The sequence below is a fragment of the Acinetobacter sp. YH01008 genome, assembly GCF_013420435.1.
Classification (GTDB): domain Bacteria; phylum Pseudomonadota; class Gammaproteobacteria; order Pseudomonadales; family Moraxellaceae; genus Acinetobacter; species Acinetobacter pseudolwoffii.
On sequence record NZ_VOYD01000001.1, the window covers coordinates 287,608 to 402,950 of the forward strand.

Consider the following 115,343-nt stretch of genomic DNA (forward strand, 5'->3'; position numbering starts at 1 on the left):
GCAATGTTCATTACAACAGCTCGCAGAGCAATTTGGCACACCTCTCTATGTTTATTCCAAAGCCACCTTGGAAAAGCATTTTTTAGATATGGACCGTGCTTTTAACTTTATCGATCATCAAATCTGTTTCGCGGTAAAGTCCAACTCCAATCTTGCGGTATTGAATGTATTGGCCAAACAGGGGGCCGGTTTTGATATTGTGACCGGTGGTGAATTGGCACGTGTGCTAAAAGCCGGTGGTGATGCCGCAAAAATTGTATTTTCGGGTCTGGGTAAAACTGAAGCAGATATTAAAAAAGCCTTAGAAGTGGGCATTGCCTGCTTTAATGTGGAATCTCATGCCGAGCTGGATCGTATCCAAAAGGTTGCGGCTGAATTGAATGTTAAAGCGCCGATTTCATTGCGCGTGAATCCGGACGTCGATGCCAAAACCCATCCTTATATTTCAACCGGTCTAAAAGAAAATAAATTCGGTATTCCATCTGATAGCGTATTTGCAACCTATCAATATGCGGCGTCACTGGCCAATCTGGATGTGGTCGGGATTGACTGTCATATCGGTTCACAGCTCACCGAAACCCAGCCTTTTGTTGATGCGCTGGATCGTGTCATTGTCATGATTGACCAGCTCAAAGAAATGGGTATCCACCTCAAACACATCGATATTGGTGGTGGTTTGGGTGTGACTTATAAAGATGAAACCCCGCCATCGGTTGAAGAATATGCCAATGCGCTGCGTCCAGCTTTAGAAAAATTGGGCCTGAAAGTGTATATGGAGCCGGGGCGTAGTATTTCTGCCAATGCGGGTGTATTGCTGACCAAAGTCGATCTGCTCAAACCCACCAATCACCGTAATTTCGCGATTATTGATGCCGCGATGAACGACCTGATTCGCCCGGCTTTATATGAAGCATGGATGGACATTCAACCTGTTAGGCCGCGTACTGATGCTGAAACTAAAGAATGGGATGTGGTGGGTGCGATCTGTGAAACCGGTGATTTCCTCGGTAAAGAGCGTGAATTGGCAATCAAAGAAAATGATGTACTGGCAGTCTTAGGCGCAGGTGCCTACGGTTTTGTGATGAGCTCAAACTACAACAGCCGTGGCCGTGCGGCTGAAGTGATGGTTGATGCAGATCAGGCACATTTGATTCGTGAACGTGAGACGATTGAATCGCTTTGGGAACGTGAGCGTTTATTGCCTTAAGGACTAAATCGAGATGTTATTAGAATTTACCAAGATGCATGGTCTGGGCAATGACTTTATGGTGGTTGATCTGATCAGCCAGCGCGCTTATTTAGATCCGGTCACCATTCAGCGCTTGGCCAATCGTAACTTTGGTATTGGTTTTGATCAGCTGCTGGTGGTTGAGCCTCCAGACGTACCAAGTGCAGATTTTAAATACCGGATTTTTAATGCCGATGGTTCGGAAGTAGAACAATGTGGCAATGGCGTGCGCTGTTTTGCCAAGTTTGTGCATGACCGTCAGCTGACCAGCAAAACCAAAATCAAGGTACAGACGAAGTCTGGTATTGTAGAGCCAGAATTGGGCGCCAATGGCTGGGTGCGGGTCAATATGGGCTATCCGAAATTCCTGCCGCAGGACATTCCATTTTTGGCCGATGCACCGGAAAGCCTGTATGACATTGAGCTTACTGGCGGTGAAAAGCTGAGCATTGATGTGGTGAATATGGGTAATCCGCATGCGGTGACGATTGTACCGGATGTGATTGCTGCCGATGTGGCACGTATTGGCCCACAAGTTGAAGCGCATGCGCGTTTCCCGGCACGGGTCAATGCTGGCTTTATGCAGATCATTGATGAAAAACATGCGCGTTTGCGTGTATATGAACGTGGTGTCGGCGAGACTTTGGCCTGTGGTACAGGTGCCTGTGCCGCAGCCATTTCCGGTATGCGCCGTGGTCTGCTGTCGAGCAAGGTTGAAATCGAGCTGGCAGGTGGCAAGTTGCAGATCGAGTGGAAAGAAGGCGATGTGGTCTGGATGACCGGACCAACGGCGACCGTGTATGAAGGGCGTCTGGATTTGCGTTATTTTCAGGGTTAATCGGCATTAAGTTTTAAAAAAGCACCGTGCTCAGAACGGTGCTTTTTTTATGTTAGGATGAAACTGAAATTTAATATGCATGATTATGCCTTCATGAATCAGCTTGTATTTTTACCGGGTGCATCTGGCAGCCAAGGTTTTTGGCAGCCGTTAAGGGCAGCATTAACCGAATATCCAGATCAGCAGGTCATTGCCTATCCAGGATTTGATGGGGTGACGCCAAATGTAGCCATTCAAAACCTGTATGATTTGCAAGAACTAGTAAATAGGCAGATTCAGGATGACTCCATTCTGATTGCCCAGTCGATGGGCGGTGTACTGGCAGTTGGGTTAGCGCTTAAGCATCCGCAAAAAGTCAAAGGGCTGGTATTGTTGGCGACATCAGGCGGTTTAAATTTGAAGAGATTTCACTGTGCCGACTGGCGAACAGATTATCGTGAACAGTTTAAAGCAGTACCGAACTGGTTTGTACAAGATCACACTGAATTTAATCCTGATCAGCTCGCCGGTCTTGAAATTCCCATTTTGCTAATTTGGGCAGATCATGATCCTCTAAGCACCATTCAAGTAGGACAATACTTAGAAAAAATATTTAAACATGCAAAACTGCATATCATCCAAGGCGGAAATCATTTCTTTGCCAACACTCATGCAGATCAGGTGGCAGCACTGATTCAAGATTATCTGGAGCAATTTTAAATGGAGCATGCAGTGACTGTGCCCCCTCAACTTTTGCTCAATATGTGGCTGAAAGAACGTGAAATCCAGAACCAGTCTAAACATACCTTGCAGGCCTATGCTCGTGATGTCTCGGATTTTTTAGAGTTTTGCCAGCGTGAGCAGCTCAATTTAAATGATGTAGAAGCCACAGACCTGCGCCAGTTTCTGGCTGAAAAAGTCGAACAGCATCAGCTGAGTCCCAGCAGTCTTCAGCGCATGCTGTCGTCCATTCGCCAGTTTATGAAATGGGCAGAGCAGGCCCAGCATCTCGCTTTTAACCCGGCGGATGATTTTCAGTTAAAGCGCCAATCGCGTCCTTTGCCGGGCATGGTGGATATTGAAACCGTGAATCAGATTATCGATCAGCCTGCGCCTGAAAATGAAATCCAGCAGCAAATGTGGCTCCGGGACAAAGCGATTCTGGAGTTGCTGTATTCCAGTGGGTTGCGTCTGGCCGAATTACAAAACCTCAGAATCAAAGATATCGACTTCAACCGGCAGTTGCTACGTATTACCGGTAAGGGCAATAAAACCCGGATCGTGCCTTTTGGCTCCAAGGCCAAAGAGAGTGTTATGGCCTGGTTACAGCTTTATCCACGCTGGAATGGCGATTTTGTGCCAGAGGCGAATGTATTTATTACCCAGAAGGGCAATCCACTGGGTGCACGCCAAATTGAAAATCGGGTCAAGTTTCAGGCGCAGCGCGCAGGCGTCAATGTGGATTTACATCCGCATTTGTTACGTCACTGCTTTGCCAGTCATATGCTGTCGAATAGCCGCGACTTACGTGCGGTTCAGGAAATGCTGGGCCACAGTAATTTAAGCACCACCCAGATTTATACTCACGTCGATTTTGATCATCTGGCACAAATTTATGATCAGGCGCATCCGCGTGCACAGCATAAAAAGGATTGATCATGCGCTAAGTGGTAGAAATTAAAAATCATGAATATATATTTTTGGCATAAAACTTTCATATTTAAACCTTAAAATGGAATTGAACTGAAAACTGGCGTTCTGTTGGGGCATTTCACTATTGTCTTATTCGTTAAATGCGTCATTTCAGGTATAACAAGAACGAGTAATTAATATTTAAAATGAAGTATGACTGAGCAAAGTCTCAGCATTTGGCGGATGGGAATTGATATGGACACAATAGTGATTGCAGATATAGAACAAAAATATGCACAGTTAAGCGCAGCTCAAAAAGAAATGTTTGCCGGTTATGGTTTGCGACAAATCAAGCATTTTGTGGATATTAGCTTACCGAGTCTTGCAGCGACTTTACCTGAAGGTGCCATCATTCAAGGGATTAATGCCGATGGTAAAGTTCAGGCATTTAATGCAATGACAGGACAATACTATTTATGGATTTCTGATTTACAGTGGCAAGTGTCGAATCGTGCCACCCAAGCGGTCGATTTAAAAGAAGATGCAATTGCGATTTGGACAGTTTTTGAATTATCAGACTATGAATTAGTGGATTTAAGCCATATTCATCGTGATTTTTTAGCACAAGCAACTGCCTAAACTCCCTAGTATCTCGGCTTTACTCAAGAAAAAGGTTGTCTTTAAACAAGGCAACCTGATATTTTTCTTATCGTCAAACTTGCGATCTATCTATCTGCAACATAGCGGGTGATTTAAGCTGGCTATGATTATTTAGCGCTGGAATTAAAAATACGCCATCGTCACTCTTAATCCATTCGTTTATAAATCCTCTAAAGGCAATTGGAAACTCTGTTTAATAATCTGACTCGGTAAATCGGTTTTAACACTGGTAATACCATTTTTTTTAGTCAGATGGGTCGACTGGAATTTACGGTAACTTTCCAGATCAGGCACCACGACTTTCAGCATGGCATCACTTTCCCCCAAAATGATATAGCACTCCATCACTTGAGGTAGTTCTTTCATGGCCTCAATAAAGGTGTCAATGGTTTCAGCATCTTGACCGACCAGCCAAATCCGTGAAAACAAAATCAGCTGAAAGCCAATTTTCTGTTGATCGACAATGGTGGTGTAATTCTGAATCACACCCGCATCTTCCAGTAATTTGACCCGCCGCAAACAGGAGGAAGGTGAAAGTCCAATTTCCCGCGCCAGATCATTATTCTGAATACGGCCATTGGCTTGTAAGTGTCGAATGATATTTTTATCAATTCGATCAAGTTTTACTCGCACAGACTTGGTGGATATTTTCATAAATTAGAATAATATTCGAAAAATAAGACTTATTATAAAATAAATTGAAAGCCAATTTTGTAAAAAATCGCAGATACTTGTTTCACTTTCTGGAGTTTGAAAGGAAAAGGAAATGTCTGTATTTGTACTCTTTGCACTGACCGTGCTTCCCCTGATTTTTACGCCTGGACCCGATATGTTATTTATCCTGTCTCAAGTGATGGGTAAAGATGCAAAAGCAGGCATGATGGCGACTGTCGGTGTGTGTTGTGGTTATCTGGTGCATTCGATTCTGGTCGCACTCGGAATTGCCGCGATTATTGTGTCCTTTCCGGTGCTGTTTGAAACGATTCGCTGGCTCGGAATTGCTTATCTGCTGTATCTGGCCTTTGGCCTGTTCAAGTCAGTATTCAGTAAAAATGTGCTGAACATTGAGAAAAAGACGTCAGCCAATCCGATTCAAAAAGGTTTTTTTACTGCGTTATTAAACCCGAAAGGCATGCTGATTTATTTTGCGATTTTGCCGCAGTTTATTGATAAATCGGCCAATACTGTCAGTCAAGGTTTGATTCTGTCCTTTATTTTTATTGGTCTGATTTTTGTGGTGTATTGTGGCTTAAGTATTTTGTTCAGCAAAATCAGCCAGAAAACCCAGATTGATGAACGTAAACAAAAATGGGTAGACGGAACTTCTGGTGGTTTATTGGCGCTTGCAGCAAGCTGGCTCATCATCAATTAAGCCCGATTCAAAAAAGCATACTTTTCACAGTATGCTTTTTTTATAGTTAAAAGCACTTGAAAAAGAGATGACTTTTCCAGCATATCTATAAGTGAGCGGGTTGCTTATTCAGTCAATTGGTCTTTTTAGTGGGCCAAATCCGTTTCAAAGAAGATTTCTGTCTAAAATGACAAATATGATTGTGGGTTCATCCTGCCAGTTTTGCTGCCAACTACTTTCATTTTATTTTGCGTACAGCTTTTCAATCAGAACTATTGATGTGACTAATCAAATAAAAAAATAATATAAATCAATGCTTAAATTTTAAGTAAATGTTTATACATTTCATTGTAATAAATGGATAACAATTAATTGTGAACGCATCGTTCAGGTAAATTTACGCATTTTTACAGCTCTTTGTTGAATTGTGACTTGACCGAAATGCCGTACACATTGCAAGATAGGGCACCTAAAAAAATTTAAGTGAAGAGTTACACTAACTTTTCTCAACATTTACATTTGCTAAAACAGCCGAGGATTACATGAAGGCTCTTGTTGCTGTAAAACGTGTGGTTGATGCCAACGTTAAAGTTCGTGTTAAACCGGACAACAGTGGTGTTGACTTAACCAACGTTAAAATGTCAATTAACCCATTCTGTGAAATCGCAGTGGAAGAAGCGGTTCGTTTAAAAGAAAAAGGAACTGTTTCAGAAATCATTGTTGTTTCTATTGGTCCTAAAGAAGCGCAAGAACAGATCCGTTCTGCAATGGCGCTTGGTGCTGACCGCGGTATTCTGGTTGAAGCTGATGACAGCCAGCTCGGTGCGCTAGAAATTGCTAAAATCCTGAAAGGTGTTGTTGAAGCTGAACAACCACAATTAATCCTTCTAGGTAAGCAAGCCATTGATGACGACTCTAATCAGGTTGGTCAGATGCTTGGCGCTCTAATGGGTGCGGGCCAAGGTACATTTGCTTCTGAAGTGAAAGTAGATGGCGACAAAGTACAAGTAACACGTGAAGTAGACGGTGGTTTACAAACTGTTGAACTTGCACTTCCAGCCATTATTACCACTGACTTGCGTTTGAACGAGCCACGTTATGCAGCGCTTCCAAACATCATGAAAGCGCGTAAAAAACCGCTTGATAACAAGTCGCCTGCAGATTTTGGTGTAACGACCACAACTAAACTGAAAACAGTAAAAGTTGAATCACCTGCAGAGCGTAAAGCTGGCGTACAAGTGAAGTCTGTAGACGAGCTTGTAGAAAAATTGAAAAACGAAGCGAAAGTGATCTAATACAGAAGGATAAAAATCATGAGTATTTTAGTTATCGCTGAGCACGACAACAAAGCATTAAACGCTGCTACTTTAAACGTTGTTGCTGCGGCGCAAAAAATCGGTGGTGATATCACTGTATTGGTTGCTGGTTCTGGCGCTCAAGCAGTTGCTGATCAAGCAGCGAAAGTTACGGGTGTAAGCAAAGTCGTACTTGCTGATGATGCTGCTTATGCAAACCAGCTGGCTGAAAACGTAGCGAAACTGGTTGCTGAATTAGGTAAAGGTTATAGCCATATTCTTGCTGCTTCGACTACCACTGGTAAAAACATTTTACCACGTGCAGCTGCGCTTCTTGATGTGAGCATGATTACGGACATCATCGCAGTCGATGGTCCTAAAACATTCAAGCGTCCGATCTATGCAGGCAACGCGATTGCAACTGTAGAGTCGGGCGAAAATGTCGTACTGGCAACTGTTCGTGGTACAGCATTTGATGCTGTTGCTGCTGAAGGCGGTTCTGCCTCTGTAGAAGCTGCGACTGTTGCTGGCGATGCAGGCATTTCCAAGTTTATCAACGAAGAAATCGTGAAGTCTGAGCGTCCTGAATTAACAGCTGCTCGCATTGTGGTGTCTGGTGGTCGTGGTGTGGGTTCAGGTGAGAACTATCACGCGATCCTTGATCCATTGGCGGACAAGCTTGGTGCTGCACAAGGTGCATCACGTGCTGCAGTAGATGCTGGCTTCGTTCCTAACGATATGCAGGTTGGTCAAACCGGTAAAATCGTTGCACCTGACCTGTACATCGCTGTCGGTATTTCTGGTGCAATTCAGCATTTGGCTGGTATGAAAGAATCTAAAGTGATCGTTGCGATCAACAAAGATGAAGAAGCGCCAATCAATGCAGTGGCTGACTACTGGTTAGTTGGTGACTTGAACACTGTTATTCCTGAATTGGTTTCTAAAATCTAATTCCTGAATACAGTTTAAAACGCCTCTTAGTCTCGGTACCAAGAGGCGTTTTTTATTGGAAAATTTTTAAAGATACTCGGCAGTCGAAACTAGAGTATGTGATTTGGATGAAAAGTGATAAAATCCTGCTTTGCTTTTTCTCCTGTTTTGATCATGTCCTTTTCCAGAACCGCTCATATCCTGTTTATTAGTTTCCTGCTGATTGCGCTCTATGTGAGTATTTGTGTGCATACTGCGTTGAATGCACCGCTGTCAGTAACCCAGTATTTATTCAGTGAGTCGGGCGCTTTTGAAGTGCTTAGTCCTTGGCTATGGTACTTGCTGGCCATGCTGTGTCTGCTAAATACTGAAATTAAACTGAATACCCGGATATTTACCGCTGCTGCTGCGATATTGTTGGGCTTCAGGGAAATGGACTTTCATAAGCGACTGTTTGACGACAGCTTTATTAAAACCAATTTCTATCGCAGTGCTGAAATTCCGCTCATGGACAAGCTGCTGGGCTTTATTTTATTGCTCGGGATTATTTTTGTCTTTATGGTACTGGCAAAAAAATTGGTAAACACCATACGCAGCATGAAAGATTCTTTGAATATTGCGCATTTTTTTATCTTCCTGACCATTGCCTGTGGCGGACTGAGCAAGGTTCTGGATCGCACGACGTCAACCCTCAGGGAGGAATTCAATATTCAGCTCATACCACATACCCAGGTCATGATCATGACCATTGAGGAAGGGGTGGAGATGCTATTGCCGATTCTATTGATTGTGGCGGTGCTGACTTATCGCAAGGTACTGAATCAAGCGCATTAAAAGACAGATTAAATCTAAGGAAGATGCCTATTTGTGTGTGCATCTTTTTTTTGCACTGCTGTTTTTATGTATATTTCGGGTGCGAAAAAATATGGATGTGGTGCACTTGTTTTTGACGCTGAAATAACAGGAAAATGACCACTAAAATGAAGATAATTAACAAGGTTAAGCTGAATATTTCGACACAAAAATACAAGTGTTTATGCTATAATTTAGGGCTGTATTTTAGTTTTTAACTCAGTCGTTTGAGTTAATGATTTTGCTAGTTTTACGACATATAAATACAAGCCAAAACTGGCTTGTAGAATAAGGAGTATGCATGAGCGTATCGGAAATTAGACCGATTGCCATTGAGGATGAACTTAAAAGCTCATATCTCGATTATGCGATGAGCGTGATTGTGTCACGTGCATTGCCCGATGTACGAGATGGTTTAAAACCTGTTCATCGTCGTGTGCTTTTCGCAATGCACGAATTAGGCAATGACTATAACAAAGCTTATAAAAAGTCTGCACGTGTCGTCGGTGACGTGATCGGTAAATATCACCCGCATGGTGACTATGCTGTATACGAAACCATTGTACGTATGGCACAAGATTTCAGTTTGCGTTACCAGTTGGTCGATGGTCAGGGTAACTTTGGTTCGGTCGATGGCGACAGCGCAGCAGCGATGCGTTATACCGAAGTGCGTATGCGTAAACTGACCCACGAACTCTTGGCGGATCTTGAAAAAGATACCGTCGAGTGGGAAGACAACTACGATGGCTCTGAGCGTATTCCTCAGGTGATGCCCACCCGTGTACCGAACTTATTGGTTAATGGTGTAACCGGTATTGCGGTGGGTATGGCGACCAATATGGCGCCGCATAACATGACTGAAGTTGTGAATGCGTGTCTGGCCTATGCCAATGATCCCCAGATCAGCATCGAAGGGTTGATGGAACACATTTCTGGTCCGGACTTCCCGACAGGCGGTATTATTTACGGTAAATCGGGCATCGTGGATGCCTACCGTACCGGTAAAGGCCGTTTACACATCCGTGGCAAGTATCACTTCGAAGAAGATCCGAAGAATGGCCGTACCACGATCGTGTTTACGGAAATTCCATATCAGGTCAATAAAGCAAAAACCATTGAACGTATTGCTGAACTGGTTAAAGAGAAAAAACTGGAAGGTATTTCCGAGCTGCGTGACGAGTCGGACAAAGACGGTATGCGTATCGCGATTGACTTGAAACGTGGCGAAAACGCCGAAGTAATCGTGAACAACCTGTTCCAGAACACGCAACTTGAAAACTCTTTCAGCATCAACATGGTCTGCCTGGATAATGGCCAGCCTAAACTGATGAACCTGAAAGATATTATTGCAGCGTTTATCCGTCACCGTCAGGAAGTGGTAACGCGCCGTACCATGTTCGAATTACGCAAAGCGCGTGAACGTGGTCATATCTTGGAAGGTTTAACCGTTGCTCTGGCGAATATTGATGCCATCATCGAAACTATCAAGAGTTCTGCAAACCCGGCTGAAGCACGTGAGCGTTTGCAGGCAGGTGAGTGGACAGGTGGCGGTGTATTGGCATTGCTAGAAAAAGCTGGCTCAGTTTCTGTACGTCCGGATGAGATTGAAGGTGAAGACCCAAGTCGTCCGTTTGGTCTGGATGGCGATATTTATCGTCTGTCACCCACCCAAGTCAATGCGATTATGGAACTGCGTCTGCATCGTTTAACCGGTCTTGAACAAGACAAGTTACATGCTGAATATAGTGAAATTCTGGCGCAAATTGCTGAACTGACTGCAATTTTAAATGACTTTAATCTGTTGATGAACGTAATTCGTGAAGAATTGGCTTTGATTCTTCAGCAATATGGTGATGCACGTAAAACCTCGATTGTTGAATCACGTATCGATTTCTCTCGTGAAGATCTGATTCCTGAAGAGCAAATGGTGCTGACGGTTTCAAAAACAGGTTATGCGAAAACTCAACCATTGTCTGACTACGCCGCACAGCGTCGTGGTGGTCGTGGCAAGTCTGCAACCAGCATGAAAGAAGACGATTACATTCAACATCTGATTGTGACGTCAAGTCATGCGACGGTACTTTGCTTTACCAACGTTGGTAAAGTCTATCGTCTGAAAGTGTATGAAGTGCCACAAGCATCACGTGGTGCCAAAGGTCGCCCAATGGTGAACTTGTTGCCATTAGACGAAAACGAGACCATTACCGCAATTTTACCGGTGATTGATGCACCGAAGAAATTCAAAGAACGTCTGGCGGACTTCAAAGCCTTCGTAAAAGCCAATGCTGCACAACTGCAAAGCAATGAAGTGATTAATGGTCACTTTACGGCACTTGAAGCGGCACTTGCTGAATCTGAAGAGGGTGCGGATGATATTTCTGATGCACTTCGTGTTCAATTGAAAGAGCTAGGTTTAGAACTTTCAACGACCGATCTTGATGATGACATCATCAATGATTTTGCACAGCAGGCTGAAGCGGTTCGTAAAAACTTCTATGTGTTTATGGCGACTGAATACGGTACGATTAAACGTGTAGAACTTGAACAGTTCTCGAATGTGCGTTCAAACGGTTTACGTGCGATTGAACTGAATGGCGATGACACTTTAATTGGTGTTGCGATTACTGACGGCGAACAGCAAATCATGTTGTTCTCGAACGAAGGTAAAGCCATTCGCTTTGCAGAAACTGATGTACGTTCAATGGGTCGTTCAGCCAAAGGTGTGCGCGGTATGCGCGTGACCATCGGTGCAGCAGCCTTGCTGGAAGAAAGCGAAGAAACTGAGATCGAGTCTGATGATGAAGATGCTGCAGATTCAGCATTGATCAGCCGGATTGTATCTTTAGTTGTTGTCCCTGAAACTGGCGAAGTATTGTGTGCTTCTGAAAATGGTTATGGTAAACGTACCCCGGTGGATGACTTCCCGACCAAGAAACGTGGCGGTAAGGGTGTGATTGCACTCAAGACCTCAGAACGTAATGGTCAGTTGGTCGGTGCAGTAGCGATTGATGCATCTAAAGAGCTGATGTTAATTTCCGATGGCGGTACTTTGGTTCGTACCCGTGCCTCTGAAGTGGCTCAAACCGGTCGTAATGCACAAGGTGTTCGTCTGATCCGTCTCGGTAATGAAGAGTTACTGGTTGGTGTGGTTTCAGTTGAAGCTGTTGAAGAAGATGAGTTTGTTGAAGCGATTGAAGGTGAAGAATCTTTAGTAGCAGAAACAGATGTAGCGACTGAAACAGATGCAGTAGCTGAACATGTTGAAAAAGATGGTGAAAACTCAGTAGAAGAATAAGTGTTCTATTGATAAAAAGGGCGCTTCGGCGTCCTTTTTTATAAATCTTGACTGAATGAAGGTAAGCGATGAAAACCCAATCAATGTTGTTAGCGGCAGCAGTTGCATTAAGTGGCTGTAACTCAATGGACAATATCCCAAACCCAAGTCCTGAGCAGGAACAGGCAGCACAGCTGGCCTATGAGGATTTGCGTGATGGGAAGTATGACGAGTTTCTGGATCAGCTAGAGCCGCAATTGCAAACACAGTTTAAGGACAACGAAAAGCTGATGAAACGCTTTTCACGTTCAATTCCGAAAGGTGAGTACAAGTCTAAAACTTTAATGACCAAGCAGATTGAAGAAGCAACCAACCAGCCTGGCCAATATAAGATCAGCTATGAAATTGCCTATCCAAATAATCTGGTGCAGTATGATGTCAGTTTCGACCAGCCGAATGGTAGCAACAAGATTCGTAATTTTAATATTCAGGTCTTTGGCGAATCTTAATCCATAAGTTGATGGCAGCATAAATCCAATGCTTTATCTGCTTTGACTCACTTGAATCAAACGTCGATAAGCCAAGAAAAAACATAAACTGCCTATCAGCCCCAGATATATCAGTTTAGGCAAAATCAGTGCGGTCGGTACACCCATCTGATTCAGTTGAATAAACATCTGCACCATTTGGGTAGAAGGCAGTATCTCAGCGATCACTTGCATCCAGATGGGCATAGCTGCATGTGGCCAGGCAGCACCGGATAAAAAAAATAGAGGGATAGAAGTAAAAACAATTACATGTCCAGCGCGTTCCGGCATATCCAGAAAACTGGCAAATAGGCAGGTGATTCCAATCACAGTATAAACGAAAACCGGCACAGCCAGCAGCATGCCGAATAGGTTACCCCCTCGCGGATAATCAAATAACCAAAAGGTAAATCCAAATAAATAAAAACAACCCAGACAGCCAATGCTCAATATCGCTAAACATAGCCCAATCAACGCATTTGAGTTTAACTGCACTTTTCTTTCGCGGTACACCAGAATCAGCATATTCAAACCTAAAAAAATGGTCTGATGAATGATGAGAGGGGCGACCGCAGGAAAGACATAACTACCATAGCCGGAGAGCGGATTAAACAATGGAATCTGATGCACTGATAGGGCAGGAGAAAAATCTGAAACCTGGCCAAAACGTTCAGCATAGTCTGCCAAGGTCTGCTCAAGAGAGGTCGCTAAACCGATCCCCATCTGTTTGGTGACTAAAAAATTGGCAGCACTTAAGTACAGTCCTATTCCGCCCGTTTCACCATGCCTTAACGTTTGCGATAAATTGTCCGGTAGCAGCAAAATCCCATCCGCTTGTTGCGATTCAACCCATGTTTTGGCTTCGGCGAAATTGCTGGTAATCGCCTTGATTTCAACATTCGGGCTTTGATGGACTTGGCCAATAATCCGCGCGCTCAAGTGACTTTGTTCTGCATCAACAATAATAATCGGTAAGGCTTCGGCTTGCTGTGCCTGATAAGCAAAGGGATAAAAGAAGCTATAAAACAAGACCGATAAAATCAGTGTGGTAAAGATAGCGCCGTGGCTGGCAATATCTTTAAAGCTGCGCAGATAATAAAACCAAAGGGATTTCATCAGGCTGCTCCTTTGGCTATTTTCTTGAGAAAAATATAGGCTAGCAGTGCGTACACCACCACATAGGCCAGCAAGATCCATACAGCTTGCAGTGAGATCTGCACTGGACTGCCAATCATCCATTGTTCAGTTTGTAATTTGGCATAAGGAGTAAAGGGGATAATATTGGCCCAAAACTGGGTGAATAGGGGTGCATTATTTAAGGGTAAAGTCACCCCGGCAAAGCTCAATGATGACCCACCATATACAGCAATCAAGCCGAAAGATTTACTTAAATCTTGGGTGGCCAGCACCACCGTAGCGCTTAAAAATGCATAGGCGCTATACAGCAGCAATTGTGCCAATAAAATCAGACCAAGCGAACCGGCAACAAACCAGCCGCGAATTTCAATCATCCAAAACATCCACGCCCAAGTCCATAGACTAAAAATAGCCACATAGACCAGATTTTTAGACACTAAAGCCATCCAGATGGATGAGTTGCTAATCCAGCTTGTTAAGGTCTGCCGCTTCAGTTCCTGACCGACGGAAAATGCCACACAACAACACAGCAGTAAATGCAGAATTGCCGGAATGACATAGGGTTCCAGATAGAATTCATAATTCAGCTGCGGATTATACAGCGGAGATATTTTAATATGCGGTGACGGTGCTTCGAGAGAGGGGAGTCGGTTGCCCAGATATTGCTGTCCGCTAAATTCAGCGAGTGCTTGTAGGGTACTGACCAGCATGGCCGAGGAAATGGTATTTCCAATACTGAAATAACTCTGGTTAAAAGCAATACTGATGTCAGCATCCTGGGCACGAACCAGACGTTGCTCGGCACCGCTTGGAATATGGATATAACCCCAAATTTTATTTTGATTTAACAGGCGCTCAATTTCAGCTGTTTGTTCCGACACCGTAGCAATTTTAAGAGTATGATTCAGCGCCACATGTTGATAAATGCTTTGACTCAGCGCACTCTGGTCTTGATCAATAATCGCAATCGGTAAATGATCCGATTTCCCTTGAGCAAACATGCTGCTGAATAAAATAATCACCAGTGCAGGTGCCAGCGTGACCAGACACAGATCCCATTTTTCGCTGAGCAGATAGCGCAGTTCGCGCCATATACCCGTCCACATTATCGGGTCTCTTTCAGTTTAAATAACACGCTCATCCCGACTTTCAGTTCAGAAATTGCTGGTGTGGGTACAAGATGCAGCTTAAAACTGCGCACATCATAACCGCCGGTTTGACGTGTGGTCTTAATGGTGGCAAATTCACCTTCAGCACTGATCTGTCTAATTTGAAAAGTGGCGGTTTTATCTAGGGCGGGAATATAACCTTCAATACTGCTCATTTTCTGAAATGGGGCATATTGGTCTTCACGAATATTCAGGCTCACCCACATTTGATCTTCAATCAGGCTGACCACAGGGACTGCGGTGGCTACCAGCTCCGAGACTTTGCCATAGGTTTTAGACACCGTTCCGTTTACAGGTGCTACTAATTGGGTTTCTGCTTCTAAAGCATTGGCTTCATCCAGCGCAGCCTGGGCAATATCTACTTGTGCATCGGCAGAACTCTTTTGCTGCGAGGTGCTGCCACGTTTGGCACGTGCGTATTGCTGATACGCTGCTTCTGTCATTTGCGCCGCTGATTGACTGGCTGCATACAATTCATCACGGCGCTGGCGTGAAATCACACCTTCCTTCAATAAATTTGCACCACGCTCATAAGAAACTTTGGCTAAATTTTGCTGTGCTTTTAGCGATTGCCAGTTGGCATACAGACTGGCGATATTTTCTTCCTGCGAGCCACGTTCAGCTGTGGACTGTAAGGCCAAAGCCGATTGTAAGGCTGCTGTAGCTTGCTGTTTTTTGGCTGCAATTTCCGGGCTATTTAAGCGAACCAGAACATCGCCTTTTTTAACTCGCTGACCTTCTTCCACATAGATTTCTTCAATCCGGCTTGGCACTTTGGTGGCCACCTGAATCGTTTCAGCCTCGACACGACCTTGCAATTCAATCGGCGTCGGTTGATAGCTTTTCCATAATCCAAAAATAATCACGGCCAGCAGAATAGGCAGCAACGCCAGCAGTAGATATTTTTTCTTTTTGGAGATTTCAGGAGGCTGCTCATCGGTCGAGGTCGTCGCGTGATTTTCCTCTAGCGTTGCTGATTGGGTCTGTGGAGCGGGAGAACTTTCTGTTTCGGTAGATGAAACCGCTTCATTCACAGGATCATTGGGTTTTTGATCGTCGTTCATGTTCGGCTCCATTAGCGAATATAGTGAGTATTGGTGTGTTGAATATAATTGGGAAATTCGGCAATCGAGCCATGGCTTTGTAACAGGGTGGCCAGTGACATCACATATTTATAGGCATTCAAGGCAGTTTCGGCTCGTAGCCCGCTAAGCATGTTTTGGGCATCAATGACCTGTGTTGCTGTTCCGATATCCTCTTTAAAGGACAACTCTTGAATGCGTAAATTTTCCTGCGCAGCTTTTAGATTTTGTTCCAACAAAGCATGACTTTGCTGTGCACTCAAGGCTTCGCTATAAGATTTATAAATCAGGTTTTCAATCTCTTGCTGGGTGCGTGAGGTGAGCAGTTCTGTGGCATAGCGTTTGAGCTCGGCCGCCTGAATATTTTTGTTTTTATCAATCCCTGAAAACAGGTTATAGCGTGCGGCAACACCGACAATCCAGTTTTGATTCTGATCCAAACTATATTCACCAAAAGCAAAGACATTGGGTTTTTTTGCTGCTTGCTGAGCTTTGACATTGGCTTGTGCTAATTGGGTATCTAGCTGCATTTTTTGAATCAGCGCAGAGTTTTGACTAAAGGTTTTCAGTAGTTGATTTAAGGCCTGTGGCTCGGTCTGATTGACAAATAAAGGTGTCGACAGTTCAGTGATACTGCTTTGTTGCAGCAGATTATTCAGTTGAAATAGACTGGCATTTAAATTGGTTTGCATATTTTGCTGACTGCGCTCGGCATTATTACGTGCCACTTCAAACTGCATGCGCTGGCCTTTGCTAATAAAACCTTGCTGTTCCATTTTTAAGGCATTGCGATAATGCTGTTGCATGGCATTCAGATTAAATACTGCTGCTGCATGGAGTTGCTTTTGCAGTTGCACATTAAAATAACTTTGAATCAGTTCGAAACGCTGCGTGTCTTGTTGCTGTTGATTACTGAGCTGACTGCGACCGACCTGAATATTGGTAATTTCCTTGGCGCTATGAGTCAAACCACCGGTATAAAGCGGCATCATTATGGACACGGTAGGACGAATCACTTGATCTTCGAGTACGACCTTGGAGGTATCGGGAATTAAGCCTACACCGTCATGAATCGGTTGTTGTAAACCTTCTTTTAAAGGATTGGCAATATTCGCAGCTAAATTAAACTCATCAATTTTATTATTTAAGCCATTGGTGAGAGATTGCTCCAGGTTGTTTTTAAGAGCACCCAAAGGAATATCTAATTCATTACGAAAGGCATAAGCACGCACATTCAGATCGACACGTGGTAATCCCAAACCTTTTACCGCTTCAGCTTCAAGTTTCGAGGCTTGTTCCAAGCTTTGATAGGCCTGACTGCTGTAAGAAGACTGCAATAACTGTTTTTCGGCGTCTTGAAAACTCAAAGTCTGGGCGTATAGACTCTGGCTATTCAACCATAGGCCTGACAATAATCCACACCCCAAAAATAATTTACTTTTATAGTTCGTCATATTCATGCAAGCAGATGGCCAAAGTGAAGAATAAGTTGATTTGTGTACATTATAAATCAGTGGTTTGCAGCTCAGTAAGGGGCATGGTTGTAGTATTGTTTATTTTACATCTGTCCAGCATTAAGGACGCTTGCGCGTCCTGACTAACTTAGGGCGGTTCTTTTGAAATTTTCATCATTCATGCAAAAATCTAAACAATCTTTTAAAACCCCTACGGCTCTATAAATATGCTCCGGTTTATCCAGATAAATTTGTCCATTATTTAACACTTCTAGACCCGCTCTATTTAATTCAAGTTTATGTCTCTCATCAATGGGAACAATAAATTGAACAGTAGGACGTTTTCGGTTCACATCATAGCGGAATAACCATCTATTATTTTTACTTTGATACAGAATGGAATAATAGCTCTCCGTATCTTTTCCGGTGAGTTCATGGTCTGGAAAAAGTTCATGGATAATATTTTGTAAGCTTTGTTCATCTACCGTGGTAACAATTCTTTGATTCTGAGGATTTATAATGTCTTGTTGAAGATTTGAGGGAGTCGGTTCTTCTGAAACTTCATCAGTCCTTAATTCAGTTTGTTGCTCAATGGGTTGTGCTGTAATGATGGTGGGTGCAGATAAGCCTTTTAAAACCGTATCGCTAATTGCACGTTCGACTGCTTGTTTAACGAAGGGTTGAATTGATTCAAGGAATTTTGTATTGAGCTGTCTTGGAATATTGGCTTGCTGAGCAACATAACGTACAAAATCAATATCGACTTCATTAATTGATTTTTTGATTACCGCTTTAAACTGTTGGATATACTGATTCTCTTCGGCAAAAAATCGTAATTTTTCTACATGGAAATTATCATGTTTGAATTCTGCTAATTGAGTCAGTTCTTCGGCTTGATGTTTAGTGAAATCAACAACCAGAAAAGGTTTTTCATCCATAATATTTGGATTAATGAGGTCAGTGAAAAAACGCCATTCACGTCCATTGGTAATGACGCCAATGGTCACTCCCAGAGTAGAGTTAAAATATCGGGAGAGTTGTGGTGCGTGATTTGTTAAATTACTTGCATAAGATTTGGCTTCAATAAACATAACCGGTTGACCATTACAATATAGCGCGTAGTCAACGCGCTCTGTTGATTTGACACCAGGAAAATCAGCGGCAAACTCTGCCAGTACTTTCGTTGGATCATAAGGACTGAAGCCTAAAATATCCAGAAGTGGCAATATAAGTGCTTGTTTGGTGGTTTCTTCAGTTGAGCAATGCGCACCGACACGTTTAACATGCTCAATATGTAATTTGAGGCGATTAATAAAGTTATCCATTTTTTCCCTACTTATAATTTTTCAGATTATTTTTTAATCATTGTGAGTTCATCATAATAGTTTTATTTTTAAACTCAAACATTTAATAAAAATAGGCATAATAAGTTTAATTAACCCTATAAATGGTCAACTTATCTTGTGAATCTACATTGATTTTTTGACTGTAATTACAGTTCGAGATTGAAATAATTTTGTGCAAGACCTTGCCAGATATGGTTAAATGCCATCATTTTATTGTGTCTCACATAGATAAGGAAAACTCATGCGCGCGTACAACTTCTGTGCTGGTCCTGCTGCATTACCGACTACCGTACTTGAAAAAGCTCAAGCTGAAATGCTTGACTGGCATGGCAAAGGTCTTTCGATCATGGAAATGAGCCACCGTAGTTCCGACTATGTGGCCGTGGCTGAAAAAGCGGAAGCAGACCTACGCAAACTCATGAATATTCCCGAGAACTACAAAGTATTGTTCTTGCAGGGTGGCGCATCCTTACAATTTTCGGCAATTCCATTGAACTTGCTGGGTAAAAATAACAAAGCGGACTATATCCATACCGGAATCTGGTCTGAAAAGGCCTTGAAAGAAGCGCAACGCTATGGCGATATCAATGTGGTAGAAGCAGGTATCAAAATTGATGCTAAACATGCCATCAGCGCGCAAAGCGAATGGAAGCTGTCTGCCGATGCCGCCTATGTGCACTATGCAGACAACGAAACCATTGGTGGTCTGCAGTTTGCTTCTATTCCTGAAACAGATAAGCCCCTTGTTTGTGACTATTCATCAAGCATTTTATCTGCGCCACTTGATGTATCAAAATTTGGTGTGATCTATGCAGGCGCGCAAAAGAATATCGGCCCAGCGGGTTTAACCCTGGTGATTATTCGTGAAGATTTACTGGATCAAGCCAAAGCTGAAATTCCAAGTATCTTAAAATACTCAGATCAAGCCAAAAATGGTTCTATGGTAAATACGCCGTCGACTTATGCATGGTACTTGTCTGGTCTGGTATTTGAATGGTTGCTGGAAAATGGCGGTGTAGAAGCCATGCATAAAGTGAACCTGGAAAAAGCCAATCTGCTTTATGGTTATATCGATCAAAGCGATTTTTATGCCAATCCAATCTTCAAAGAAAATCGTTCAATCATGAATGTGCCATTTACTTTGGCCAATGCAGATCTTGAAAAACAATTCCTGAAAGAAGCAGAAGCCCAGCATTTATTGAATCTTGCGGGTCACCGCTCTGTCGGTGGTATGCGTGCCAGTATTTATAATGCAGTGCCATTAGAGGGCGTACAAGCCTTGGTGAATTTTATGGATGACTTTGCAAAACGCAATGGTTAATCCCTGAAATGTAAAAACCCAGCATAGGCTGGGTTTTTTTTATGCATTCGGTTATGTCAGGGAATTTAAAAAATAAAAGTATGCAGGGTAAAGCCGCAGATCAGCATTCCCAACATGAAAAAAAGGCATGACATCATATCAATATTATAGCGAGAGCTAAGATGATGCTCGACCTGGTCTAATGTTTCTTCTTGCACGATTTTCATAGATATTTATTGTCCGATCTATTTATCGTTAATACTATTTGTTGTGAGTATTTTTATCATAAAAAATTGATTAAATAAAGTACATTCTTGATTAAAGTTCATAAATTTTCATTTTATTTAAATATCAGCTTTGGATTTGTCTGAACTTATTCGTATGCGAAATCAAAGTCTTATTTTTACAAGATTTTTAGGATTCGATTGCATGTATAAAATGAATTCATGTGAATTTAACAATGTGGATAACTCGATTTTTTAAATGATTTAAATAGGTTATTAAGCTAGAAAAAATGGGTAAAAAATAATAAAAAAAATAAAATTAAAAACAGAAAATACGGATTAAACAAAGAAGATCCCCATCAAAAAGAAGACCTTCTTTGTTTATTTTAACTTAAGCCGATTTTCTATAAATATTGGCCTGAATCCACAGATTTCCACGAATATATTGACCAATCTGGAAATTTTTATGCTGCTCATTCCGCGTTGCAATCCGGATCAAGGTGGCTGGTTGACCTTCATCATGAATCAGCGTGACATCATACAGGGTATAGTCCTGATCCATAAACTGCATGGCAGTTTTACCGACAATATTGCCCTGAAACCAGGCTTCATCTTCCTGACCCATGGTTTCACCATAAAGATAAGCCACCATTTTAGAGAAATCTACAGTAACAGGTGCTTTATCTTCTTCTGAGTGTGGCTGCCAGGCATCAATCTGTTCCTGCAAATTATCGGGTGCCACGCCCTGGTTGGCTGCCAGAATATCATTCAAGGCACGGTGATGCTTGATCGAAGCCGGATCATCCACCACCAGATGTTCATGGTCAGCCACTGCTTCAAGCTCATAGGCCCAAGCATTCAGATTCACCACATAGGACTGGTCTTTTTCATAATGCGGATGATTGACGCTATACAGACTATCGAAAGCATAAATAATATTGTTGGCACCCAGATTCAGACGTAATACCGCCTGAGTATTGGATTTGCAGGAAATAATTCGGTCGATGGTCGCTTTGACCTGATAAGGACTATCAAAGCAGGGGAATGCAGTTTTTACTGCTTGCGGCTTATTATTTTCTATGGCGATCACTTGGCTCAATTGCACCGCAGCTTTGCTCGGCCCCTGAATCAGCCAGGTATTTTCATCCATATCACATTCTTGTGTGCAAATGCCCATCGGCATAATAGGCGCATCAAGAGCTTTGCCTAACCACTGTGGCACATCTGTACCTGGATTCTCGGTGAGTAATGTCCAGTGTTCGACGTGACTACCGAAATTCTGATCATCAATGGTGATGATCTCTGGGCTATTCTGATTTTTCATATGCACAATTGATCTTGGATGACTTATTTATAGTTAATCGAGGGTCATTACGATTTTTCAAGTCAATCGAATGAATTTTCAAATTAAATGCAGTCAATTTTTTTTCTAGACTGAATCACAGTTACGGCTCAAATCAAATAGATTCAAAAAAACATGAGCGACAGCAGCGATGAAAATGCAACGATTTAATCATCAACCTGATCCTCTCAATTTGCTAGAATACCCAGGATTTATACCTTAATGGGAAACCCTGTGTTGCCATTCAAACTTTGGGTCGATGCTGATGCATTACCCCGTATTTTAAGAGATGTGATTATCCGTGCGTCGGATCGCTATCAGTTGGAAGTGACTTTTGTGGCCAATCAGTCGGTGGGCATTACGCCTTCAGTCCGGATTAATTCAATTCAGGTGATGAGTGGCGCTGATGCTGCAGATAAAGAGATTATTCTGCGCATGAAAGAGCATGATATTGTCATGACCCAAGATATTCCCCTGGCGGCAGAAGTGATTGAAAAGGGCGGGATTGCCATTCATCCACGCGGTGAAGTGTATACCACGGCCAATGTCAAAGCACGTTTACATCTAAGAGACTTTATGGATAGTTTGCGTGGTGCCGGTGTGCAAACGGGTGGGCCACCTCCGATTTCAGAGCGGGATAAGCGTGAATTTTCAAGCGCACTGGATCAAACCATTCAAAAACAAAAACGTAAAACATCTGCACTTTAAGAGCAATCGCGCATGCCAACACACACCAATATGGTTGTGACCTATCTTTTATTGGTTTTTATCTGGGCCACTACACCGCTAGCCATTGTCTGGAGTGTAAGCGATCTGCATCCGCTCTGGGCACTGGCACTGCGATTTTTTCTGGCATTGCCTTTTGCATTTATCTTGTTGTGGCTGTTTAAAACCCGTTTTCCTGTCGATTCTCTCTCGATGCACAGTTATCTGGCTGGAGCTTGCAGTTTTATTGGCTCGCAGATTTTTACCTATCTGGCCACGGATTATCTCAGCTCAGGCATTATTGCGCTGATGTTTGGTCTGGCACCTATTATTACCGGATTGATTGGCCGTTTCGTGTTTCAGCTCAAGCTCTATCCTTCACAGTGGTGCGGGATGGCGATTGCCCTGACTGGTTTGGCGGTGATTTGCCTCGGTGGCAAAGACCAGCACATTCAGCCAATCGGTATTGGTCTGATGCTACTGAGTGTGTTTATCTATTGTGTTTCGATGTTTTGGGTCAAAAAAGTCAATGCACCCTTACAACCGATGGCGCAAGCGGCCGGTTCCATTGCAGTTTCAGCAGTCATGGCCTGTGCCATGTTGCCATTTATCTGGCAATTTGCGCCAACCCAAATGCCTCAGGCAAAATCACTGATCGGGCTAGGATATGCCGTGGTGATGGCTTCGCTGATTGCCATGTTCTGTTATTTTAAACTGGTACAGAAAATCAGGGCGACCACCTTGTCTTTGACGACGGTATTGACTCCAATGCTTGCTTTATTCGTAGGTGTGCTTTTGAATGGTGAAAGCTTGTCGGGTGAGGCCTTAATCGGTGTCGGTATTTTGTTGACGGGTTTATTGTTGTATTTTTCCAGAGAAATTAAAGCGAGCTATGCAGCTCGCCTTCCATCCAGTATTCACAATGACTAAATCAGTGATTTAAGCAAAGTTGGCTTTGACACATTCACCCAGTTTGACACGGTCTTGTGGGTGCATGGTAATGAAATAAGCACCGGTCCGGAATTTGCTATTTTCTTCTTCACGACTGTAGGCCACCTGGGCGGTTGCCGCAATATGGAAGAAATTTTCCGGGTGGCTTAAAGTCACGTGCAGATAGGTGCCTTCAGTGATGGGGCGGTCACTAAAGAAACTAAAACCGGTTTCCGAAAAGTTCACCTGCTCTGGTACAGGTAACATGCTTTGTACAATTGCGTCATACAAAGAACCGGTAATAAGGTTTAATTTTTGGTTGAATAAGGATAAGATTCGAGCAATTTGTTGATCTTTTTCAGATAATTGTTCTAATTCGTAGTTAACCGCATGATCAAATTGATCTAGCTCTGCAAGTAGTAGAAAATAGCGGGGCAAGACAAAGTTAGAGTCATAAGGATCATTTAAGGCAACATCATCGGAAATAATCTGATAATTAATTCGTAAGGCAGCATCGATGCGAGACATAACGCGTCTTTCCGTGTATCCGTTTGGATGCTGTACATTTTCCATAATTTATTACCTCGGACTAGATGGTTATGTTTAAACCAATCTCGCTGTATATAGGGTTGAAATATACTCGCGCACGGCGTAGTAACCACTTCATTTCTTTTATTGCATTGGTCTCAATGATCGGTCTCACGCTCGGTGTAGCAGTCCTCATTACAGTTTTGTCTGTGATGAATGGGTTTGACCGAGAGTTGAAAAATCGTGTCTTGGGAATGATACCTCAAGCTACTGTTTCTTCAACGCAAATTCTAACAAATTGGCCCGAACTTGCAAAGCAGATTGAGCAGCATGAGCATGTCCAAGGGGTCGCACCATTTACCCAATTACAGGGCATGCTGACGGCACAGGGACAGGTTGCCGGGATTATGGTCAGCGGGATTGAACCCGAGTATGAGAAAAAAGTATCCATTATACAAAACCATATGGTCGAGGGCAGTATTGATAGCCTGAAAAAAGGTGAATTTGGTATTGTTCTGGGCAAGCAGATGACCGATGCCATGGGGGTCGGTTTAAACGATAATATTACTCTGGTATTGCCAGAGGCGACCCCTTCACCAGCAGGTGTGGTGCCTCGTTTCAAGCGCTTTAAAGTGGTGGGAATTTTCAGTATTGGTGCTGAAGTCGACTCGATGATGGGATATATCGCTTTAAATGATGCTTCAACTTTATTGCGCCTACCTGATGGTGCACAAGGCGTGCGTTTAAAACTGGATGATATTTTTGTCGCACCGCAAGTGTCTCAGGAAATCGTGCGGGATTTACCATCCAACTTCTACGCATCTGACTGGACTTATACTCATGGTAATCTGTTCAGCGCGATCCAGATGGAAAAAGCCATGGTCAGCTTGTTATTATTCCTGATTGTGCTGGTTGCGGCATTTAATATCGTTTCATCACTGGTGATGGTGGTGACGGATAAAAAATCGGACATTGCGATTTTACGGACTTTGGGTGCTTCGCCTGCCACCATTACCAAAATCTTTATGGTGCAAGGCACGGTGATTGGGGTGATTGGGACATGTGCCGGCGCAATCCTCGGGATTATTGCAGCGACCAGTATCAGTAGCTTTATCGGCTGGTTAAACAATACTTTGGGTCTGAATATGTTTGATGCCTATTTTATCAATTATCTACCTTCTTATTTACGCTGGCAGGATGTCTTGGTGATTGTCGGCTTGTCATTGGCCTTAAGTTTTGTCGCGACGATTTACCCCGCTTTACGTGCAGCAAAAATTCAACCGGCAGAGGCTTTGCGTTATGAGTAATCTGATTTTAGATGCCCAGAATATTCACAAATCCTTTACCGATGGCAAAGCCACCGTCGATGTGATTCGAGGCTTGTCGCTGCAGGTCAAAGCAGGTGAGTTTGTCTCAATTGTCGGTTCGAGTGGTTCTGGTAAAAGTACCTTATTGCATGTTTTGGGTGGACTGGATCGACCAACATCAGGGCAAGTGATGGTCAATGGTCGCCGTTTCGATACCTTGTCCGAAGCAGAGCGCGGCTATGTGCGCAATGAGCATTTGGGTTTTGTGTATCAGTTTCATCATCTGTTGCCAGAATTTACGGCACTGGAAAATGTAGCCATGCCCCTGATGCTCCGCGATAATGTGAAGTTTAAAGAAGCCAAACAGCAGGCTGAATACTTGCTGGAGCGGGTTGGTCTTTCGCATCGTCTGACACATAAGCCAGGTGAATTATCTGGAGGTGAGCGCCAGCGTGTGGCCTTAGCGCGTGCAGTGGTGGGCAAACCTAAACTGATGATGGCGGATGAACCGACCGGAAATCTGGATCGTAAGACTGCAGCAAAGATTTTTGAACTGCTCACCGAATTGCAACGTGAATTCAATATGGCGATGCTGATTGTGACGCATGATGAACAACTGGCACATGCTGCAGACCGAATTTTACATATGCAGGATGGTCTGTGGGTCACACCCTAAATCAAGAGAATATTCGCATTTGATTGAAGCTCACTCCGGTGGGCTTTATTATTGGGTAAAATAATAACCATAAAGAATAAGATCCAATGTTGCAGTGGCTGTGTATCGGCTGGATTTTAGGTCTGGCCTGTATGGGGAAAAGTTTTCTGTCTGTTCAACTGAGCAGCACGGTCGTTCTAATCGCGGTATTACTGTGGTATCTGGGTTGCCGTAAATTAAAGCACATTTTCAACACACCATTCCGTAATTTGGTCATGACTGGTTCAAGCCTGTTGTTAGGATTATTTCTAGGCCATGGCTATGCCAATCTGCAACTGTCTGAACGCTTGTCGACGCGTGAACATGAAGTCTCCGAAAAACAGATCGTGGTGCATATCAAAGACCTGAATAAGCTTGGTGAGCAGAATATCCAGCAAGCTCTGCATGTGCTCAGTCCTGATGGCAGTACAGTTAAATGGATGGGCTTTTTGCCTGTCCAAGAACCCGTGACTCAATCCAGTTTGATAAATGCGCAGATAAAGCAGCACCTCCTTGAACTTGGACGATATTACTTAATTCAAGGCCAAATCCGACCTCATCATAGTTATGCCACCCCCGGATCTTTTGACGCTGAAAAGTGGGCATTACAGCAAAATATCATGGCCGGTTTCCGAATCAAGAGCATTCAGGAGTTACAACCGCAACAACTTTATGCGCTTGGTCATGGCAAATATTTACGCCAGCAGCAAAATTTAAGTCCGCGAATTTTACTTTGGGTAGAGCGGCAGCGACTGGCATTAAGAGAATTCGTAGCCAGGCAACCCGTACAGCATAAAGGTTTGTTATTGGCCTTATTAAGCGGTGATGAAAGCCTGTTAGATCCGGCGACAGAGCGACAATTCCAGCGTTTTGGTATGAGCCATTTATTAGCCATTTCCGGGCCGCACGTTCTGATCTTTGCCTTGATGGTCTGTGGTACTTTGCAATATCTGATTTCAAGATTTATGCCGCATATTTATCTGAAATGGCCAAGGCAGTATTTTTTGAGCCTGCCTTTTTTACTGTGTGTCTTGCTGTACTGCGCCTTTGTGGGCTTTGAAATTCCAGCGCTACGCACTTTATTGATCTGCGTGATTGTGACCTTTACCTTGTTGTTCAGGCAAAGTGTGCAAGCTTTAAAATTACTGATTCTGAGTGCTGCCTTATTATTGCTCTTTGATCCTTTCAGTATTTTGTCGGCTGCATTCTGGCTGTCTTATGGGGCCTGCTTTGTTTTGCTGCGAATCTATCAGACCATTCAGCAGCAACCGCGTCAGATAGAACAAACCTTATTACAACGGCTATATTTTGCGTTGAAAGTGCTGCTGGAATCACAATGGAAAATCTTTCTGGCACTATTTCCCTTGATGATGCTGTTTTTTAAGCAGATCGCCTGGATTACCCCATTCAGTAACCTGGTCGCGATTCCATGGATTGGGCTGCTGATTGTGCCTATAGATATTCTGGCGACTTTGTTGTTTTTTATTTCAGAGCCACTTTCCAGTGTGGTATTTCAATTGAATGATGTTTTCATTCACATGCTGCTGGCATTTCTGGATCTGCTTGATCGGCTGTTTGCTCCACAACTGATTCCGGTGGCGATGAATGTCTGGATGATTGCGCTGTGTATTCTGGCCTTAATGATTGTATTTTTACCGCGTGGCCTATTGCCCAAAAGCTGGACGGCACTTGCCTGTGTGCCGCTGTGTATTCCTCAGCTCAATCAGCATGCATTTCAGCTCTCTATTCTGGATGTGGGGCAGGGACAAGCAATTTTTCTTCGGGATGGAGCGCGTAGCATGATGATCGATATGGGTGGCTATTATGATGAAGAAAAATTCAGTATCGGTCGACAGGTGATTCTGCCATTTCTGTCTGTGCAAGGTGTGGGTAAGCTGGATCAACTGATTTTAACCCATCTGGATCAGGATCATAGTGGCGCTTATCACAGTATTAAACATCAATTGAAAATTAAAGAAGTATCGTCCAATCAGATTCCTGAAATAGCGCACTCCTCCCGTTTTCAGTTCTGTCATCAAGGTCAGCAGTGGCAATGGTCTGAAGATATTCAGTTTAAAATTCTGGCACCTCGGCAGCAGCAGTTAAATACAGCCCATTTCAATAAAAATGAACGGTCTTGTGTGGTATATCTGCAAGTTAAAAATGCCGGGCCTTATCAAAATTTTTTACTCATGGGCGATGCGGGTTGGGAGACTGAGTATCAGCTGCTCCAAGATTATCCTGAGCTTAAAGTTGATGTGCTGGTGCTTGGACATCATGGCAGTCAGCACAGCTCAGCCTATCAGTTTTTAGAAGTTTTACAGCCTAAACTGGCAATTGTTTCGGCAGGGAAATTTAACCGTTATGGCCATCCGAGCCAATTGACTCAGCAGCGGCTCAAAGCCCTCAATATTCCGTTACTGAATACGGCAGAGCAGGGTAGTCTGCACTTTCAGCAACAAGGTTCCAAACTGATACTTTCTGCCGAACGGCATCAATGGCAATGGTTATATCGTCAGTCTTTAAATTACTGATTCTAGAGCAGGCTGATCTTTAGGCAGAGCTTGCATTCTCAAGGCGTTCACTTTGGCCAAAGCCTGTTCATGCTCCAGTGTATAAAGATTACCCAAATCTTGATGCGCATTGAAGCGTTTATAGCTCCAGTGATAATGTTCAGGATGGCGGCGGATTAAATCTTCAATACTGTTGATAATAACTTGCGTACCCTGATTGGCATTGCCACTATAAATTTTCTCATCAACTGCCTCGATGAAGATATCAAAACCATCTTCGGTATTCCGCAGGGCATATAGAAACAGGGCGCGGGCTTTGGTCTTTTGAATCAGCTTGGCACTTAAATTACTGGTGGCCAAAGGCACCCCAAAATACGGTATATATTCACCACCGACATTTGGGGTATGGTCTGGCAAGATCACGGTGGTGCCACCTTGTTTTAAGGCCTTAAAAATCTGACGGACGCCAGATTCATCGGTCGGCACCAGATGTGCCTGTTCGCGGCTACGCGCAGCCCGTACAAACTGATCCGCTGCCTGATTTTTTACAGGTTTATACATAATGGTCATGGAAGTAAACTGGGCGACATAGGCATTCATGATTTCCCAGGTACCAAAATGTGGCACGATTAACACCAGGCCTTTATTTTGTGCCAGTGCATCATGCAGTAGATCTTCGCCAATGACGCGATGCACCCGTTTGATATTTTTCTGATTAGTTGAGCCCCAAATGGTAAAAAACTCGAAATATGACATTAATTCATTGCGAACCGCAGCACGGTTAATACGCTCACGTTCGTCATTGGACAGTTCAGAAAGGCTGATCTCGAGATTGAGGCGAATGATTTCCGAAGTTTTGGTGACTTTGAAACTGTTCACAATAAAAGCCAGAAGACGGGCCATCCATCGAGAAACCGGAAGCGGTTGGCGGCTAATGTATTTGAGTAAACCGTAAGCTGAATTCCGTGAGTCCTGTTTGGTCATTGATTTCGTCTAAGTACAATAAAAAGAGAACAAAATTTATTATAGGCGAAAACGTTTTGTTTAGACAGAATTACCCGATTCAGTGTATATAATGGGTTCAATATAAATCAATTTATTGGATTATTTATGTCCGATTGGCCACCAAAACCTGAAAATCAAATACAAAATACGCAACAGCCAGTTCAACCGACTGGTCTGGAATGGAAATTGCTGGAAAAAGCGGTTTTAGCTTCGGTTGAAGAGCAGCGCCGTGCGCGCCGTTGGGGAATTTTATTTAAATTCCTGACTTTTGCTTATCTGCTTGTGGTGATTTTGGCACTCGGCAAGAGCTGTAGTTCAGTTTCCTCAGATGCCAGCGCTGGCGCAGGTGCTCATATTGCCGTCGTCGATATTATTGGTACGATTGCTGCCGACAAGCAGAGTGTCAACAGTAGCAATACGATTAAATCGCTGAAAAAAGCTTTTGAAAATAAACAAAGTAAAGCCGTAGTGCTGAATGTCAACTCGCCGGGTGGTTCACCGGTACAGTCCGATGAAATCTGGCAAGAAATTCAGTATTTGAAAAAGCAGTATCCCGAGAAAAAACTCTATGCAGTGATCGGTGATACCGGTGCTTCGGGTGCTTATTATATCGCTTCTGCTGCGGATGAGATTATTGTCAATCCATCGAGTTTAGTTGGTTCGATTGGTGTGATTATGCCAAATTATGGCGTGAGTAATTTGCTGCAAAAGCTTGGTGTTGAAGATCGCACCATGACTTCAGGTGACAATAAAGCCTTGCTGTCGATGACTCAACCAGTCGATCCTGCACAAAAAGCCCATGTACAAGGTGTCTTGGATAATGTGCATAGTCACTTTATTAATGCGGTAAAACAGGGGCGTGGTAATAAACTGAAATCAACCGATCCTACGATTTTCTCTGGTTTGTTCTGGACCGGTGATCAGGCGGTGAAACTAGGAATCGCAGATCGGATCGGAAGTTTAAATACCTTGAAGCGCGAACTGAAAACTGAAAGAGCCTTGAATTATACCATTGAATATAGTCCATTTGAGTCCGTATTGGGTCGCATGGGCTCATCGATTGGTGACGGAATTGCCACTTCAGTTGCGCAGAAACTTCAGTCAGAAAACAGTACGACATTGCAATGAAACCATTGATTCATTTCGCGCACGCCAATGGCGTGCCATCGAAAGTCTATCAAAAGCTGTTTGATGGACTGCAAGATGATTACGATATTATCTATGTGCCGCTCTTAGGGCCTGATAAACGTTATCCAGTGGATAACCATTGGAAAAGCCTGACTCGGCAAGTGATTGACAGTATTGTGCGTCAGTCAAAAGGTCGACCGGTGATTGGTTTGGGACATTCTCTAGGATCAGTATTAACTTTCCAGGCTACCTTGCAGCGTCCCGAACTGTTTTCGCAGATGATCATGCTGGACCCGCCGATGATTATGGGTAAAGAAGCCTTTGCCTTGCATCTTGCGAAAACTTTGCGCTTAAAAGCTTTGGACAGAATGTCTCCGGCAGGCCTGTCCAAGCGCCGTCGTGATCATTGGGATTCACGTGAACAGGCAGCAGCGTTGTTGCGTCCTAAAGGTTTTTATCAAGACTTTGATGCCGATTGCTTCCAGGCCTATATTGAGCATGCCTTGCAAGATGATCCGATTCGGGGCGGAGTAGAACTCACCATCCCTAAAAAGGATGAAGTGGCCGTGTTTAGAACCAATCCCTCACTGTGGTGGTTGCCTCAGGCGAAACCGAAAGTTCCGGTACATTTGGTCGTGGCTGAGCAAGGTCCATTTCTGGCCCGCAAGTTCCCGCAGCAGGTCGAAAAGAAATTTGGTATTCCTTTTACCGTGGTAGAGGGAGGACATATGTTTCCATTGGAACAACCCGATCAGGTAGCGGACTTGGTAAAGCAATTGATTCAGCAACAATCTGTTTGAATCATTAAAAAGAGAATATAAAAAACGCATCCGAGGATGCGTTTTTTATATTTAAATGATGTTAAAACTTGCAGAATTGAACAGGTTCTTGCATTTTCTCGTTTCGATATAGCACACCGTCTTCAGTGTATTGAATCGCACCGCTGCAAATCCATTCTACGACTTGAGGATAGATTACATGTTCAAGGCTATGCACACGCATTGCCAAACTGTCTACCGTATCGTGGTGAGAAACCTTGAGCACACCTTGAGCAAGCGCTTGGCCTGCGTCAAGTTCAGCCGTGACATAATGCACCGTACAGCCGTGCAGAACATCACCGGTATTGAGTACACGCTGATGGGTATGCATGCCTTTGTAATAAGGCAATAGAGAAGGGTGAATGTTCAACATTTTCCCCTCCCAGGCTTTTACAAATTTTTCACTTAAAATTCGCATAAAGCCGGCAAGTACCACCAGATCCGCATCCCAGTCCAGCAGTTGCTGATGCATCACATCATCAAACGCTTCTCGGTTTGGATATTGCCTGTGTTCAATAACTGCAGTTTGAATTCCTGCTTGTTGCGCACGCGTTAAAGCAAAGGCTTCAGGTTTATTGGAAATCACGCCGACAATTTGCCCTGAAAGATTGGCATCAATCAAGGCTTGTAGATTTGATCCGCTACCTGAAACAAGTACAGCAATTTTAATCATGCGAAATTATGCGAAGATCACACGAATTTTTTCGTCTGCACCTGCAACCGATTCAGCATTGTCTTGAATCTGACCCATTGTCCATGCTTTCTCACCAAGACCGTTGAGTAATTCAACAGTTTTGTCAGCTTCATTTGCATCAACCACAAGCACCATGCCGACGCCACAGTTAAAGGTACGATACATTTCAAACTGCTCTACACCGCCTTCACGTTGTAGAAGTTTGAATAGCTCAGGCCATTCCCAAGAAGATTCATTCACAAGCGCTTGAGCACCATTTGGAAGGACGCGAGGTAAGTTACCTGGCAAACCGCCACCGGTGATGTGCGCCATTGCGTGTACATCGACATGTTTAAGCAATTCGAGAATCGATTTGACATAAATACGGGTTGGTTCCATTGCAACATCTGCAAGTGGGCGACCATCAACGATTTGAGTTAAATCAACATTTTTCACGTCTAGAATTTTACGAAGCAGTGAGTAACCGTTTGAGTGCGCACCTGAAGAAGCAACACCAACTAAAACGTCACCGGCTTTGACTTTAGAGCCATCAATAATTTTGCTTTGCTCAACGACACCGACACAGAAACCTGCAAGATCGTAATCTTCGCCTTCATACATGCCTGGCATTTCAGCAGTTTCACCGCCGACCAGTGCACAGCCAGCAAGCTCACAACCAGTACCGATACCAGTGACAACATTTGCAGCAACATCCACATTCAAATGACCAGTTGCATAATAGTCGAGGAAGAACAGTGGTTCAGCACCACACACGAGAAGGTCGTTAACACACATTGCCACCAGGTCTTGACCAATTGTGTCATGACGGTTCAAATTCAATGCTAAACGTAATTTTGTACCCACACCATCTGTGCCAGATACGAGAACAGGTTCTTCATAACCTTTAGGAATTTTACAAAGTGCACCAAAGCCACCTAGACCGCCCATAACTTCGGGACGTGAGGTACGCTTAGCGACAGATTTGATACGATCGACTAACGCGTCGCCCGCTTCAATGTCGACACCTGCATCTTTGTAGCTTAAACCAGTATTTGGGGTAGAAGTTGAGTTGCTCATAATGAAGTCTCCGCATTCGCGGTGGCGATTATAACCTGAATATATAAAACTCTTATGGTATTTCTGATCTAAAATGCTATCTTTATTGAAATATTTTAATTTTTAGAATGATTAATAGAGAAAAGGCGAAACTTTATGGTAGATCGCACATTGCGTCGCGTGTTTATCCTAGCTGGGATAGCTTTATTGTTATGGACTTTATACTTATTAAAACCCGTTGTAATTCCATTTGTTGCAGCACTTTTAGTGGCTTATCTATTTAGCCCGCTGGTGGATAAATTGCATGATGTGGGTCTGCCGCGTTGGCTTTCTATTAGTATCGTTTTTATCGGAATCGGAATTGTACTGACCTTGGCCATCTGGTATTTAGTGCCACTGATCTGGCAACAGTTGATGTATGCACGTGACAATATACCCGCGATCATTGGATGGATTAATTCGACCTTTTTACCATGGTTGTCCAATACCTTTAATGTCGTTGAAATGGAAATTGATACCAATCAGATTTCTGATGTGGTCATGAATTATGTACAAACCAATTATAGCGCAGACAGTATTCAGGCATTCTTGTTACGCCTTGCTCAATCCGGAATTAATTTTCTCCAGATTGGCGGTACGATTGTCTTAATTCCCATCATTGCCTTCTATTTCCTGCTGGATTGGGATCGTATGCTGGGGAGTTTGCGCCGCCTGATTCCACGTCCTTATGAAAAAAGTACACTAAAAATTGTGGGCGAATGTCATAGCGTGCTGGGTGCTTTTGTTAAAGGGCAGTTTCTGGTCATGATCTTGCTGGGAATTGTCTATGCGGTGGGCTTGCAACTGATTGGTCTTGAGGTTGGATTGATTATTGGTATGGTGGCAGGTCTGGCCAGTATTATTCCTTATCTGGGCTTTGCAGTCGGTATTATCGCAGCGGTGATTGCGACCTTACTGCAATTTGGGATTGACTGGTGGCAACTGGTATTGGTCGGCATTGTGTTTATGGTCGGACAGGCAGTTGAAGGTTATATTCTGCAACCATTCTTGCTGGGCGATAAAATTGGTCTTTCTCCTGTTGCCGTAGTATTTGCCGTATTGGCAGGTGCACAGCTGGCAGGCTTCCTGGGAATGCTGATTGCATTACCGGTGGCAGCCGTCATTGTGGTACTACTGCGGCATGTACGCGAGTACTATGAACACACAACATTTTATGGCGATCGGGCCATTGTGATGCAAGATGCCTCTACCGGTTCAATCAATATCGAAACGGCAGACTTAGATGTTGATATTGAAATGAAAAAGCCAGAGAAAAAACCGCTGCAAGCAGAGGAGAACTCAAGTAAAATTCATGATCCCCATGGTAAAGACTCATAAGGCCAAAAAATCATATGCGTCAATTGCAGTTAGATATAGAACCTCAGCTTGATGCCCGAATCAGTGATTTTTCAGGGCCGGGTTGGGGGCATGTGATTGATGCAGTGCGTCAATTACATGCAGGCTTAATCAGCCGTTTTTATGTCTATGGTGGGGCGGGTACAGGAAAAAGTCATTTATTGTCTGCTATCTGTGACTCTTATCTTGAAGTAGGGAAATCTGCGATTCAGGTCTCTTTACTTGAGCTTCTAGATGCGCCGACCGAGGCGATTACCTCGCTGGATCGTTTTGATCTGGTCGCACTCGATGATATTGAAGCGATTAGTGGTGTGCCGCATTGGCAGCGCGCAGTCTTTCATCTGATTAATTATAATAATGAAGGCGGCGGACAGCTGGTATTTTCTTCACGCTTTGCGCCGATTGAACTTAAGCTTGAGCTACCAGATCTACAGTCACGCTTAACACAAGCGGTGAGTACCCGTGTGCCGAGTGGTAGTCTTTATGCTGATCGTTATGCGCTGGTTTCATCCGTACTGGATCGTCGGGGGATTCATTTAGATCCTCAAATTTTTGACTATTTGCTGAGTCATGGGCCACATCAAACTTCGGTACTTCTTCAGAGATTAGAGCAAATTATTCAACTGCTTAAGGGAGAAAAACTGAAGGTCAGCAATGCCAATCTGCGACAGATTTATGCCTTGATTGACGAATATCGGTAAATCATAAAAATTCTTGAGTAATTACTCAGTCTATGCCACAGTAAGGCAAAATAATTCACAGTTGCAAGGATTCTGCAACTTTAGAAGAAAAAGAAAGAAATAAAAATTAAGGAGAAGGTTATGCTCAAGAAGAGCATAGGCATGGCTTTGCTGTGTATGGCAGGGCAGGCATATAGTGCAGATATTATTGTAACCACGACAGAAGATATTGAAAAAGATGACAAGGAATGTTCACTTCGAGAAGCCGTTGAATATATTAACCGGGGCTTAGCCAAAGAAGGTTTTATGGGATGTGGTGGAGAAAATTCATCCAGTACCATTATTTTAAAAGAAAAAAATACTTATGTGCTCAATAAGCATATAGCAATCAAAAAATCTCTAAGCATTCGGTCTGTAGCTGATAGCGATGAAGAATTCAGTACAACTGAAAAAACACTGGGTCTGCATAATGCCCATATTCAAATGCAAGGAACTGACAATCTATTTCGCCTTAACAGCACAGATACACTGGTTCAGCTTAACTTAAAAGAACTAGACCTCGAAGGTTGTGGCAAAGCCAGTTGTGCTGAACAAGGTGGTCTGATTCATAATAAAGGCCAAGTGGTGGTTGAATATAGCCGTTTATTTAATGGTGCAGCCAATTTGGGTGGGGCAATTTATAATACGGGACAATTTGGTCAGAACTTTCTCAGTCGTGTTGAAATTAAAAATAGCCTGATTGAAAATAACAAAGCACAACGAGGTGGCATTTTATATAGCGAGTTGCCAGCTTTCCTTATCAGGCAAAGTGTCCTTAAAAATAACCAGACCTTAAATAACTCGGCGGCCAATATTTATAGCGCCGGGCAGTTTGCTGACACAGAGAATCTTCAAAACATTAGTGCCGAAGTATTAAGTAGTACCCTATTAAAAAATAAGGGGACACTCATTAATGTCATGGACGGGATGGGATTAAATAACCTAACGATCGTTGATAATGCTGATACTGCTTTACGTATGAATGCCCCGGCTGGCAGGGCTTATGTGGCAAATAGTATTATTTTAAGAAATGGTGCACAGGACTGCCAAATTGAAACCGGCGATAAAACCCTGATTCAAAACAATCTGCTGACTGTGTCCTGCGGTACAGGGGATGCTGTTGCTCCAAATGAGCTCTGGAATGGTACACAAATCTTAGCCGAAGCTTCAAATAAGAGTGAAGGTGTTTGTCAAACCTTGAGTGAAAATAGCACAGCTATACTTTGTCCATACAGCGTTGCTAAAGGGCAATTTCTTGGTTATATGCGTCCACGTATTTTATTAAGTCATAATCAGGTCAGCGACTCATCTATTGTAAATAGAGGTACAGCGCTTAATCTTGCAGCCCCGACAGTGGCATGTGAAGCTGCTGACCAGCGTGGTATCAACCGTTTAATGGATAATCTGTTCTGTGACCGTGGTGCGATTGAAATCACTGTGCCAACCTCAGGGAGTCTGGTTGGACAAGACCTGTTAAAAGGTGAAATTGCCAAATTTTCAATTGAATCCTTTTTGGGTGATAGTGATTTAATTCCAAAAGAACAATGCAATGTCATAGTTGGTCAACAGCCGACAGGTGAGCCTTGGCAAGATGGATGTTTGAAAGTTGTGCAAACTAAAACAGAGTCCAAAGGTAAAACACGCATCGATATTCATGGCAATGTGGTGTATACCCCAGATTCGACTTGGCATGGGGCAGATATCTTCGAGCTGCAAGTGGTAACCACATCCACGCGATTTAATAAAAGTAAACCTTATCTGACCATTACCACTCAAATCGTGCAGGAGCCAAAAAATGAAATGGAAGACAAATCAGTCAAAACTTCAGGTGGCGCATGGGGCTTTGGTGGGCTACTGATTTTAATTGGGTTAATGGGTTTGCGCCGTGAATTAAAAGATTAAGGAAAAATCATGAAAAATTATAAAAAAGGACTGCTTGCGGCCATGATTTTATCTGCCATGAGTTTGATGGCAGCCGAAGAAGATAAAACCATCTATGTCACCACTTTGGTGGATGAAGACGGAGAGAATAGTAATGCCTGCTCTTTGCGAGAAGCGATTAAAACTGCAAAACTAGATAAATCCTATGGCGGATGTAACGTCGGCCGTACGCTTCGGCTAGATGGTTCAGCCCCAGACGTGATTCAGCTTGAAGCGGGTGAATACAAATTAGACAGCGAACTTGTCATTGAGTCCGCGCTCAAAATTTATGGAAAAACGCCCTTTAGTTATACCAGTCGTAGTCCGATTACGAATTTATACCCAACCCGTGATGCTTTAAAAACCACGATTTCAGGTCAGGGAAAAACCCGTCTCTTTAACAGTATGGCCAGTCAATCCAGTCTGGAAGTCTATCATCTCATCTTAAAAGATGGTTATGCGGCAAAAAATACACAGGATAAGGGCAATGGCGGTACCTTTTATGTGGCGGGCCCCTTAAGCATTAATAGCAGTGAAATAGTAAATTCCCGTGCAGATGCAGAAGGGGGGGCTATTTATACGGTGGCGATGAATACCGAAAGGAGTGTGATCATCCAGGATTCGCTGCTTCACCAAAATAAGGCAAGTTCATATGGTAGTGTGCTGGCTATGGATTGCCAGGGGAATTTAGGGACGACTCAAACCAATGTAAAAGTTATTTCTAGTAGTATTGTTAAAAATGGGTCAGAAAATACGGCCAGCATTCTTGATTTTTGTGGTTATGCAACCGTAGAGTTGAATAATTCTACCATTGCCAAAAATACTGCGAGTCAGACAGGACATATTTTGCGTATGACCAATCAAGCTAATCGCCCTCTCAGTGCCTTTTCCAGTTTAACTGCCTTAAGTAATACTATTGTTGAGAATGCAGCTCAATCTACTTTATTTTATGACAAAACAGGTTCTAAATATTTCTATTTTAATGTTTTAGCATTTAATCAGGGCTTATCTTGTGAATATGCCTTAAATCAGGGGAATCCGACTAAGGAGCAAAGCGTCGTATTTACTACTGTTAAAAATGCCATACAAACCACTGGACTATCACGTTGTGTATTGCCAGAGTTAGATGCGGATGAAACTTCAAACAATCTTGATGTTTCTGACAGCACGATAAACAACTTATTAACAGCTTATATTGAGCCTGCAATTGATAACCGTTTTCTAGGCATGTATTACCCACGTGATAATGGAACAGTTACAGATTTGGTAGATGTGGGGGTAAGTGGCTGTGCTGAACAGGATCAACGTGGCATTGATCGGGTGGCGGGATCTACTCTTACCTTAAATCCAGATGCAAAAAATAGCTGTGAAATCGGTTCAATCGAAATCCGACGTCTGACCGCAGCAGATATCACAGATCTGAAAAATAGCAGCTTGGTCGATTTGAATAATTTTTATCAGGACAATATAACTGACATCAAAAGCATTATTGCAAATAAGAATACGGCAGCAGAGGAAATACCTGGGTTAAAGCAAGAGTTAAAAGAATACGAAGATTTACTTAAATATACCAAGCAATATCAGCAATACCGTGCAATTTATGTCAATCCCTTTGTGCTGGCCATGCCTCAGGAAACCTTGATGGGTAATACGGTTCAAACCAAAGTCTTGAATGCACAAAATTATGATATTAGTGTTAAGTCTTTAGGAGTAGGTGAGTTAATTGGTACGGGTAGTTCGACCAGTGTGAAGGGTGATCCGAATGACCCCAATCTTAAGTGTGAATGGAAGCCTGATCTCAACCGGATCATGATGTATCGTACCGATGGGAAAATGACCAAGGCAACAGATATGGAATTCTGTAGCTATACTCTCAAAGATAAGGCCACGGGGATCAGCAGTGCTGGAATTTTAAAAGCAGCTTTTAACAATATTGCACCGATTGCCAAGAGTGATGAATATTGGATTAGCCCAGAGAATAATCTGACAGTGATTGTGAATCCACTTGAAAATGATAGTGATGATGGTGATGGGCCTCTACCTTCAGGAAAGTCGGCTTTTTATCAGGATAAAGAGGGAAAAGAGATTCCAATTCGTATTGTGAAGATTCCTGCCGGAGTTTCTCTTAATGCAGAGCGACAAGGCCCTTGTCCTGATACTTATCAGCGCGAGACCTGCTATGGTGGAAAGCTGACATTTAGTGTGAGAAATAACTTAAGTCAGGCAGATTACAGCATGCAGTATACGATTTTTGATGCAGATGAAAAAATGTCTGAAACAGCAACGATCCTGCTACGAAATACGGTAAAAAATGCCAATACGTCATCAAGTGGTGGTGGTTCATTCGGAATTTGGGGACTATTCGGATTATTTGGGCTGGTCGTTTATCGCCGTCTAAGAAAATAAAACCTAATTGGAAAATTCAAAAGCCTCCATTTGGAAGAATGCTGATCAGTTAAGGAGTTTAGAAATAGACGCTTTAACTTTTTAGTGGTTCACGATGGAGTCTTAAGGTTTTAAATCAAATATTTGTCCTATCATTTGTGACTTTGGTTTTGCCCAAATGAGAAGCGGAGTTTCACAAGGAAGGCATCTTGCGGAGCAATACACCTCATGCATCCAACAGTTGCGGATGACTTTTCTACCTGGCAAATATGATCATGAATTTAAAAAAGAAAATGCCAGTCAATTGCTTAACTGACTGGCATTATCCATTTAGAGGCTTTTTATATGGGTCGCTTAATGCGAGCTAGAGGGTGGTTGAGTCGTTTGCTGGTATTTGAGAATGTACTCTTCCCGAATGGCAAGTCGTTCTTCAGGTTTGGCATTTTGCATGCGTAAGCCAAGTTCTCGACGTTCCTGACTGCTCATCATTTGCCAAGTCTCACGCATTCTTTGTTTTTCAACCTCAGGAAGCTGGGTAAACCAGTCCATACGCTGCTGTAAGCTGACGCTCTGCTGTTCTGGAATTTCCTTAAGAGACTGATAGCGTTTAATAAGTGCCAACTGTTCGGAATCAGAAAGACTATCCCAGGTATCGGAAACCTGAGTATTCGCATCTTTAGAAAAGATCCAAAAACGTTCAAATCCTGCAAAACTGGTTTGCAGAAAACTGAATGCACAAAAAGCAATTGCCAATCTTTTAGCTGCCATGTGGAACTTTGTCCTCACCTAGAACCATTAGCATTTCTAAATCTTCAAGCATTTGTGGGGACAGTTTCGGTACTGACACCATTTGGGTTTGCGGCTCATTGTGGCTAGAAATATTGGGTAATACCGCAACACCTGCAATTGCTGCTGCCAAGGCAAAACCTGACATTTTTAAAAATGCAAAACGTGAATGTTTAGAATCCTGAATTTCTTCAAGAACATGGTGCATGACAACAGGTTTGTCTTTATGTTGTTGTGCCAGTCCATCGAGTTTGGAAGTTACTTGTTTTAAGAAATCATCTTGATTCATTCGGATGACCCTCCCAGATATGGATTTAAATGTGCCAAAGAGGCACGTAAGCCTTGAATAGCACGGTGATAATGAGTTTTTACACTGCCTTCTGAGCAGTCCATAATTTGTGCGGTGGTATGCGTATCAAATCCTTCCCAAGCTCTCAGCATAAATGCCTGCTGCTGACGTACAGGTAGTTTGGCAATGGCTTCCTGGATTTCTTCAGCTGTCACTGCCTGATCCAGAAAGTCCAAAGGCGTCGGTGTAGCTTCGTCCACGATATCCTCAAGTTCAATTTCGTCATCATCCAGACTGACTTTCTTAAAAAATGAAAACATCTGACCACGCCGTGCTTCTTTACGACGCCAATCCTGTAATTTGTTGTTCAGAATTGTATAAAATAGGGGATACCATTCTTCAGTACTTTTTTCCGCATAGGATTTATGTAAGGAAATGAAAGCTTCCTGAACCAGATCCATGGCAATACCATGATGACCTTGAGTTGCACTTTCCATCATCACCAAGGCGCGTCCAGTCACATCTTGCATAAAATTCTTCAGACGTGCTTCAGCCGTACTCTTCAGAATACTTACATCGTGTGATTGCAACTGTTTTGGTGCTAAATCCATAGAGATGGAAAATCCTGTCATTGGACACCCACCATGATTCCCAAGTTCATAATCATATAACGTTGGGAATTATGGTTTGGTTGACAATTAAGTTTATTATTTTTGTAGTGTAATCTATTTTATAAACAGGCAGGGCCGAATTAAAACACTGTAACCTAAATCCCTAATTAGATACGTTGACGTACCATTTCAAAGAAACAGATCGATCCTGCAATCGCAACATTTAAGGATTCCTGACCCCCCGGCTGCGGAATACTGACAGCTTCTGCGTGTTGCATTGCATAATCAGAAACGCCTTGACCTTCATTGCCCAAGATCCATACGCAAGGTTTACCTAAATCTTTTGAGTACAGACTTTCGGCACGATGTGAGCTGGTGACGTATACAGGAATTTGAAATTGCTCAAGAATTTGTTCAAGTGCAATATTTTCAAAAGTTTGCAGCGTGAAGTGTGCGCCCATACCGGCACGTAATACTCGTGGTGACCAAAGTGATGCAGAACCTTTGGTGCAGACAATCTGTTCAATACCGGCTGCTGCTGCAGAGCGAAGCAGGGTACCAACATTACCCGGATCCTGTACATTTTCCAGAATTAAAGTGTCGGCTTTAAAATCCAGTGCATAATTTGCTGTCGGTAAAGTGACCACAGCTAAACAGGCTAAAGACGTTCCTAAGGTGCTTAAATCTTTGTATAAAGATTCGCTTAAAACAAAGACCATCCCTGTGTATTTTGCGAGAATTTTCTCGAAATCAGGATGGGAAAGTGCATGTTCAGTGGTAAAAATCGAATCAATTTTACGGTTTTCATGCAGCCAGGCGAGAGACAGATGCGTGCCTTCCAGCACAGTTTGCCCCTGTTTTTTACGATAGGTGTTTTGTTCAATCAAACCACGTAAGTGTTTAATTTTTGGATTGTCTTTTGAATCAAGAAAAAAAGTTGGCATGGGAGATATAATCCACGGTAGCCGATTCCATATCGGCTACCGCTATAAAAAATTAGTTATGATAGCTGGTCACAAGATCAACTTCGTTTTTAGAACCGATAATCACTGGCACACGTTGATGTAGATCGGTTGGTTCGATCTCCAGAATACGGACACGGCCTGTGGTGGATGCGCCGCCAGCCTGCTCCATGAGCATACTCATTGGGTTGGCTTCATACATTAAACGCAGACGACCAGCTTTAGCCGGATCTTTAAAGTCGTATGGATACATGAAGATACCGCTACGACAAAGAATACGGTGAATATCGCCCACCATACAGGCAACCCAGCGCATATTGAAATCTTTTTCACGAGGACCGGTTTTGCCTGCTAATAATTCATCGATATAACGTTGTACTGGTGCTTCCCAGTGGCGTTGATTCGAGGCATTGATCGCATATTCTTTGGTATCTGCAGCGACTTGAATCGCTTCAGAAGTTAGCAGGAATTCTTGAATTTCCGGGTCAAAGGTAAGGAACACTACGCCTGCACCGACAGTCAATGCCATCATGGTCGATGGACCATACAGTACATAACCTGCAGCCACTTGATTGACACCGGCTTGCATAAAGTCTTCGGCCTGAGTCACGGCATTTTTCGCAGGAAGAATCGAGAAAATCGTACCGACACACATATTGATGTCGATATTACTTGAACCATCGAGTGGATCGAACAAGACCAGAAATTGACCATTTTCTTGTGCAGGGGTGAATTCATCCAGTTCTTCTGAGGCCAAACCACCGACATTCGGGTGTTGCTGTAAAGCATCAATCAGATAATCATTGGAAATGACATCCAGTTTCTTTTGCTCTTCGCCTTGAATATTTTCATGCTGTGCACTTCCCAATACACCCGCTAAAGCACCTTTTTGCAGCAACAGATCGATGTCCTTGCAAGTGTTTGCAATCGTTTCAATAACTTGTGCAAGTTCAGGTGTGAGATTCCCGCTTTGTTGCTGTAAAAACTGGGATAAGGTGCAGTATGACATAAGGGAAAACTCCAAGACTTAAATCGGGAAAAAATGATCAAAACGATATGCGGCTATATTTTAGATGAGAACGTACTAAAAGAAAAATTAAACTGGATTATTTGTATCGATTTTGCCCTTGCAACTCCTGTGGAAAGTGCTATGTTGAAGGCAAGGGAAAATTGAGAATAGGAGCACAGATATGACAACATTAAAGTTTGATGCGACTCCAACGCCAAGTGAAGGCATTACTTTAGATGATATCTCTGAAGACAAGATGAAAGAAGCCTGGCGGGATTATGAAGCAAAACCAGAGTACAAACAATTCAATAAACACGACCTGATTGAATCGATGCAAGCAGTTGAACCAGGCCAGACCGTAGAATAAACAGATTTGTTCATTCAACCCAATAAAAAACACTCAATCATGAGTGCTTTTTATTTGATACGCCAGCATTGAAAGTTATTTCAACAATGGTGGTACCGCTTCATAATTAATTTCAACACGGCGGTTTTCTTTCCAGGCATTTTCATCATGACCTGGATTGATTGGCATTTCCTTACCATAGCTGACGGCTTCTAATTGAGCAGCATTTACACCAGTAGTCACCAGGAAGCTTTCAACAGCTTTGGCACGACGCTCACCAAGCGCCATGTTGTATTCACGGGTACCACGTTCATCGGTGTGACCGGTGAGTGCGACACGTGAGTTGGCATTGGCCATCAGGAACTGTGCATGTGCTTGTAGGGTACGAAGATCTTCATTGCTGAGTTCAGTACTGTCATAGTCAAAATGTACGACACGTTTTGCCAAGAAAGCCTTGTTTTCCGCAGTGACACCCTTTGCCGATGCACCCGCCATGTTTTGTGCATTTAATGCAGCATCTTCACTTAGACCTTGCGTATCCACTGTGGTTGAGCTGGTTGTATCTAAGCCGCCGGTTTGAACTTCAGCGGCAGGTTTACGGCTCGCACAACCTGTCATGACGACAGCTGCTGCTAAAAGTGGTAAGGCAAATAATTTTACTTTGTTCATCTTCATCTCCATGAAGTTTGATTATGGGGTAAAAGGTTTATACAGATACCAATGTTATTTTGGTGCCCAAGCCGGTTCACGGACTTCGCCCGTTTCACTTGGCAAGTTCATACGGAAACGACCATCTAGTGACATGATCGACAGAAGTCCGCGCGCGCCTTCACGTGTGGCATACACCACCATCTGGCCATTTGGCGAGAAACTTGGTGATTCGTCTAGAGTTGTTGGTGTCAGAATATTATTTACACCAGAGTTCATGTCTTGAACGGCAACCCGATAGTTACTGCCGCTTGGACGATGAACCAATGCAAGTTTCTTGCCATCTGCGCTCAGCGTACCACGTGCATTAAATGCACCACGGAAGGTCAGACGTTTATTGCTACTTGAAGCGAGATCATGGCGATAAATCTGTGGAGATCCACCACGATCAGAAGTAAAGATAAAGGATTTTCCATCTGGAGCATAACGTGCTTCGGTATCGATCGCACTGTCATTGGTCATACGTTGTAATTGACGTGTTTCCAGATTCATCTGGTAGATTTCCGGATTGCCATGCATGGATGCAGTAAACAGCATGCTCTTGCCATCTGGAGAGAAACTTGGCGCGCCATTTAAGCCACGGAAACTGGCCAGTTTTTCGCGTTGTCCTGTAGCCAGATCCTGTACATAAATTGCCGGACGTTTGGTTTCAAACGAGACATAAGCAATTTTTTTAGCATCCGGTGTCCAGGCTGGAGAAAGAATCGGATCACGCGAAGTCAAAATGGTTTTTGGCTGTTCGCCATCGGTATCGGCAATTTGCAAGGTATAACGTTGTTCTGGTGTTGCTGGATTACGCAGTACATAAGCAATACGTCCAGTAAAATCACCTGGAATGCCAGTTAATGCCTGATAGATGGCATCACTGATCATATGCGCTGCCTGACGGGTACGTGAGGCTGGAACAGTTAGTAATTCATTTAATAGATATTGTTTTTTTTCGATATCGTATAACTGATACTGAATTTCAAAAGAACCATCCGCTGTGGTTTTTGATGAACCGGTCACGACATAGGGAACGCCAGCGGATGCCCAAGCTTCTGCATTCGGGTTATTTAATGTGGCAGTCGCAGGCAGGTTTTTTGAAGCACTGGTAAATCTGCCTGAACGATTCAAGTCATTTTCAACAATAGGATAGATGCTCTGATCCTGACTGAATGGCACAATGGCGATTTTAGGTGCTGCCTCAGGTGCCTTGGTAATTTCCAGATGCAACTGGGCATAGGACTGAGTTGCCAATACAGGACTTAAAGCGCCAATGATTGCGAGGCAGAGTAGGTGTTTGCGAGTCTTTTCCATCATTCGTTATTTACTCAAATCAACGGATTTATTGTATAGGTAGCTTGGGCTACATCATCGCATGGATTTAATAGAATAAAACCAGGATTTTATGACCAAACTGTTATGACACTGTGAAAAATGAATATTATTTAATCATATTAAAGTGAAGTTTAGCTGAAAAAATCAAAGCCATCACCTCAATAATGTGTGATGGCTTGGTTTTTATTGTGCGGTAAAGGTTGATGTAAAACTTCGTGCTTCTCGGCGTGCATCTGGATCTGAAGGCATCGGATACGGCGCAGCAGCCCGCACCGCAGCTTCGACACTGGCTTTCATGTCTGCATCACTTGAGTTCACGATGACAGAAACCACACCGCCATTGTCATTCAAGGTCACACGAGCAGTAGCGCGCTGACCTGACGATCCCACTGGGGTATCCCAAGCACGTTTAATTTTATTTTCGAAATCACGTTTTGCAGTAGACGCAATCCGTTTTGATTCCGCTTTTTTCTGAGCAGCTTCTTCAGCGGCCTGTTTGGCTGCTGAAGCCTTGGCATCTGCCTCTGCTTTGGCTTTTGCATCCGCCTCAGCTTTTGCTTTAGCTGTCGCCTCTGCTTTGGCCTTTGCAGCAGCATCGTTTTTGGCTTTTGCATCGGCATCCGCCTTACGTTTTGCATCCGCCTCAGCTTTTGCTTTAGCTGTCGCCTCTGCTTTGGCTTTTGCATCCGCATCTGCCTTACGTTTTGCATCCGCGTCAGTTTTTGCTTTAGCTGCCGCCTCAGCTTTGGCTTTCGCAGCGGCATCGGCTTTTTGTTTGGCGGCCAAATCCGCTTTTTTCTGAGCATCTAATTTGGCTTTCTGTGCAGCGTCCGCTTTACGCTGTGCATCGATTTCAGCCTTACGAGCAGCTTCGGCATCTGCCTTGGATTTTTGTGCTGCCTCCGCTTTTGCTCTGGCTGCTGCCTGTTTCGCCTGTTCGGCAGCTTCGGCACGTTTCGCTGCTTCAGCAGCTTGTTGTACAGCCTTGGCTTGCGCTACCTCTTTGAGTTCCTGCTGGGCTTTTTGTGTATCCACTTTCGGTGCAGGCGGAGCAGCAGGTGTGGCAGGCGCCGCTGTCGGAATGACTGGCGCAGGCTCAGGACTAGGTTCAGCTGTTTGAGTAATTTCTTCTGCGACATTTTCATGTGCAGTTTCCTCAAACGGCGTTTCTTCTCGGGTGACCGGTTTGAGGTCCTCAGGTTTGATCAGGACCGTTTTAATCTGCTTCGGCGGTTCAGGTGGTTTACTCATGCCAAGATAAAGTAAACCCACCAAAGCCACGGCATGGATTCCTAAGGTGAATCCAATCGCGATGGCTTTTTTCTGAAATGGTGGTTTTTTATAATCTTTCATACATTATTCTAATGGCTGGGTCAGTAAACCGACCTGAGATAAACCGGCATCCTGCAGGCTGGACATTAAGGCCATGACATCGCCATAAGGACGGGTATTGTGGCCATTGATCACGACATTCAGCACTTTATTGTCATTTTGTGCCTGTGTTTGCGCTTCAACAAGGGCAGCAGTCAATTCATCCAGCGTAACTGGGCCAGTGGCCTGATTTTTATGTTCTAAATAATAGGAACCATCTTCTTTCAGGGTGACAATGGTCGGTGCATCTTTAGATTCAATCGGTAGCCCATTGGCCTGAGGTAGGTCGACCTTTATGCCACTGGTGATCATGGGTGCGGTGACCATAAAGATCACCAGAAGCACCAGCATCACATCAATATAAGGTACGACATTCATGTCACTTTTCAGTGGCTTTTTAATACGCTGAAAGCGTCCTGAACCTTGAATCGCCATTAGTCTTTGTCCTGAGTTATGCCCACGGACTGACGTTGTAGCAGTGCCACCATTTCTTCGGCAAACAGGGCACGATCAGAGTAAACGGTTTCACCTTTGGCCGTGAAATGGTTAAAGGCCAACACCGCTGGAATAGCTGCGAACAGGCCAATGGCAGTTGCAATCAGGGCTTCAGCAATACCAGGTGCAACCGTCGCCAGTGTCACCTGATCGACATCTGCCAGGCCAATAAAAGCGTTCATGATGCCCCAGACGGTACCGAACAGACCAACATAAGGTGCAACCGAACCAATACTGGCCAAAGCACCGAGTCCTTGCTCCAGATGACCTTGATCACGGCTCAGGCCGACACGCAGAATACGCTCTGTTCCTTCAATGGACTGGGCAGTCGGTGCATGGCGTTTTTTCAGTTTCAGGAACTCACCCAGACCCTGATAGAAAATATCTTCAAGGCCAGTGCGTTTAGAATTGAGCTGGGCATTGTTATACAGGGTATTCAGTTCAGCGCCAGACCAGAAGATTTTCTGGAAATGTTCATCATCGGCCTGGGCTTTTTTATAACTCATATAGAGTCTGGCAATCAGATACCAGCTATATATTGAGGCTAACAGAAGAGAAAGCATCACCAGTTGTACGACAGGGCTTGCTTGTAAAATAAGATCTGAAACTTGAAGAGATGATTCTAACTGAGTCGCCATAGTTGTTACGTGTGCCAATAAATTTTTTAGTCTTGTTCCAATTCTTTTTGAATTAGTTCGCGTATTTCATCCGGGAGTCGACGTGGTCGCATCTCTGCACTGATACATGCCAACTCAACCTCACCCGATGCAAGCATGATTTCACCACGATAAATATTTTGTTGCAATACAAATGATGAAGCTTTACATGAAATCACACGTGCAGTAACAGTAATTAAATCATCCATCAGGATGGGGCGCATATATTTGACATTAATTTTGTGTACCACAAAATTATATTCTGCCTGTTGCCAGTAATGACTGACTCCGGCAGCACGCAGCCATTCGGTACGGGTACGTTCCATATAGCGAATGTGGTTAGCATGGTAGACAATACCACCTAGATCAGTATCTTCAATATATACGCGGATATTGAATTCAAAATGATTCGCCATAGTTTTGTTCCATGCAGATGTTCGAAATTTTTGCTTGTTTTTTGGAGAGAGGAAAATCCTTGAATTTGCCGGATTCCTGTCCAAAGTCAAGCAATTTAGCGGGACAAAGTTTAGCATTTTGAGTTTTGAGACCAATGGCACAAGATGTCAAATCTGGCTAGAAATAGTCAAGAGGAAGCGCAGAGCACCTGATAGCTCATTTATAAAACAGCAGAAGATGATGAAATGCGCGAGCTCATCAACTCGCGCATTTTTATAGCAGGCAATTAACCTTTATTGTTCTGTTTCCAGTTGGCCTGAACCTGTTCAGCCACTTTTGGATAATCCAGAATAAAGCGCACATGACTTTCGACACCGGTTTTTAAGGTCGCATCATCGACAATAAAGTTCGGATTATGGTTTGGCGCGGCTTTAGCCGGATCTTGATCGGCCGGCGTGGCACCGACAAAGACAAACAGGGATGGCATGAGCTGGCCATAGTAAGCAAAGTCTTCACTCGCACTGGCATTATTATCCAAGACATGCAATTTATCTTCACCATGGACTTTGGCCAGGGTCGGTTGCATCAGCTTGGTCAAAGTTTTGTCATTGGTGGTGACCGGGGCATAAGGCGCAATTTCGACTTTCACCTTGACATCGTTGGCTGCTGCATTGTGTTCTAGCATCTTCGGTAAGTCTTTTAAAATGCCTTGACGAACGTCTTCACTATTGGAGCGAATAGTCCCGACCATATTGACCTGATCTGGAATCACGTTACCGGTGGTACCACCCTGAATGCTGCCAATACTGACCACGCCCATTCCTTTGGTCAGATCCGCTTTACGGCTGATCAAACTTTGCAGATTGGTGACCATCTGGGCAGAGGCATAAATTGGATCTTTTCCTGCCCAAGGCATCGAACCATGAACCTGACTTCCATTGACCTGGATGCGTAAATGATCGGCACTGTTTAAAATGGCACCATCTTTGTAGAAGATATTGCCACTTGGCATACCGGCCATGACATGCATACCGAAAATGACTTCAGGTTTTGGATTTTTCAGGGCGCCGTCCGCAATCATTTTACGCGAACCAATCTGATCGCCTTGGGTAAAGTTATCAATATCTGCACCACCTTCTTCGGCTGGCTGGAACACAAATACCACCGTTCCTGCAATTTTATCTTTGTTGGCGGCCAGAACTTTGGCTGCACCCAGTAACATGGCGGTATGCGCATCATGACCACAGGCATGCATCACATAAGATTCTTTGCCCTGATAAATGGCTTTTTGTTTGCTGGCGAATGATACCGGTGCAGTTTCCTTAATTGGTAATGCATCCATATCTGCACGCAATGCCATGACCGGGCCGGGTTTACCACCTTTTAGTACACCGATCACACCCGTTTTGGCATAACCTTTTCGTACTTCAATCCCATAGGATTTTAATTCTTTTTGAACCAGTTCCGAGGTTTTAAATTCCATATTCCCCAGCTCAGGATATTGATGAATATGCTGGCGTAATTTTATGGTGTGCGCTTCAGCCGTTTGTACAGAATCATCAATCCAGTCGGCCAGACTGAGTTGGCTACAGAAAAGAAGAGGAAGACAAAGGGAAATCTGCTTATACATATTCATACTTGGGGAGAACCTTAAGAATTTTAAATGGTTAAAGTGATTCTCTAGGATTGCATATTGATTTAAATTTGACCAAAACTCTCTAAGTATTATGATAATACCTTTAAGGTATATTGCTTGTTAGACCTTGTTCTAAAAGAGCTTTATGAATACTTTTACATTGTAAAATTATGTACCCTTATTTATTTTCTATATGCTAAAGGTATCAAAATTATCAATAAGACAAAATAAAAACAAATATCAAAAATAGATCAGGACAAGATTCCGCGACAATCATTAACGCAACCTTTGGGCGAAAATGATGAGTTGTGGATTACTCTAGGTTTAGATGAAGACTTAGACGAAGCCATGCGTAAATCGACACGCGAAGCAATCCGTTTTTTGGTCAATGAATACGGAATTTCAGAAGAAATTGCTTATGCATATTTAAGTGCTGCAACGGATTTTAAAGTATCGCAAGTGGTAGATAAAACCAAAGGTATTCACGCGATGATTCGTAAAGCGGACTTTTAGGAGTTTAAGAAAAAAGAGAAGTAATTTTTTTATTTAGTTTTTTGTTTTGTGCTTTTGCCAACTGATTTAGACATGTCAGTTGGCTTTTTCTTTTGTAATGGTTTGAAAATTTTTAGAATATCAATAATAAAAATTTATTGAAATGAAATGGGGAAATTGTGGCAGAGCAGAATAATAATGCAGTGATGATTTCAATTGCCATGGACAGTGCCACAGCAGCCTTTTGATCAAACGGCAAGTGTTGTAGAGAATCCAAATAGAAAGATGGAGCTTGATCTCAATCATTCGACAGATACGACAGCAATTTCATCATTTACTTTATCTGTCATTATTGCGCTTATTTTAGGTAGTTTCGCAACTTGGCTTGCTTATTGGTATGGACGTAAGAGTTTTCAACTCACAGAACTATCTTTTAAAGTAGTAAGTGAAGATATTAAAGAAGCAGCAGAATCTCATAGAAATATGACTAAACAACTTATAGAAAGTCAAGAAAATTTAAAAAGAGTTGAATTACAAGAAGAATTTTATAGAGGTTGGAAACTTAAGTTAATAGACGATCTTGCTGTATTGAAACCATTAGTGCATAAATACATTACATTGTTAGGCTCTGTAGCTTTAGTACTAAATGATGTGAAAGACTGGTTCAAAAATAATGAATACGAAGATATGCGTTCAGAATTAAAGAGTTTAGAAGATGATATATTCCCTTTAATAGCTCGTATTAGTACTCATTTAAAAATGTTAGTAGAGGAAGATCATGAATTAGTATCTGAATGGGACGAATTTGAGCGTTATCTCACTCAGCTACAAATCATGTGTATTACCGCGGTAATTGATAAAGAAGGTATTGCTGATAGTTTCAAAGCTCTAAACATTGTAGTAGATTCTCTTATTCAAAATTTGAAATCTATATTCAATAAAAAAGCAGCCTAAGCTGCTTTTTGAATCACTTTTCTTTTGGCTCAGGTGGTGTCAATCCAAACTGTAAATAGGCCATATTGGTGGCAATACGGCCACGTGCAGTACGCATCACATAACCTTGCTGAATCAAATATGGTTCAATCACATCTTCCAGCGTACCAGAATCTTCTGCCATGGCAGCAGCCAACGCTTCAACACCAGCAGGGCCACCATCAAAACGTTCTAATAACATCGATAGATAACGGCGGTCTAAAGTATCTAAACCATCTTTATCGACTTTGAGCATGTCCAAAGCACGTTGCGCCATATCCTGATTAATTTCACCAGTGCCTTTGACCTGAGCATAGTCACGTACACGACGCAATAAGCGGTTGGCAATACGCGGTGTACCCCGTGAGCGACGGGCAATTTCTTTTGCGCCATCACCGGTCATGGGTACATCCATCAGGTTGGCTGAACGTTTGACAATGTGGGTCAAATCTTCAACTGAATAAAATTCTAAACGCTGTACGATGCCGAAACGGTCACGCAAAGGAGAGGTAAGCAGACCTGCACGTGTGGTTGCTGCAACCAGGGTAAAGGGTGGCAAATCCAGTTTGATTGATCGTGCAGCAGGCCCTTCGCCAATCATGATGTCGAGCTGGTAGTCTTCCATCGCTGGATAGAGAATTTCCTCAATCACCGGTGAAAGACGGTGGATCTCATCAATGAACAGGACATCACCTTCTTCCAGATTGGTCAGCATGGCGGCCAAATCACCGGCACGTTCTAGCACCGGACCTGAAGTCGACTTAAGATTACCGCCCATTTCGCGGGCAATAATATTCGCCAGCGTGGTTTTACCCAGGCCGGGCGGGCCAAAAATCAATGTATGATCCAGCGCTTCTTCACGGCCACGGGCGGCACCAATAAAGATTTCCATTTGCTCTCGAACCACAGGCTGACCAATATAGTCATCGAGTGAAGTTGGGCGGATGGCACGATCAAAATGATCTTCTGGTTTTTCAGAACCACTGATGAGACGGTCTTGCATATCTTTTGAGTTAATCTCTATGGTTTATTTGAGGTGAATAAAGTCATAGCCTCAAAATGCTTTAACAATTCGTATGCCATTGTGCAGGCATGCTCTTACTTTTGACAGGGCAAAAGTAACAAAACCCTTTGCAGAAATAATGGCACATCCTATGCCATATTTCTGCGGCAGCATTCATGCTGCCTTCTCATCTTCATTTTGCAGCGAATATTTAAATCAGTATTAACGATTCATCGACTTTAATGCAGCGCGGATAATGTCGCTGGCTTCAGTGTAATCTGCTTTAACCGCATTAATCAGTTTTTGCGCTTCGGCAGGTTTATAACCCAAAGACTGTAATGCAGCTTCTGCTTCAGCCACGGCTGAATTGCCCATAAACTGAATCTGTGGTGCAGTTGAATTGCTTGGCGCAGCACCTGAAGCCATGGCTTTAAAGCGGTCACGTAATTCAATCATTAAACGTTCAGCGGTTTTTTTACCGACACCGGGAACTTTGACCAAGGTATTCACATCTTCATTTTCAACGGTATGAATCAGCATTTCCACACTTAAAGTTGAAAGAATACCCAAGGCCATTTTGGGGCCAACGCCGTTGACTTTGAGTAAGGTGCGGAAAATGGTTTTTTCCTGCGCATTGATAAAGCCATACAGCAACTGTGCATCTTCACGCACGGCCAGATGGGTCCAGAGTGTGACTTGTTGTCCTTTTTGCAGCTGGCAGAAAGTCGTCAGCGGCGTATCAATTTCATAACCGACACCATTTACATTTAACAGTACGGTCGGTGCTTCTAAAGCCAGTACTTCACCAATCAGACATCCAATCATCTTTTATCATCACTAAATTCAGTTTTGCTGCATAGTAGTCAGCATTTTCCGGAAAGGCAAAATCTGCCGCTGTAAAATAGATGATTTTATTACAATCATCCTCCTATACAGCAGAATATTTTATAACAATCCGGCTTTATTGCCTTGTAATTCCTGCGACAGGTTATAAGCCTGATGATCAGAAAATTTCGAAACAATATCCAGCACCTGCATGATATTGTCATAATGGCTGGCGCTAAAATTCGCCCCTGAACGTTGCAGAATCGACATCAAGCGCTGTTCTTTAAAACTCAGGTTTTTATGCGGCGTTGTTAAGGGAATAAAGGCATCCAGAATATTTTGCAAACATTGATGCGCAATAATTTCCAGGCCGGCTTTTTGCGGATGTTCAAAAATTTTATCCCGTGCCAGTTCTTTGGCGCGATTAATCCCGATTTCAATGTCCGCAGTACAATATTGCAATAAAGTACCTTGTAACTGACCCGATAAAATCTGGTCATGATGACGGGCAAAAGCCGTTGTCACTTCATCGACCAGACGTTTCATGACCCGACCACGCAAGGCGGCAATTTTTTGCTGCCAGGTGGTATTGCTCATGGCGATTTCAGAAGGAATACCATAATCACCGAGCAGATTTAAAAAGACCGGCTCAACTTCGTCATAACTGAGCATATTCAGGCTAATACCATCTTCAAGGTCAATCAGGGCATAACAGATATCATCAGCCGCTTCGAGCAGATAGGTCAGTGGATGACGGCAGTAATGATATTCAGCTAACTGAATCAGTCCGAGTTGTTCTGCAATCTGCTTTAAAATCTCTTTCTCGGCCTGATAGCAGCCAAACTTGGCCCGATTGCTGGCAGGTAAATCGACTTGAGATGCCATGGTTTTTGACAGCCACGGATATTTTAAATAAGCCCCTAACGTGGCATAAGTCAAACGCATGCCGCCATCATTGGGATGGTAATCGATTTTGGTCAACAGGCGTAGACCTTGGGCATTGCCTTCAAACTGACGTACATCGGCTTCTTGTTCAGGACTGAGATCTTTTAAAAAATCGGTATGCGATGCATCGTCGAACCATTCTCGAATGGCATATTCACCGGCATGGCCAAAAGGGGGATTACCAATATCATGTGCCAGACAGGCAGCCTGAATAATGGCACCGACATCGGCCGGGGAAATCCAGGGCGGTAACTGATCTTTTATTTTCTCTGCGGCCAGCATCCCGAGTGAACGCCCAATACAGGACACTTCAAGTGAATGTGTGAGTCGTGTATGAATACCATCGTGCTGGGTTAAAGGGTGAACCTGAGTTTTACGGTTCAGCTGGCGGAAACTTTGTGAAAAAATAATACGGTCATAATCTTTGTGGAACGGGCTACGTGCCAGTTCAGTACTTTGCTTTTTACTACCAATCCGAACTGTCGAAAGCAGCTCTAACCAACGCATTTGAGTCATTTATCATTATTCAATTCTTTGCTAAGTGCATCATGCCAAAAAAGTAGCAACAGCACTAGAGTGCTGCGACATGAATTGTCGGAACAAACAAAACTCTGTGGAAATTTCAGCTGAACAATCGCTATAAAAAAACAGGTCATATTGACCTGTTTTTATCTCATGATAGAAGTGGACTAAAGCAAATCTTCACCACTGATCTTGGCTTCCTGGATGTCTTTATAGACCCCCATGCAAATGACGAACAAAATCATCGTCGCCACCAATGGCCAAAAAAGTACATATAGGGTCATAAATTGACTACTCATCTGAAATCTCCTTATTTACTTTTCTCAGATACCTGGTGAAATTCAATCACCATCTTATTGATTTGTTTAAAATCAAATCGTTCTTTGCTATTCATTAAAGTCAGTACTGTACAGACAATGGCGCTGCTGCCATAGGCGGTCAGGGAACTCAATAGCGTGCCATAATCACGCAGGAAGCCGATGGTCCATGGAAGGAAGCCAATACTGGCCAGAATACCGACCACCAGGCCGACTTTCTTGCCAAAGAAGCCAAAGCTCATCAGACCCAGTACTACACCAATACCGATGGTGGCCATAAGCTCAAAACTGAGTGCGATCAGACCCTGAATTGGCAGCCATTCAAATCGAACCACCAGAAAGCTTAAAAATGCGATACCGACAGACCAGTTAAAGGCACGGGCATTGACCTTGTCCCAGTACAGGCTGGCAATCACCGGGAATACGATGGCACCCCAGAGTGCACCGACGAAAATCAGCATCGCTAGAATGTCGAATTTAAGCGTGGCAATTAAAATACCGAGCATGGTGGCTACAATCATGGTCATCCGGCCAATAAACAGCATTTTCTTCGGATCAGGACGATTTTTAGCAATCTGTTTGCCATAAATATCGGTCATTACGATGGCAGACAGGGCAGATAAATCCGAATCCGCCGTTGACGAAAGCGCGCCAATCACCATGACAAAGAGTAAGGCCACCATAAATGGAGACAGATACGTTGCTGCCATTTGTGGAATCAGGTTGTTCAGGTTGCCATCAATCGGCTGAATCCCGGCAAATAGTGCCAATAATCCGAGCATTCCCAAACCGACGACAATCGCGGCATAACCGATGGTTGCAGTAATGAAGCTGGGTTTGATCAAGTCTTTACGCACTGCAAACAGGCGTTGGGCGATGGTCTGGTTACCAATCGCATAAGCCAGTACCGCCACAAAAAATGGCGCACCCTGTTCTAAAAATGCGGTTTTCGAAAAGAAATCCAGTTGTTCCGGTTGCAGATTATGCATGCCGGTCTGGAACAGTGAAGGGCCGCCCAGGGTGAAAAATAGCGTCGGAATAATGATCACTGCCGCCACAATCATGGCGACCAGTTGCCCAAAGTCGGTAAATACCGAGGAGCGGAAACCTGACCATAAAGTATAGGACAGGACGCCAATTCCGGTAATCAAGACCCCATGGATAAAGCTGAGGGGAGACAGAATTTCAACCAGCGCACCTGCTGCGGTAAAGTTTACCATCAGACTGATCACGCTTCCGACAATATTGGAGCCTGCCAGAATCATCTGGCTCTGGTTGCCATGCCGTGCATGCATGATTTCTGCCAAAGTGTGTGCATTGGGTGCCAGGTCGCGGAAACGTTTGCCGAATGGGTAGATAAATAAAATCATCAGTGCACCCCACAAACCATAGTGTAAGGCACCGGAAACACCGTATTTATATCCGGACGAAGCTGCTGCATAAAATGAAGCGGCCCAGATCCAGGTGGCGGTCATACTGGCCGCAGACATTCCAAATCCGATGGAGCCATTCGAGACCATATATCCATCGACATTTTCATTTTTTTGCTTAATGCGTAACGACAATAGAAAGGTGATGCCATAGAAAAGCACCATCAATAGTACAGTTGCTGTACTAGTGAATTGAAACATACATACTCCTTAAGCGGGTCACCTTTTGTTTTTGAAAATTAAATCATTGGCAACAGATTAAGGCTCTAGATTAGACAGAGCAGTGAAGCTACAGAAAATAAAAAAACCAGCGTCTGAATATCAATTGGATATTCATATCTGCAGCAGAAAAGAGGATGATTCATGCGTCCTGAATGTGGACATTTCCTCAGCAATTGGCGTAGAGGTTAACATAAAATCATCAAATTTACTGATGAAGTCATTAATTATGTAGATTCTTTGCTGATATAAGGCTATTTTTGATTTCAACATCTTATCAAATATAGATTTGTTGTTTCTATATTTTTATAGGAATTACAGGTATTTATTGCATGGTTTTTTATTAGAATAAAGATGGATGTCAGTCAGAAAATGAAAAAGTAACAAAATTTTAATATTGCTTATTTTCTTCATTATGAGTAGTGATTTTTTTAATAATAGCCTAAAAAACTTTCATTAATTCATGTCTGATGATGCTTATATATTCTGAATTTTTGCATAAGAATAGAGACCGAGAATCAGTTTGAATTTAAGCTGTATATTTTCAATTGATTAGCTTGAAAATAACCTATTTCATAGAGGTAAAATAAGAAATTTTTAAATAAATTTGCTAAGTCAATATATTAATAACAAGAGGCTTAATATCCTGGAAATTTATTTGCTAAAATAGATCTATTAATTTTAAGTTTAGCTCTTTATTAGAAACTATGATTGAGGCTTATATGTGAGATTCAGGTATCTTTAAATAGAGCTCAGATATTAAGATGAGTGAGCGGGATAATCTGGGCTACCGGATATTATTGAAAGTTGATTGAAGCAGGCGATATAGTTTGCTCATACAGACAGGCTCGAAAAGGGAGAACAGCGGGGCAGAGTCTTAAATCCTGCAATGGAGCCCGGAATGGGGATAGCTGGATACAAAATTATTTCAGTAGTGCAACTCGCCGACAGAGAGATGAGCTAAAAAATGAACTCGACTGTTTCAGTCTATCCCGAGAAGCTTTAGCCTAGCCTTAATAAGTTTTTTATAACGGCTCAAGAATAAGTTCTGTACGCATTTTAAGTGGTCTTGCTGTTGAAAAATAATACAATTTTCTTAAGTGAAATTATTGTTAATCGGTTTTGATTTTTCTTTAACAAATTGTGTTAATCTACGCGACTACATTCAATTTTCCTGCCTGAAAATAAACACAATATTTTAAAAATACAGAATATTTCAGCCGTAGTTTTCGTATTTGCCATCTAGCCGATTTCCTTATTTCACAGTAGAATATGCGCTCTCTCAAGTCACATTGTGGCATGGTTGTTCAGACCATCCCGTGGAGCCAAAATCAGCATGTTTATCGTTGCCGGTGCACCCGCACATTCTTCTTTTAAGAAAACTCAACTATTATCGCGTTTGACGTCAATTAGTTCTGTTCAATCAATTGAAAGTCAATGGGTCTACCTCTTTGACCAAGCGCTCAGCGAGCAACAACAGCAATCAGCTTTACAGCTTCTCAACGATGGGCAATCTTTTGAATTGCACCAGGCTGCAAGTGATGAAATCCAAATTTTAGTGACACCGCGTGTCGGCACCATCTCGCCTTGGTCTTCTAAAGCTACAGACATTTTCAAAAACTGTAATACGCCGGTTCATCGTCTTGAGCGCGGCGTTTTATTTACGTTGAAGGGTCTAAAAGACGTATCAAATGAAGTTCAACAGATTTTGCATGACCGTATGACTGAAAGCGTATTCAATGCGATTGAAGAGGCTGCGGTACTGTTTGTTGAAACAGCACCAAAACCACTGAACTCGATTGATATTCTGGGTGAAGGTAAAGAAGCACTGGTTAAGGCCAATAATGAATTTGGTTTTGCATTGTCGATGGAAGAAATTGATTACCTGACTGAAGCGTTTATCAAGCTGGGTCGTAATCCAAATGACATCGAACTGATGATGTTTGCACAGGCAAACTCTGAGCATTGCCGTCATAAAATCTTCGGTTCTGAATGGACCATTGATGGTGAAGTTCAGCCATTGTCATTGTTCCAGATGATCAAGAATACTTATAAAGAATCACCTACAGATGTATTGTCGGCTTATAAAGACAATGCTTCGGTGATTGTCGGTTCGGATACCCAGCGTTTTTATCCAACCAAAGAAGACAATGGCCAGCAGGTTTATAAATATAAGAGTCAAGCCGCGCATATCTTGATGAAAGTGGAAACTCACAACCATCCGACAGCGATTGCACCATTTGCCGGTGCTGCGACAGGTTCGGGCGGTGAAATCCGTGATGAAGGTGCGACCGGTCGTGGTGGTAAGCCTAAAGCAGGTTTAACCGGCTTTACAGTATCTAACCTGAACATTCCGGGCTTTGAACAGCCTTGGGAAGAAAACTATGGCAAGCCATCGCGTATGGCATCGCCGCTACAAATCATGATTGAAGGCCCATTGGGTGGCGCTGCGTTTAACAACGAATTTGGTCGTCCTGCCTTAAATGGTTACTTCCGTACCTTTGAACAAAACATCAATGGCGATGTTAAAGGTTTCCATAAGCCAATCATGATTGCCGGTGGTTATGGCAACATCCGTCCAGATCACGTTGAAAAAGATCCAATCTTGCCGGGCGATTTATTGATCGTGCTCGGTGGCCCTGCCATGCTGATCGGTCTCGGCGGTGGTGCAGCATCTTCTGTAGACAGCGGTAAACTCGGCGAAAACCTGGATTTCGCTTCGGTACAACGTGAAAACCCGGAAATGGAACGCCGTTGTCAGGAAGTGATTGATACTTGCTGGCGCATGGAAGACCAGAACCCGATCGTGTCTGTACATGATGTGGGTGCAGGTGGTGTATCGAATGCCATGCCTGAACTGGTGAATGACCATGAACTCGGTGCGGTGCTGGATCTGCGTAAGATTCCATCGCTTGAACCGGGCATGTCGCCTATGGAGATCTGGTCAAATGAAGCGCAAGAGCGTTATGTACTGGCGATTCGTCCATCTTCTTTAGAATTATTTGAATCGATCTGTGCGCGTGAACGTTGTCCGTTTGCGGTACTCGGTGAAGCAACTGAAGCGCGTCACTTAACCGTTGAAGATCCGTTATTTGGCAACAAGCCAGTGGATATGCCAATGCAGGTAATGCTTGGTGGTACACCGCGTATGAGCCGTTCATATGAAACCATTGAACGCAAAGGCGATGATTTCGACGCGGCTAAAGTCACAGATCTGAAAGATGCGATTTATCGTGTTTTGAAAAACCCGACAGTGGCTTCTAAATCATTCCTGATCAGTATTGGTGACCGTTCGATTACTGGTATGGTGGCACGTGATCAAATGGTCGGTCGCTGGCAGGTTCCGGTGGCGGATGCTGCGGTAACAACGACAAGCCTAGTAGGCTACACCGGTGAAGCGATGGCGATGGGTGAACGTCCACCAGTCGCATTGCTCAATCCTGCTGCATCGGCACGTTTATCAGTGGCTGAATCAATCTCGAACATCATGTCTGCAAAGATTGAAAAAATCAGCGACATTAAATTGTCTGCAAACTGGATGGCTGCTGCAGGTCAACCGGGCGAAGATCAAGCGCTATTCGAAGGTGTAAAAGCCATCGGTATGGAAATGTGTCCTGCACTCGGTATCGCGATTCCAGTTGGTAAAGACTCATTGTCTATGCGTACTACTTGGAATGACGAAGGTGAAGACAAGTCTGTGACTTCACCAATGTCAGGCGTGATTACTGCATTTGCACCTGTGACCGATGTTCGTAAAACATTGACCCCTGAATTGAAAAATGAAGAGTCGGTACTGGTTCGTATTGACTTGTCTAAAGGTCAGTTCCGTCTAGGTGGTTCGATTCTGTCTCAGGTGTATAAAGCAATCGGTTCTGTGACGCCTGATGTCGACAGCTTCGATGACTTCAAAGCATTTTTCGCTTTGGTTCAAGACTGGAACAACCGTGGTCTGATCAAGGCATATCATGACATCGGTGATGGTGGTTTATTGGCGACTGTTGCAGAAATGATGTTCGCATCACGTTTGGGTATAGCACTAGAAGATCAGTCAACTGCAAGCCTGTTTGCAGAAGAAATCGGTGCAGTGCTTCAAATTAGCAAAGCAGATTGGGCAGCATTAGAAGCTGAAGTTGCAGCATCTACCCTGAAAGATGCAATTGCAGTGGTTGGTACTGTAAATACTACTGACCAATTGTCTGTAAATGGTCTAGTACTTGAACGTGCTGATCTGCAAGTGGCTTGGACGGAAGTATCCCACCAAATCCAGCGCCTACGTGACAACGTACAAACTGCGGATCAGGAATTTGCTCTTATCACTGACAAATCTCATGCAGGTATCATTGCGAAACCGACATTTGATTTGAATGAAGCGATTGAAGCGCCGTACATTAATTCACGTCGTCCGAACATGGCGATTCTGCGTGAGCAGGGTGTCAATGGTCATATCGAAATGGCAGCAGCATTTGATAAAGTCGGCTTCAATACCGTTGACGTACATATGAGTGACTTGCTGGCAGGTCGTATCAGCCTGGATGATTTTGAAGGCTTAGTGACTTGTGGTGGCTTCTCTTACGGTGACGTGATGGGCGCTGGTGGCGGCTGGGCAAAATCAGTATTGTTCAATACTAAACTGCGTGACCAGTTTGAGAAATTCTTTAACCGTCAGGAAACCTTCTCGCTGGGTATCTGTAACGGCTGTCAAATGTTGTCTCAGTTGGCTCCGCTGATTCCGGGTGCTGATGCTTGGCCACGTTTCCACCGCAATACTTCTGAAGTGTTTGAAGCACGTGCGGTGAATGTTCGTGTGGAAAAATCAAACTCTGTATTGCTTCAGGGCATGGAAGGTTCGATTCTGCCGATCGCTGTAGCACATGGTGAAGGTCGTGCGGTTGCAACTGCGGAAAACTTTGCTGCGCTCAACGCATCGAATCAGGTGGTTCTGCGTTATGTAGATAGCTTGGGGAATGCAACACAACATTATCCATTGAACCCGAACGGCTCACCGGAAGGTATTACCGGTGTAACCTCTCAAGACGGTCGTGCAACAATTATGATGCCGCACCCTGAACGTAACTTCCGTGCGATTCAGCATTCTTGGAAACCAGAAGACTGGGATCAAGATGGTGCTTGGTTACGTATGTTCCGTAATGCACGTAAGTTTATTGGTTAATCGATTTTAGATGATGAAAAGGGGTCGCAGTAGCGGCCCTTTTTTTATGTATATTTCGGAGTTAACATCGTTTAAATAATTCAAATAAGTAACCAGTTTAGATCATGAAAATGTTTACATATTTTATCTTTGCATTATTGTGTTTTAGTGCAGATTATAACTTTGCAGATGGTGCATATTTAAAAATAGAAATAACGGCAATAACCATTTTAGGACTCGTTTCCTATAGTCTGGTTTATTTGACTCTCTTCGAAAAAATGTCGGATGAGCTGTATAGTCCACATTTAAAAATCATCTTGTGTTTAGCCTTGCATTTGATCGCTGTTGCGATCTTTTATATGAAATATCGTAAACACTACAGATCTACTAAATCATGAAAATATATTGAGATTCAGGATAGATGTTGAGCTTTTTGACAATGATGATGCATATAAAATAAAGAGGTACCTCATGCCAAGAATATTTATCAGATTCTCAAGGTGCATTTTACTTATTTCACTATTCACATTGGCGGGGTGTGATACATACATGTGGCGAGCTAATATCAAGCATTTAGATGAAATAAAACAAAGTGGTTATTTGCCGAAACTCAATCGTGATCGCGATATCGAAGGCCCTGATGTGAATCAAAATGGAATTCGTGATGATGTTGATCTTTATATTGAAAAGAATTTTATAAATATGGAACAAAGACAGGCGGTAAAACAATTGGCTATGGTTCTGCAAGAGAGCTTATTACTCGATACTTCTCAGCAATACCCGCTACGAAAAATTGCATTTGAAAAATCGCGCGCGATAGGCTGCATTTACGAGCGTTTTTCTCAAGATACTTTGTACAAACCATCCAATGTCGTTCAGCATGTCATTGCAGTCACCACAAACACAAAACAGCGCTTTAAGGCGTATTTAGCTTTTAGTAAAGCGATGGATGGTAAAAGTATCACACTTCCAAATGAGAACTTATGTAATGAATAATTCAGGCTTACAGCAAAGTCACTTCTCATGTGGAAATATCAGAAAATTACTAATCATTAATTTTCTTAATTTTCAATAAATAACATTTAAAAATATTAACTTAATTATACTTTATGGAAAAATAATTTAAAAATATCTATAATTACTTAATTCGTATCCACCTTGGGGTGGATTTTTGCTTTTTAAGCATTCTGATTTTTTAATTTAACTTCTCCCACTGAACTTGGTTTAGATTTTGCTTTCATATTGTATATAAAGTGCTATGGTATGTTTTATGCACAACTTTATTGCACTATAAAAGAAAGATGGAATAGATCAGTTCAGTATCAATTCTCAAGTATGAGGTGATGACATGGCTAAAACACTTAGAATAATGGATAAGGCGGCAATGCGTCAGAAAGGTTGGATGTTGTTTGCTATTGTCGTAGGACTACAAATATTGTTTGTTGTGGGCAGTTATTTACTTCAAGGCTCTTAATTATCTGATTTAAAAAACCACCGTTGAGGTGGTTTTTTCATAAATTGTTAGACTTACTTCTTTATAAGAATATTCGTTACTTTGAAGGATGAGGGATATATTCCGTAAGGTAACCAAAATCCTTCGTCAGACTGATAGAATGACTATATCCCACAGGCTGACAGGTGACATCCATGTCGATGGTCAATTAAATATGATTGATGGAATAGTTAGATTATGAGTTGAACCTGCTTCAATACCGCCTTTAACGTATTTTCATAATCAAAAGATGCATTGGTACTGTCCTGATAACGCCAAGCCACATAACCATCTGGACGAACCAGCACCGCACCTGATTCATGAACTTCAGACTTGGCATTCCAAGTACCATAGACATCACGATACTCACGTGAACCAATCTGAATTACATCTAAATAAGGTAAATCTAGAGTCTCGGCAGCCAATCTCCAGCCTTTACCTGATAAACCTGTCAGTAAGGTAAAACGGCCTTTACCGCTAATATCCAAAGTGGATTGCTTTTGGCCTTTGCTATTGATTAGCCAGGTATGTGGAACTTTGGCACCTGGACGAGTCGTGGCTTGCAGATAAAGCTGTTCATCTTTTTCAAAGATCTCGGGCTCAGTTTCACTCATCACCGCATTTGAGCTATAGCGCTGATTCAGTTCAACACCTTGGGCATTAAATTCAAAATGCTTAATTTCAAGTGCTTCAAATAACTTTTTACGAATTTCGGCACCTTGCTCATCTTCAGCAAAAATACGTTCCAGCATCTGTTTTTGCGTAGTGATGCCTTGGTCAAAACCAAAGACTTCTTTTAAATGCTTATAGTCAAAACGGGATTGGTTGGCACGTGCGACAATCTGCTTGCCTACAGGCGCACGTTCAGAGGTATATGAATCGAGGAGGAAAGGTGCGGCCCAACCTTTGATTGCATAGGCGAGTTTCCAGCCGAGGTTAAACGCATCCTGCATACAGGTATTTGAACCTAAACCGCTTGAAGGCGGGTGACGGTGTACAGCATCACCACCACAGAACACGCGGCCTTTAGAATATTCAGTTGCCCAAGTCTGGTTTACATACCAGTAGGACAGTTTTTGGATTTCGACATCTTCCACTTCAGCGCCAACAAATGTATTCAGACGCGATCGAACCTGCTCGTCAGTCACTTGTGGCTCGCCTTTGGAAATATCAAAGCCCCAGCCCATAATCCATTCATTCCAAGGCGTAATGGCACGTAGCAAGCCCATGCCGAGATCACCAAAGCTGGCTTCAGGATTGACGATCCATTGCAGAATCGCAGGGCGGTGCTGAACATATTTGCTTAGATCGGCTTTAAAAGTCACATAGACTGTACCCGCACGCGCCATCACACCTTCGAGTGGTAGCTCAAGTTGCTCAACCACTTTTGAGCGTGCGCCATCCATACCAATCAGATATTTGGCTCTTAAACTAAATTCTGTGTTGGTAATCCGGTTCAGGAAAGTAGCGGTGACACCATTTTCATCCTGAACATGCGATAAATATTCAGTATTGAAGTTATAGATTGCACCGCGCTCACCGGCATTCTTGACCAGTAAGGCTTCCATTTTCGGCTGAATCAAATCCACCAATGGACATGGACTGCCTTTGATATAGTCGCCATGACGTTCATCACCTGTGCCCCAAGCGCTTAAACGGGCAATTTCTTCACCGACCAGACTGGTGGTAATCAGGCTTTCGCCCATGTGTTCCCACGGTGTCGCAATTTCTTTGACTTGTTCTTCAATGCCTAAATCACGTAATACTTCCATGGCACGCTGATTGGTAATATGCGCACGCGGACTATTGGCCAGCCAGTTAAACTGTGTGAAGAGTTGAACTTTGACCCCATAATTTGCCAGTGCTAAACCTAAGGTCGATCCTGCAGGTCCTGTGCCAATCACCAATACGTCAGTATCGTAATGCTGTGTCATACATGACTCCATGTGTCTGTCTGAAGAACAAGATTTGAATATATTTACAATCCAGTGTAGTGAAATTCAGGCAATACAATAGGAGTATTCATATAAACTATAGGTCTATTGAGATTCTTACTACTTTCTCGTTTGGCAGCTTAAAATGCCTGAGAATATGCGGCTGAGTTTATGGAACTTCGACATTTACGTGCTTTTTTAACAGTAGCTCAGGAACAGAGTTTTACCAAAGCAGCAGATAAGCTGTTCACGGCGCAGCCTTCTTTAAGTCAGCAGATTAAGGATCTGGAGCAGGAAGTCGGTGTAATGCTGTTTGACCGTTCATCCCGGCAAATCAAACTGACCGATGAGGGGCAAGCTTTTCTGATTCATGCTGAACAGGCGCTTGAAAGTGCCAAACTGGCAGTTGCCGCGGCGCGTCAGGTGGCGCAGCAGAAAAATAACCAGATCCATATTGGCTTTTTAAATGTTGCAGAACTGAAAGTGATGCCAAATATTCTGGCCAAACTGAAGCAGAATATTCCTGATTTAAAAATTCATCTGCATAGTCTGACCTGTATGGAGCAGATTCAACGCCTGAAAAATGCCGAGCTGGATTTGAGCTTTACCCGCTATTGTCTGCAACATCCCGATTTTGACAATATTCATTTAATGAATGAACAGATTTATCTGGTGGCAGCCGAGCATTTACATCCCACAGATCGGCCATTGAAGTTACAAGAACTGAAAAATCATCAGTTGATTATGTGTGAGCAAAATGCTTCGCCGGTCTTTTATGCGCAGTTGAATCACCTGATGTCTTTTGAACAATTGCAGCATGACCAAATGCTGTGGGTTACCAATGTGTTGCAACATATTAACCTGATCAATATGGGCATGGGTTTTAGCTTCGTCCCGGAATATCTGCTGCGTTTTTTAAATGAGCATGTGAAAATCGTGCAAACAGATCAAGTCCTGCCACAATTAGGACTTTATGCAACATTTAACAAGAATTCTCATAATTCCGCATTGAATATTATTACCCAGGCACTGGACAATAGATCTTAAATAAGCCATTGAAAAAGGTTGAAGGGAAACATGCTAAAACTCATTTATTATGTACCAGATGAACATCTTGAAGTGACTAAGGAAGCCTTATTTAAAGCGGGTGCAGGCGGCATCGGAGATTATACCCACTGTGCCTGGCAGGTACTGGGAACAGGACAGTTTAAAGCGCAGCAAGGTGCAGATCCTTATATTGGTGAAGTCGGGGAATTAGAGCAGGTTGAAGAGTGGCGAGTAGAAATGCTGGTTGCTGATGAAAAGGCGGTCGAGGTCGCCAAAGCTCTGAAAGCAAGCCATCCTTATGAAGAGCCTGCTTTTGAGTTTATTCAGCTCCTGGATATTAAAGTCTAAACGTGCAACCTTATTGCTGCTAGAAGTAATGGTGCGCATCGTGTTTTAGCGTACCATCAGCTTATCTGTTTAAAATGATTAACCTCCTTTTATGAGTATAAAATCAGTCATCATCATAAAAATAAAACAGGAAAATAATAATGCAGTGGTCAAAACAGCTCGGCAATATCCTCAAGAATACGCTCAGTAAAACTATCAAACATGGTGCGGGAATCCTGCATAGCCACATTCCCTATTCTCATGACAATCCCTATCTGGATGGCATATTTGCGCCACAACGACAGGAGCATTTTGCTACTCAATTGATGGTAGAAGGGCAAATTCCTGTAGAACTGGAAGGTGCGCTGATGCGGATTGGCCCGAATCCGATCACGGTAAAGAACCCACGAAATTATCACTGGTTCACCGGTGATGGCATGATTCACGCGCTGAAACTCAAAGCTGGTGAAGCACATTGCTATAAAAGTGCTTATGTCGGATCGGCCAGTGTGCAGAAAAAATTGCATAGACCACAGATTTCAGGGAAAATGCGTGGAATCGCGGATGCGGTCAATACCAATATCATCCACTTTGCCGGGAAAATCTGGGCACTGGTCGAAGCGGGGGCTTATCCGATCGAAGTAAATCGTGAACTGGAATCAAAATGGCATCAACTTTTTGAAAATGATCAGGATTTACCGTTTACGGCTCATCCGCATATCGACCCGGAAACAGGAGATATTCATGCGGTTTGTTATGATGCCTTGAATCATCATCAGGTTTTTTATTTACATATTGATGCTCAAGGCAAACTGCAACATCATGTCGAAATTCCAGTCAAACATGGCCCGATGGTGCATGACTGTGCCATTACTCAATCTCAGGTGCTGATTCTGGATTTGAATGTCAACTTTTCTATGCGTAGTGCCTTAAAAGGCTCACTATTACCCTATCAATGGAATCCTAAACATCAGGCTCGTATAGGTATGCTGCCTTTTGGTGGCAGTGCGGCAGACATCCGCTGGTATGAGATTGATCCCTGTTTTATTTTTCATACGGTCAATGCTTATGACCTGAACACAGGTGATGTAGTGATGGATGCAGTGGTACATTCCAAGGCACTGGTCAGTTCCATTCAGGGACCAATAGAAGATCAGGAGATTCGGCTGGAAAGATTGATCTTCGAGCAGCAAACAGGAAAAGTCACTCGAACTGTATTATCCAATATCAAGCAGGAATTTCCGCGGATCAATGAAGCCTATACAGGGCGGCCTTATCGCTATGTCTATAGTATTTCCTTTGCCGGCTTTGATGATCCTTATCATGTTAGCAGTAATACACTCTTGTACCATGATCTGGAAACCGGCAGTACAGCAAGCTATTCCTTTGGAGCAAACTGGGTTACAGGTGAGGCAGTTTTTGTCGCCCGAGAAGGTGCTCAAACAGAAAATGATGGCTGGCTGATGTCTTATCTACACGCCTTGGATGGCAGTCCATCGAAAGTGGTGATTTTAGATGCGCAATATATTCAGAAGGGGCCTATTGCCACGATTCATTTACCGGTTCGTGTACCCGTCGGATTTCATTGTAACTGGATGGATGACCGGAAATTGAGAACTTATTATTCTTAGATTTTGATGATGCATAAGCACTTTGGGTGCTGGCACAGTCTCATATCGCGTGAAGATTTAAATCTTTATTTAATAGGTTGATGTTACTTTGAAGGATGAGAAGGGTAGGTCTAAATTAACCGAGATCCCAGGTTAGGCAGAAAATTCATTTCTGAATCTCTGCCTAAGAGTGGTATTCATATCGCCAAGAATATCAAATCAAAGATTTATTCTTCTATTGCTACTGTTAAACTTTCTGGATAAATAACTCACGATCAAAACGGTATTGCGGGAAGAACACGCCGTCTTTGGCGCGTTCACCTGCACCAATCACCATGACTGGATATTGCTGATCATTTAAGCCCAAGAGATCGCGTACCATCGGTTCATCAAAACCTTCCATCATGCAGCTGTCAAAACCATAAGCACGTAAGGCCAAGACCAGATTTTCGCAAGCCAGTGCCGTTGTTTTGGTTGCCCAAAGTTTGGCATCACTTGGACTAAAGGCAGAAACAGGCATCTGTTTATCTAAAGTGCGGGCAACTTTGAAAGCCACTTTTTTAAAGTTGCCAAAGACATTTAAATAACCGGTTTTATAGTTATATGGAATGTATTTATAGTATTTTTTGATGGCAGCTGGTGCTTCCGGATATGGAAATTCATTGACATTCCGTTTGGCCATTTCATCAATACGGTCGGTACGTGCCACACAGATAATCAGCTCAGAAGCCGTTTTTGCTGCCAGTTGGCTCATGCAGGCTTTGACCAGTCGCTTTTTCTTCGCCGGGTTTTGTACCACATAAAATGTCCAGGGCTGCAAGTTTGACGAATTGGGAGCCAGCAACGCCAGATCCAGACAAGCATCAAGTACATCTTCTGGAATTGGTTTTTTGGTAAATTTACGCACTGAACGACGACTTTCGATCACTTTACGGAAATTATCGACATCAATATCCTGTGGAGCAGGTTCATAATAACGTTTTTTATCAGGATTGGCGCTATCAATGGTTTCAGGAGACTGGGCAATAATGGATGAATTTTCAGTAGACATATTCTTTATTCTTACAGGTAAAGGAATCAATGAGGCAGTCTAAACCAGCTCATTGAGATCCTAAGTTTGAAAATTAGTTGAATTGTGTGAAATCAGGTTTACGTTTTTGCATAAAAGCTTGTACGGCTTCCAGCATTTCCGGAGAGCCAACGCGCTGCATGAAAATTTCTGCTTCATGGTCGATGCAGGCCACAATTTCATCCAGATTATGTTTCATCAAGGCTTTGGTTTGCTTCAAAGACGCCAAAGGTAATGCTGCTAAAGTCTGCGCCTGTTTTTGTGCAGCCGCATAGGCATCTTCTTCAATACTATTCACCAGACCGGCACCGAGTGCTTTTTCGCTATTGAATTTTTGTGCAGTCAGCAATAATTCAGCCGCTTTATGATAGCCCGCCTGCTGAATCAGCAATTTGCTTGAAGCGCCTTCAGGCGATAGGCCCAGACTGACAAATGGAATCTGGAACAGGGCAGTATTGTCACTATAGACCAAGTCACAATGCAATAAGATGGTTACCCCAATCCCGATTGCAACGCCACGTACCGCTGCAATTAAAGGCTTGGAAAACTTGGCAGCCGCTTTGAGTAAAATAAAGGGCGGGCCTTCAGCCGCAGGGGCCTGACCTTTCTTGGCAGCAGATTTCATGAAATCCTGCATATCATTGCCCGCGCTAAAGTCCGTGTCCTGACCGCGTAACACCACCACACGCACCTGATTGTCCTGATCTGCTTCATCGAGCGCTTGAGCAATCCATAAATACAGCTCGCTGTATAAGGCATTTTTCGCTTCCGGGCGATTGATGGCTAAAGTGAGTACGCCATGTTCTAAATTCGCATGCAAATGCTCATGAGGTTGTTGAATACAGCTCAGTGTCATCGTACTATCCTTGCTTTAAAACTTAATTTGATTTTATGAGATTGATTATGTCGCATATTTATTGGGGCGGCACAACTCATGAGTCATAAAAATGATCTGTTATGAACTATACATTTGATTATCTGGTTTTCATTGGCCGTTTTCAGCCTTTTCATCTGGCGCATATGCAAACCATTCAGATTGCTTTGGAACACAGTCAAAATGTGATTTTGGCCCTTGGTTCTGCGCAGAATGAACGCAATATCAAAAATCCATTTCTGGCTTCGGAACGTGAAGCCATGATCCTTGCAAATTTTAGTCCGGAAGATCAGGCGCGGATTCAATTTGTAGAAGTCATTGATGTTTATAATGATGAAAAATGGCAAAAACTGGTGAAATCGCTGATAAATCAGGCCATAGAACCGAATGCCAAAGTCGGACTGATTGGACATTTTAAAGATGATTCTTCATATTATTTAAAATTTTTCCCGGAATGGGAAATGGTCGAACTGGAAAGCCTAGAAGGTGCTTTATCCGCTACGCCGATGCGTGAAGCTTATTATCGCGGTGAAATTCAACGGGATAAATTTCCACAAGGCACGATTGAGTTTCTAGAGCAATTCCAGCATACCGAAACCTATCAGCAACTCAGTCAAAAATTTGTCCAGAAGGATAAAAGCAATCTGGCCTGACTCGATCAGATGGCTAGAGGCTGATTCATGGTGGTCTGAGCATGCTGTTTTAAACATTCACCCAGAATCGCCAGAGCAGGAGACTGCTGTTTCCAGTGATGCCAATACAAGGGGACTTCAATTCGCATTTCACCGGAAAGTTCAATCAATTGTCCTGATTCCAGCAAATGCCGGGTTTGATAATCCGGCAACCAGCCATAACCCAAGCCCATGACAATGGCATCAAAAAATGCATGCGTCGATGGAATAAAAAAGTGAGGATATTGTGCCGGACTCAGGCCAAATTCTTGCTGGATATACTGGGTATGCAACTGGTCTTTTTCATTAAACAGAATCGCCGGTGCGTGGCGTAAGGCATCACGATGTATTCCTTGTTGAAACCAGTTCCGGGCAAATTCAGGCGTGGCAACCAGACGGTAGTGCATTGGTCCAATCCGCTCGGCCAGACAGCCTTTCATGGCTTTGGCTTCAGTGCTCAAACAGGCATTGACCAGTCCGGCTTCCAGTAAATGATGGGTTTGTGATTGGTCATCCAGTTGAAAATGCAGCACAATTTTATGCTGGATCAGTTGGGCTTGTAAGGTCGGCAATAACCAGGTCGCAAGTGAATCGGCATTGGTGGCAATATTCAGACAGTAAAAACCTTCCTGTTGTACCTGTCCGCCCAAATCCTGCATCAAATTCTGTTCTAGCAAACGCTGATGCTGTAAATAATGCAATAAAGTTTGTCCAGATTGAGTCACGCGACAAGGCCGGTCTCTCACCAGCAGCAAGTGTCCCAATTGTTTTTCCAGACTCTGAACACGAAGGGTCACTGCTGAGGCAGTAATATTGAGTTGTTCTGCCGCCAGATCAAAACTTCCAGTTTTTGCAACCGCGTAAAAAGCATCACATTGTTTCGCATTCAGCATCGCTACAATCTAAGAAAAATTTAGTTAAATTGATATTAACTTAGTTTTAATGAATAGCTTCCTTTTTGTTGAATAATTCATGTATTCAAAAAAGGGGAATGTGATGTTCAGTTATATGGTCAGTGGCTTTGCTGTAGGTATGAGCCTGATTGTCAGTATCGGGGCGCAGAATGCCTTTGTACTAAAACAGGGTTTAAAACAGCAGCATATCTTCCTGGTCTGTTTGACGTGTGCCTTGTCTGATACTATTTTGATATTATTAGGTGTTTTTGGTTTTGCTCACATCATTGAACATTATCCAAATGCGGTTATGTTTTCTAAATATATTGGCGCAGGATTCCTGTTTTATTATGGTCTGCAACATGCAATCAATGCATTTAAATCAACAGAAGTTTTGGCTCCAAGTGATCAAGTTACAGCACATTTTTTACAAGTGTTGATGATCTGTCTGGCATTTACTTGGTTAAACCCGCATGTTTATTTAGAAACCGTCATCCTGATTGGTTCAATTTCAACGCAATATAGCCTAGGAAAATGGTGGTTTGCGCTTGGTGCTGTGTGTGCATCCTGGTTTTTCTTTTTTAGCTTGGGCTATGGGGCAAAGATATTGACACCCTGGTTTCAGCATCGCCATGCCTGGAAGGTTCTGGATGCTCTCATTGCTTGTACCATGTGGATCGTCGCAGGGTCATTAATTCTCAGTATTTAATTCAACTGGTAATATAAAAATCCTCAATTGAGGATTTTTATATTTTGAGCAAGAGAATGCGAGTAAGGTCTGTAATTGATATTTGTCTAGACATTCTGTTTTAAACATTTTTCAAAGAGAATCACAATAGAAAATAGAGTTTGCAGTGCTCGCTGTGTAAGCAAATTTTACTTCAGATTTTGTTGAAATATATGATCATATTTAGGAGATGAATTTTAAAATCAAAGTATTAACAGTCTCCATTCGATGAGCATACTTCGATTAGGCCATTTCTTAAAAATAAATACTAACGATTATTTTTTCCATTAGTCACTAAGGGTTTTACAAAAACTTCAGTTAACTGGTATAAAAATAACGAAAACAAAAATTCTAAAACTGAAAAGAAAATTTAATTTCAGCTTGAAGCGTGTACCTAAATCCGATCAATAAGAAATTAAACAAGGTGGATTTAAAATTGAAAACAACAATAAAAACTGGACTGATTGGCCTGGCAATCTGTTTATTTTTCAGCAGTCAGGCTTTTGCAAAATCATGGACGCTCACTCCTAAAAGTGATGTCGGCTTTGAGATCAAGTCAATGGGACTGACTGTGGTCAAAGCCAAGTTTAATCAGGTGCAATCCAGCATGCAGTTTGATGCCAAAGCACCGCAAAATGCTTCAACGCATCTGGTCATGGATGTCGAGAGTTTGAGTTTTAATAAACCGTTATTGAAACATATGATTTTGGGTGAAGACCTTTTTTATGTTGAAAAATACAAAACGGTAAGTTTTAAAAGTATCCAGTTTAAAGACCTGGGCAATGGTAAATACAATGTTTTAGGCAATTTGACTTTGCGTGGTGTGACCAAACCGGTGATTTTTGAAACAACCTTTAAGTCGAGTCTGTCTAATGACAACTTGCTCGAAGTCCAGGCATTTGCAGTGATTAACCGCAGTGATTTCGGCATGAGAAAGGGGATTGCAGGCGTAGGAGAGAAAGTGAATCTGCATCTCTCGGGTCATTGTGAAGTTAATTAAGGATGTCTTAAACAGTCTTTTAATAGATCTTTTATGTGGTCGCTTTTAGCTTAATAGACTGCTGCATGTCTATTGCTTAGCTTTAAAAATTGAAGCATAGAAGACATATAAAATGCTTGTATTACATCAAAGTAATCACAAAAAAAGCCCGATTTTTTCGAGCTTTTATCCTTGCAGGAAATAGTCAATTAAGCACTTTGCAGAGCTTTTAAATCTTCCAGGACTTGTTCGGCATGACCTGCGGCTTTGACTTTACGATATTCTTTGACCAGTTCGCCGTTATGGAAAATAAAAGTCGAGCGCTCGATCCCCATGACTTGTTTGCCATACATGTTCTTTTCTTTAATCACATCAAAGTGATTACACAGCACTTCTTCTTTATCACTGATCAGATTAATACTCAGATTCTGCTTTTCAGTAAAGTTTTGATGGGCTTTGACCGAATCACGAGATACGCCAATAATGGTGGTATTTAAAGCATCAAACTGGTCTTTTAAACAAGAAAATCCGACGGCTTGAGTGGTACAACCCGGAGTAGAATCTTTAGGATAAAAATAAATCACCAGCCATTCTGTATCCAGCTGGGTTAAATTGATTTCAGCTGTCGTTGCAGGGAAACTCTGGTCAAGCAAACTGATGGCAGTCATATTAACTCCTGTTTTATTTAAATTTTTCAAAAAAATAAGCCACATTATAGTGGCTTATTTCATCAAAGAATAATGAGATATTATTTCTTCGGCGCAGCTTGAGCTGATTTCATTGCTTCTTCAGTCAAAGTTTTCAGTTTGCCTGTTAACTGTGGACCAAAACATGCTTGCAGGTCTTTATTCTGCTTCTGTACAAAAGCTAAAGTTCCAGGACTTTTCTTCTGATTAATGGTGCTTTGGATTTCCCATTTTTGTGCATTGGTTAGTTTACCATCTGCTTCAACAGCGCAAGTACAATATTTACTGACTTCAGCAGCGGTCAGTTTTTTACCTTTGCCAGTTTCATCTTTACAAACATTGATCAATGCAGATTTTACATTGGTGCTTTTATAAGCTTGTTGTAATTTGTCATCAGCTGCCTGAGCCGTTGTTGCGAACATAGCAGCAGCTGAAACAATTGCTGAAAGCACGATGCTTGATTTTAAATTCTTCATAAACTCTACCTTGTTATTACGGTATATAACGTGTCGGGTCTTCAACACCTGCGTCCGCAAAACCCTGTTTACGTAAACGGCAACTGTCACATTTGCCACAGGCACGTCCTTGGTCATCTGCTTGATAGCATGACACCGTTTGACTGTAGTCTACGCCATGTTCAATACCTAAGCGAATAATATTTGCTTTGGATAAATGTAACAAAGGTGTTTCAAATTTGAGCGCCTGACCCTCTACGCCAACCTTGGTCGCAAGGCGTGCCATGTTGGCAAATGCGTCAATAAATTCCGGTCGGCAATCCGGATAGCCCGAGTAATCAACCGCATTAATTCCGATCACAATTGCTTCGGCTTTAAATACTTCCGCAGCGGCTAAAGCATAAGACAGGAAGATGGTATTACGTGCCGGAACATAGGTAATCGGGATACCGGCTTGTTCATGATCAGGCACCTCAATGCTATGATCGGTAAGGGCTGAGCCACCCAGATTGCCCAGATCAATATTAATCACACGATGTTCCACACCGGCAGCTTGAGTCAGTGCTTTGGCTGCATCCAGCTCTGTGGTTGAACGCTGACCATACTTAAAACTGATCGCGATACATTCGTAGCGTGCCTGTGCCCAAGCCAGACATGTAGTTGAGTCTAATCCGCCAGATAACAGAACAATGGCACGAGGGCGCATAAGCTGATTCTCCAAAAAAGTAACTTTACAAAAAATTAACGACCAGTTTCATCATTCCATAACAACTTGTGCAGCTGTAACTGGAAACGAACAGGGAGATGGTCTTCTAAAATCCACTGAGCCAAATCACGCGCCAGTTGCGGTAAACGAACCGCGCCTTTTTCAACCGCAAATGCAGGCGAGAACCAGACTGTACTGACTTTCTCTTGAAGCTGATACTGTTCAAGCTGCTGCTTTGACCATTCATAGTCTTCACGGTTGCAGATCACAAACTTGATTTGATCATGTGGCGTTAAATGATCCAGATTGGATAACAAATTTCGTGCAACTTCACCTGAAGTTGGGGTTTTTAAATCTAGAACTTTGGAAACGCGCGGGTCTACTTTAGCAACATCTAAAGCACCACTGGTCTCTAAAGAAACCTCACAACCTAAATCAGCAAGGCGCTGCATTAAAGGCAGGGCATTCGGTTGAGCCAGTGGTTCACCACCGGTCACACAGACATAGGGTGTTTTAAAATCGAGCGTGGTCTGAATAATTTCATCCAGAGACTGACGCTGACCACCTTCAAATGAATAGGTGGTGTCACAGTATGTACAGCGTAACGGGCAGCCGGTTAAGCGGATAAAAACCGTTGGCAAGCCCGCAGCATTGGCTTCACCTTGTAATGAATAGAAGATCTCCGTAATGCGTAAACCCGCAGACGGATCAGAAACTGGAATTGCGGAAGAACGAAGCGTATTCATAACAAAACTAACCACTGAGAAATAAATAACCGGGTATAAAAATAAAAATCCCTACGATCATGACTGATCGTAGAGACGGGGAGCGCTTGAAGCTCCGAGGAACACCAATGTGCCCTCTAAGTTAAGACATATTAGTCTTCGCGTAATAGATCGTTCAGGCTGGTTTTAGAACGAGTTTGCGCATCTACTTTTTTCACGATAATCGCAGCATAAAGGCTGTAAGTACCACATTTAGAAGGCAGACTACCTGCAACAACGACTGAACCTGCTGGTACGCGACCATAGTGAATTTCACCAGTGGCACGGTCATAAATCTTGGTCGATTGACCAATGAATACGCCCATTGAAATTACAGAACCTTCTTCAACGATCACGCCTTCAACGATTTCAGAACGTGCACCGATAAAGCAGTTATCTTCAATAATAGTCGGGTTGGCCTGAAGTGGTTCAAGTACACCACCAATACCAACACCACCAGACAAGTGAACATTTTTACCAATCTGTGCACATGAACCCACAGTTGCCCATGTGTCCACCATCGTACCTTCATCTACATAGGCACCGATGTTGACATAAGAAGGCATCAAGATCACGCCTTTAGCCTGGAACGAACCTTTACGCGCCACCGCAGGAGGAACTACACGTACGCCAGCCGCTTTGAATTGTTCTTCAGTCCAGTCTGAGAATTTAGTATCTACTTTGTCATAGAAACGAAGATCACAAGCTTGCATTGGTTTATTGTCGTTTAATTTAAATGATAACAATACCGCTTTCTTAATCCATTGATGAACAATCCATTCACCATCGATTTTTTCAGCAACACGTAAAGTACCATTGTCTAGACCAGCAATTACGTCCTCAACTGCTTGACGGATTTCAGCAGGGCAATCTGCAGCTGTGAAATTCGCACGATCTTCAAACGCTTTTTCAATGATTGTTGAAAGCTGCGACATGATCTTCCTTCCAGAAAAAATTTTCTAGATTTTACACTATATTGCATTAAAAATAGTTGAGCAGACTGAAAATAGATGAAAAATAGCCAAAAGTGTGGGAAGTTTGAAATAATGAACGTGATAAGTGTTATTTTTCATTATTTTAAAATGTAGTAGAAGTGTTAGAAAAAGCCAGGTTATCAACAAGAAAAACTAATTTGTATCAAAAAATAACAAAAGATCAGCAAAACATGAATAAAAAATATTTTTTAAGTCCTTTATATTGAACCCATCACGAATAACTAATGATCAAAATAAGTTCTTTTGAGGAGAGAAATAATGAAGTCTTTACATAAAATTTTAGCAGTTTCCATTTTGGCTGCAGCAGCTGGCTCTGCTATGGCTGCTGATGAAACAATCGTAACAGATGAAGGTGTGGCATCTTTTTCTTTCTTTAAACCTGCAGCTGTTCGTGCTGAAGTCGGTACTACCGGTTATGGTGGGGCAATTTCTTGGAATGCCAATCCATATGTCGGCGTGACTTTAGGTTATAACGGTGGTGACATTTCCTGGTCTGATGACTTGTCAATCAATGGTACAAAATATGACCTGGATATGGACAATAACTTGACCTATTTAAATGCTGAAATTCGTCCTTGGGCGAACTGGTTCTATATGGCAGCCGGTGTTGCATATGTTGACAATGATTATGGTCTAGAAAGTCGTACAGGTGCTGATGGTACTATTAGTGTTGATGGTAATCGATACAGAACAGTAGGAAGCACTACTGGGCGTGTGACAGGAGATTTATCTTACAAAAACAATATTGCACCTTATGTAGGGATCGGTTTCTCTCCAGCAATTACCAATCGTTGGGGTGTATTTGGTGAAATCGGTGCATATTATAATGGTAACCCAAGTGTTAATCTAACTCCTACAGGCGCATTTGTTCCAGTAGATGAGTTTAATCCAGATATTCCAGATTTTGATACTGCCTTACGTAATGAAGAAAACGAGATTCGTAATGACAATAAATACGAATGGCTACCAGTCGCAAAATTGGGTGTCAGCTTCCGCTTCTAAGTTTTAATCTATAAAAAACGAGCTTCGGCTCGTTTTTTTATGCTTTGTAATAAGTAATTTAAAAGTGATAACCCAGTTTTAAACCTGCGATCCAGGCACTATTGTCAGAAACAGCGGATAAACCCGCTATCTGGGGAGTAAGCGAATCAGATGTTGCAACCTCAGGTTTCTGAAATTTTAAATAATAGAGTCCTGTCGCAATATCCCAAGTATCTTGAATCTTGTAAAGATGAGCTAGTCCAATACCCCAATATCCATCACTCTGATTTAATGTCGAAGCCGGATTTCCTGTACCGGAATCCCATAAGAGTTCGATAGAGTTTATGCCAAAGGAGGGCCATTGATGCGCCAGACCGATTTTGGCAGACCATTGATCCTCACGATAATCAATCATCCTGAATGATTCTAATTCTGGGAATTCTAAGGCAGCATAGTCAATCACTACACTGAATTTAGGCGGCTGAATGACAAAATTTTGCCAGTTTAACCAGCGTAATGTGCCATAAAAGGCATTTTGATAAGGCAATCCTGTTTGAAAATCCAGATGGATGGATTGAGGGGTTTGAATCTGGGTATAGGGGGAGGGATTGGTGCCTACGACAATCGATTCAGCAGTTTTATGATGGTGAGCAATGGCTGAACGGTAAGTCAGCGCAGTTCTAAAAAAATATTCGGGTAGTTGATAACTGAATCCTGCAAGCCAGCCCCAAGCGGGATCTTGTTCAAATGTAGCCCGATAACCATTAAATATATAAAAGGTTTGCCCGGATAAATATAAGCTTCCTTCCAGACTTTGATAACTTAGCCCTGTATAAAAATTCCAGTGATTATCCGGTTGGAAGCCGATTAATGATGTGAGATTGTGGCTATCAAACTGGATAGTCGCGGCTTCAACAGAAAGCGCTTCACCTGCAAAAACAGGATTATAACTATAAGCCACATCTACATGATAAGGCTGATCATAAATCAGTCCCCATGACAGTTGAGGGTGAAGCTGTAATTTTAAGGCAACATTAGAGATAAATTGCGTACTGGCAAGTTGGCCCGTAGAAAAGTCAGTAATACCCAGTTGTTGCAGCTGCTCGGTATGCTGTACCTGACCGCTAATATCAGGGCGAACCCAAGCCAATGAAATTTCAGCATAATGATTTTTTTCAAAAAAAGACTGAATACTTTGATTGGACTGTTCAAAAGCAGCGCTATAACCTGACCCAGAAAAAGCGCAGCCCATACAGAAAAGAGCAAATTTGCTGTCGATCATATTGGTATAATTCAATTTATTATTAATGTGATTATGCTTGATATTTATACAGATTATCCACTTGAAAATAATAAAGAGGCTCGCTGGCCTCTTTGACTGAAAACTTATATATTTTTATTCGTCTGGATAGGCGACTTTTTTAAGCGCTTTAATATCGGCATCCGGCGAGCACAGGGAAATAAACTCGTAGCCATAACCACGTAGTAAATGTCCTTTACGTACCGCAATCCAGGTGGTATTCATGCCAAAAATATCCGTTTTAATCTGCTTTAAACGGTAATCACGCTCCGGGTCATAAGCGACATCGTTGACAATGCCGACGCCCATATTCATTTCCACATAGGTTTTAATCACATCGGCATCGAGTGCGGACATGACGATATCGACATCAAAGCCGGCTTCTTCAAAGGCAGTATCAATCTTGGAACGACCGGTAAAACCACCATGATAGGTAATAATCGGGTAATGGGCCAGATCTTCGATCCGGATCTGATCTTTAGTTGCAAGTGGATGATTTTGCGGCGTAATAATACTATGTTGCCAGTTATAATAAGGTACGCTGGCCAGATTGTCTTCAGTCGTCAGTGCTTCGGTTGCAATACCGATATCGGCTTGACCTTGCAGCAGCATTTCCGTGATTTCTACCGGGCTGGCCTGTTGCAGAATCAAATGTACTTTAGGAAATTCTTTTTTAAATTGGCTGACAATCGGCGGTAGCACATAGCGCGCCTGGGTATGCGTGGTGGCAATGGTCAAGGTGCCTTCATCAACTTTATTAAAATCATCAGCCAGTCGCTTAATATTATCGGCATCGACCAGCATGCGTTCCACAATCCCTAACAGTGCCTGACCCGGCTCGGTTAAACCCAGTAGACGCTTACCCTTACGGATAAATAGCTGCACGCCAAGCTCATCTTCCAGATCTTTAATATGCTTACTCACTCCAGACTGCGAAGTATAAAGTGCAGCTGAGGCTTCAGTTAAATTAAAGTTCTGTCTAACCGTTTCTCGTATAATTCTTAATTGTTGGAAATTCATAATTCTCTTTACCCTAGAAGAGGATGGGGCATTTCGAAGCCCCATCTTTTGGTCTTAAGCGACCTGATTTTCAAATAAATGCAAGTTCACCGCACTTAACCACACGGTTTGATTGGGGCGGAATTGGTGTGCTCTTGCTTCATCAGGTGTCAGTAAAATTTCAATCAAGTTACCCTGACGGTCATTCAGTTCTGCAACGACTTTACCCGCAATCCATAATTCACGTATGAAGGTGGCCTGAATGGCATTGTCTTGTGGCTGTGCATGAATGCGCAGCTCATCAGGACGTGCGAATAAAATCACTTCACCTTGAGCAGCATTTTTTGCACCATCAAAGTGAATGCGATCTTGCCCGAGCTGAATAATGCCGCCGTTGTTCTGGCCTTCAAAACGATTGGCTTGACCCAAGAAATCAAACACAAATGGGGTTGCCGGCGTTTCATAGACCTCACGTGGCGAACCGATCTGTTCGACATTACCTTTGTTCATCACCACAATCTGATCGGCCACTTCCAGCGCTTCTTCCTGATCGTGGGTCACAAAGATCGAGGTGATGTGCAACTCATCATGCAAGGTACGTAACCAGCGACGTAATTCCTTACGGACTTTGGCATCCAGTGCACCGAAAGGTTCATCTAGCAACAGCACACGCGGTTCAACGGCTAAGGCACGTGCCAACGCAATACGCTGACGCTGACCACCTGAAAGCTGAGCAGGGTAACGGTCAGCCAGAAAACCCAGCTGAACCAAATCAAGTAAACGCGTAACACGTTTTTTAATTTCCGCTTCAGATGGACGGGTTTTACGTGGGCGAACACGCAGACCAAAAGCAATATTGTCAAATACCGTCATATGACGAAACAGGGCATAATGTTGAAACACGAAGCCGACTTCACGTTCACGTACATGAACATTGGTCGCATCCTGACCTTCCAGAATGACCTGACCGCCATCTGCAGATTCCAGACCGGCAATAATCCGTAAAAGCGTGGTTTTGCCGCAACCTGATGGGCCGAGCAGGGCCACCAGTTGACCATCTGGGAAATCCAGCGAGATATTTTTAAGTGCATGGAATGCACCAAAGTGTTTTTCAATATTTTGTACTTGAATACTCATGTTGGCATTCCTTAAGAAACTGTAGAATCTTGATTACGTTTGTCCTGTTTTTCCTGGCGCAGTTCCACCCATGTTTTTAAAATCAGGGTGACAATTGCGAGGAGAGCCAGAAGCGAAGACACGGCAAACGCAGCACTAAAGGTATATTCGTTATAAAGAATTTCGACGTGTAGCGGTAAAGTATTGGTTTCACCGCGGATATGACCGGATACAACCGATACTGCACCAAACTCACCCATGGCCCGTGCATTACACAGAATCACGCCGTAAATCAGACCCCATTTGATATTTGGCAGGGTCACTTTCCAGAAAGTTTGCCAGCCAGATGCACCGAGCACAATCGCAGCTTCTTCTTCTTCCGTGCCTTGTGCTTCCATTAATGGAATTAACTCACGAGCCACGAAGGGTACAGTAATAAAGATGGTCGCCAGGACAATGGCAGGCACTGCATAAAGGATCTTGATGTCATTGTCCATTAACCAGGACCCCATCCAGCCTTGCGTACCGAAAATCAGTACCAGCATTAAACCGGCAATCACGGGAGAGACCGAAAATGGCATATCAATCAAGGTGGTCAGGAAGGATTTACCCCGAAAGTTAAACTTCGCCACTGACCATGCCGCAGCGACACCAAATACCACGTTCAGCGGTACGGCGATTGCAGCAGTCAAAAGTGTAAGTTTGACTGCAGATAAAGTATCTGGATGCACCAATGCCTGTGTATAGACACCAATTCCCTGTTTAAAGGCTTCCACAAAAACCAGAATCAAAGGCAGGATCAGGCAGCTCAAGAAAAAAATCAGTGCAATAGTGATCAGGGTATAACGTACCCAGGTTGGCTCACGGGTTGCATCACGGGATTGTAGTTTTTCAGCTAGTGCATTGCTGTTGGTATTCAAACTCATCGTGCAGTTCTCCCGGTACGGCGGCTGGCCCAAGCTTGCAGTAAGTTAATCAGGAACAGCAGGACAAATGAAATCAGCAACATCACCACCGCAATTGTGGTTGCACCTGCATAATCATATTCTTCTAAACGAGAAATAATCATCAGTGGGGCAATTTCTGTTTCAAAGGGCTGATTCCCGGCAATGAAGATCACCGAACCATATTCACCAACACCGCGAGCGAAAGCTAATGCAAAGCCAGTGATAAGCGCAGGAAGTAAAATCGGGAAAATTACCTTGGTCACAATTTGTAAGCGATTTGCCCCGAGTGCAGATGCAGCTTCTTCCAGTTCAGTTTCCAGATCACTGAGTACCGGCTGTACGGTACGAACCACAAAAGGCAGGCCAATAAAGATTAGAGCCAGCGTAATACCAATCGGGGTATAAGCAACCTGAATACCAATCGGTTCAAGATACTGACCAATCCAGCCAGTCGGCGCATATAAAGAGGTCAAGGCAATACCGGCCACCGCTGTTGGCAGCGCAAAAGGCAAATCGACCAAGGCATCGACAATACGTTTGCCCGGGAAGCTATAACGTACCAGACACCAGGCCAATAACAGGCCAAACACCACATTCACCAGCGCAGCAATAATGGCTGCACTGAAACTGAGTTGTAGGGATTTTTGAATACGTTCAGAGCTCAGGATTTCCCACAAGCCTTCCCAGCCAATGCCCAGTGATTTAATAAAAACAGCAGACAGCGGGATTAAAACGATTAATGATAAATACGCTAGGGTAAAGCCTAGAGAAAGACCAAATCCTGGCAGCACTCGGGATCGCTGCGACATGATGACTCCTCAAAAGAGAGAAAGCTGGTTAAAACTAACCAGCGAAAATTAAAAAAAGAAATTGGACACAAGCATAATTTGCAACGACTAAAATGCAAATTTGAAATAATACTTGCTGTCATCAGTATTGCTGATATGTTGCATAGTCTTTTCTGAAATCAAATACTGGGCAAGTTCAGGAAAAGGGCCAAATCCTGAAGCGACATTGACATGCCCCACCTGTCCGAGATTAATCGGTTTGAGTTTCCAGGCTTTGGCCAGAAACTCGGCATCTGCATAGCTTAACCAGGGATCATTTTCACTGATTAATAACGTGGCCGGAACCTGAATCTGCACTTGCTGAAAATAATGGCTGTAATCGGTCTGGCTGTTACGAACGAAACCATTTTCCCCAAAACGTGCCGGATTGGCAGGCGCGACCAGAATCAGCTTTTTAACTTTAGCAGTCAATTCTGGATGTTGTGCCAGTGCTGCGACCGAGGTTAAACAGCCAAAGCTGTGCGCTACAATCTGTACATCATCTTGAATATCTTGCAGGGCTTTGACAAATTCAGTGATCCATTCCTGCAAAACGGGATGATTCCAATCTTTTTGTTGCACACGAGAGCATCGACTGAGCTGATGTTGTAAGCATGTTTGCCAGTGATTGTATTCGCTACCACCTACACCTGGAACAATAAGCGTATGTATCATGTCGATGCTCCTGTCAGATCAGCTGCGAATTACTTCGCGCTGTTTGCCTTCACAATCTGGTCGAAAATACCGCCATTCTCAAAATGCGCTTTTTGCACTTTTGCCCAGCCGCCAAATTCCTGATCAATCGTTACCAGTTTGAGTGGTTTGAACACATGATTATATTTCTTTAAAGCTACTTCACTGCGTGGGCGATAATAATGTTTGCCTGCCAGATCTTGCCCCAGTGGTGAGTACAGGAAGTTTAAATAACCTTGAGCCAGATGCTTATTGCCTTTTCTCGCTGCATTTTTTTCTACAATCGCCACTGGCGGTTCAGCCAGAATAGACAGACTTGGCGTGATAATTTCAAACTTACCTGGTTGCTCACGAATCGCTAAGTACGCTTCATTTTCCCAGGCCAGCAAGACATCACCGATCCCGCGCTCGGCAAAGGTGGTAGTTGCACCACGCGCACCTGAATCCAGGACTTTGGTGTTTTTATAAATTTGGCGAACAAATTCTTGTGCAGTCGTGTCATTGCCACCGGCCTGATGTTTGGCCCATGCCCATGCCGCCAGATAGTTCCAGCGCGCGCCACCTGATGTTTTCGGATTCGGGGTAATAATGCCGACACCCGGTTTCACCAGATCGCCCCAGTCTTTAATCCCTTTGGGGTTGCCTTTACGCACCAAAAATACGATTGTTGAGGTATACGGTGTCGAGTTTTGTGGCAGTTTCTTTTGCCAGTCTGCTGGCAATAATTTGGCTTTTTCTGCAAGCACATCAATATCGGCTGCGAGGGCCAAAGTCACCACATCTGCATTCAAGCCATCAATAACAGAGCGGGCCTGTTTACCAGAACCACCATGGGATTGCTTGAAGTTAATTTTTTGACCCGTACGGCTTTCCCAATATTTGCCAAAACTCTTGTTGACATCTTCATACAATTCACGTGTCGGATCGTAGGAAACATTCAAAAAATCACGTGCTGAAGCACCCAATGAGGTTGCCGAAATCACAGCAGCCAGAACCCCAAGTTTTATTGTTTTTGAAATACTCATTAGAAACCTCAATTTCTTACACGTTTTGTAACATAGCTGCAGAATAAACCTATTCTTTATGCGTAAAAAATAAATAAAAACGAATTTTATATGAAAAAAAAAGATAAGACAGAGCTGAAGTTATTGAAATGAGAATGGCCTTATCAATAAAGGCCATTGTTTCTGCTGGACTGCCTCATTATTTCGTATGATTTGCCTTTACAATTTGATCAAAGATCCCGCCATTATCGAAATGTGCTTTTTGTACCTTGGTCCAGCCACCAAATTCTTTGTCGATGGTGACTAACTTTAAAGGTTTAAATACGCTGCTATATTTCTTTAATACTTCGCTATTACGTGGACGATAGAAATTCTTCGCAGCCACAGTTTGCCCCGCAGGAGAATACAGATAATTCAAATAAGCTTTGGCCAGGTTTTCATTGCCATCTTTCTTGGCGTTTTTCTCTACAATTGCCACCGGTGGCTCGGCCAAAATTGACAGACTTGGCGTGATGATTTCAAATTTACCCGGCTGTTCACGAGTAGCGAGATGGGCTTCATTTTCCCAAGCCAGTAATACATCACCGATCCCGCGCTCAGCAAAAGTGGTGGTGGCTCCACGTGCGCCTGAGTCCAGCACTTTGGTCTGTTTATAAATTTGACGCACAAAATCTTGTGCTTTGCTGTCATTGCCACCAGGTTGATGTTTGGCCCATGCCCATGCCGCCAGATAGTTCCAGCGTGCACCGCCAGAAGTTTTCGGGTTTGGCGTAATGATCTCTACTCCAGGTTTCACCAGATCTCCCCAATCTTTAATCCCTTTTGGATTGCCTTTTTTGACCAGAAAGACGATGGTGGAGGTATAGGGGGTCGAGTTTTGCGGGAATTTTTTCTGCCAGTCTTTAGGCAGCAGACCTCTCGCTGCAATTTCATCAATGTCGGCCGCCAGCGCGAGGGTCACGACGTCTGCATCCAGACCATCAATCACAGCACGGGCCTGTTTACCTGAACCGCCATGCGACTGTTTATAGTTCACGTCCTGACCCGTGGTTTTTTTCCAGTATGCGCTGAATTCCTTATTAAAATTGTCATATAATTCGCGGGTTGGGTCATAAGACACGTTCAGGAAATCTTTTGCAGACACACTGAAAGCAGTGGCCGAAACCAGTGCAGCCAATACCCCAATTTTTAATTTACCAATATTCATTTTTGCCTCAATTTTTTTAGCTTTTGTTGGACAAGGCAAGAATAGCTGGAGATATTTTGCATAAAAAATAATTAAAAATGCATTTGATGTGAGTAAAAGAGATAAATCGATGGAGCTTATCTCTCAGTACTCAATTGTTGATTTGAGAGGCAATAAAATATGCTCTGTTTGAAAAATGCGAACCATGTCAGTGAGATAGAAGTACTCGATCGGGCCTTTCATTATGGTGATGGCTGTTTTAGCACGGCCCGGATTCGACAGGACCGGGTGGAATTATATGATCGTCATCTGGCACGTTTGCAGCTCAGTAATCAAAAATTAAGTTTGCATGCTGATTTAGCTCTGATTGCAGAAAGTTTAGAACTTTTACGTGAATCAGAAAGTCAGCTGAATGGAACATTAAAGATCGTGCTGAGTCGTGGAGTCGGCGAGCGGGGCTATAGTTTGCCAGAGCATCCGGCGGATCTGTGGGTATTTTATTATCCTCAAGCCCTACATGATTTAAAGTATGAACAGATCCAAAGTGGGGTATTACAGCAGGCACTGGGATTGACCATGCCGGGTCTGGTCGGACTAAAAACCTTGAATCGCCTGGAGCAGGTTTTGCTCAAGCAGGAGGCGGATCAGCGCGGTTGGTCTGAGGCACTGGTGACAGATGTACAGGGCGGGGTTGTCGAAGGGGTGAGCAGTAATTGTTTCATTTGTATAAACAATACATGGATTACGCCGGAACTTCGTTATAATGGCGTCTTTGGGGTGATGCGTGCAGAAATTCTACAACGGATGCAAGATCAGGGAATTGCCTGTCAGCAACGTTACATCGATATGGAGGAAATAGCCCATATTCAGAGTCTGTTTTTTTGTAATGCGCTAAACCCGATGAAAATTGTCACTCAATTTGAGCAGCGATCCCTGGATGGCGATGCTTGTATTGAACTTTTTAACCGTCTTCGATTAAATCAGATGTCTTAATATGTCAGCTTCCAAGTCTAAAGCCAAAAAGAACAATACAGCCAAATTTTCGTCACTTTTCAAAGGAATTGCCTTCGTCCTGATTGGACTTGCCTTGATTTTGGTACTGGTCTTAAAAAGTAGTTTGTGGAAAGACTATCCTGTAGACGGACAAAAACAGCTGCTGGCGATTGGGTCAGGGGAAACCTATTCTGGTTTTATTGACCGTCTGGCCAAAGGAAAACAGGTCAGTTTCCCGATTATTCTCAAGCTTTATCAGCGCATCCTGATTCATGACACCATGAAAGCTGGCGTATATGAAGTGCGCCAGGGCATGAGTATTCGTCAGGTTCTGGATATGATCTCCAATGCTGAAAATGCCCAGATGAACCGGATTTTGGTGATTGAAGGAACCACATTCAAACAGCTGATTGATGCTTTGAAGAAAGATGATCTGGTGACCAAAGAAGTGTCACATTTGCCAACGGCACAACTCCTTAAAGAGCTCAATATTCCATTTTCACATCCTGAAGGTCTGTTTGCACCGGATACATACTTCTTTGCTAAAGGTGAAACTGACCGTAAAATTTTAACCAATCTGTATCAGCGCCAGATGAAGGCACTGGATCAGGCCTGGGAAAAACGCGTGACTGATCTGCCCTATCAGAATAAATATGAAGCGCTGATCATGGCGTCGATCATTGAAAAAGAAACCAGTGTGGATAGTGAGCTAGAACAGGTTTCTGGAGTGTTCGTGCGCCGTTTAAAAATTGGCATGCGTTTACAGACCGATCCTACCGTGATTTATGGAATGGGCGATGCCTATAATGGCAATATTACCCGCAAGGATTTACGTACGCCGACGCCGTATAACACCTATACCATGTCTGGTTTGCCGCCAACGCCAATTGCACTGCCAAGTAAGAAAGCCATTGAAGCAGCCATGCATCCGGATAATTCTGACAACCTTTATTTTGTCGCCACGGGCAATGGCGGACATACGTTTACGACCAATCTGAATGATCACAATAAAGCAGTGCAGGAGTATCTGACCATTTTACGCTCGAAGAATAAGGAATGAGTATGTTTATTAGCTTTGAAGGCACAGAAGGTGTAGGTAAAACCACACTCATTCGTTCGATCTATGACGATTTTATGGCCCAAGGCAAAGATGTGATGCTTACGCGCGAGCCGGGTGGTACGCCGATGGCCGAGCAGATCCGAGCACTACTTCTGGCTGTGAATCATGAAGAAGCGATGGCGCATGATACCGAATTACTATTGATGTATGCGGCGCGTGCCCAGCATTTGGCACAAGTCATTCTGCCAGCCTTAGCAGCCGGAAAAATTGTACTCTGTGACCGTTTTACTGATGCCAGCTTTGCCTATCAATGTGCAGGTCGTGGACTCAGGGAAACAAAGCTGCAGTTATTAAATGATCACTTTGTGGCACGTATGCCGGACATCACCTTCTGGTTAGAAGCACCGATTGAACTGGGAATGAACCGGGCACGCGCGCGTGGCGCACTGGATCGCTTTGAACAAGAGAAAGTCACTTTCTTTGAGAAAGTAAGAGCCGGCTATGAAACGTTGTGGCAGCGTCATCCGGAACGGATCAAACGTCTGGATGCAACCCGTACACCGGAGCAGGTATTCGAGCAGGCTTTAAGTTATTTGAAGTCTGGTTTAAATTGAAATCCTGTTTATTTTAATTTTCACTAGGTAAATGTGTGAAAAATCTTCTATATTGAAGGCAATATAGAAGATTTTTTTAATAAGATGAAAACGACCAAAACCGAAATCCAACAATTTTTACAACAAGAATTTCCACAAAGCCTAGAAAAATGTAGGATCGAAGCCGTTGTTCCACGCGGCGCAACTTTGCTGTATCAGGTTAGCGCACAAGAGTTGCGTCCGGGTGGTACTGTTTCTGGCCCAACCATGATGACCTTGGCCGATCTTGCCTTATATGTCGCTATTCTGGGCGAAATTGGCCTGGTGGGTTTGGCTGTCACCACCAATCTGAATATCAATTTTCTCCGTAAACCTTCAGGTGGCACGGATTTGCGAGGAGAGTGCAAGCTTATTAAAGTCGGTAAAGTTCTGATTGTCGGGGAAGTCTGGATTTATTCAGTAGACCTTGATGAGCCAGTGGCGCATGTTACTGCGACTTATGCCATTCCACCTCAACACTAAACACCTGAAGAATAGAAGTTCAGTGATATAAATAGCCTAAGCTTAATTAAGTAGGTGAGCGCTAAAAGACAGGGAGATATGATTTAAAAATCATATCTCCCCAATAATCTAAATATTGACCAAGGGTGTTTCTACTTCAAAATTCACCGGATTTAGAATGGTCTTGCGTAATTCAGGCAATAATTCCGGATAGTCCAGCGTGAAATGCAGGCCACGAGATTCTTTACGCTGCATGGCACAGCGCACAATCATTTCTGAGACCAGCACCAGATTGCGAAGCTCGATCAGGTTTTTGCTGACCTGATAATCTTGGTAATACTCGGTGATTTCTTTTTTCAGCATTTCAATACGATGCAAGGCACGTTCCAGACGTTTGGTGCTGCGCACAATACCGACATAGTTCCACATGGTCTGACGTAGCTCATCCCAGTTTTGCAGAATCACCACATCTTCATCCGGATTGGTTACCTGTGAGTCATCCCAGATGGGTACGGGCGGAAAGGCATAGTCAGCATTGAAATGAGATTCGATATGCTTGGCTGCACTCATGCCATACACAAAGCATTCTAAAAGTGAGTTACTGGCCATTCGGTTAGCACCGTGCAGACCAGTATAAGAGGTTTCCCCAATTGCATATAGACCTGCGATATCAGTCTGGCTATGTTCATCGACCACAACGCCACCACAGGTGTAATGGGCTGCAGGTACCACTGGAATCATATCTTTGGTGATATCAATACCCAGTTCCAGCAGGCGGGCATAAAGCGTAGGAAAATGTTCTCTAACAAAGCTTTCATCCTTATGGGTAATATCCAGCCAGACATGCCGAATACCCAAGCGCTTAATTTCATAGTCGATTGCGCGTGCGACAATATCGCGTGGTGCAAGTTCGGCGCGCTCGTCAAAACGCAGCATAAAGCGTTCGCCATCGGGCAGACGCAGATAAGCCCCTTCGCCGCGCATTGCTTCAGTGATGAGGAAGGAGCGCGCTTGTGGATGATAGAGACAGGTCGGATGGAACTGGTTAAATTCCATGTTAGCCACCCGGCAGCCGGCACGATAGGCCATGGCAATGCCGTCACCTGTGGCAATATCCGGATTTGATGTATAAAGATAGGCTTTCATTGCACCGCCACAGGCAAGGGCGGTAAAGGGCGCTAAAAAAGTATGTACTTTTTCATTTTTTTCATCCAGCACATATAAACCTAGCGCGCGGTTTTCACCGTCTAGGCCAAGTTTATGTGAACAGATCAGATCAATCGCAATATAATTTTCAAAAATAGTGATATTTGATTTTTCTTGGGCGCGTTGTACCAAAGTAGTCGAAATTGCACGACCTGTGGCATCTGCGGCATGAATAATCCGGCGCTGTGAATGGCCGCCTTCACGGGTGAGATGCAACTGTTCCTGTTCATCCAGGGTAAATTGCACACCGTGTTTTAGCAGAAAGTCAACTGATGGTTTGCCCCCTTCTACCGTCTGTTTGACTGCGTCCATTTCACATAGCTGTGCACCTGCAATCATGGTGTCATCAATATGCTGTTCAATCGAATCCATTTTATCGAGTACTGCAGCAACACCGCCTTGCGCATAAAAGGTGCTGGCATCTGTCAGGGTGGATTTCGCTAAAACTGCAATATTAAAATGGTCCGGGAGCGATAAGGCTAAACTTAAACCGGCACCGCCACTGCCCACAATAATGACGTCAAATTGATGGGTAAGGGATGAATTAGACATGTCCATCAGCTAATTTTAAAAAAAGTTTGGTAATAACAGCGCTTTTTTGTGCAAAAGGCAAGCGTTGAAATGCTCATTTATTAATGAAAAAAATTAATCAAAGCCTTAACTTAGTGTTTTAATGATGAGATATTGTCCAGCGTGAAGCATTGAAACATATTATTACTTAAACTTTACAATGTTTGTGATAAAACCTATTTACATAAATTTATCAACAATTTGAGTGAATAATTTATATGAAAATTCTAGACTTAAAAAAAGGATTATTTGCAGCGACCCTGACCATGAGTGCTGCACAGTTGCAGGCTGTCACACCGGTTGATTTTTCAAATCTGGTCGAGCAGGTCAGTCCTGCCGTGGTCAGTGTCAATGTCGTTAAAAAAATGAGCGAAGAAGAACTCTTACAACAACAAGTTCCGGAAATTCTACGTCGCTTCTTTGGCAATCAGGTGATTATCCCTCAGCAGCGCATGCCACAGGAAAAAACCGGCTATGGCAGTGCATTTTTTACCAGTAAAGATGGCTATCTGCTGACCAACCATCATGTGGTTGAGGATGCATCTAAAGTCACCATTACCCTGAATGATCGCCGTGAAATTGATGCCACTGTGGTGGGAAGTGATGCACGTACCGACGTAGCTTTACTTAAGGTCACAGGTTCGAGTTTTCCAGAATTGCGTACCGGGGATGTAGGCCGCTTACGTGTCGGTGAGCCTGTGCTCGCGATTGGTTCGCCATTTGGTTTTGATTATTCGGCCTCTGCCGGAATCGTCAGTGCCAAAATGCGCAACATGATGGGTGAAACAGCAGTGCCTTTTATCCAGACAGACGTGGCCCTCAACCCGGGTAACTCTGGTGGGCCTTTATTTAACCAGCATGGTGAAGTAGTCGGGGTGAACTCGCGGATCTTCAGTGGAACCGGCGGTTATATGGGGCTCTCCTTCTCGATTCCGATTGATGTGGCCATGGAAGTGGCAGAGCAGCTGAAAAAGAATGGTAAAGTGACCCGTTCCTATCTGGGGGTCAGCTTGCAGGATATCGACCGTAATCTGGCAGAGTCTTACAACCTTTCTAAGCCTGAAGGCTCCTTAATTACTCAGGTTGCACCAAATTCACCCGCCGCACGTGCCGGTCTACGTGTCAGTGACGTGATTTTAAAATATAACGGCACTGCGATTTCACGCACCAGTGAATTATTAAACTATCTCAACCGTACTGCACCTCAGCAACAGGTACAGCTGGAGGTTTTACGTGATGATAAGCGCCGTAATATTTCAGCAACCTTAAGTACCGCACCGGATGATACCCCTGCAAAAGCCGGAGCACAGGCGCAGCCGAGCAAAGGACCTGTAATTGGTGTGGCTATTCGTGATTTAAGTTCGCTAGAAAAGGATCGACTGGAGATCAAAGGCGGGGTCATGATTCAGGATGTTCGTTCAGGTGGCATTGCCGCACAGGCGCGTATCATGCCAAACGATGTGGTGACGCATATTAATAACAAGGCAGTATTGAACGCAGAGCAATTTGTACAAGAAGTTTCTGAGTTGAAGAAGGGCAATGTGGCACGCGTTACGCTCATGCGCCAAGGGCAGCGTGCGATTGTCGGAATGCGTATCTAATTCTATTCAGATTTTTAAATATAAAAAACCGCTTTTGATGGGCGGTTTTTTATTATTTGCAATTTACCCAGCCTATAAATTCGGTAGACTCTATTCAGTTGAAAATAATGGAAAGGATAAGAGAAAAGTGACAGCTATTTTTGATCTTGCGTTAAAGGTGCAAGCTGAACATATCGATGGCTTGGGCCATGTCAATAATGTGGTCTATGTACAGTGGATGCAGGAGGTCGCCACAGCCCATATTGAAAAATTGGGATTGGGGTTAAAGGAATATGTGGAACTGAAACATGCCATGGTGGCAGTTGAGCATCAGGTGCAATATCGCAAGGCTGCTTTCGAGGGCGATGAAATTATTTTGCGAACCTGGTTGAACGATATCAATGCACTGTATTCATTTCGCCAATATGCATTTTATCGACCACAGGATCAAAACCTGTTATTTACAGGTAGTACGCAGTGGGCCTGTATTGAAATGGCCACTGGGCGTCCTAAACGCATGTCGCCTACCTTTACCCAAGCCTATCAACCTCTTTCTGATCAGATCAATCCTTATGATTTTTCAATAGTGTATCTAGATCAATAAGCGCTCACTTCTTTGGCACAGAGTTAGATATTTCAATCAGGTTTAGCAAAAACATGGTGTGATTTTCAAATTTTCATTGCAGTGATTGAGCTTGAGATCGCTGGACAGGTATTTTGGCAGAGTGGACAAAGCTAAAAATATAATTCTTTTTCTAGATCACCATTCTGCTATAATCCTTCGCAATTTCTATTCGGCTTTTGTTATGTAATATTTTTAAATTACATAGCGCGTTTTTTCTCAAGGTAACCCATGGCGCAAGCTAAAAAATCTGTTGATATTAAAAACATTCGTAACTTCTCGATTATTGCGCATATTGACCACGGTAAATCGACCCTCGCAGATCGCTTTATTCAGACCTGTGGCGGTTTGCAAGATCGTGAAATGCAGGCTCAAGTCCTCGATTCTATGGAGCTTGAGCGCGAACGTGGGATTACCATTAAAGCCACTTCGGTGACGCTAAACTATACCCATCCAAATGGTGAAGTTTATCAGCTGAACTTTATTGATACGCCGGGACACGTTGACTTCTCGTATGAAGTGTCGCGCTCGCTCGCAGCCTGTGAAGGTGCTTTATTAGTCGTTGATGCGGCGCAAGGTGTGGAAGCACAGTCTGTCGCCAACTGCTATACCGCGATTGAGCAAGGTCTGGAAGTACTGCCTGTACTGAACAAGATCGATTTGCCACAAGCTGAACCTGAGCGTGTGATTCACGAGATTGAAGAAATTATCGGCATTGAAGCGACAGAAGCACCGACATGTTCAGCCAAAACCGGTCTGGGCATTGAAAATGTTTTAGAAACCCTGGTGAATGTGATTCCGGCACCGGTCGGTGATCGCGAAGCGCCGTTGCAAGCCCTGATTGTAGATTCATGGTTTGACAACTACCTTGGGGTAGTTTCTCTGGTACGTGTAAAGCAGGGTCGTGTGCGTAAAGGCGACAAGATGTTGATGAAATCAACAGGTCAAACGCACATCATTACTTCTGTTGGGATCTTTAATCCGAAACATACTGAAACAGGCATGTTGGAAGCAGGCGAAGTCGGCTTCGTGATTGCCGGTATTAAAGATATTTTCGGTGCGCCGGTGGGTGATACCATTACCTTGGCAACCACACCTGAAGTTGCAACGCTACCGGGCTTTAAAAAAGTAAAACCGCAGGTTTATGCCGGTTTATTCCCGATTGATGCCAGTGACTTTGAACCGTTTCGTGAAGCTTTACATAAACTGCAAATTAATGACTCGGCCTTGTTCTTTGAACCGGAAAGTTCGGATGCACTCGGTTTTGGTTTCCGCTGTGGCTTCTTGGGCATGCTACACATGGAGATTGTACAAGAGCGTTTAGAACGCGAGTATGATCTTGATCTGATTTCTTCTGCGCCCACCGTAATTTATGAAGCGGTGATGAAAAATGGCCAGACGATTTATATCGACAGCCCGTCTAAAATGCCGGATGGTTCAACCGTAGAAGATTTACGTGAACCGATTGCCGAATGTCATATTTTAGTACCGCAAGAATATCTGGGTAATGTCATGACCTTGTGTATCGAGCGCCGTGGCATACAAAAAGACATGAAATTCCTCGGCAATCAGGTGTCGATTACTTTTGAAATTCCAATGGCAGAAGTGGTCATGGATTTCTTCGATAAATTGAAGTCTTGTTCACGTGGTTTTGCATCCCTCGACTATAACTTTGTCCGTTTTGAAAGTTCTTCATTGGTAAAAGTGGATGTGCTGATCAATGGGGAAAAAGTCGATGCTCTGGCGATGATCTGTCATCGTAATGACGCGCGTCATCGTGGCATTGCGCTGGTGGAAAAAATGAAAGACCTGATTCCGCGTCAAATGTTTGATGTGGCAATTCAGGCGGCAATTGGTGCGCAAATCATTGCACGTTCCACTGTAAAAGCCATGCGTAAAAACGTATTGGCCAAATGTTATGGTGGTGACGTGTCACGTAAGAAAAAACTTCTGTCTAAACAGAAAGAAGGTAAGAAACGCATGAAGCAGGTGGGTAGTGTTGAAATCCCGCAAGAAGCGTTCCTCGCTGTGTTAAAAGTCGAACGCTAGAAGAATAAGGATATAAGCCCATGGATTTTGATTTTAATTTGATTCTTGTTCCTGCGACGCTGTTTTTTGTCGCACTGTGGTTGCTTGACAAGTTTGTCCTGAAACAAAGACAAACTCGCGGCAAGGGCAATGAAAATTTTATCATTACCTGGGCTTATGACTTTTGGCCAGTACTGACGATTGTACTGGTGCTGCGTTCGTTCTTGTTTGAACCGTTTAATATTCCATCGGATTCAATGGTGCCAACCCTGGAAACTGGGGACTTTATTCTGGTGAATAAATTTGACTATGGGGTGAAACTGCCTATGGTCAACACTAAAATTATTGATACTGGCAGTCCAGAGCGTGGTGATGTGGCAGTATTCCGTTATCCACCACAACCGACCATCAGTTATATCAAGCGTATTATTGGTTTACCCGGTGATCATATTGTCTATGATCATGGTCAGTTGAGCATCAATGGTGAACAAGTAGCGAAAGTTCCAGTGGAATTTAGCCGTGAAAAAGATCGTCTGGATACACCCAATGCCATTTATCATAAAGAAACTTTAGGTCAGCATAGCTTTACCATGCGTGAGCTGGAAGGGGTCAATGTCGCGCGTCAGGCGCCTTATATTAACTTTGTGGAAAATGGTAAATATTCAAGTGAAAATGGTTTATATTGGGAAGTAAAGGTGCCAGAAGGTCATTACTTTGCGATGGGGGATAATCGCGATCAGAGTGCTGACAGCCGTTTCTGGGGGCTTGTTCCGGAAGAAAACTTAACAGGTCGTGCATTCTATATCTGGATGCATAAAGAACCTGGCTTTAAATTGCCATCGTTTGGTCGCAACGGGACAATCGATTAATTGTTTCAATCAGGAAAATAAAAAATGAGACATCAACAAGGTGCTTCGTATATTGGGATTTTATTTGCAATCGTGGGGTTTGCATTTCTAGCCAAAGTAGCGATTGCAGTGTGGGGACCCTACTTTGATGATCGTATGGTCGATGGTGAAATTGAGGCGCTGTTAAAAAGTGCGCCAGCCAATATAACACCAGAAAAATTCCGTCAGCAGATGGATCAGCGTTTATCAATGAATAATATTCGCGATCTGAAGTTTGATGAAATTGCCAAAGTTATCCATACCGATGGTTTGCAGATACACAAGAATTATGAAATTCGTAAAAATTTCATAATGAATATCGATTTAGTGATGAAGTTTGAGAAAAATTTTGATCAAAGCGCAGTCAAAACTCAATGATGAACGTCTTGCCAGACGGATCGGTTATCAGTTTAAACAAGCTGAACTGCTCAAGCTGGCACTGACCCATCGTTCAGTCAGTCATAAACAAAACTATGAACGCCTAGAATTTCTAGGCGATTCTCTTTTAGGGATGATCATTGCGAATTATCTCTTCACTGCCTACCCAAGCGAAAACGAAGGCCGGCTGACGCGTATGCGTGCCACCTTGGTTCGACAGGAAGCATTGGGGAAAATCGCCAATGATTTAAAACTCAGTCAGAGTTTAATTCTCAGTACCGGTGAATTGAAATCTGGCGGTCATCATCGCGAGTCTATACTGGCAGATACTGTAGAAGCCATTATTGGCGCAATCTATGTGGATTGCGCTGATCTCACTGTGTTAGAGCCGATTGTGTTAAAATGGTATGAACCGTATTTGGATCATATTGAGCCGACCGATCAGCTTAAAGACCCTAAATCACGTTTACAAGAGTATCTACAAGCACGTAAGAAACCTCTCCCAGTTTACGAGGTTGTAGATATTCAAGGTGATGCCCCTAATCAGCATTTTAAAGTGGAATGTGAGATTGAGGGATTACCGACCATGCAGGGTGAAGGCGCCAGCCGACGTTTTGCTGAACAAGCCGTTGCGGCAGATATTTTAAAACTTTTGGAGCATAAGTCTTAATGACTACTCATTCCGATCACATTGATGCTGATCACGAGTCGCAAAGCGACAGTCACGACCTGGTAAATCAATTTTTTAGCGCACAAGGCACCGAAATTCCGTCGGATTATCGCAGTGGTTTTGTCGCTATTGTAGGTCGCCCGAATGTGGGTAAATCTACCTTAATGAACCATATTTTGGGTCAGAAACTCTCAATTACCTCACGTAAACCGCAAACTACACGGCATAAAATTGTCGGGATTGATTCGCGTGAAAAGTCTCAGGCGGTATTCGTGGATACGCCGGGGATGCATAAAAAGGAAGTACGTGCCATCAATAAAATGATGAACCGTGCTGCCCATTCGGCTTTACGTGATGTGAATCTGGTTTTGTTTGTGGTGGATGCACAGAAGTGGACGCCGAATGATGATCTGGTACTGGAAAAGCTGAAAAATGCTGAAATGCCGGTGATTCTGGTGATCAACAAATTAGATACTTTTGAGAACAAGAACGAAGCTTTACCACTGATTCGTGAGCGTGAAAAGCTGATGAACTTTGCGGAAATCGTACCTGTTTCTGCACTTCGTGGTGCCAATCTTGAGCATTTACGTGACACGATTGCCAAGTATCTTCCGTTCCAGCCGCCATTGTACTCCCTGGATCAATTAACTGACCGTTCAGAACGTTTCCTGGCTTCTGAAATTATTCGTGAAAAAATCATGCGTCAGCTGGGTGAAGAACTGCCCTATGATTTAACCGTGCAGATTGAATCATTCAAAACTGAACAGCCAGTGATGAATGAAAAGACTGGTCGTATGAAGCCGGCCTGTACCTATATTGATGCTACGATTTTTGTCGATCGTCCGAGCCAGAAAGCCATTGTGATTGGTGAGAAAGGCGTTAAGCTGAAAAAAATCGGTATGGATGCACGTCTCGACATGGAAAAAATGTTCGAACAGAAAATCATGCTGACCCTTTGGGTGAAAGTCAAAGGCGGCTGGTCTGATGATGAACGTGCATTGAAAAGCTTAGGTTATAGCGATATCTAAGTTATAAAATTAATAAGCCCCTTTAAGGAATTTCGTGATGATGAAAGTGTTGGCAGTGCTTGCATGTGTTTTATTCTTGCAAGGCTGTATCCATAAAGTGGTCACGGTTCCTGTCAAGGTGGCTTATAAAACCACAAAAGTCGCAGTCAAAGGCACTGCGGCTGTTGTGGGCGCAGTCATCCCGGATGGAGATGACGACGATGATAAAAAATCAAAAAAAGATAAGGATTAAAGTGTCCGCTTATGCGTAACGAAGTACTGCATGGTTATTTGATTCATCATCGTAAGTACCGTGAGCGCAGCCATATTGTGCATTTATTTACTCAGGAATACGGTCGTATGGATGGCATTCTCCGGCAAACACCGCCGCCGCAATATCAGCCCATCAGTTTGCAAGCCACCGGAAAATCAGAACTCAAAAACTTTACCAAGCTGGAAATTGTCAATCAGCCGATTTTCTTTTTTGGCGATGCCTTTTTTTCAGGCTTTTACCTGAATGAAGTTCTGTTGCGTTTGTGCCCCCTAGAAGTGGAAATGCCGCAAACTTTTGCCAAATATGCAGAGACATTAACTGCATTGCAGCAATTATCAGAACAATCTAATCCTAATTTATACTTAAAACAGATTTTGCGGCAATTTGAACATATCTTGCTGGAAGAACTCGGTTATGGTCTGGATTTTTCCCTAGATGCTCATCAGGTACAAATCGATCCGTTACAACACTATTATTTTCAGCTCAATGCCGGTTTTATGCCATCGGCCAAAGCATTACGCTCTACCATGTCAGGTCAGCAGATTTTAAGTATGCTAGATCATGAAAATGGTGGGGATTTTAATCCGGAACAGTTACAATTGTTGACGAAACTGTATCGACAGGTGATCACGGCCTTATTGGGTGATCGACCATTAAAAAGTCGGCAACTCTGGATTCAAAACTCTCAATCTCAAACGTAGTTAGGAAAAGATTATGGCTGCATTACTTGGTGTCAATATTGACCATGTCGCAACATTAAGACAAGCACGTGGTACAACGTACCCAGACCCAGTCAATGCTGCATTGATCTGTGAGCAGGCCGGGGCAGAGGGCATTACCTTGCACTTGCGTGAAGACCGTCGTCACATTCAGGATGAAGATGTGCGTCGTATGCGTCCTGCACTGAAAACCCGTATGAACCTCGAGCTGGCGGTAACAGATGAGATGGTCGCTTTTGCCAAGGAAATTAAACCGCATCATGTCTGTTTTGTCCCTGAAAAACGTCAGGAAGTCACCACTGAAGGTGGTCTGGATGTGGTGACCCATTTCGAATCAGTCAAAGCAGCTACGCAAGAACTGGCGGCGATTGGTTGTGATGTGTCTTTGTTTATTGATGCCGACTTTGCCCAAATTGATGCAGCAGTTGCTTGTGGTGCACCGACCATCGAGATTCATACTGGGGCTTATGCCGATGCAGAAACGCCTGAAGCCCAGCAGACTGAGCTTGAGCGCATTATTAAAGGCGCTGAATATGCCGCATCGAAAGGTCTGGTAGTGAATGCCGGTCATGGTTTAAACCTCGATAATGTAACGCCAATTGCGGCGATTCCACAAATTCATGAACTTAATATTGGCCACTCATTAATTGCAGATGCTGTATTTGTAGGTCTGGCACAAGCCGTTCAGCAAATGAAAGCTGTGATTAAGTCAGCACGTTAAGATCAGAATCGTTATGTCGAATATTAATTATGATGAACTGATGCAGCCGGTGATTGCTTTCTTGGGGTGTGAAACGCCCAAGGCATGGCTGGATGTGGCGGTCGAAAATCTTGAAATCTTGATGCAAGATCATGCCAACTGTGAAAAAAAAGCAGCCAGCACGGCCATGAATCTGATGTTTCGCTATAGTTACTTTGTTGATTTACAGGTGAAGCTTGCGCAGTTAGTGCGTGAAGAAATGCTGCATTATGAACAAGTGCTTGAACTGATGAACAAACGTGGACAGGCCTGGCAGAACTTAAGTGCGGGACGTTATGCTGGTGGCTTGCGCAAAGAAATCCGGACTTTTGAACCTGAAGCCTTGATTGATGTCTTGGTGATTGGTGCTTTTGTGGAAGCACGCTCTTGTGAGCGTTTCTACGCGCTGGCTTCGCGTGTGGATGATGAGTTGGCACGTTATTACCGTTACTTGCTTAAGTCTGAATCTCGTCACTTTGAGGACTATCTGGCTTTGGCGATGGATGTGGCGACCACGGCAAAATTGAAAAATCCGCAAGAGGATATTCAAAGCCGGATTGATCATATTCGTAACGTTGAAAAGCAGCTGATTCTGACACCAGATGACACTTTCCGTTTCCATAGCGGTGTTCCGGCTCAAGCGGCTTAATTGCAGTGAACATTTAAAAGTCCTCCGTTCATGGGGGATTTTTTATATCCAGAGCAAATATATAAATGAGAATTATTTACATCTACAGACTTAATCCATAAAATACAGCAGATTTCTTAATAACGATGATGAAATAATGAATAAGCTGGTAAAAGTCATGCCTTTTTTGATCTTTGGAGTGATCAGCAGTACAGCCTTTGCACACTATCCTTATGTTGCCCCACTAAGTTATCAAACTTTTAACAATCACACTGCGATTGTATCTGGCTTTTATGACAATCCATTTGCCTCGGAAGTGGCGATTAAAAACTTTAAGTTTCATTATCATACGCCTACAGGCCAAAAGATTTATCTTGCAGATGATGCATGGACCAAAACACAAACCCTAAGTAGTTATAGTCTGGAAAGTAAACAAGAGGGTACCTATCGGATTCGTGGCGAGAAACAGGGGAATAGCCTAAAGTATGCACAGGTTGCTCAAAAATGGAAAATGGTTCTAAGTGCTGTTCCAAAAGCCAATCAAGCCGCCAATCAAAATGTGATTTATCAGCAAGCGCTGAAGAAAAACATGCCACAGAAAACTGTGCAGACTATCGATATTATTGAAACCTTTGTCTCACGGCGTGTGACGTCGAATCAGGTCATTCAGCATATCCATGCTGGCTTTGATGTTCAATTTATCACGCATCCAAATGCATTTAAAAAATCTCAAGCGATTCAATTGAAAGTACTGGATGATAAAAAAGGAGTTGCGAATTTAAACGTTGAGATTTTGGCACAAACGACAGATTTTAGTCGTGATAAAAAAATCTATAAAGCGCTCACAACAGATGCGCAAGGGTTACTCAACTTTAATATGCAGGAAAAAGGCCAGTACTTAATGAAAATTGATTATCAGCAGCCTTTCGACATAAAAAAGAATGATTTAAAGCGTTATAAGTATACCTTGGCTTTTAATGTGATGGATTAAGCCAAAAACGAGCCTGAATCATCTCGGGCTCTTTTTATAAAATATTAAACGAAAAAAAGCCCACTTCATTATAAGTGGGCTTTTTAGTATTTGGCTCTCCAACCTGGGCTCGAACCAGGGACCTGCGGATTAACAGTCCGTCGCTCTACCGACTGAGCTATTGGAGAATCTGAAAGCGATTATAGAGGGATTTTGACAGGGGTCAAGCAAAAACTGTCATATTTATAACAAATTCAGCCTGTCTGTTTTTAATTTAGACAATTGCATAAATTTTACGAAAAATACTTGTCAGAATAAATTTCACTTGCTAGATTAAAACCATAAAGTCGTTTGACCAAATGGTCAAACAGTGTGGATTTAAACCTACTTGCCAGCACAAAAATGGCTAAACCGGAGACAGCGAATGAATACGCTCAGCATCCCTCAAATTTTCTCTCAACTCACTTATTATCAAGAAAACTATCTGCAGATTATTGCAGATCCAGCACAGTATTATATTCCTGTTACAGATGCTCATATCAAGCTATGGCCCTTGGCGCAACAGTCCTTGTATCTAGGTGATTTGCTGCAATTGTGGTTTGCAGAAAAATGGTTGGTAGAAACTGAACGTCAATTTAGCTTTGAAGTGTTTTTGAATGCCGATTATCTGAAAGAGCAAAGCAAAGAATTATATATCTATGCCATTTCAGGTAATCTTTTGACCGGTACCAATCAATCCAAAGCTTGGCAGGCATCGACAGCGCAAATACAAGATGTAGAGCTGGCCAATGTGTCCAAGCATTATTTTGAGTTTCAGGGCTTAAGCCGACCACAGATCGCCTGTGTTCAAGCCGGACAGACGAAGGGCAATATTGCTTAGGTCATCGATTGAATGCTGGCCATAGGTTCTCTTGGTTATTCAGGGCGAATAATCATACAGGTCGCAGTGGCATGGGCATATAAACGGCCTTCTTCATCCAGAATCCGACCTTCAGCAATACCCAGATTTTTACTGAGGTTAATTGATTGTCCGGTCGCTTTAAGCTGCTGATCTCGAGGAATCGGTCGGCACATTTTAACATTCAGATCAATCGTGCCATAACCGACCCCTGCTTCGAGTAAAGTATGAATCGCACAGCCTGTCACCGTGTCTAAAACAGTTGCTGCAAAACCACCATGCACGCCACCAAGCGGATTTAAATGCCGGTGATCGGCTTTGACTTTAAATTCTACGTATCCGCTTTGGATAACGGCAGGTTGCATCGACATGGTTTCGCTAATGCTTGGAGCGGGAATTTTCCCATCTCGCATCGCTTGTAATAAGGCCAAACCGTTCATTTCTTTTGGATTCATTCTGCTTTTCCTGTGATTATTCTTTAGCTGTTTCGATTTTATTTAAAAGTGAAACATCAATAATAGCAAGTGACATATTTTGATGTAATGTTGCTCATAGCAATAGTTATATTAGATGGTTAAAAGTTATTGTGGTTAAAATATTTATTTTTTTCAATGCTATGTGTGGCATACACTTTGGCTGCGATCATTTGTTTGATCTGCTTAAAATACGTTATCAAAAGCATCTTGGAATGGCATAAAAAAACCCGCGATCAACGCGGGTTTTCTAAATCAAGCGAGTTGATTATTGTGCCGCTTTTTCAGCTTCGATTGAAGCAATCGCAGCGTCAACGCCTTCGATTGAATCAGCAGCTTTCTTGATACGCGCAAGTGCATCAACCAACACTTCATCTGCAGTTGCATAAGAAATACGCATGAAACCGCCTAGACCGAATGCATCGCCAGGAACAACGGCAACGCCAGTTTCTTCCAGTAACCAAGCAGAGAATTCTGTGCAAGATTTAAGACCTTTGGCACGAATCAACGGTTTGATGTTTGCGTATGCATAGAATGCACCATCCGCAGGTAAGCAAGAAATACCATTGATGTCATTCAAGCCTTTCACAACCAGGTCATGACGACGTTTGAATGCTTCAATCATTGGCTCAAGAACATCTTGAGGACCATTCAATGCAGCTTCGGCAGCAACTTGTGAAATTGAAGTTGGATTTGAAGTGGATTGTGACTGGATTTTTTTCATCGCACCGATCAGTTTAGCAGGGCCCGCTGCATAGCCAATACGCCAGCCAGTCATTGCATAGGCTTTAGATACACCGTTTAACACGATTGTGCGGTCATACAGGTCTGGTGCAACAGTGGCGATGTTATAGAACTCATCTTCCCAACGAATCGGTTCATACATGTCATCAGACGCGATGAATACTTCAGGGTATTTACGCAGTACCTCAGCCAAAGCAAGAAGTTCTGCTTTGGTGTAGATCATGCCAGTCGGGTTAGAGGGACTGTTCAATACCACTAAACGTGTTTTGTCAGTGATCGCAGCTTCTAGTTGTTCAGGTGTGATTTTGAAACGCTGTTCTTCACCACATTTCACAATCACAGGTACGCCTTCAGCGATGATCACCATATCCGGGTAGCTGACCCAGAAAGGTGCAGGAATGATAACTTCATCACCTTTGTTCAACAAAGCCAAAGACAGGTTAAAGAATGATTGTTTACCACCACAAGAAACCAGAATCTGGTTTGCTGCGTAGTCTAGGTTATTGTCACGTTTCAATTTAGCAATAATGGCTTTTTTAAGACCTGGCGTACCGTCAACAGCGGTGTATTTGGTGAAACCGTTGTTAATCGCTGCAATTGCTGCATCTTTGATGTGTTGCGGTGTATCAAAATCTGGCTCACCTGCGCCCAAACCAATAACATTATGACCTGCAGCTTTTAATTCAGCAGCTTTGTTGGTCACAGCAAGCGTTGGGGACGGTTTGATGGCATTTACACGATCAGAGAGACGTACGTCCACGGCAGTATTCCTTCTTATAGGGATTAAAAAATAAAAAGCACATTATCTTAGCTTAAAATGCGAGGCATGGGGCAAAAGAATTTGGAAAACTTTGAGGAAAAAATGGTGTACTTGCAGAGCTTTATCTTGAACTCCGATGCCAAGGGACAACAGTTAAAAGGCTTGAGTTATCAAGTAAACCCCCATAAGCCAGTCAATATAAACTAAAAATGGCCACTTTATAGTGACCATTTTGTGGTGTTGTCTTGGTACTTATTTATTAAAGCGTGACAGATCTTCATCCGGACGCGCGGTTAAGATTTCAACCCCTGTTTTAGTGACGAGCAGGGTATGTTCATATTGTGCTGACAATGAATGGTCTTTGGTGACCACCGTCCATTTATCACCCAGTAATTTGGTTTTCCAGTCGCCACCATTCACCATAGGCTCAATGGTAAAAGTCATGCCTTCTTCTAAAATCATCCCGGTATCTGGCTGGCCGTAATGCAATACTTGCGGTTCGTCATGGAAAGTCGTGCCAATTCCATGACCACAATATTCACGTACCACACCAAAACGTTCAGATTCGACATATTTTTGAATCACGTGGCCAATATCACCAATGGTTGACCCTGGTTTTACAGTTTCAATACCCCGGTACATGGCTTCTTGCGCTACTTTACATAGACGGTTAGCAAGAATAGACGTTTCACCATCGACGATGTACATCATGTTGGTATCGCCATGATAGCCATCTTTAATCACAGTGACATCGATATTCAGAATGTCACCTTTTTTCAATTTTTTGCTATCCGATGGAATGCCGTGACACACCACATGATTCACAGAAGTGCAAATCACATGCTGGAAAGCAGGCCGACCTGGTGCTGCACCATAACCTAAGCAGGCTGGAATGGCTTGTTGTTGGTTAACAATATAGTCATGACAAATCGTATCAAGTTCTAGCGTAGTAACACCTGGAACAATATGCGGTTTGATCATATCCAATACTTCTGCCGCCAGTCGCCCTGCCACACGCATTTTTTCAATTTCGTCAGGGGTTTTGATAAGTCGACGTGGCGCTTGGTAAGTGTTGTTCATGATCTCTAAAAACTTTTGGAAATTTGTGTGTGACTATGGTATAAATAGCCGCCCATTTTATCAAATGCTTTTTCGTGAATAAATTTCACGGGCTTTGTGCGATGGGGCAAAAAATCCGCACATATATCGACACATTACTCTGGGTGCTTCTAGGGATTGTTGTCACTTTATATGTGAGTTGCGTTGTCAGCTAAAATTTCGTCATGCGAGGCATGAAACGATGGTAATGGTATTCCCTTATCGAGTTTCATAACGAAGTATGAGGGGATTTTAGCTACAACCCTTCGGGATAGGGACGTTTTTTGACGCTACTGCGTTATGAATAGTTTATTTAGAATGTTAAATCTCACTATTCATGCCTTGTATCGCTAAAAAATGTCCTCTGTCGCAACCACTGATAAAATGACAGCAATCCCTTGGGTGGAGAATGCGGGTATATGGAGGCCTAACCCAAACTTTAAGGTAAAGAAAATGGCAGATTACAACGTAGGCATGCGCGACCTTCTACAAGCAGGCGCACACTTTGGTCACCAAACACGTTTTTGGAACCCAAAAATGCGCGATTACATCTTTGGTGCGCGTAACAAAATTCACATCATCAACCTTGAGCACACTGTTCCTGCGTTAAATGATGCTTTGAACTTTGCTAACAACTTGGCGAGCAAAAAGAACAAAGTTTTGTTTGTTGGTACTAAGCGCGCAGCTTCTGCAATCATCCGTGAACAAGCGCAACGTGCTGGTCAACCATATGTTGATCACCGCTGGTTAGGTGGTATGTTGACGAACTGGAAAACACTTCGCCAATCTATCAACCGTCTAAAAGACCTTCAAACTCAATCTCAAGACGGTACTTTCCTTAAGCTAACTAAACGTGAAGCTTTAGAACGTACTCGTGAGATGGAAAAACTTGAACGCGGTCTTGGCGGCGTGAAAAACATGGGTGGTTTACCTGACGCATTATTCGTAATCGACGTTGATCACGAAGCAATTGCAATCAAAGAAGCAAAGAACCTTGGTATTCCTGTAATCGGTATCGTTGATACAAACTCTAACCCAGACAACGTAGATTACGTTATTCCGGGTAACGATGATGCGATCCGTGCAGTAACACTGTATGCTTCTGCTATGGCTGATGCGATTCTTGCTGGTAAAGAATATGCTCAATCACAAGCGAATGCACAAGCTAAAGCAGAAGAAGCTCCAGCTTCTGAGGCTTAATGCGTTTGACGCAAGCTTGTCATTTTTGCGACATGTGATGGTGGCAAAGTAAGCGTTATGTATGCAGGCGGCCCATGAGAACTCCTCTGGGCCGTTTCTGTTCTAAAAAGAATTCATTTTCTACCGAATTTAGGAGATAAACATGACTGCAGTTACAGCAAGCATGGTTAAAGAATTGCGCGATCGTACTGGTCTTGCAATGATGGAATGTAAAAAAGCTTTGACAGAGGCGGGCGGCGACGTTGAATTAGCGATCGATAACCTACGTAAATCTGGTCAAGCGAAAGCTGCTAAAAAAGCGGGTAACATCGCTGCTGATGGCGCGATCACGATTGCTCAAGAAGGCAACAAAGCACTTCTTTTAGAAGTAAACTGCCAGACTGACTTCGTTGCAAAAGATGAAAACTTTGCTGGTTTCTCTGCGAAAGTTGCGGCTGCTGCACTTGCTGCAAACGTAACTGATCCTGCTCAAATCGCTGAATTGAAACTAGAAGATGGTGCAACTGTAGAAGAAGCGCGTATCGCTCTTGTTCAAAAAATCGGTGAAAACATCCAAGTACGTCGTGCGAAAATTGTTGAAGGTGCTAACCTTGCAGTTTACAAACACGGTCTTCGTATCGGTGTTGTTGTTTCTTATACTGGTGATGAAGCAACTGGTAAAGGCTTGGCAATGCACGTTGCTGCGTTCAACCCAGTCGCTGTAAATGCTGAAGGCGTTTCTGCTGAGCTTATCGCGAAAGAGAAAGAAATTGCTGAAGCGAAAGCACTTGAATCTGGCAAGCCAGCAAACATCGTTGAGAAGATGGTTGTGGGTTCTGTTGAGAAATACTTGAACGAAGTTGTTCTTGAGCGTCAAATGTACGTAATCGACAACGACAAGAAAGTTGCTGACGTTCTTAAAGCAACAGGTACTACTGTAGCTGAATTCGTTCGTTTCGAAGTTGGTGAAGGTATCGAGAAGAAAGCTGAAATGAGTTTCGCAGAAGAAGTTGCTGCTGCTCAGGCTGCTGCTCAATAATTCGGTAACGAATTATAAAGAAGCTCCACTTTGTGGGGCTTTTTTTATATCTGCATAAAAATACAATAAGTCGAAAGCGGTAGTTTTTTTTGGAAAATGCGAGTTTGCTTAGAAAGTACGCGTGATAAAATCAACGAAATTTAAAGAATTGAAAATCATTAATAGCGCATATAAAACCGACATGGGTATTGGGGCGATGATTGCTTATTGATTGCTGTATATCTGTGTTGATACCTAGCAAAACCAGTTTGAGTGGAGCTCCTTAACACAAAGTCAGCCAAGTCGCCACACCGACACTCATTTTGAAGCTATGTCTCAAGATGATCTCAATAAAATTTAGACTGCTTTTCAACATCATCAGGGTGCTATTGGGGTTCGATCTTATCGAACAATGATTGCAACGTTAGGTGATGATCATAAAGGATCACGCTATTAAGAGTTCATGCTTGAATGATCAAATTGTATTGGTGACATATAATATCGATTCCGCACCCGGCATTGGTTCGATTCAAAAAGATGATATTGTCGAATTTTATAGTGAATATAAATAGCGAGAAGGGGGATGTGGCGCACTGGATGCATCATGATTGTGCCCGAAAACATGTGTATGGCCGGTTAAAACATCAAGGAAGAACCTATCAAGAAGGTTCTTCTCATTAGAAAAAATGAAGAATGCTGCTAAATGCTCTTCATGTCTCGTATCTGGCGACTTTTCCAGGAAGGTGCTACTTTAGCTAAATAAGCATCCATGCACCAAATCGGGCCAATAAGAAGGAATTGAAGGTCTTTAAAGAAAGATGGCTTTTTGCCTTCCACTTTGTGGCCATAAAACTGACCAATCCAGGCAAAAACAAATAGGCCAACATAAAAACCGGCACCGACTGGCAGAATCCAGATTAACCAGGCCATGATCAATGTTAAAGCAGCCATTGCAACTGCCAAAACAATATCTAGTCGGGCATAGAAAATAAAAGCCAGAGCTAGCAGAAGGGCGGTCAGTAAAGCACTAAAGTGCGCAATAATGCCAATAATCGAAAAATAGATAGTCGGTACGCAGACCCAGTGAATCAGCTTATTGGTTTTGTTTTGATGACTGTCACTATATTCATCCAGCCATTCAGATATTGTTTTCATTATTCGCTCCATTCCATGAATACGTTGTGCTTGCCTGAAAATATAAAGCAGAATCTAGGTTTGGTCAAAAGTTAATAGTGCCAGAACGTGAATTTTATTTGGCGAATTTGCAACATTCAAGCTGTAATGGACAGGTAGCCGGAGATAAGAGGAACTATAGATTGATTGTCATTTTTCTATAACTTGAAGTTAATAAAAAAGCCACATTACTGTGGCTTTTGGTTAAATGTATTGCAAGTTAAATCTTAAGAATTTGGACCAGCGACACGCTCAATACTGACATTGCCAACACCGGCATTGGTAATGCCGAGTTTCTTCGCTGCGCCATAAGATAAATCGACGACACGGTTACCATGGAATGGGCCGCGGTCATTGACTTTAACCACTACGCTTTTACCATTATTTCTATTGGTCACACGAATATAACAGTTCAATGGCAGGCTACGATGAGCAGCAGTCATTGCATTCATGTCAAAGGTTTCACCGCTTGCAGTTTTACGGCCGTGGAACTGGCGACCATACCAAGAGGCTGTACCTGTCTGACTGAACTTGCGTACAGTATTAGAAGCCACGGTATTCAGTTTTTCAATCACTGAAGGCTCTTCTGCAGGAATTTCAATTTTCGCTGCAATGGTTTCACGGCGAACTTTATCGCCAGAACGCTCAGTGATTGAAAGGCTGTTCAAATTGGTGAAATTTGAATTGAAGCTTTGAGCTTCTTTATTTAATACACGCGTTGCAAGGCGCGAATTGTCATTTTCGTGATTAAACGAAGATGACGGAACCATATCTGCCTGCGATTGCGTCAGTGTGACTATCGTGGCAATAGCCATAAAATACTTCAAAATTGAAGAATGCATCGAATCAACTCCTAACAGCATATCGCATGGATTTGTTCATAAGTAACTGAAAAACCATGTAAACACGCCTGATATTTAACTTATGCAACTACATTTAACGAAATGGATAATATTCATGCCTGCAATATCCTGTCTAGTATTTAATTAAAATAGTTTAAAAAAGAACTTAAAATAAACAATGAGTGATTAAAATATGATCAATATTGTAACACAATATTAAAATTGATCAATATTTGCTCATAATCACTCATAAAAATGTTGACTTTAATAATTTGTATTAAATTCTCATGTTAACGGCTAGTAATTTCTGTACCTAATAACCACAATGCAGTGGCATACATTCGGCTGCGATTATAAGTAGTAATCACTTGAAAATTTGGATAAGTAATATAGTAAATATGCCCATAATTTTCTTGTAATTGAATTACATTGACCAAGTCTAGATCGTCAATTTGAACAATAGGATTCATTGGGCTAATCCCTTGTGTTTTTAACACACCATATGGGCTAGGTTGAGTCAGATCTTTGGCAATTACCGCATCCGGGTTCGAGCCACTATAACGGGCCGGAAAAGCAATCGGTTGATTACGCTGCCAGCCATGCTGGGCTAAATAGTTGGCAATCGAGCCAATCGCATCTACTGCTGAATTACGCAGGTCAATATGTCCGTTACCATCGTAGTCCACGCCGAATTTTGGAATATTACTTGGCATGAATTGTGGATAACCGACCGCACCTGCATAAGAGCCGACGATAGAAGAAGCTGAAACGCCATCTTTATAAGACCAGGCAATTAATGCCGCCAGTTCATCTTGAAAATACTGGGCACGACGCTCATAACCAAAACCTAAGGTGGCCAGCGCATCACGGGTGACAAAAGAACCCTTATTGGTACCAAAGCCGGTTTCTACCCCTAAAATCCCGAGAATGATTGACTGTGGTACACCAAACTGCTGTTCAGCGCGATTCAGCGTTTCCGCATATTGCTGTTTAAAGCGCACACCGCGTTGAATGGTCGACTCAGCCAGAAAGTTGGTTTTATAAGAATACCAAGGCTTGCTTTCACCTGGACGATTCATAATATTGATGATATTGGGCAGGTTGCGCGCCCCGTTCATGGCTGAATCGACTTGCTGGGCACTCAGCCCATAATTTTGCATGGCAGTCTGTTTAAAACTGGCATAAGAGGGATGAGATTGGAAATCGTTGGCCAGACTGAAACTGCTGAGACCTAATGCGGTCAATGCGATTGAAAGCTGTTTAAATTTTTTATAAAAATTCGATTTCAACATCTTGGTACGATTTCCAATTTTTGATAAGTTGCGGGCAATGTTATTTGAATCATGCCATGAAAAAGATTGAGAAATTTTTTCAATCATGAGGCTGTAAAAACCAGATTAAAGATAACATTCGGATGATTAAGAGACCTAGATGCATATACAAAAATAGTGAAAGACTGGTTATTTTTGCGTCAGTTTGCCTTGTGGAGCTGCTTATCTGTAACAAGCTATTTCATTGAACATAAAAAAGCCTGACCGAAGTCAGGCTAATTTTAAAAAATCACTCTTAGATGATTCTATGCAGACCTATTCTGTATAGAACAAGGTGTCATGATATTCAGCCATGGCGCGAAGCTCATCCTTGTTCAGATTGAGAATGATTTTATCTGCAGCCATATTGATGGCCTTAATCACAGCAGAAGCACCAATATCTGCTGCCTTGCGTTTGATCATGCCAAGATCCAAGGTTTTATTAAAATCGACCATAAAGTGACGTACCGTCGCTTCACCAAACTGCTTATACAGGTTGCTAAACATTTGTTTGTCGATACTCTGACCGGCTCTTAGTTCCGCATAATGATGTTTTAAATTGGTCACCAGATTGGCATCCAGCGACTCACCAATACGGATCTGTCCTTCAGGGTCTTTAAACAGACTGCGTTCAGAGAAAGCAATAGATTGCTTCACCACATCATTCGGCGCTTTACTCAATAACTGTTTCAGCAATACCGCCACAGTTGACTTGATATAGCCCGCCAGTTTTTCCGCAGTATCGCGCTTATCACTTGCAGGAAAACGACGCACCAGTTCCGTGAGAATCGCATCAATAATTTCATCATTAATCATCAATGCGGTTTTATCACGGAGTGGGTAAAGCGGCTCATTTGAATTTTTATTTTGTTGTGCAGTCTGAATTGTATTTAAAAGCTCTGCAGAAGGAATAAAACCAAAAAATGGCATTGTTAAACCTCAATGTTTTTATTGTCGCGCTAATCGAATAGGGCGAGGCATCCATGTTAAATCCGATACACGGCAAGGGTTGATATCCAATCCACCGCGGCGTGTATAGGTTGCGTAGACCATCAGCTTTTCCGGTTTCAGTTGTTGCCAGAGATCGGCAAACATCTGCTCCACGCATTGTTCGTGAAAACCGTTATGCTGACGATAAGAAATAATATAAGCCAAAATACTCTTATAACAAGGTTTTTTGCCCTGATAGCGTATAAATACTGTACCCCAATCCGGTTGTCCAGTGACTGGGCAGTTACTTCTTAATAAATGTGAATACAGCTGGATTTCAACTTCTTCGGTATGGTTCGCATCCAGAGCCAAAAGACTCGCATCAGGATGATTTTCCAGACGTTCCGGAATTAGTTCATCAATGCAGATGCCTTCAGGCTTGGCAACTTCCAAGTCATCAACCTGAAATAAATCTAACGTAATCTCTGCACCAGCCGCAGCAGATAAATTTTTTTCCACCGTGGCGATAAAGTCAGCTTGAGATTCAAATTTGGCAAAATTCAAACTATTAAAGTAGAGCTTGAGTGATTTGGATTCAATCAGATTCGGCGAAGAAGCAGGCAGGCTGATCCGTCCAATTGCGACTTGCGGCACACCGGCTGAATTTAACCAGGAAATTTCAAAAACATGCCACCAGTCGGTGCCTTGCTGAATCGCTTCAACATGTGCGTATTGTTCACGGGCAGGCGCGCGCGAAATTGGAAACAGAACATCCGGCTGATATTCTGTCGGGTAATTGGTGTCTTTACCAAGGAGAGATTGTTCTACACTCATTATTCACGCATTCCTGAACCACGGGAGAGTAAATGATAGGCCAATGCATAGAGCAGGCCGCAACATAAGGTGACCACTGCAAGTGAAACAGTTACATTGACATCGCTATGTCCTAAAATGCCATAGCGGAAGGCATTGACCATATACACCACAGGGTTGATCAAAGATAAATTTTGCCAGAATGGACTTAAGGCAGAAATTGCATAAAACACACCGCCTAAATAAGTCAGTGGCGTTAAAACAAAGGTCGGGATAATCGAAATATCATCAAAAGATTTGGCATAGACGGCATTGATAAAACCACCCAGAGAAAACAGCAGGGAGGTAATCAATACGGTATAAATCGTCACAAACCAGTTGGTAATGTATAGATCCGCAAAAAACAAACTTACGGCACTAACAATAATCGCCACCAGTACTCCACGAATCACACCGCCCAGCACATGTCCCCAAAGAATGGCATGCATCGGTACTGGACTCATGACCAGCTCTTCAATACTCTTTTGAAATTTTGAACTGAAAAAACTGGAAGAGACGTTGGCATAGCTGTTGGTAATCACGGCCATCATGATCAGACCGGGCACAATGAACTCCATATAGCTATAGCCGCCCATGTCTCCAATCCGCGAACCGATCAGATTGCCGAAAATCACGAAATACAAGCTCATGGTGATGGCAGGTGGTAACAAGGTTTGCGGCCAGATCCGCATAAAACGGCGGACTTCTTTATATACAATGGTATATAAAGCTACGCTGAGTTGATTAATGTTCATTGCGCAGCTCCATCCAGATTTTTTTCGACCATTTTGACAAAAAGCTCTTCCAGACGATTGGATTTGTTACGCATACTGCGTACCTGAATATTCTGTGATTCCAATAGCTGGAACAGATCATTCATGCTATGTGCCTTGTCCATGGTAATTTCTAAGGTCATCGGGTCGATTAAATTAAAACGTACCCCGATAATCTCCAGATGCAAAGGTTCAATCGGTGCTGCAAGATCAAAAATAAAGGATTCTTCATTCAGCTGACTTAGGAAGCTCTTCATGCTGGTGTCTTCTTTAATCACACCACGATCGATAATCGCAATGCGGCGACACAGCATTTCGGCTTCTTCTAAATAGTGGGTGGTGAGAATGATGGATGTCCCTTGCTCATTCATCTCGTTCAAAAACTCCCACATTGAACGACGTAATTCGATGTCGACACCCGCAGTTGGTTCATCCAGAATCAAAAGTTTCGGCTCATGCATCATGGCACGTGCAATCATCAAACGACGTTTCATACCGCCCGACAGCATACGCGCCTGCGTTGCACGTTTTTCCCATAGGCCCAGCTTGGTCAGATAGAGTTCAGCCCGTTGCTGTGCAATTTTTTTAGGAATCCCGTAATAGCCGGCTTGCGTCACCAGAATGTCGAAAGTTTTTTCAAACTGGGCGAAGTTAAATTCCTGAGGAACCACACCTAAACACTGTTTGGCTTGGGAGGGATGGGTATCCAGGTTATGACCAAAAATTTCGACTGTGCCGGCGGTTTTTTTTGTTAATGAACTGATAATACCGATGGTGGTGGATTTTCCGGCGCCATTTGGCCCCAGAAGTGCATAAAACTCACCTTCTGGTACATTTAAGTTGATTCCTTTTAATGCCTGAAAGCCATTGCGATAGGTCTTTGACACATCTCTTAAGATCAGTGCATCAGTCATGAATATCTCAAATGGTGAAAAGTTGAGATATTGTGAGTGATCTTGGAAAATAAGCCAAGTGATTCACATGGAATTCTGTGTTGCTGTTTTGGAACATTGTATAAAGTCTAAGCATAAAATGACGAAGTTATAGATAGTTGCTTTACCTTATGATTTTTTTTGTTATGATGTGCATCGCGCGCTCATAGCTCAACTGGATAGAGTACAGGTCTCCGAAGCCTGTGGCGTGGGTTCGAGTCCCGCTGAGCGCACCATTTTCTTATTTCTTACAACATAAAAATCTCTCTAAATTAAATCTTTATACCAGATTGCTTTTCATAAAACATTTTATTCAGTGCCACCATATAGATTGCATTGCTTAAATCGAATCTCAAACTCTGTCTTTTCACTTTATTCGATACTGCTCAAAAATAATCTTAAAAGTTTTCAGACAAACAAATGACATGCTCATTTTCTTTTACTTATTCTGATTCTATATTTTGATTTGATACGCTAATTCACAACGGCTTTGAATATTTTGAATACGAGAGCTGATTGCAATGCAGAGTACGACTCTTGAATATCTTGAGGATGAAATAACTCAAATGTTTTAATAAACCCATTTTTGAACAGATTATTTGTTGAGTAAAATTCATTAAAATAATTTAAACGTGAAAATATTAAAGTGATTATCCTGAAATAGATTATGCTATTCACCAAGCTTGAGTAGCTGGTTTCTGTATTTTTTTGGGTAAGCCATATGATAGAACTACGACATTTAAAAACACTGACAGCGCTAAGAGAACATGGATCACTGGTTGCAGCAGCAGGAGATCTC

113 protein-coding genes, 2 tRNA genes and 1 pseudogene (2 of these 116 only partly in view) are annotated in these 115,343 nt (G+C 43.0%); 59 read left to right on the forward strand and 57 right to left on the reverse strand.

Going from position 1 to position 115,343, the window contains the following annotated elements:
* From lysA to FTT75_RS01445, 5 genes are all read left to right on the forward strand, one after another.
* Positions 1-1,207: the 3' portion of a diaminopimelate decarboxylase gene (gene lysA / locus FTT75_RS01425; protein WP_074383381.1), read on the forward strand. 38 nt of this gene lie to the left of the window's left edge; the window shows 1,207 of its 1,245 coding nt (coding positions 39-1,245); its start codon lies beyond the left edge, outside the window; it ends in the stop codon at positions 1,205-1,207.
* Between the two features lie 13 nt (positions 1,208-1,220).
* Positions 1,221-2,066 (forward strand): diaminopimelate epimerase, encoded by an 846-nt coding sequence (gene dapF, locus FTT75_RS01430; RefSeq protein ID WP_100329077.1) that lies wholly within the window; start codon positions 1,221-1,223, stop codon positions 2,064-2,066.
* A gap of 93 nt (positions 2,067-2,159) precedes the next feature.
* Positions 2,160-2,765, forward strand: a complete 606-nt coding sequence (locus FTT75_RS01435) for an alpha/beta fold hydrolase (RefSeq protein ID WP_227523632.1) — start codon at positions 2,160-2,162, stop codon at positions 2,763-2,765.
* Positions 2,766-3,701, forward strand: coding sequence for a site-specific tyrosine recombinase/integron integrase (gene xerA, locus FTT75_RS01440; protein ID WP_159138226.1), 936 nt, complete (start codon positions 2,766-2,768; stop codon positions 3,699-3,701).
* Positions 3,702-3,932: 231 nt separating this feature from the next.
* Positions 3,933-4,316, forward strand: a complete 384-nt coding sequence (locus FTT75_RS01445) for a hypothetical protein (protein ID WP_005265835.1) — start codon at positions 3,933-3,935, stop codon at positions 4,314-4,316.
* Positions 4,317-4,496: 180 nt separating this feature from the next.
* Here FTT75_RS01445 and FTT75_RS01450 read toward each other — a convergent pair whose 3' ends face one another.
* Positions 4,497-4,991 (reverse strand): Lrp/AsnC family transcriptional regulator, encoded by a 495-nt coding sequence (locus tag FTT75_RS01450; protein ID WP_004645712.1) that lies wholly within the window; start codon positions 4,989-4,991, stop codon positions 4,497-4,499.
* Between the two features lie 112 nt (positions 4,992-5,103).
* On the opposite strand from FTT75_RS01450, the gene FTT75_RS01455 reads away from it, so the two are divergent.
* The 6 genes from FTT75_RS01455 (at position 5,104) to FTT75_RS01480 (ending at position 12,548) form a co-directional block, all read left to right on the forward strand.
* Positions 5,104-5,709: a LysE family translocator gene (locus FTT75_RS01455; protein WP_005097656.1), complete on the forward strand. Its 606-nt coding sequence runs from the start codon at positions 5,104-5,106 to the stop codon at positions 5,707-5,709.
* A gap of 521 nt (positions 5,710-6,230) precedes the next feature.
* Entirely contained in the window at positions 6,231-6,983 is a 753-nt protein-coding gene (locus tag FTT75_RS01460; protein WP_005097655.1) for an electron transfer flavoprotein subunit beta/FixA family protein, read from the forward strand.
* Positions 6,984-7,001: 18 nt separating this feature from the next.
* On the forward strand, positions 7,002-7,934 hold the full coding sequence (locus FTT75_RS01465) for an FAD-binding protein (protein ID WP_005169982.1): 933 nt from the start codon (positions 7,002-7,004) through the stop codon (positions 7,932-7,934).
* 153 nt (positions 7,935-8,087) lie between these two features.
* A complete protein-coding gene (locus tag FTT75_RS01470) occupies positions 8,088-8,747 on the forward strand; it encodes a hypothetical protein (protein WP_100355612.1) in 660 nt (219 codons plus the stop codon).
* A gap of 319 nt (positions 8,748-9,066) precedes the next feature.
* Complete coding sequence (gyrA, locus tag FTT75_RS01475) at positions 9,067-12,060, forward strand: DNA gyrase subunit A (protein ID WP_180050101.1); 2,994 nt, start codon at positions 9,067-9,069, stop codon at positions 12,058-12,060.
* A 68-nt stretch (positions 12,061-12,128) separates the two neighbouring features.
* Entirely contained in the window at positions 12,129-12,548 is a 420-nt protein-coding gene (locus tag FTT75_RS01480; RefSeq protein ID WP_005169984.1) for a hypothetical protein, read from the forward strand.
* A gap of 33 nt (positions 12,549-12,581) precedes the next feature.
* Here the strand turns inward: FTT75_RS01480 and FTT75_RS01485 are convergent, their stop codons facing one another.
* The 5 genes from FTT75_RS01485 to FTT75_RS01505 all read right to left on the reverse strand — a co-directional run bounded on the left by FTT75_RS01485 (position 12,582) and on the right by FTT75_RS01505 (position 18,733).
* On the reverse strand, positions 12,582-13,682 hold the full coding sequence (locus tag FTT75_RS01485) for an ABC transporter permease (protein ID WP_180075269.1): 1,101 nt from the start codon (positions 13,680-13,682) through the stop codon (positions 12,582-12,584).
* Positions 13,682-14,809, reverse strand: coding sequence for an ABC transporter permease (locus FTT75_RS01490; RefSeq protein WP_180185819.1), 1,128 nt, complete (start codon positions 14,807-14,809; stop codon positions 13,682-13,684). The genes FTT75_RS01485 and FTT75_RS01490 overlap by 1 nt, the downstream gene beginning before the upstream one ends.
* Positions 14,809-15,936 (reverse strand): HlyD family secretion protein, encoded by a 1,128-nt coding sequence (locus tag FTT75_RS01495; protein WP_180185820.1) that lies wholly within the window; start codon positions 15,934-15,936, stop codon positions 14,809-14,811. The genes FTT75_RS01490 and FTT75_RS01495 overlap by 1 nt, the downstream gene beginning before the upstream one ends.
* A gap of 11 nt (positions 15,937-15,947) precedes the next feature.
* Positions 15,948-17,414: a TolC family protein gene (locus FTT75_RS01500; protein ID WP_180185821.1), complete on the reverse strand. Its 1,467-nt coding sequence runs from the start codon at positions 17,412-17,414 to the stop codon at positions 15,948-15,950.
* Between the two features lie 137 nt (positions 17,415-17,551).
* Positions 17,552-18,733, reverse strand: a complete 1,182-nt coding sequence (locus tag FTT75_RS01505; RefSeq protein WP_005170006.1) for a type I restriction endonuclease — start codon at positions 18,731-18,733, stop codon at positions 17,552-17,554.
* 262 nt (positions 18,734-18,995) lie between these two features.
* Between FTT75_RS01505 and serC the strand changes: the two genes are divergently transcribed.
* On the forward strand, positions 18,996-20,075 hold the full coding sequence (serC, locus tag FTT75_RS01510) for a 3-phosphoserine/phosphohydroxythreonine transaminase (RefSeq protein ID WP_074383369.1): 1,080 nt from the start codon (positions 18,996-18,998) through the stop codon (positions 20,073-20,075).
* A 594-nt stretch (positions 20,076-20,669) separates the two neighbouring features.
* On the opposite strand, the gene FTT75_RS01515 is transcribed toward serC, so the two are convergent.
* Complete coding sequence (locus tag FTT75_RS01515; RefSeq protein WP_005097639.1) at positions 20,670-21,602, reverse strand: hypothetical protein; 933 nt, start codon at positions 21,600-21,602, stop codon at positions 20,670-20,672.
* 240 nt (positions 21,603-21,842) lie between these two features.
* Between FTT75_RS01515 and FTT75_RS01520 the strand changes: the two genes are divergently transcribed.
* Both FTT75_RS01520 and FTT75_RS01525 read left to right on the forward strand, forming a co-directional pair.
* The gene (locus FTT75_RS01520; RefSeq protein ID WP_005097638.1) at positions 21,843-22,328 is read left to right on the forward strand and encodes a YaiI/YqxD family protein; all 486 of its coding nucleotides are present in this window, start codon (positions 21,843-21,845) and stop codon (positions 22,326-22,328) included.
* Between the two features lie 12 nt (positions 22,329-22,340).
* Complete coding sequence (locus tag FTT75_RS01525) at positions 22,341-23,255, forward strand: DMT family transporter (RefSeq protein WP_180085688.1); 915 nt, start codon at positions 22,341-22,343, stop codon at positions 23,253-23,255.
* Between the two features lie 9 nt (positions 23,256-23,264).
* Here FTT75_RS01525 and FTT75_RS01530 read toward each other — a convergent pair whose 3' ends face one another.
* Positions 23,265-23,828 carry a PilZ domain-containing protein gene (locus FTT75_RS01530; protein WP_005097634.1) on the reverse strand — a complete coding sequence of 188 codons (564 nt, stop codon included), beginning with the start codon at positions 23,826-23,828 and terminating at the stop codon, positions 23,265-23,267.
* Between the two features lie 26 nt (positions 23,829-23,854).
* Between FTT75_RS01530 and FTT75_RS01535 the strand changes: the two genes are divergently transcribed.
* From FTT75_RS01535 to FTT75_RS01545, 3 genes are all read left to right on the forward strand, one after another.
* A complete protein-coding gene (locus tag FTT75_RS01535; protein ID WP_180076231.1) occupies positions 23,855-25,090 on the forward strand; it encodes a lipoprotein-releasing ABC transporter permease subunit in 1,236 nt (411 codons plus the stop codon).
* On the forward strand, positions 25,083-25,766 hold the full coding sequence (gene lolD / locus FTT75_RS01540) for a lipoprotein-releasing ABC transporter ATP-binding protein LolD (RefSeq protein ID WP_005097632.1): 684 nt from the start codon (positions 25,083-25,085) through the stop codon (positions 25,764-25,766). The genes FTT75_RS01535 and lolD overlap by 8 nt, the downstream gene beginning before the upstream one ends.
* An 86-nt stretch (positions 25,767-25,852) precedes the next feature.
* Positions 25,853-28,318, forward strand: a complete 2,466-nt coding sequence (locus FTT75_RS01545; RefSeq protein WP_180185822.1) for a DNA internalization-related competence protein ComEC/Rec2 — start codon at positions 25,853-25,855, stop codon at positions 28,316-28,318.
* Here the strand turns inward: FTT75_RS01545 and FTT75_RS01550 are convergent.
* Positions 28,307-29,281: a lysophospholipid acyltransferase family protein gene (locus tag FTT75_RS01550; protein ID WP_074383365.1), complete on the reverse strand. Its 975-nt coding sequence runs from the start codon at positions 29,279-29,281 to the stop codon at positions 28,307-28,309. The genes FTT75_RS01545 and FTT75_RS01550 overlap by 12 nt on opposite strands.
* A gap of 126 nt (positions 29,282-29,407) precedes the next feature.
* Between FTT75_RS01550 and sppA the strand changes: the two genes are divergently transcribed.
* Both sppA and FTT75_RS01560 read left to right on the forward strand, forming a co-directional pair.
* Positions 29,408-30,430: a signal peptide peptidase SppA gene (gene sppA / locus FTT75_RS01555; RefSeq protein ID WP_180185823.1), complete on the forward strand. Its 1,023-nt coding sequence runs from the start codon at positions 29,408-29,410 to the stop codon at positions 30,428-30,430.
* A complete protein-coding gene (locus tag FTT75_RS01560; RefSeq protein WP_179999221.1) occupies positions 30,427-31,230 on the forward strand; it encodes an alpha/beta fold hydrolase in 804 nt (267 codons plus the stop codon). The genes sppA and FTT75_RS01560 overlap by 4 nt, the downstream gene beginning before the upstream one ends.
* A gap of 61 nt (positions 31,231-31,291) precedes the next feature.
* On the opposite strand, the gene purN is transcribed toward FTT75_RS01560, so the two are convergent.
* Complete coding sequence (purN, locus tag FTT75_RS01565) at positions 31,292-31,921, reverse strand: phosphoribosylglycinamide formyltransferase (RefSeq protein WP_074383364.1); 630 nt, start codon at positions 31,919-31,921, stop codon at positions 31,292-31,294.
* 6 nt (positions 31,922-31,927) lie between these two features.
* On the reverse strand, positions 31,928-32,998 hold the full coding sequence (purM, locus tag FTT75_RS01570; RefSeq protein WP_005097626.1) for a phosphoribosylformylglycinamidine cyclo-ligase: 1,071 nt from the start codon (positions 32,996-32,998) through the stop codon (positions 31,928-31,930).
* A gap of 135 nt (positions 32,999-33,133) precedes the next feature.
* Between purM and cxpE the strand changes: the two genes are divergently transcribed.
* The 4 genes from cxpE (at position 33,134) to FTT75_RS01590 (ending at position 39,417) form a co-directional block, all read left to right on the forward strand.
* Positions 33,134-34,354 (forward strand): chloramphenicol efflux transporter CxpE, encoded by a 1,221-nt coding sequence (gene cxpE / locus FTT75_RS01575; protein ID WP_074383363.1) that lies wholly within the window; start codon positions 33,134-33,136, stop codon positions 34,352-34,354.
* A gap of 14 nt (positions 34,355-34,368) precedes the next feature.
* On the forward strand, positions 34,369-35,073 hold the full coding sequence (hda, locus tag FTT75_RS01580; protein WP_005097624.1) for a DnaA regulatory inactivator Hda: 705 nt from the start codon (positions 34,369-34,371) through the stop codon (positions 35,071-35,073).
* 120 nt (positions 35,074-35,193) lie between these two features.
* A complete protein-coding gene (gene rbtA / locus FTT75_RS01585; protein ID WP_180083027.1) occupies positions 35,194-36,993 on the forward strand; it encodes a rhombotarget A in 1,800 nt (599 codons plus the stop codon).
* A 9-nt stretch (positions 36,994-37,002) separates the two neighbouring features.
* Complete coding sequence (locus FTT75_RS01590; RefSeq protein ID WP_180083026.1) at positions 37,003-39,417, forward strand: CSLREA domain-containing protein; 2,415 nt, start codon at positions 37,003-37,005, stop codon at positions 39,415-39,417.
* Positions 39,418-39,750: 333 nt separating this feature from the next.
* On the opposite strand, the gene FTT75_RS01595 is transcribed toward FTT75_RS01590, so the two are convergent.
* The 5 genes from FTT75_RS01595 to FTT75_RS01615 all read right to left on the reverse strand — a co-directional run bounded on the left by FTT75_RS01595 (position 39,751) and on the right by FTT75_RS01615 (position 43,053).
* Positions 39,751-40,164, reverse strand: coding sequence for a DUF3106 domain-containing protein (locus tag FTT75_RS01595; RefSeq protein WP_005097618.1), 414 nt, complete (start codon positions 40,162-40,164; stop codon positions 39,751-39,753).
* Complete coding sequence (locus FTT75_RS01600; RefSeq protein WP_180185824.1) at positions 40,154-40,471, reverse strand: hypothetical protein; 318 nt, start codon at positions 40,469-40,471, stop codon at positions 40,154-40,156. Before FTT75_RS01600 ends, FTT75_RS01595 begins: the two co-directional genes overlap by 11 nt.
* The gene (locus FTT75_RS01605) at positions 40,468-41,082 is read right to left on the reverse strand and encodes an RNA polymerase sigma factor (protein WP_100329059.1); all 615 of its coding nucleotides are present in this window, start codon (positions 41,080-41,082) and stop codon (positions 40,468-40,470) included. The genes FTT75_RS01600 and FTT75_RS01605 overlap by 4 nt, the downstream gene beginning before the upstream one ends.
* Before the next feature lie 167 nt (positions 41,083-41,249).
* The gene (locus FTT75_RS01610; protein WP_005097613.1) at positions 41,250-42,026 is read right to left on the reverse strand and encodes an RNA methyltransferase; all 777 of its coding nucleotides are present in this window, start codon (positions 42,024-42,026) and stop codon (positions 41,250-41,252) included.
* Between the two features lie 52 nt (positions 42,027-42,078).
* Positions 42,079-43,053 (reverse strand): class 1 fructose-bisphosphatase, encoded by a 975-nt coding sequence (locus FTT75_RS01615; RefSeq protein WP_180185825.1) that lies wholly within the window; start codon positions 43,051-43,053, stop codon positions 42,079-42,081.
* A 181-nt stretch (positions 43,054-43,234) separates the two neighbouring features.
* Here FTT75_RS01615 and FTT75_RS01620 point away from each other — a divergent pair, with 181 nt between their 5' ends.
* Complete coding sequence (locus tag FTT75_RS01620; protein ID WP_005097610.1) at positions 43,235-43,420, forward strand: NF038105 family protein; 186 nt, start codon at positions 43,235-43,237, stop codon at positions 43,418-43,420.
* A 75-nt stretch (positions 43,421-43,495) separates the two neighbouring features.
* Here the strand turns inward: FTT75_RS01620 and pal are convergent, their stop codons facing one another.
* From pal to FTT75_RS01655, 7 genes are all read right to left on the reverse strand, one after another.
* Positions 43,496-44,068 (reverse strand): peptidoglycan-associated lipoprotein Pal, encoded by a 573-nt coding sequence (gene pal / locus FTT75_RS01625; protein ID WP_005097609.1) that lies wholly within the window; start codon positions 44,066-44,068, stop codon positions 43,496-43,498.
* A 54-nt stretch (positions 44,069-44,122) separates the two neighbouring features.
* Positions 44,123-45,406 (reverse strand): Tol-Pal system beta propeller repeat protein TolB, encoded by a 1,284-nt coding sequence (tolB, locus tag FTT75_RS01630; protein ID WP_171255748.1) that lies wholly within the window; start codon positions 45,404-45,406, stop codon positions 44,123-44,125.
* Between the two features lie 204 nt (positions 45,407-45,610).
* Entirely contained in the window at positions 45,611-46,780 is a 1,170-nt protein-coding gene (gene tolA / locus FTT75_RS01635; RefSeq protein ID WP_180185826.1) for a cell envelope integrity protein TolA, read from the reverse strand.
* Positions 46,781-46,783: 3 nt separating this feature from the next.
* Positions 46,784-47,233 carry a protein TolR gene (gene tolR, locus FTT75_RS01640; protein WP_005170046.1) on the reverse strand — a complete coding sequence of 150 codons (450 nt, stop codon included), beginning with the start codon at positions 47,231-47,233 and terminating at the stop codon, positions 46,784-46,786.
* On the reverse strand, positions 47,233-47,931 hold the full coding sequence (tolQ, locus tag FTT75_RS01645; RefSeq protein WP_004279111.1) for a protein TolQ: 699 nt from the start codon (positions 47,929-47,931) through the stop codon (positions 47,233-47,235). Before tolQ ends, tolR begins: the two co-directional genes overlap by 1 nt.
* Positions 47,932-47,957: 26 nt before the next feature.
* Positions 47,958-48,365 (reverse strand): tol-pal system-associated acyl-CoA thioesterase, encoded by a 408-nt coding sequence (ybgC, locus tag FTT75_RS01650; protein ID WP_004731733.1) that lies wholly within the window; start codon positions 48,363-48,365, stop codon positions 47,958-47,960.
* A gap of 266 nt (positions 48,366-48,631) precedes the next feature.
* Positions 48,632-49,975 carry an amidohydrolase gene (locus tag FTT75_RS01655; RefSeq protein WP_167381270.1) on the reverse strand — a complete coding sequence of 448 codons (1,344 nt, stop codon included), beginning with the start codon at positions 49,973-49,975 and terminating at the stop codon, positions 48,632-48,634.
* 249 nt (positions 49,976-50,224) lie between these two features.
* Between FTT75_RS01655 and FTT75_RS01660 the strand changes: the two are divergent.
* Together FTT75_RS01660 and FTT75_RS01665 are read left to right on the forward strand one after the other, a co-directional pair.
* A pseudogene (locus FTT75_RS01660) lies at positions 50,225-50,494 on the forward strand (acetamidase); the annotation flags it as partial.
* 195 nt (positions 50,495-50,689) lie between these two features.
* Complete coding sequence (locus FTT75_RS01665; protein WP_227523631.1) at positions 50,690-51,427, forward strand: hypothetical protein; 738 nt, start codon at positions 50,690-50,692, stop codon at positions 51,425-51,427.
* Between the two features lie 13 nt (positions 51,428-51,440).
* On the opposite strand, the gene ruvB is transcribed toward FTT75_RS01665, so the two are convergent.
* The 5 genes from ruvB to FTT75_RS01685 form a co-directional block, all read right to left on the reverse strand.
* Positions 51,441-52,448 (reverse strand): Holliday junction branch migration DNA helicase RuvB, encoded by a 1,008-nt coding sequence (gene ruvB / locus FTT75_RS01670; RefSeq protein WP_005097600.1) that lies wholly within the window; start codon positions 52,446-52,448, stop codon positions 51,441-51,443.
* 222 nt (positions 52,449-52,670) lie between these two features.
* Positions 52,671-53,273 (reverse strand): Holliday junction branch migration protein RuvA, encoded by a 603-nt coding sequence (ruvA, locus tag FTT75_RS01675; RefSeq protein WP_005097599.1) that lies wholly within the window; start codon positions 53,271-53,273, stop codon positions 52,671-52,673.
* A 120-nt stretch (positions 53,274-53,393) separates the two neighbouring features.
* Entirely contained in the window at positions 53,394-54,734 is a 1,341-nt protein-coding gene (locus tag FTT75_RS01680) for a deoxyguanosinetriphosphate triphosphohydrolase (protein ID WP_005097598.1), read from the reverse strand.
* 173 nt (positions 54,735-54,907) lie between these two features.
* A complete protein-coding gene (locus FTT75_RS15700; protein WP_005097597.1) occupies positions 54,908-55,039 on the reverse strand; it encodes a putative transporter small subunit in 132 nt (43 codons plus the stop codon).
* An 11-nt stretch (positions 55,040-55,050) separates the two neighbouring features.
* On the reverse strand, positions 55,051-56,688 hold the full coding sequence (locus FTT75_RS01685; protein ID WP_005170049.1) for a hypothetical protein: 1,638 nt from the start codon (positions 56,686-56,688) through the stop codon (positions 55,051-55,053).
* Between the two features lie 1,354 nt (positions 56,689-58,042).
* Between FTT75_RS01685 and purL the strand changes: the two genes are divergently transcribed.
* The 3 genes from purL (at position 58,043) to FTT75_RS15770 (ending at position 63,329) form a co-directional block, all read left to right on the forward strand.
* On the forward strand, positions 58,043-61,876 hold the full coding sequence (purL, locus tag FTT75_RS01690) for a phosphoribosylformylglycinamidine synthase (RefSeq protein WP_180185827.1): 3,834 nt from the start codon (positions 58,043-58,045) through the stop codon (positions 61,874-61,876).
* A gap of 528 nt (positions 61,877-62,404) precedes the next feature.
* The gene (locus FTT75_RS01695) at positions 62,405-62,851 is read left to right on the forward strand and encodes a hypothetical protein (RefSeq protein WP_180000993.1); all 447 of its coding nucleotides are present in this window, start codon (positions 62,405-62,407) and stop codon (positions 62,849-62,851) included.
* 352 nt (positions 62,852-63,203) lie between these two features.
* The gene (locus tag FTT75_RS15770; protein ID WP_252146096.1) at positions 63,204-63,329 is read left to right on the forward strand and encodes a KGW motif small protein; all 126 of its coding nucleotides are present in this window, start codon (positions 63,204-63,206) and stop codon (positions 63,327-63,329) included.
* Positions 63,330-63,538: 209 nt separating this feature from the next.
* Here FTT75_RS15770 and FTT75_RS01700 read toward each other — a convergent pair whose 3' ends face one another.
* Positions 63,539-65,281 carry an FAD-dependent monooxygenase gene (locus FTT75_RS01700; protein WP_180185828.1) on the reverse strand — a complete coding sequence of 581 codons (1,743 nt, stop codon included), beginning with the start codon at positions 65,279-65,281 and terminating at the stop codon, positions 63,539-63,541.
* A gap of 171 nt (positions 65,282-65,452) precedes the next feature.
* Between FTT75_RS01700 and FTT75_RS01705 the strand changes: the two genes are divergently transcribed.
* The 3 genes from FTT75_RS01705 to FTT75_RS01715 all read left to right on the forward strand — a co-directional run bounded on the left by FTT75_RS01705 (position 65,453) and on the right by FTT75_RS01715 (position 68,286).
* Entirely contained in the window at positions 65,453-66,328 is an 876-nt protein-coding gene (locus FTT75_RS01705; RefSeq protein WP_005097592.1) for a LysR substrate-binding domain-containing protein, read from the forward strand.
* Between the two features lie 30 nt (positions 66,329-66,358).
* Positions 66,359-66,676, forward strand: coding sequence for a hypothetical protein (locus FTT75_RS01710; protein ID WP_005097590.1), 318 nt, complete (start codon positions 66,359-66,361; stop codon positions 66,674-66,676).
* Between the two features lie 140 nt (positions 66,677-66,816).
* Positions 66,817-68,286, forward strand: a complete 1,470-nt coding sequence (locus tag FTT75_RS01715) for a carotenoid oxygenase family protein (protein WP_180185829.1) — start codon at positions 66,817-66,819, stop codon at positions 68,284-68,286.
* Between the two features lie 226 nt (positions 68,287-68,512).
* Here FTT75_RS01715 and FTT75_RS01720 read toward each other — a convergent pair whose 3' ends face one another.
* The gene (locus tag FTT75_RS01720; RefSeq protein ID WP_180050060.1) at positions 68,513-69,316 is read right to left on the reverse strand and encodes a nitroreductase family protein; all 804 of its coding nucleotides are present in this window, start codon (positions 69,314-69,316) and stop codon (positions 68,513-68,515) included.
* A gap of 73 nt (positions 69,317-69,389) precedes the next feature.
* Entirely contained in the window at positions 69,390-70,190 is an 801-nt protein-coding gene (locus tag FTT75_RS01725) for an enoyl-CoA hydratase-related protein (protein ID WP_005097587.1), read from the reverse strand.
* 101 nt (positions 70,191-70,291) lie between these two features.
* On the opposite strand from FTT75_RS01725, the gene FTT75_RS01730 reads away from it, so the two are divergent.
* Positions 70,292-70,861, forward strand: coding sequence for a nicotinate-nicotinamide nucleotide adenylyltransferase (locus tag FTT75_RS01730; protein WP_005097586.1), 570 nt, complete (start codon positions 70,292-70,294; stop codon positions 70,859-70,861).
* A 5-nt stretch (positions 70,862-70,866) separates the two neighbouring features.
* Here the strand turns inward: FTT75_RS01730 and FTT75_RS01735 are convergent, their stop codons facing one another.
* Entirely contained in the window at positions 70,867-71,772 is a 906-nt protein-coding gene (locus FTT75_RS01735; protein WP_180185830.1) for a LysR family transcriptional regulator ArgP, read from the reverse strand.
* 103 nt (positions 71,773-71,875) lie between these two features.
* On the opposite strand from FTT75_RS01735, the gene FTT75_RS01740 reads away from it, so the two are divergent.
* Both FTT75_RS01740 and FTT75_RS01745 read left to right on the forward strand, forming a co-directional pair.
* Complete coding sequence (locus FTT75_RS01740) at positions 71,876-72,481, forward strand: LysE/ArgO family amino acid transporter (RefSeq protein WP_005097584.1); 606 nt, start codon at positions 71,876-71,878, stop codon at positions 72,479-72,481.
* A 454-nt stretch (positions 72,482-72,935) separates the two neighbouring features.
* Positions 72,936-73,499: a YceI family protein gene (locus FTT75_RS01745; protein WP_180086505.1), complete on the forward strand. Its 564-nt coding sequence runs from the start codon at positions 72,936-72,938 to the stop codon at positions 73,497-73,499.
* 188 nt (positions 73,500-73,687) lie between these two features.
* On the opposite strand, the gene FTT75_RS01750 is transcribed toward FTT75_RS01745, so the two are convergent.
* From FTT75_RS01750 to dapD, 5 genes are all read right to left on the reverse strand, one after another.
* Positions 73,688-74,146, reverse strand: a complete 459-nt coding sequence (locus tag FTT75_RS01750) for a peroxiredoxin (protein WP_180185831.1) — start codon at positions 74,144-74,146, stop codon at positions 73,688-73,690.
* Between the two features lie 80 nt (positions 74,147-74,226).
* Positions 74,227-74,640 carry a hypothetical protein gene (locus tag FTT75_RS01755; protein ID WP_005170085.1) on the reverse strand — a complete coding sequence of 138 codons (414 nt, stop codon included), beginning with the start codon at positions 74,638-74,640 and terminating at the stop codon, positions 74,227-74,229.
* 16 nt (positions 74,641-74,656) lie between these two features.
* Positions 74,657-75,325: a 7-cyano-7-deazaguanine synthase QueC gene (gene queC / locus FTT75_RS01760; RefSeq protein ID WP_005170088.1), complete on the reverse strand. Its 669-nt coding sequence runs from the start codon at positions 75,323-75,325 to the stop codon at positions 74,657-74,659.
* Between the two features lie 35 nt (positions 75,326-75,360).
* Entirely contained in the window at positions 75,361-76,071 is a 711-nt protein-coding gene (gene queE, locus FTT75_RS01765) for a 7-carboxy-7-deazaguanine synthase QueE (RefSeq protein WP_100357449.1), read from the reverse strand.
* Positions 76,072-76,202: 131 nt separating this feature from the next.
* Positions 76,203-77,024 carry a 2,3,4,5-tetrahydropyridine-2,6-dicarboxylate N-succinyltransferase gene (gene dapD / locus FTT75_RS01770; protein WP_005097576.1) on the reverse strand — a complete coding sequence of 274 codons (822 nt, stop codon included), beginning with the start codon at positions 77,022-77,024 and terminating at the stop codon, positions 76,203-76,205.
* Positions 77,025-77,342: 318 nt separating this feature from the next.
* Here dapD and carO point away from each other — a divergent pair, with 318 nt between their 5' ends.
* Entirely contained in the window at positions 77,343-78,086 is a 744-nt protein-coding gene (gene carO, locus FTT75_RS01775; RefSeq protein WP_180185832.1) for an ornithine uptake porin CarO, read from the forward strand.
* Between the two features lie 58 nt (positions 78,087-78,144).
* On the opposite strand, the gene FTT75_RS01780 is transcribed toward carO, so the two are convergent.
* From FTT75_RS01780 to FTT75_RS01815, 8 genes are all read right to left on the reverse strand, one after another.
* On the reverse strand, positions 78,145-79,347 hold the full coding sequence (locus tag FTT75_RS01780; protein ID WP_180185833.1) for an outer membrane protein transport protein: 1,203 nt from the start codon (positions 79,345-79,347) through the stop codon (positions 78,145-78,147).
* A 114-nt stretch (positions 79,348-79,461) separates the two neighbouring features.
* Positions 79,462-80,385 (reverse strand): CysB family HTH-type transcriptional regulator, encoded by a 924-nt coding sequence (locus FTT75_RS01785; RefSeq protein WP_005097573.1) that lies wholly within the window; start codon positions 80,383-80,385, stop codon positions 79,462-79,464.
* Positions 80,386-80,439: 54 nt separating this feature from the next.
* Complete coding sequence (locus FTT75_RS01790; RefSeq protein ID WP_005097572.1) at positions 80,440-81,501, reverse strand: sulfate/molybdate ABC transporter ATP-binding protein; 1,062 nt, start codon at positions 81,499-81,501, stop codon at positions 80,440-80,442.
* Positions 81,502-81,512: 11 nt separating this feature from the next.
* Entirely contained in the window at positions 81,513-82,406 is an 894-nt protein-coding gene (gene cysW / locus FTT75_RS01795) for a sulfate ABC transporter permease subunit CysW (RefSeq protein ID WP_005097571.1), read from the reverse strand.
* Positions 82,403-83,236, reverse strand: a complete 834-nt coding sequence (gene cysT, locus FTT75_RS01800; RefSeq protein ID WP_005097570.1) for a sulfate ABC transporter permease subunit CysT — start codon at positions 83,234-83,236, stop codon at positions 82,403-82,405. The genes cysW and cysT overlap by 4 nt, the downstream gene beginning before the upstream one ends.
* An 87-nt stretch (positions 83,237-83,323) precedes the next feature.
* The gene (locus FTT75_RS01805) at positions 83,324-83,929 is read right to left on the reverse strand and encodes an alpha/beta hydrolase (protein ID WP_180185834.1); all 606 of its coding nucleotides are present in this window, start codon (positions 83,927-83,929) and stop codon (positions 83,324-83,326) included.
* 29 nt (positions 83,930-83,958) lie between these two features.
* Positions 83,959-84,972: a sulfate ABC transporter substrate-binding protein gene (locus FTT75_RS01810; protein ID WP_005097567.1), complete on the reverse strand. Its 1,014-nt coding sequence runs from the start codon at positions 84,970-84,972 to the stop codon at positions 83,959-83,961.
* A 178-nt stretch (positions 84,973-85,150) separates the two neighbouring features.
* A complete protein-coding gene (locus FTT75_RS01815; RefSeq protein ID WP_159138201.1) occupies positions 85,151-86,158 on the reverse strand; it encodes a sulfate ABC transporter substrate-binding protein in 1,008 nt (335 codons plus the stop codon).
* Between the two features lie 159 nt (positions 86,159-86,317).
* Between FTT75_RS01815 and pabC the strand changes: the two genes are divergently transcribed.
* From pabC to FTT75_RS01835, 4 genes are all read left to right on the forward strand, one after another.
* Positions 86,318-87,130, forward strand: coding sequence for an aminodeoxychorismate lyase (gene pabC, locus FTT75_RS01820; RefSeq protein ID WP_005170105.1), 813 nt, complete (start codon positions 86,318-86,320; stop codon positions 87,128-87,130).
* Between the two features lies 1 nt (position 87,131).
* The gene (gene mltG / locus FTT75_RS01825; RefSeq protein WP_100329040.1) at positions 87,132-88,190 is read left to right on the forward strand and encodes an endolytic transglycosylase MltG; all 1,059 of its coding nucleotides are present in this window, start codon (positions 87,132-87,134) and stop codon (positions 88,188-88,190) included.
* Positions 88,191-88,192: 2 nt separating this feature from the next.
* A complete protein-coding gene (gene tmk / locus FTT75_RS01830) occupies positions 88,193-88,804 on the forward strand; it encodes a dTMP kinase (protein WP_180185835.1) in 612 nt (203 codons plus the stop codon).
* 84 nt (positions 88,805-88,888) lie between these two features.
* Entirely contained in the window at positions 88,889-89,305 is a 417-nt protein-coding gene (locus tag FTT75_RS01835) for a PaaI family thioesterase (RefSeq protein WP_005097561.1), read from the forward strand.
* Between the two features lie 108 nt (positions 89,306-89,413).
* On the opposite strand, the gene nadB is transcribed toward FTT75_RS01835, so the two are convergent.
* Complete coding sequence (gene nadB, locus FTT75_RS01840) at positions 89,414-91,042, reverse strand: L-aspartate oxidase (RefSeq protein ID WP_005170113.1); 1,629 nt, start codon at positions 91,040-91,042, stop codon at positions 89,414-89,416.
* Between the two features lie 236 nt (positions 91,043-91,278).
* On the opposite strand from nadB, the gene FTT75_RS01845 reads away from it, so the two are divergent.
* From FTT75_RS01845 to FTT75_RS01900, 12 genes are all read left to right on the forward strand, one after another.
* The gene (locus FTT75_RS01845; RefSeq protein WP_180185836.1) at positions 91,279-92,661 is read left to right on the forward strand and encodes a Do family serine endopeptidase; all 1,383 of its coding nucleotides are present in this window, start codon (positions 91,279-91,281) and stop codon (positions 92,659-92,661) included.
* A gap of 127 nt (positions 92,662-92,788) precedes the next feature.
* The gene (locus FTT75_RS01850; RefSeq protein WP_100355707.1) at positions 92,789-93,244 is read left to right on the forward strand and encodes a thioesterase family protein; all 456 of its coding nucleotides are present in this window, start codon (positions 92,789-92,791) and stop codon (positions 93,242-93,244) included.
* 249 nt (positions 93,245-93,493) lie between these two features.
* Entirely contained in the window at positions 93,494-95,311 is a 1,818-nt protein-coding gene (gene lepA, locus FTT75_RS01855) for a translation elongation factor 4 (RefSeq protein WP_005097556.1), read from the forward strand.
* Positions 95,312-95,331: 20 nt separating this feature from the next.
* Positions 95,332-96,159, forward strand: coding sequence for a signal peptidase I (gene lepB / locus FTT75_RS01860; protein ID WP_005097555.1), 828 nt, complete (start codon positions 95,332-95,334; stop codon positions 96,157-96,159).
* 24 nt (positions 96,160-96,183) lie between these two features.
* Complete coding sequence (locus FTT75_RS01865; RefSeq protein ID WP_005170117.1) at positions 96,184-96,555, forward strand: DUF4845 domain-containing protein; 372 nt, start codon at positions 96,184-96,186, stop codon at positions 96,553-96,555.
* Positions 96,527-97,225: a ribonuclease III gene (gene rnc, locus FTT75_RS01870; RefSeq protein WP_005097550.1), complete on the forward strand. Its 699-nt coding sequence runs from the start codon at positions 96,527-96,529 to the stop codon at positions 97,223-97,225. Before FTT75_RS01865 ends, rnc begins: the two co-directional genes overlap by 29 nt.
* A complete protein-coding gene (gene era / locus FTT75_RS01875) occupies positions 97,225-98,253 on the forward strand; it encodes a GTPase Era (protein ID WP_005097549.1) in 1,029 nt (342 codons plus the stop codon). Before rnc ends, era begins: the two co-directional genes overlap by 1 nt.
* Positions 98,254-98,290: 37 nt before the next feature.
* Positions 98,291-98,485 carry an NF038104 family lipoprotein gene (locus FTT75_RS01880; RefSeq protein WP_005097547.1) on the forward strand — a complete coding sequence of 65 codons (195 nt, stop codon included), beginning with the start codon at positions 98,291-98,293 and terminating at the stop codon, positions 98,483-98,485.
* Positions 98,486-98,496: 11 nt separating this feature from the next.
* Complete coding sequence (locus tag FTT75_RS01885; protein ID WP_074383331.1) at positions 98,497-99,207, forward strand: DNA repair protein RecO; 711 nt, start codon at positions 98,497-98,499, stop codon at positions 99,205-99,207.
* Between the two features lie 13 nt (positions 99,208-99,220).
* Complete coding sequence (gene pdxJ, locus FTT75_RS01890) at positions 99,221-99,946, forward strand: pyridoxine 5'-phosphate synthase (RefSeq protein ID WP_159516068.1); 726 nt, start codon at positions 99,221-99,223, stop codon at positions 99,944-99,946.
* 13 nt (positions 99,947-99,959) lie between these two features.
* Positions 99,960-100,613, forward strand: coding sequence for a tRNA-(ms[2]io[6]A)-hydroxylase (locus FTT75_RS01895; RefSeq protein ID WP_005097541.1), 654 nt, complete (start codon positions 99,960-99,962; stop codon positions 100,611-100,613).
* A 136-nt stretch (positions 100,614-100,749) separates the two neighbouring features.
* Positions 100,750-101,583, forward strand: a complete 834-nt coding sequence (locus FTT75_RS01900; RefSeq protein WP_180185837.1) for a DUF4198 domain-containing protein — start codon at positions 100,750-100,752, stop codon at positions 101,581-101,583.
* A gap of 91 nt (positions 101,584-101,674) precedes the next feature.
* On the opposite strand, the gene FTT75_RS01905 is transcribed toward FTT75_RS01900, so the two are convergent.
* Positions 101,675-101,750, reverse strand: a tRNA-Asn gene (locus tag FTT75_RS01905).
* Between the two features lie 236 nt (positions 101,751-101,986).
* Between FTT75_RS01905 and FTT75_RS01910 the strand changes: the two genes are divergently transcribed.
* On the forward strand, positions 101,987-102,442 hold the full coding sequence (locus tag FTT75_RS01910; protein WP_005170144.1) for a hypothetical protein: 456 nt from the start codon (positions 101,987-101,989) through the stop codon (positions 102,440-102,442).
* A gap of 35 nt (positions 102,443-102,477) precedes the next feature.
* On the opposite strand, the gene FTT75_RS01915 is transcribed toward FTT75_RS01910, so the two are convergent.
* From FTT75_RS01915 to map, 3 genes are all read right to left on the reverse strand, one after another.
* Positions 102,478-102,915, reverse strand: coding sequence for a PaaI family thioesterase (locus FTT75_RS01915; protein WP_100357436.1), 438 nt, complete (start codon positions 102,913-102,915; stop codon positions 102,478-102,480).
* Between the two features lie 286 nt (positions 102,916-103,201).
* Entirely contained in the window at positions 103,202-104,437 is a 1,236-nt protein-coding gene (locus FTT75_RS01920; protein ID WP_180185838.1) for a pyridoxal phosphate-dependent aminotransferase, read from the reverse strand.
* Between the two features lie 252 nt (positions 104,438-104,689).
* On the reverse strand, positions 104,690-105,517 hold the full coding sequence (map, locus tag FTT75_RS01925) for a type I methionyl aminopeptidase (protein ID WP_180185839.1): 828 nt from the start codon (positions 105,515-105,517) through the stop codon (positions 104,690-104,692).
* A gap of 471 nt (positions 105,518-105,988) precedes the next feature.
* On the opposite strand from map, the gene rpsB reads away from it, so the two are divergent.
* The 4 genes from rpsB to FTT75_RS16015 all read left to right on the forward strand — a co-directional run bounded on the left by rpsB (position 105,989) and on the right by FTT75_RS16015 (position 108,413).
* Positions 105,989-106,735 (forward strand): 30S ribosomal protein S2, encoded by a 747-nt coding sequence (gene rpsB / locus FTT75_RS01930; RefSeq protein WP_005097534.1) that lies wholly within the window; start codon positions 105,989-105,991, stop codon positions 106,733-106,735.
* 142 nt (positions 106,736-106,877) lie between these two features.
* Positions 106,878-107,753, forward strand: a complete 876-nt coding sequence (gene tsf, locus FTT75_RS01935) for a translation elongation factor Ts (RefSeq protein WP_005097533.1) — start codon at positions 106,878-106,880, stop codon at positions 107,751-107,753.
* A 446-nt stretch (positions 107,754-108,199) separates the two neighbouring features.
* Entirely contained in the window at positions 108,200-108,304 is a 105-nt protein-coding gene (locus FTT75_RS16010) for a DUF3465 domain-containing protein (protein WP_373685566.1), read from the forward strand.
* Positions 108,270-108,413, forward strand: coding sequence for a DUF3465 domain-containing protein (locus FTT75_RS16015; RefSeq protein ID WP_347929744.1), 144 nt, complete (start codon positions 108,270-108,272; stop codon positions 108,411-108,413). The genes FTT75_RS16010 and FTT75_RS16015 overlap by 35 nt, the downstream gene beginning before the upstream one ends.
* Positions 108,414-108,431: 18 nt before the next feature.
* Here the strand turns inward: FTT75_RS16015 and FTT75_RS01945 are convergent, their stop codons facing one another.
* From FTT75_RS01945 to FTT75_RS01975, 7 genes are all read right to left on the reverse strand, one after another.
* Positions 108,432-108,887, reverse strand: a complete 456-nt coding sequence (locus tag FTT75_RS01945) for a DUF962 domain-containing protein (RefSeq protein ID WP_005097532.1) — start codon at positions 108,885-108,887, stop codon at positions 108,432-108,434.
* Between the two features lie 245 nt (positions 108,888-109,132).
* A complete protein-coding gene (locus tag FTT75_RS01950; RefSeq protein WP_005097531.1) occupies positions 109,133-109,747 on the reverse strand; it encodes a septal ring lytic transglycosylase RlpA family protein in 615 nt (204 codons plus the stop codon).
* A 290-nt stretch (positions 109,748-110,037) separates the two neighbouring features.
* Positions 110,038-111,039, reverse strand: coding sequence for a lytic murein transglycosylase B (gene mltB, locus FTT75_RS01955; protein WP_180075284.1), 1,002 nt, complete (start codon positions 111,037-111,039; stop codon positions 110,038-110,040).
* 294 nt (positions 111,040-111,333) lie between these two features.
* Positions 111,334-111,987 (reverse strand): hypothetical protein, encoded by a 654-nt coding sequence (locus FTT75_RS01960; protein ID WP_074383325.1) that lies wholly within the window; start codon positions 111,985-111,987, stop codon positions 111,334-111,336.
* Between the two features lie 18 nt (positions 111,988-112,005).
* On the reverse strand, positions 112,006-112,821 hold the full coding sequence (queF, locus tag FTT75_RS01965; RefSeq protein ID WP_180185840.1) for an NADPH-dependent 7-cyano-7-deazaguanine reductase QueF: 816 nt from the start codon (positions 112,819-112,821) through the stop codon (positions 112,006-112,008).
* Entirely contained in the window at positions 112,821-113,594 is a 774-nt protein-coding gene (locus tag FTT75_RS01970; protein WP_005097525.1) for an ABC transporter permease, read from the reverse strand. Before FTT75_RS01970 ends, queF begins: the two co-directional genes overlap by 1 nt.
* Positions 113,591-114,526 carry an ABC transporter ATP-binding protein gene (locus FTT75_RS01975; protein WP_005170164.1) on the reverse strand — a complete coding sequence of 312 codons (936 nt, stop codon included), beginning with the start codon at positions 114,524-114,526 and terminating at the stop codon, positions 113,591-113,593. The genes FTT75_RS01970 and FTT75_RS01975 overlap by 4 nt, the downstream gene beginning before the upstream one ends.
* A 178-nt stretch (positions 114,527-114,704) precedes the next feature.
* Here FTT75_RS01975 and FTT75_RS01980 point away from each other — a divergent pair.
* A tRNA-Arg gene (locus tag FTT75_RS01980) sits at positions 114,705-114,780 on the forward strand.
* A 485-nt stretch (positions 114,781-115,265) separates the two neighbouring features.
* Positions 115,266-115,343 carry the 5' end (the start) of a LysR family transcriptional regulator gene (locus FTT75_RS01985; RefSeq protein WP_005097509.1) on the forward strand. 840 nt of this gene lie beyond the right edge of the window, so 78 of the gene's 918 nt are visible here — the first part of the coding sequence; the start codon lies at positions 115,266-115,268; the stop codon falls past the right edge of the window.

What these genes read in the sequence shown, in the direction of transcription:
- FTT75_RS01780 (WP_180185833.1), bottom strand. Translation starts at nt 79,347, where the DNA reads ATGATCGACAGCAAATTTGCTCTTTTCTGTATGGGCTGCGCTTTTTCT.
- FTT75_RS01785 (WP_005097573.1), bottom strand. Translation starts at nt 80,385, where the DNA reads ATGAATTTCCAACAATTAAGAATTATACGAGAAACGGTTAGACAGAAC.
- ruvA (WP_005097599.1), bottom strand. Translation starts at nt 53,273, where the DNA reads ATGATTGGATGTCTGATTGGTGAAGTACTGGCTTTAGAAGCACCGACC.
- sppA (WP_180185823.1), top strand. Translation starts at nt 29,408, where the DNA reads ATGTCCGATTGGCCACCAAAACCTGAAAATCAAATACAAAATACGCAA.
- FTT75_RS01845 (WP_180185836.1), top strand. Translation starts at nt 91,279, where the DNA reads ATGAAAATTCTAGACTTAAAAAAAGGATTATTTGCAGCGACCCTGACC.
- FTT75_RS01700 (WP_180185828.1), bottom strand. Translation starts at nt 65,281, where the DNA reads ATGACACAGCATTACGATACTGACGTATTGGTGATTGGCACAGGACCT.
- FTT75_RS01515 (WP_005097639.1), bottom strand. Translation starts at nt 21,602, where the DNA reads ATGAAAAATCAGAATAGCCCAGAGATCATCACCATTGATGATCAGAAT.
- FTT75_RS01520 (WP_005097638.1), top strand. Translation starts at nt 21,843, where the DNA reads ATGGGAAACCCTGTGTTGCCATTCAAACTTTGGGTCGATGCTGATGCA.
- FTT75_RS01720 (WP_180050060.1), bottom strand. Translation starts at nt 69,316, where the DNA reads ATGTCTACTGAAAATTCATCCATTATTGCCCAGTCTCCTGAAACCATT.
- carO (WP_180185832.1), top strand. Translation starts at nt 77,343, where the DNA reads ATGAAGTCTTTACATAAAATTTTAGCAGTTTCCATTTTGGCTGCAGCA.
- ruvB (WP_005097600.1), bottom strand. Translation starts at nt 52,448, where the DNA reads ATGCAAGACCGTCTCATCAGTGGTTCTGAAAAACCAGAAGATCATTTT.
- FTT75_RS01910 (WP_005170144.1), top strand. Translation starts at nt 101,987, where the DNA reads ATGAATACGCTCAGCATCCCTCAAATTTTCTCTCAACTCACTTATTAT.
- FTT75_RS01600 (WP_180185824.1), bottom strand. Translation starts at nt 40,471, where the DNA reads ATGAATCAAGATGATTTCTTAAAACAAGTAACTTCCAAACTCGATGGA.
- FTT75_RS01750 (WP_180185831.1), bottom strand. Translation starts at nt 74,146, where the DNA reads ATGACTGCCATCAGTTTGCTTGACCAGAGTTTCCCTGCAACGACAGCT.
- FTT75_RS01735 (WP_180185830.1), bottom strand. Translation starts at nt 71,772, where the DNA reads ATGCTGAATGCGAAACAATGTGATGCTTTTTACGCGGTTGCAAAAACT.
- FTT75_RS01835 (WP_005097561.1), top strand. Translation starts at nt 88,889, where the DNA reads ATGAAAACGACCAAAACCGAAATCCAACAATTTTTACAACAAGAATTT.
- lepA (WP_005097556.1), top strand. Translation starts at nt 93,494, where the DNA reads ATGGCGCAAGCTAAAAAATCTGTTGATATTAAAAACATTCGTAACTTC.
- FTT75_RS01880 (WP_005097547.1), top strand. Translation starts at nt 98,291, where the DNA reads ATGATGAAAGTGTTGGCAGTGCTTGCATGTGTTTTATTCTTGCAAGGC.
- tolB (WP_171255748.1), bottom strand. Translation starts at nt 45,406, where the DNA reads ATGGAAAAGACTCGCAAACACCTACTCTGCCTCGCAATCATTGGCGCT.
- FTT75_RS01595 (WP_005097618.1), bottom strand. Translation starts at nt 40,164, where the DNA reads ATGGCAGCTAAAAGATTGGCAATTGCTTTTTGTGCATTCAGTTTTCTG.
- FTT75_RS01950 (WP_005097531.1), bottom strand. Translation starts at nt 109,747, where the DNA reads ATGCATTCTTCAATTTTGAAGTATTTTATGGCTATTGCCACGATAGTC.
- cysW (WP_005097571.1), bottom strand. Translation starts at nt 82,406, where the DNA reads ATGAGTTTGAATACCAACAGCAATGCACTAGCTGAAAAACTACAATCC.
- FTT75_RS01710 (WP_005097590.1), top strand. Translation starts at nt 66,359, where the DNA reads ATGCTAAAACTCATTTATTATGTACCAGATGAACATCTTGAAGTGACT.
- FTT75_RS01705 (WP_005097592.1), top strand. Translation starts at nt 65,453, where the DNA reads ATGGAACTTCGACATTTACGTGCTTTTTTAACAGTAGCTCAGGAACAG.
- FTT75_RS01715 (WP_180185829.1), top strand. Translation starts at nt 66,817, where the DNA reads ATGCAGTGGTCAAAACAGCTCGGCAATATCCTCAAGAATACGCTCAGT.
- tolR (WP_005170046.1), bottom strand. Translation starts at nt 47,233, where the DNA reads ATGGCGATTCAAGGTTCAGGACGCTTTCAGCGTATTAAAAAGCCACTG.
- FTT75_RS01505 (WP_005170006.1), bottom strand. Translation starts at nt 18,733, where the DNA reads ATGGATAACTTTATTAATCGCCTCAAATTACATATTGAGCATGTTAAA.
- FTT75_RS01605 (WP_100329059.1), bottom strand. Translation starts at nt 41,082, where the DNA reads ATGGATTTAGCACCAAAACAGTTGCAATCACACGATGTAAGTATTCTG.
- FTT75_RS01620 (WP_005097610.1), top strand. Translation starts at nt 43,235, where the DNA reads ATGACAACATTAAAGTTTGATGCGACTCCAACGCCAAGTGAAGGCATT.
- pal (WP_005097609.1), bottom strand. Translation starts at nt 44,068, where the DNA reads ATGAACAAAGTAAAATTATTTGCCTTACCACTTTTAGCAGCAGCTGTC.
- gyrA (WP_180050101.1), top strand. Translation starts at nt 9,067, where the DNA reads ATGAGCGTATCGGAAATTAGACCGATTGCCATTGAGGATGAACTTAAA.
- ybgC (WP_004731733.1), bottom strand. Translation starts at nt 48,365, where the DNA reads ATGGCGAATCATTTTGAATTCAATATCCGCGTATATATTGAAGATACT.
- tsf (WP_005097533.1), top strand. Translation starts at nt 106,878, where the DNA reads ATGACTGCAGTTACAGCAAGCATGGTTAAAGAATTGCGCGATCGTACT.
- pdxJ (WP_159516068.1), top strand. Translation starts at nt 99,221, where the DNA reads ATGGCTGCATTACTTGGTGTCAATATTGACCATGTCGCAACATTAAGA.
- hda (WP_005097624.1), top strand. Translation starts at nt 34,369, where the DNA reads ATGCGTCAATTGCAGTTAGATATAGAACCTCAGCTTGATGCCCGAATC.
- map (WP_180185839.1), bottom strand. Translation starts at nt 105,517, where the DNA reads ATGAACAACACTTACCAAGCGCCACGTCGACTTATCAAAACCCCTGAC.
- era (WP_005097549.1), top strand. Translation starts at nt 97,225, where the DNA reads ATGACTACTCATTCCGATCACATTGATGCTGATCACGAGTCGCAAAGC.
- dapD (WP_005097576.1), bottom strand. Translation starts at nt 77,024, where the DNA reads ATGTCGCAGCTTTCAACAATCATTGAAAAAGCGTTTGAAGATCGTGCG.
- FTT75_RS01495 (WP_180185820.1), bottom strand. Translation starts at nt 15,936, where the DNA reads ATGAACGACGATCAAAAACCCAATGATCCTGTGAATGAAGCGGTTTCA.
- FTT75_RS01535 (WP_180076231.1), top strand. Translation starts at nt 23,855, where the DNA reads ATGTTTAAACCAATCTCGCTGTATATAGGGTTGAAATATACTCGCGCA.
- pabC (WP_005170105.1), top strand. Translation starts at nt 86,318, where the DNA reads ATGCTCTGTTTGAAAAATGCGAACCATGTCAGTGAGATAGAAGTACTC.
- FTT75_RS01610 (WP_005097613.1), bottom strand. Translation starts at nt 42,026, where the DNA reads ATGCCAACTTTTTTTCTTGATTCAAAAGACAATCCAAAAATTAAACAC.
- queF (WP_180185840.1), bottom strand. Translation starts at nt 112,821, where the DNA reads ATGAGTGTAGAACAATCTCTCCTTGGTAAAGACACCAATTACCCGACA.
- FTT75_RS01560 (WP_179999221.1), top strand. Translation starts at nt 30,427, where the DNA reads ATGAAACCATTGATTCATTTCGCGCACGCCAATGGCGTGCCATCGAAA.
- FTT75_RS01445 (WP_005265835.1), top strand. Translation starts at nt 3,933, where the DNA reads ATGGACACAATAGTGATTGCAGATATAGAACAAAAATATGCACAGTTA.
- FTT75_RS01590 (WP_180083026.1), top strand. Translation starts at nt 37,003, where the DNA reads ATGAAAAATTATAAAAAAGGACTGCTTGCGGCCATGATTTTATCTGCC.
- lepB (WP_005097555.1), top strand. Translation starts at nt 95,332, where the DNA reads ATGGATTTTGATTTTAATTTGATTCTTGTTCCTGCGACGCTGTTTTTT.
- FTT75_RS01865 (WP_005170117.1), top strand. Translation starts at nt 96,184, where the DNA reads ATGAGACATCAACAAGGTGCTTCGTATATTGGGATTTTATTTGCAATC.
- FTT75_RS01815 (WP_159138201.1), bottom strand. Translation starts at nt 86,158, where the DNA reads ATGAATATTGGTAAATTAAAAATTGGGGTATTGGCTGCACTGGTTTCG.
- serC (WP_074383369.1), top strand. Translation starts at nt 18,996, where the DNA reads ATGCGCGCGTACAACTTCTGTGCTGGTCCTGCTGCATTACCGACTACC.
- FTT75_RS01500 (WP_180185821.1), bottom strand. Translation starts at nt 17,414, where the DNA reads ATGAATATGACGAACTATAAAAGTAAATTATTTTTGGGGTGTGGATTA.
- FTT75_RS01455 (WP_005097656.1), top strand. Translation starts at nt 5,104, where the DNA reads ATGTCTGTATTTGTACTCTTTGCACTGACCGTGCTTCCCCTGATTTTT.
- mltG (WP_100329040.1), top strand. Translation starts at nt 87,132, where the DNA reads ATGTCAGCTTCCAAGTCTAAAGCCAAAAAGAACAATACAGCCAAATTT.
- FTT75_RS01460 (WP_005097655.1), top strand. Translation starts at nt 6,231, where the DNA reads ATGAAGGCTCTTGTTGCTGTAAAACGTGTGGTTGATGCCAACGTTAAA.
- rbtA (WP_180083027.1), top strand. Translation starts at nt 35,194, where the DNA reads ATGCTCAAGAAGAGCATAGGCATGGCTTTGCTGTGTATGGCAGGGCAG.
- FTT75_RS01545 (WP_180185822.1), top strand. Translation starts at nt 25,853, where the DNA reads ATGTTGCAGTGGCTGTGTATCGGCTGGATTTTAGGTCTGGCCTGTATG.
- FTT75_RS01810 (WP_005097567.1), bottom strand. Translation starts at nt 84,972, where the DNA reads ATGAGTATTTCAAAAACAATAAAACTTGGGGTTCTGGCTGCTGTGATT.
- FTT75_RS01975 (WP_005170164.1), bottom strand. Translation starts at nt 114,526, where the DNA reads ATGACTGATGCACTGATCTTAAGAGATGTGTCAAAGACCTATCGCAAT.
- FTT75_RS01790 (WP_005097572.1), bottom strand. Translation starts at nt 81,501, where the DNA reads ATGAGTATTCAAGTACAAAATATTGAAAAACACTTTGGTGCATTCCAT.
- queC (WP_005170088.1), bottom strand. Translation starts at nt 75,325, where the DNA reads ATGCGCCCTCGTGCCATTGTTCTGTTATCTGGCGGATTAGACTCAACT.
- FTT75_RS01970 (WP_005097525.1), bottom strand. Translation starts at nt 113,594, where the DNA reads ATGAACATTAATCAACTCAGCGTAGCTTTATATACCATTGTATATAAA.
- FTT75_RS01480 (WP_005169984.1), top strand. Translation starts at nt 12,129, where the DNA reads ATGAAAACCCAATCAATGTTGTTAGCGGCAGCAGTTGCATTAAGTGGC.
- rpsB (WP_005097534.1), top strand. Translation starts at nt 105,989, where the DNA reads ATGGCAGATTACAACGTAGGCATGCGCGACCTTCTACAAGCAGGCGCA.
- FTT75_RS16015 (WP_347929744.1), top strand. Translation starts at nt 108,270, where the DNA reads ATGATATTGTCGAATTTTATAGTGAATATAAATAGCGAGAAGGGGGAT.
- FTT75_RS01900 (WP_180185837.1), top strand. Translation starts at nt 100,750, where the DNA reads ATGAATAAGCTGGTAAAAGTCATGCCTTTTTTGATCTTTGGAGTGATC.
- mltB (WP_180075284.1), bottom strand. Translation starts at nt 111,039, where the DNA reads ATGTTGAAATCGAATTTTTATAAAAAATTTAAACAGCTTTCAATCGCA.
- FTT75_RS01470 (WP_100355612.1), top strand. Translation starts at nt 8,088, where the DNA reads ATGTCCTTTTCCAGAACCGCTCATATCCTGTTTATTAGTTTCCTGCTG.
- FTT75_RS01530 (WP_005097634.1), bottom strand. Translation starts at nt 23,828, where the DNA reads ATGGAAAATGTACAGCATCCAAACGGATACACGGAAAGACGCGTTATG.
- FTT75_RS01550 (WP_074383365.1), bottom strand. Translation starts at nt 29,281, where the DNA reads ATGACCAAACAGGACTCACGGAATTCAGCTTACGGTTTACTCAAATAC.
- queE (WP_100357449.1), bottom strand. Translation starts at nt 76,071, where the DNA reads ATGAATACGCTTCGTTCTTCCGCAATTCCAGTTTCTGATCCGTCTGCG.
- FTT75_RS01960 (WP_074383325.1), bottom strand. Translation starts at nt 111,987, where the DNA reads ATGCCATTTTTTGGTTTTATTCCTTCTGCAGAGCTTTTAAATACAATT.
- FTT75_RS01525 (WP_180085688.1), top strand. Translation starts at nt 22,341, where the DNA reads ATGCCAACACACACCAATATGGTTGTGACCTATCTTTTATTGGTTTTT.
- FTT75_RS01885 (WP_074383331.1), top strand. Translation starts at nt 98,497, where the DNA reads ATGCGTAACGAAGTACTGCATGGTTATTTGATTCATCATCGTAAGTAC.
- tolA (WP_180185826.1), bottom strand. Translation starts at nt 46,780, where the DNA reads ATGAAAGATTATAAAAAACCACCATTTCAGAAAAAAGCCATCGCGATT.
- FTT75_RS01695 (WP_180000993.1), top strand. Translation starts at nt 62,405, where the DNA reads ATGTGGCGAGCTAATATCAAGCATTTAGATGAAATAAAACAAAGTGGT.
- FTT75_RS01655 (WP_167381270.1), bottom strand. Translation starts at nt 49,975, where the DNA reads ATGTATAAGCAGATTTCCCTTTGTCTTCCTCTTCTTTTCTGTAGCCAA.
- FTT75_RS01465 (WP_005169982.1), top strand. Translation starts at nt 7,002, where the DNA reads ATGAGTATTTTAGTTATCGCTGAGCACGACAACAAAGCATTAAACGCT.
- FTT75_RS01680 (WP_005097598.1), bottom strand. Translation starts at nt 54,734, where the DNA reads ATGACTCAAATGCGTTGGTTAGAGCTGCTTTCGACAGTTCGGATTGGT.
- FTT75_RS01915 (WP_100357436.1), bottom strand. Translation starts at nt 102,915, where the DNA reads ATGAATCCAAAAGAAATGAACGGTTTGGCCTTATTACAAGCGATGCGA.
- cxpE (WP_074383363.1), top strand. Translation starts at nt 33,134, where the DNA reads ATGGTAGATCGCACATTGCGTCGCGTGTTTATCCTAGCTGGGATAGCT.
- nadB (WP_005170113.1), bottom strand. Translation starts at nt 91,042, where the DNA reads ATGTCTAATTCATCCCTTACCCATCAATTTGACGTCATTATTGTGGGC.
- FTT75_RS01755 (WP_005170085.1), bottom strand. Translation starts at nt 74,640, where the DNA reads ATGAAGAATTTAAAATCAAGCATCGTGCTTTCAGCAATTGTTTCAGCT.
- FTT75_RS15770 (WP_252146096.1), top strand. Translation starts at nt 63,204, where the DNA reads ATGGCTAAAACACTTAGAATAATGGATAAGGCGGCAATGCGTCAGAAA.
- FTT75_RS01685 (WP_005170049.1), bottom strand. Translation starts at nt 56,688, where the DNA reads ATGTTTCAATTCACTAGTACAGCAACTGTACTATTGATGGTGCTTTTC.
- FTT75_RS01730 (WP_005097586.1), top strand. Translation starts at nt 70,292, where the DNA reads ATGAACTATACATTTGATTATCTGGTTTTCATTGGCCGTTTTCAGCCT.
- tmk (WP_180185835.1), top strand. Translation starts at nt 88,193, where the DNA reads ATGTTTATTAGCTTTGAAGGCACAGAAGGTGTAGGTAAAACCACACTC.
- lolD (WP_005097632.1), top strand. Translation starts at nt 25,083, where the DNA reads ATGAGTAATCTGATTTTAGATGCCCAGAATATTCACAAATCCTTTACC.
- purL (WP_180185827.1), top strand. Translation starts at nt 58,043, where the DNA reads ATGTTTATCGTTGCCGGTGCACCCGCACATTCTTCTTTTAAGAAAACT.
- FTT75_RS01945 (WP_005097532.1), bottom strand. Translation starts at nt 108,887, where the DNA reads ATGAAAACAATATCTGAATGGCTGGATGAATATAGTGACAGTCATCAA.
- dapF (WP_100329077.1), top strand. Translation starts at nt 1,221, where the DNA reads ATGTTATTAGAATTTACCAAGATGCATGGTCTGGGCAATGACTTTATG.
- FTT75_RS01805 (WP_180185834.1), bottom strand. Translation starts at nt 83,929, where the DNA reads ATGATACATACGCTTATTGTTCCAGGTGTAGGTGGTAGCGAATACAAT.
- FTT75_RS01485 (WP_180075269.1), bottom strand. Translation starts at nt 13,682, where the DNA reads ATGAAATCCCTTTGGTTTTATTATCTGCGCAGCTTTAAAGATATTGCC.
- FTT75_RS01450 (WP_004645712.1), bottom strand. Translation starts at nt 4,991, where the DNA reads ATGAAAATATCCACCAAGTCTGTGCGAGTAAAACTTGATCGAATTGAT.
- FTT75_RS01895 (WP_005097541.1), top strand. Translation starts at nt 99,960, where the DNA reads ATGTCGAATATTAATTATGATGAACTGATGCAGCCGGTGATTGCTTTC.
- FTT75_RS01740 (WP_005097584.1), top strand. Translation starts at nt 71,876, where the DNA reads ATGTTCAGTTATATGGTCAGTGGCTTTGCTGTAGGTATGAGCCTGATT.
- xerA (WP_159138226.1), top strand. Translation starts at nt 2,766, where the DNA reads ATGGAGCATGCAGTGACTGTGCCCCCTCAACTTTTGCTCAATATGTGG.
- purN (WP_074383364.1), bottom strand. Translation starts at nt 31,921, where the DNA reads ATGATTAAAATTGCTGTACTTGTTTCAGGTAGCGGATCAAATCTACAA.
- FTT75_RS01725 (WP_005097587.1), bottom strand. Translation starts at nt 70,190, where the DNA reads ATGACACTGAGCTGTATTCAACAACCTCATGAGCATTTGCATGCGAAT.
- FTT75_RS01435 (WP_227523632.1), top strand. Translation starts at nt 2,160, where the DNA reads ATGAATCAGCTTGTATTTTTACCGGGTGCATCTGGCAGCCAAGGTTTT.
- purM (WP_005097626.1), bottom strand. Translation starts at nt 32,998, where the DNA reads ATGAGCAACTCAACTTCTACCCCAAATACTGGTTTAAGCTACAAAGAT.
- cysT (WP_005097570.1), bottom strand. Translation starts at nt 83,236, where the DNA reads ATGTCGCAGCGATCCCGAGTGCTGCCAGGATTTGGTCTTTCTCTAGGC.
- FTT75_RS15700 (WP_005097597.1), bottom strand. Translation starts at nt 55,039, where the DNA reads ATGAGTAGTCAATTTATGACCCTATATGTACTTTTTTGGCCATTGGTG.
- FTT75_RS01490 (WP_180185819.1), bottom strand. Translation starts at nt 14,809, where the DNA reads ATGTGGACGGGTATATGGCGCGAACTGCGCTATCTGCTCAGCGAAAAA.
- FTT75_RS01615 (WP_180185825.1), bottom strand. Translation starts at nt 43,053, where the DNA reads ATGTCATACTGCACCTTATCCCAGTTTTTACAGCAACAAAGCGGGAAT.
- tolQ (WP_004279111.1), bottom strand. Translation starts at nt 47,931, where the DNA reads ATGGCGACTCAGTTAGAATCATCTCTTCAAGTTTCAGATCTTATTTTA.